Genomic DNA, 111,051 nt, shown 5'->3' on the forward strand with positions numbered 1-111,051 from the left:
CCTGCTGGCCTCGGCCGCCCTGCTGGTGCTGGTGGGCACGGGCTGGCTGCCCGGCATGGCGGCCGTGGTGGTGGCCGCGCTGGCAGGCGTCGGAACGGGTCTTGCGAGCCCGTCGCGCGACATGCTCATCAAGCGCGCCAGCCCGCCCGGCGCCACGGGCCGCGTCTATGGCACGGTGTATTCGGGGCTGGATCTGGGCTTTTGCCTGGCCGCGCCGGTGTTTGGCGCCCTGCTGGACCGGGGCATGACCTCGGGCATCTTCTACGGCTCGGCCATCACGCTGGCGCTGAGCGTGGTGTCGGCTGCGCTGGTGGGTGTGGGCGTGGCGGCACGGTTGCGGCGCTCTGCCGTGGTGGCGGCCTGATCGGGCGGCAGCGGCTGGGCACTGGGGTGGCCAAAGGCCGCATGTCGCCTATTTGGGCTCAAACATGATGAGCTTGCAGTCGGATTTGCCCACGTTCTCCACGGAATGGGCTTCGATAGGTGCCTGCACCACGGCAAAACCAGCGGGTGGGAACCCGTCTCGCGTTGCGCCGTTGGGAAGGTCGTAGCGCAGGGCACAGTCGGTGAGAACGTAGACCGCCGAGTCGGGGTGGGAGTGCATGGCATCCTTTTGCCCTGGAGCCCAGGTGACCGATATCACCCGGTACTTGGCGTTTTCTGCAATTACCTTGTAGATCTCGGGCGAGGCCGTGATCGACGGGGGCGCCGTTTGTGCAACGGCAGCGGTAGACAAAAGGCAAAGCCCTGAGGCCAACGCGCAAAGACCCCGTTGTCGGTTGGGAGTGGAGAAAACCATGTGAACCTCCATCGTGTAAACCAAACACGCTAACGCGAGCGCGATGCTACGCCGATGTTCCCTGGATGAAAAGACGGACCATTGCGGGCGCTGGTCTGATGGCATGGCCACGGCAGCCTGACCAAATATCCGTATAAAAAACGGCCCTGGCGTAGGTCCAAAATGCGCAGTGCGCTATTGAAACAGTAGCGCTTTGCGTCAGATCGCGAGCCAGCGCCGGCTGGCAAAGCTCAGTGCATCCACCAGCGCGACCAGCGCCAGCATGGCGACCAGCACGCTGCTGGTTTCACCCATCTGGAACAGCCCCATGTGGTACGCCAGCATCTGCCCCAGCCCGCCGGCCCCCACCACGCCCAGCACGGCGGCGGCGCGGATGTTGTTTTCCCAGCGGTACAGCGTGTAGCTCAACAGTTGCGGCAGCACCTGAGGCAGGGTGGCATACAAAAACACGCGGCTGCTGGCCACCCCGCGCACGCGCAGGGCAAAGCCGGGGCCCGGCGGGGCGTTCTCGATGGCTTCGGCAAACAGGCGGCCCAGTACGCCCGCGGTGTGCAGCGCCAGCGCCAGCGTGCCGGCAAACGGCCCCAGGCCGGCCGCGATCAGCAGCAGCGTGGCCCACACCAGTTCGGGAATGCTGCGCAGGGCGTTGAGCAGCAGCCGCGTCGGGCCGCGCCAGCGCGCCGGGTCTCCATCAAACGCCTTGCTGGCGGGCAGGGCCAGCGCCAGGCCCAGCAGCACCGCCAGCAAGGTGCCCAGCGCTGACATGGCCAGCGTCTCCAGCGTGGCCCACAGCAGTTTTTGCAGAAACACCGGGCTGGTTTCGGGCTGCAGCAGCTCGGCCAGAAACCGGCCCATCTTGGCCAGCGCCGGGGCGGAAAGAAACTGCGCCCATTGCAGATCGAGCGACCAGAAGCTCAGCACCACCAGCGCCAGCGCCGCTGCGGCCACGCACCAGCAGGCCAGGCAGCGCTGGGGGGAGGTCCGGGGCGCTGAAGGCGGCGCTTGCGTGTTCATGCCAGCCTTTGCCGCAGCCAGGCGCTGATGCGGTCCGCCAGCCAGACCAGCGCCATGAACACCAGCAGCATGGTGGCCACCTCGGCGCCTTCGAACATCTTCATCGAGGCGTCCATCTGCTGGCCCAGCCCGCCCGCGCCGACAAAGCCCAGCACGGCCGACGAGCGGATGGCGCATTCCCAGCGGTACACCGTGTAGCTGGTGAGCTCGGCGGCGTTCTGCGGCAACAGCGCGTACAAAAAGGCCTGCAGCCGGCCCGAGCCATTGCGCAGCAGGCTGGCGGCCGCATGGGGCTCGGCGCTGTCCAGGATTTCGGCATACACCTTGCCCAGCATGCCCGCAAAGGTGAGCGCAATGGCCAGCACGCCGGCCGTGGGGCCCAGGCCCACCACGCGCACAAAAACCAGCGCCCAGATCAGCTCGGGCACGCTGCGCAGCACCACCAGCAGCCAGCGCACCAAGAGCCGCACCAGCGCCGGCAGTGGCGCCATGGGGCCGGTGAGGGACGAGACCGACAGCACCCGCACCGACAGCAACGCCAGCGGCACGGCCAGCACCAGGGCCAGCGTGAGGCCTGCGGTGGCAATGGCCACGGTGCGCCAGGTCTCGCGCGCCACCAGGGCCAGAAACTCGGCGTCCCACCTGGGCGGCACGAAATCGGCCAGAAAGCGCAGCGAGGGTTTCAGCGCATCCGGCGCCAGCAGCAGCCAGGGCTTGAACTCGGTAAGCACCAGCATGGGCCACAGCAGCACCAGCGCCACCACGGCCCAGGCCAGGCGGCCGCGCCAGGCCGGGTCGTGCCGCGCGGGCGGCCGGTTTTTGCCGGGGGGGGCATGCAGCAAAGACAACATGGGCGGTTGCGCTAACGGCACTGCATGGGCACGGGTGCCGCAGCCACGGGCGCATCTGGGGCGGGCGGCGCCGTTTGGGTCAGCTCGTCCAGGTGCTGCGCATACAGCTGGTGCAGGTGCTGTGGCGTCACCTGCGTCGCAGGCAGGTCAAAGGCCAGCGCACCGTCGCGCAGCCCGACGATGCGCGGGAAATGCGCAAGGGCCATGTCCACATGGTGCAGCGTGGCAATCAGCGTGGCCCCGCGCTCGCGGGCTGCCTGCGTGAGCGAGGCCAGGGCCTGCTGCGCGCGCGCCGGGTCGAGCGCGGACAGGGGCTCGTCCACCAGCAGCGCGCTGGCCTGCGAGGCCAGCGCCCGCGCCAGGCCCACCCGCTGGCGCTCGCCGCCCGAGAGGCGGTCTACCCGGTCGAACAGCTTGTCGGCCACGTCAAAACGGCTCAGCGCCTGCTCGGCCAGCCCGATGCCGGTGGGATAGACCAGGCTGCGCACGCTGGCCCACAGGCTTTCGTGCGGCAGGCGCCCCGCCAGCACCGCCGTGACGACGCGCTGCCGGGGCGGCAGCGGCGGCACCTGGGGGGCGAGAAACAGATGGCCGCGCAGGCGCTGCAATGCGCGGCGCGGCAATACCCAGGGATCGATGCCGTCGAGCTGCAAGCTGCCCTGATCGGGCCGCTGGGCGCAGGCCAGCAGTTGCAGCAGCGTGGTCTTGCCCGCGCCCGACGGCCCGATCACGGCCACCTGCTCGCCCTGCGCTACCGTCAAGTCGAGACCCCGCAGCGCTGCGGGTGCACCGGCGCGTGCGGCCGGGTGGCGCACGGTGACGCGGTCCAGCCGCACTTTCATAACCAAATCATGCTGCAGCGCTTATTGCACAAGCGCAATAAGCTATCAAAATCAGAGCGCTCGCATTCACTTGATCAGGCCCGCATTGCGCGCTGCGGTTTCAATGCCCTTGTAGTTGCTGGCCTGGGTGGGAATGAAGCGCGTGGCGCGCTGGAGGTCCAGCACTTCCTTGCCTTCGGGGGTGTTGCGGTTCAGGTCCAGAAACGCCTTGGTGAGCTTTTCGCGCTGGGCCACCGGCATGTCGCTATGCACGGTCCAGTTGTAGTCGAAGTAGGCCGGGGTGGTGAAGATGACCTTGACTTTGCTGGTGTCCACCTTCTTGTCGGCCACAAATTTTTCCCACACCGAGATGTTGAGCGCGCCCGCGTCCACCTTGCCCGAGGCTACGGCGGCAATGGTGGCGTCGTGTGCGCCCGAGTAGGCCACGCGCCGGAAGTCCTTGTCGGGGTCGATCTGGGCCTGCAGCAGATAGCTGCGCGGCATCAGGTGGCCCGAGGTGCTGGACTGCGAGCCAAAGCTCACGGTCTTGCCCTTGAGGTCGGCCAGCGACTGGATGGCCGGATCGCCGCTGATGAAGACCGAGCGGAATTTCTCGTCCTCTTCGCGCTGCACCAGGGGCACCACCTTGCCGCCCGAGCGGATGCTGGCCTGCACAAAGGTGAAACCGCCATACCAGGCCATGTCCACCTGCTTGTTGGCCAGCGCCTCCACGGCGGCGGCGTAGTCCGACACGGGCGTGAACTCCACCTTCGTGCCCAGTTTTTGCTCCAGATATTTCACCAGCGGCGCCGCCTTGCGCGCCAGTTCGGTGGGCGATTCGTCGGGAATCGCGGTGATCTTGAAGACTGCCTGGGCCTGCGCCCGGCTGCCAAGGGCGAGAACGGCGCTGGCCAGCACCGCTTTGATGAAGATGCGGGTCGAAGGGGAAGAACAGGTCATGAGGGTTTCCAAAATTTGGGGCCAATGGCGGCTGTGGCGGATGGATGACATTTCCACCCGGGCGGGTGATTGTCGCGGCCCGGCGAGCGCTGTGCCGCAATGGCTGCGGAATCTTCGAAAGAGGCGATCGCCCGGGGTTTCAGCTTTGCTCGCTGGCGATGGCCCGATAGGTCACGGCGCCCAGCAGTGCCCCCACGATCGGCGCCACCCAGAACAGCCACAGCTGCGCTACCGCCCAGCCGCCGACAAAAACGGCCACGCCGGTGCTGCGTGCCGGGTTGACCGAGGTGTTGGTCACCGGAATGCTGATGAGGTGAATGAGCGTGAGTGCAAGACCGATGGCGATGGGGGCGAATCCGGCCGGGGCCCGCCTGTCGGTGGCGCCCAGGATGACCAGCAGGAAGAACATGGTCATGACGACTTCTGTCACCAGTGCGGCGACCAACGAATATCCGCCCGGAGAGTGTTCGCCATAGCCGTTGGAGGCGAATCCCTTTGCCACATCAAACCCCGGTGCCCCGCTGGCTATCACGTACAGGACCGCACCCGCAGCGATGCCGCCAAGGACCTGCGCCACGATGTAGGGCAGAAGTTGGTTCGCCGGAAAACGGCCGCCCGCCCAGAGCCCAATGGACACCGCGGGGTTGAGATGGCAGCCCGATATGTGGCCAATGGCGAAGGCCATGGTGAGCACGGTGAGGCCGAAGGCCAGCGACACGCCATGCAGACCGATGCCGACGCCCGGGAACGCTGCGGCCAGAACCGCACTGCCGCAACCCCCCAGAACAAGCCAGAACGTACCCAAAAACTCTGCGCCATATTGCTTCATGATGGACTCCTTCGTTGATGAATGGATCACTTCCTTGGCGGGTCGAACGGACGAGATCGTTCGAGGCGCGGTGGTGATTTTCAGGTCAAAAAGGGCCCATGTCCAATAGACAAAAGCGTTATTAGCTATCTAAATGATAGCGTTCAAAGCGCAAAGATCTTCCCCGGATTCAGGATGTTCTTCGGGTCCAGCGCCCGCTTGATGGCGCGCATCATGTCCACCGCGCCCACGCCCGTTTCGTCGAGCAAAAAGCCCATCTTGTGCAGGCCCACGCCGTGCTCGCCGGTGCAGGTGCCGCCCATGCTGAGCGCGCGCGCCACCAGCTTGTGGTTCAGGTCTTCGGCGGTAATGCGCTCTTGCGGGATGCTGGGGTCGAGCAGGTAGCCGAAGTGGAAGTTGCCGTCGCCCACATGGCCGACGAGAAAGTAGGGGATGCCGCTGGCTTCGGCTTCGTCCACCGATTCGAGCAGGCAGTCGGCCAGGCGGCTGATGGGCACGCAGGTGTCGGTGCTGATGGCCTTGCAGCCCGGGCGGCTTTGCACGGCGGCAAACAGCGCGTTGTGCCGCGCGGTCCACAGGCGCGTGCGTTCTTCGGGCGTGCTGGCCCATTCAAAAGCGTTGCCGCCCCATTCCGCGGCGATCTCCTGCACGGTTTCGGCCTGTTCTTTCACGCTGGCGGGCGAGCCGTGGAACTCCATCAGCAGCATGGGTTCTTCGCGCAGGCTGAGTTTGCTGTGCGCGTTGACCATGCGCACGCTGTGGCGGTCGATCAGCTCCACGCGCGCAATCGGCACACCGAGCTGGATGGTCTGGATGGTGGTGCGCACGGCGGCTTCGATGCTCGGAAACGAGCAGATCGCGGCACTCACCGCCTCGGGCAACGGGTACAGGCGCACCGTCACTTCGGTGATCACGCCCAGCGTGCCTTCGCTGCCCACCATCAGGCGCGTGAGGTCGTAGCCGGCCGCGCTTTTGCGGGCGCGCGTGCCGGTGCGAATCACTTCTCCGCTGGCGGTGACCACCTCGAGCGCCAGCACGTTCTCGCGCATGGTGCCGTAGCGCACGGCGTTGGTGCCGCTGGCGCGCGTGGCGCTCATGCCGCCAATGCTGGCGTCGGCGCCGGGGTCAATGGGGAAGAACAGGCCCGTGTCCTTGATGGCTTCGTTAAGCGCCTTGCGCGTGATGCCGGGCTGCACCGTCACGGTGAGGTCGTCGGCGTTGATGCTGAGCACGCGGTTCATGCGGCCCACGTCGATGCTGATGCCGCCCTGCACGGCCAGCAGGTGGCCTTCGAGCGACGAGCCGGCGCCGTAGGGAATCACCGGCACTTCGTACTGGCTGGCGAGCTTGACCGCATCGGCCACGTCCTGCGTGCTTTCGGCAAACACGACGGCCGAGGGCGGCGGGGCCTGCAGCGACCCTTCATCGCGCCCATGCTGTTCGCGCACGGCCTGGGCCAGCGAGCATTGCGCGCCGAACCGGCTTTGCAGCGCCGCGATCAGTGCTTGCGGCACATCGCGCAGATGGATTTCGGGCAGCAGGTGCGAGGCGGCGGTGGGTGCGTTCATGGGCGGTCTCCGGGTAGCGCAAAAGAATACCACCGGGCACCCGCCAATGCGCCGCGATGGGGCGGGTAAGCCTCACCACGGCGCTGCGCTATCAACTGGAGTGGCGGCTATCGCGCCGCCGGCGTATCAACGGTCAGGACTTGGCGCCCTTGTCGAACTCCGTGCGCGACAGGCTGCCGTCACGGTCGGTGTCAAGCTGCTCGAAACGGTTGCCAATGGCTGGCAGTGTGGCGGCTTCATCGGCGCTGAGTTTGCCGTCGGCATTGGCATCGGCGCGGTCAAAGGCTGCGGCGGCCGACGTGCCGGTTGCAGCGGGCGCTGTGGGGTTGGGAGAAGACGTAGCGGGTCCGTAGGAGGGTCCCCCTTGTGCCTTGGGCGCTGCGGCCGGTGCGGTCTGGGCCTGCAGGGCAGCGGCGCCGCCCAGCGAGAGTGCTGTGAACAGCATTACGCTGCGGGCGTCGAAGGCAAAGGTGCGGCGTTGAATGGCTTTCATGGGATGAAGAGCTCCGTCAAAGTTGAACAGGGTTTCATTGCACCGCAGCACGCCGGGCGTGGCCAGCAGTTTTGCCTGCTGTTGCCCCAGCCAACATTTGCCAGCCTGGTGTAAGAGCCTGTTTACGATCCCTGCACAATCGTAAACAGGCTCTCATGGACAATGTGCGCCGCAGTACAAGGAGCACACATGGGCAACCGACTCACACAGATCGCCACGCGCACGGGCGACGATGGCACCACCGGCCTGGGCGACAACACGCGCGTGTCCAAGGACAGCCCGCGCCCGCATGCCATGGGCGATGTGGACGAACTCAATTCGCACCTGGGGCTGCTGCTGTGCGAGCCGATGCCGCAGGATGTGCGCGAGCTGCTGATCGATGTGCAGCACCAGCTTTTCAATCTCGGGGGCGAGCTGTCGATTCCGGGCTTCGAGCTGCTCAAGGACGAGGCCCTGCTGCAACTGGACGAGGCGCTGGCGCACTACAACGCGGCGCTGCCACGCCTGCAGGAATTCATCTTGCCCGCTGGCACGCGCGCCGCCGCCCAGGCCCATGTGTGCCGCACCGTGGCACGCCGCGCCGAGCGCGCCGTGGTGGCGCTGGGCAAGCAGGAGGCCATGCGCGAAACCCCGCGCCACTACCTCAACCGGCTGTCTGACCTGCTGTTCGTGCTGTCGCGCGTGCTCAATCGCATGGATGGCGGCGACGACGTGTACTGGAAGAGCGAGCGCCTCGCGCGCGCTGCCACTGAATAGGGTTAACGCGGCAGCGCGCCTGTCAGTCCGCCGCTCAGCGCGGCGCCAGGATGGCCATGGTGATGCGGGATACGCAGGTCAGCTCACCCGCGTCGTTGACCATATCGATCTGCCACACCTGCGTGGTGCGGCCAATGTGCACGGCACGCGCCGTGCCGGTGACCCAGCCGCTGCTGGCTGCGCGGATATGGTTGGCATTGATGTCCAGCCCCACGCCGCGGTGGCCTTCGGGGCAGGCATAAAAGGCGCCGATGGAGCCCAGCGTTTCGGCCAGCACCACGCTCACGCCGCCGTGCAGGATGCCGAAGGGTTGGCGCGTGCGCTCGTCCACCGGAACACGGCCACGCAGAAAATCGTCGCCCAGTTCGGTGATCTCGATGCCCAGGTGCGTGGCGGCGGTGTTGGCGTTGGTCTCGTTGAGCAGAGACAGCGAAATGGGTTTCTTCCAGATGGACATGGAGCTCCTTGATGCGGGGGTGGCGCGGGTGTGATTGCGTAGTGCGAGCGTAAACAAGTTCCAGGGATCTGGCGCCGCCTACCGCCGCCAGGGTCAGGCCGCGTGCATGCTACCGGTTTGGACGAAGCGTTCATGCCACGACAGTGCCTCGCTGAGGATGTGCGGCGTGTGCTGCGGTCCCTGGGCGCGTGCGCGGTCGAAGTAGTCCTGCAGCTGCGGGCGGAAATCGGGGTGCGCGCAGCGGTCGATGATGACCTGCGCGCGCTGGCGCGGCGACAGGCCGCGCAGGTCGGCCAGGCCTTGTTCGGTGACGATGATCTGGGTGTCGTGCTCGGTGTGGTCCACATGCGAGACCATGGGCACGATGCAGCTGATGGAGCCGTTCTTGGCCACCGAGGGCGTCACAAAGAACGACAGGTAGCCGTTGCGCGCAAAGTCGCCCGAGCCGCCGATGCCGTTCATCATGCCCGTGCCCATCAGGTGGGTGGAGTTGATGTTGCCGTAGATGTCGGCCTCGATCATCGAGTTCATGGCGATGATGCCCAGGCGGCGCACCAGCTCGGGGTGGTTGCTGATTTCCTGCGGGCGCAGGATGATGCGCTCGCGGTAGAAGTCGATGTTTTTCTCGAAGTCCTCATAGGCGCCTTTGGACAGCGAGATCGCGGTGGCCGAGGCCTTGCTCATCTTGCCCGCGCGCAGCAGGTCCAGCATGCCGTCCTGCAGCACCTCGGTGAAGCCCAGCAGGTTCTCAAACGGCCCGTGCAGCAGGCCGGCCAGCACGGCGTTGGCCACGTTGCCCACGCCCGACTGGATGGGCAGCATTTCTTTGGGCAGGCGGCCCGCCTTCATTTCGTGCGCGAGGAAGTCGATGATGTAGCTGGCGATTTTGTTGGAGTTGTCGTCGGGTGTGGCAAACACGTTGTCGCGGTCGCCCTTGTGGGTTTCCACCACGGCAATCACTTTGGCCGGGTCCACGCGCAGGTAGGGCTGGCCAATGCGGTCGTCCGCATGGGTCATGTTGATGGGCACGCGGCGCGGCGGAATGGCCGTGCCGTAGTAGATGTCGTGCATGCCTTCCATCTTGGCCGAGGGCTTGGTGTTGACTTCGAGGATCACCTGGTCGGCGATTTCCAGCCAGGTCTTGTTGTTGCCCACGGCGGCGGCGGGAATCAGCAGGCCGTCGGCCGTCACGCCGAGCACCTCGATCACCGCAATGTGCAGGGGGCCCAAAAAGCCAAACCACGCATGCTGCGCGACATGCGACAGATGCATGTCGATGAAGTCGATCTCACCGGCGTTGATGGCCTTGCGCGCGATGGGGTCGGTGTTGAAGGGCAGGCGCTGGCCCAGCGCATGGGCCTCGGCCAGGGCTCCGTCGCATTCGGGGGCGGTCGAGGCGCCTGTCCAGACATTGATCTTGTAGGGTTTGCCGGCGGCGTGCTCGGCCTTGGCGCGGGCCGCGATGGCCTGGGGCAGGGCCTTGGGGTAGCCCGCGCCGGTGAAGCCGCTCATGCCGACGTTGGCACCCGTGGGAATCAGCGCCGCCGCCTCTTCGGCCGACATGACACGTTGAAGAAAGGCAGGGTGGCGTACCCGATCGGCCAGGGACATGGGGGAAAACTCCGCAACGGTGAATGGGCGCCGGCGCGCACTGCGCGCCAGGCAAACCGTTGATTTTAGCCGGGCCGCCCCAGGCACTAAGGGTTTACCCGTGGCGCCGGCCGGGTGCCGTCAGCCCTTGCGGTTGAGCAGCGCGTACAGCAGGATGGCGCCAAACGTGGCGGTGCCGATGCCGCCCAGCGCAAACTGGCCAAACTTCAGCGTGAAGTCGCCCGTGCCCAGGATGAGCGTGATGGCGGCCACGATGAGGTTCTTGTTCTGCGAAAAATCGACCTTGTTGTCCACCCAGATCTTGGCGCCGGCCACGGCGATCAGGCCGAACACCACGATGGACACCCCGCCCATCACCGGCAGCGGAATGGCCTGGATCACGGCACCGAATTTGGGCGAGAAGCCCAGCACGATGGCGATCAGCGCCGCCACCAGGAACACGGCGGTGGAATAGATCTTGGTGGCCGCCATCACGCCGATGTTCTCGGCATACGTGGTCACCCCGGTGCCGCCGGCGCTGCCGCTGACCATGGTGGCAATGCCGTCACCAATGAAGGCGCGGCCCATGTACTGGTCCAGGTTCTTGCCGGTCATGGCTGTGACGGCCTTGATGTGGCCCAGGTTCTCGGCCACCAGAATGATGACCACCGGAGCAATCAGCAGCATGGCCGGCGCGCTGAACACCGGCGCCGAAAAGCCCGGCATGCCCACCCAGGGCGCCGCCAGCACGGCCGACAGGTCGAGCGGCTTGCCCATGCCCAGGCCGTTGGTCAGCACGGCATATATAACGCTGGCCACGACCAGGCCCACCAGAATTAAGAGGCGCTGCACCATGCCGCGCGTGAGCACGGCCACCAGGCCCACGCTGACAAACGTCACCACCTGCATCCAGCTGTCAAAGTTGCTGGCCGCCATGTTCTTGATGGGGATGCCCGCCAGGTTCAGGCCGATTACCGCCACCACCGAGCCCGTGACCACGGGCGGCATGAAGCGCTCGATCCAGCCCGTGCCCACCACCTGCACGATGAAGCCCACCAGCGTATACAACGCGCCGCAGGCGATGATGCCGCCCAGCGCCAGTCCGATGTTGGCGTTGGGCCCCTTGCCGGCATAGGACGTGGCCGCAATCACCACGCCGATGAAGGCAAAGCTCGACCCCAGGTAGCTGGGCACCTTGCCGCCGGTGACCAGAAAGAAGATCAGCGTGCCGATGCCGCTCATCAAAATGGCCAGATTGGGGTCGAACCCCATCAGGATGGGCGCCAGCACCGTGGCGCCAAACATCGCAATCACGTGCTGCACGCCCATCACGGCCGTTTGCGGCCAAGGCAGGCGTTCGTCGGGCGCGATCACGCCGCCCTGCTGCAGCGCGTCGGCGCTTTTCTCCCTCCAGGTCATGAAGCCCATGGATATTTCTCCGTTGTGAATTGATGACGCGCATGGTAGGGGATTTGCGCGCCGTCCCGGCGCTGCTGGGGCGGCGCTTGGGCTGTCACGCCAGCGACTGGGCACGCGGTAAAACCCCGTGGCGCCAAGCGACCAGGGCGTTCTACGCTTGCCGCCATGACTGTTCCCTACGTTCCCCAGATTCGCCTGTATCAGAACTGGCTGCGCGAGCAGCGCGGCTTGCAGTTTGCCGACTACGACGCTCTGTGGCGCTGGTCCGTGACCGACCTCGACGCCTTCTGGCAAAGCATCTGGGACTATTTCGACCTGCAGTCGCCCACGCCGCACAGCGCCGTGCTGGCCAAAAACACCATGCCCGATGCGCAGTGGTTTCCTGGCGCGCAGGTCAACTACGCGCGGCAGGTGCTGCGCCATGCCGATGCGGCCGACGCCGCTGGCCTGCCGGCCATCGTCAGCAGCAACGAAAGGCGCCAGCACCGCGAGCTGCGCTGGCCCGAACTGCGCCGCCAGGTGGCGTCGCTGGCGCTGCACCTCCAGGCCCAGGGCGTGCAGCCCGGCGACCGCGTGGCCGCCTACCTGCCCAACGTGCCCGAGGCCGTGGTCGCCTTTCTGGCCACGGTGAGCATTGGCGGCGTGTGGAGCATCTGCGCCCCCGACATGGGCACGCATGCCGTGCTCGACCGCTTCCGCCAGATCGAGCCCAAGGTGCTGATCGCCGTGGACGGCGTGACCTACGGCGGCCGCGACCACGACCGCCTGGCCGTGCTGGCCGAGCTGCGCGCGGCCCTGCCGAGCGTGCAGCACACGCTGCTGCTGGGTAATCTGGATGCTACTGTTTCAGTAGCTGGTTGCGCTTGCTGGACAAGCGCTACAGCCCAAAATGATGCAGAAACCGCGGCTTTCGAACCGCTGTGGCTGCCGTTCGACCACCCGCTCTGGGTGGTCTATTCGAGTGGCACCACGGGGCTGCCCAAGCCCATCGTGCACGGCCACGGCGGCATGGTGCTGGTGCAGATGCAACTGGGCGCGCTGCACAACGACATTGGCTGCAGCTACGCGCCCAACAGCCTGGGCGAGCGCTACCACTGGTACAGCTCCACCGGCTGGGTGATGTGGAACGCCCAGGTCGGCGGGCTGCTGGCGGGCACCACCTGCGTGATCTTCGACGGCAACCCCGGCGGGAGCAAGGAACACCCCGACTGGGGCCGGCTCTGGCGCTTTGCCGTTGAGACCGGCGTGACCTACTTCGGCGCCGGCGCGGCCTTTTATGCCAACTGCATGAAGGCCGGGCTGGTGCTGAAAGATCTCGGCGACCTCTCGCGCATCCGCGCGCTGGGCACCACCGGCTCGCCTCTCTCGCCCGAAGTCCAGGCCTGGGGCACGGCGCAGTATGAAGCGCTGGGCACGCACGACATCTGGTGGAACAACATATCCGGCGGAACCGATTTTTGCGGCGCCTTCCTCGGCGGCCACCGCGAGCTGCCGCAGGTGCCCGGCGAAATGCAATGCCGCATGCTCGGCGCCGCCGTGCAATCGTGGAACGCCGAGGGCCTGCCGGTGACCGACGCGGTGGGCGAGCTGGTCTGCACGCAGCCGATACCGTCGATGCCGCTCTACCTGTGGGGCGACAAGGACGGCAGTCGCTACCTGTCGAGCTACTTCGACATGTACCCGCCCGGCCATGGCCGCCAGCCCGGCGGCGGCGATGGCCCCGCCAGCATGGGCGCCGTATGGCGCCATGGCGACTGGCTCAAGATCGGCGCCCACGGTGGCTGCATCATCTATGGCCGCAGCGACGCCACCATCAACCGCCACGGCCTGCGCATGGGCACGAGCGAGATCTACAGCGCGGTCGAATCCCTGCCCGAAGTGCTCGACAGCCTGGTGGTCGACCTGGAATACCTGGGCCGCGAGAGCTACATGCCGCTGTTCGTGGTGCTGCGCCCCGGCTACGCGCTGGACGACGCCCTGCGCGCGCGCATCAACGGCGCCGTGCGCACCGCATTGAGCCCACGCTTTGTGCCCGACGACATCTTTGCCGTGGCCGAGGTGCCGCGCACGCTGAGCGGCAAGAAGCAGGAGCTGCCCGTCAAGAAGCTGCTGCTGGGCCAGCCCATCGAGAAGGTGGTCAACAAGGATGCGATGGCCAATCCGGGGTGCCTGGGCTGGTACGTGGACTTTGCCGCGCGCCGTGCGGTGCCGGCCGCTGCCGCCGGCTGAACGCAGCGCCTGCTGCGGGGTGGCGCGCTGGTGTTGCGTGAGCAGGCCGTCAGCTGGCCGGCGGCTGCGCTGTGGGCGACGGCGCTACATCGGGCGCCGTGGAAAAACGCAGGGCGTGCTCGGTGAAACGTTCCACGAGCCGGCTGGTGTTGCCCTGCAGCCGCGCCAGCGCAATGCCCACATGAAACCCCGGCGGCTTGTCGGTCAGTGCCAGGCATTTCACGCCGCGCGGCATCACCAGCCGCGCCACGCCGGCGACCAGCCCCACGCCCAGGCCCGAGGCCACCAGGCTCATGATGGTCTGCACCTGCATGGCCTCCTGGGCCACATGCGGCGTGAAACCTGAGAGCTGGCAGCGCATCAGCGCCAGGGCCGAGAGGCTGGGCACCTTGTCCCGCGGGTACATGATGAAGGGCTCGTGGGCCGCCTCGGACAGCGCGATGGCATCCTGCGCCGCGAGCGGGCTGCGCTCCGAGACGGCGAGGACGAAGTCGTCGCGGTCCATGGGCAGCAGCTCGAACGGTGCCGGGTGCAGCACGGGGTAGCGTACAAAACCCACATCAAAGCGGCGCGAGACCAGACCATCGAGGATCTCGGACGAGGTGGCTTCGGTCAGTTCGAGCTCAATCTTGGGAAAACGCTCGCGCAGCGAGGGAATCAGCTCGGGCAGCAGCGCATAGGTCGCCGAGCCGATGATGCCCATGCGCAGCAGCCCGCCCTGGCCCTGGCGCGCATCCATCACGGCTTGGCGGCATTGCTCGGCGTGGAACAGCGTGAGCCGTGCGTCCGCCAGCATGGCCTCACCCACCGGGGTGAGGACGACGCCCGTGGAGCGGCGCTCGAACAGCGCCTCGCCCATTTCTTCTTCGAGCTTGCGGATGGACACCGACAACGGCGGTTGCGCCATGTGCAGCAGCTCGGCCGCGCGGTGGAAGTTGCCCGTTTCTGCGAGCGTGACGAATTGGCGCAACTGGCGCAGGTTCATGCGATATCCAAACGGTATTGGCTTTTCAATTCTTAATATTAGACGGCACTAGTCCTGCTGGCTAGAGTGCGAGCCAAGGCCCCATGGAGGGCCCGGCAAACCTGCCACCCATTCCAGGAGACAAATTCCGATGCACAAGCGCAGAACCATTCTGGGCGCCCTCGGCGGCGCCACCCTGATTTCGCTGGGCGCCGCCACACTCGCGCCCGTCGCCCAGGCGCAGGCCTTCCCATCGAAGACCATCAAGTTCGTCGTCCCCTTCGGGCCCGGCAGCGGCACCGACACCTCTGCACGCTATTTCGCGCGCAAGCTCCAGGACATCACGGGCCAGTCCGTGGTGGTCGAGAACAAGCCGGGCGCCAACGGGTTCATCGCCGTCAAGCAGGTGCTGACGGCGCCCGCCGACGGCTACACCGTGTTCATCGGCAGCAACTCCACGCTCGCCGTGAATGCCGCGCTGTTCAAGGAGCTGCCCTACGACCCGGTCAAGGATTTCGCACCGTTGACGATGATGATGCGCTCGCCCGCCATGCTCACCGTTACCCCGCAGGCGCCGTACCAGGACCTCAAGGGCTTGCTGGCCTACGCCAGGGCCAACCCCGGCAAGGTCAACTTCGGCGCGGGCTCGGCGGGTTACCAGCTCATGGGTGAGCTGCTCAACGACGCGGCCAAGGTGCAGACCGTGCATGTGCCGTTCAAGGGCGCAGGCGAGACCATGACGGCCGTGGCTTCCGGCACGGTGGACTATGCCTTTGCCGAGGTGACGGCCGTGCAGGAGCTGGCCAAGGGTGGCCGCGTGAAGGTGCTCGCGGTGGCGGCCGACAAGCGCGTGGCCTCGTCGCCCGACGTGCCCACCGCCAGCGAGGCCGGCCTGCCCGGGTTCGAGGCTTACACCTGGGTCGGCGCGATGGTGAGCGCCAAGACGCCTGCGGCCGAAACGGCCAAGCTGGCGGAGCTGTTCACGGCGATCTCTAGAACGGACGAAACCCGCGCCTTCTACGAGCGCATTGGCGCCACGCCCATGACCGGCGGCCCCGCGCAGATGCACGAGTTCCAGAAGAACGAGATCGCGCTGTGGAAGCGCATCGTGCACCAGGCCAAGGTGCCGCAGCAATGAGCGAAAGGGCCGCCATGCCGCCAGGAGCGCTCCAGCATGTGAAGGTGCTGGATCTCTCCCGCGTGCTCGCAGGGCCGTGGGCCGGCCAGACCCTGGGCGACCTGGGCGCCGAGGTGATCAAGGTCGAGCGCCCGGGCTCGGGCGACGACACACGCGCCTGGGGGCCGCCCTATGTGACCGACCCACAGGGCCAGTCCACGGGCGAGTCGGCCTATTACATGTGCGCCAACCGCAACAAGCAGTCGGTGACGGTGGATTTCACGCGGCCCGAGGGCCAGCAGATCGTGCGCCAGCTTGCGGCGCAGTGCGACGTGCTCATCGAGAACTTCAAGACCGGCGGCCTCGCGCAGTACGGGTTGGATTTCGCAGCCTTGAGCGCGCTCAACCCGCGCCTGGTGTATTGCTCGGTCACCGGCTTCGGCCAGGACGGGCCCTATGCGCAGCGCGCAGGCTATGACTTTCTGATCCAGGGCATGGGCGGGCTCATGAGCATCACCGGCCGCGCCGACGGCGAGCCCGGCGGCGGCCCCATGAAGGTGGGGGTGGCGCTCACCAACATCCTCACCGGCCTGTATGCCAGCACGGCCATCCTGGCCGCCCTGCAGGCGCGCGCGCACACGGGCCGGGGCCAGCACATCGATCTGGCGCTGCTCGACGTGGGCGTGGCCTGCCTGGCCAACCAGGGCATGAACTTTCTGTATGGCGACAAGGTGCCGCAGCGCATGGGCAACGCACACCCCAACACCGTGCCCTACCAGGACTTTCCGACCGCCGACGGCCACATGATCCTGGCCATTGGCAACGACGGCCAGTTCGCGCGCTTTTGCCATGCCATCGGCGAGCCGGACTGGGCGCAGGACGAGCGCTTCACGCGCAACGCGGCGCGCCTGGCCCACCGCACCGAGCTGGTGGAGCGCATCCGCGCCGTCACCGCCACGCGCAGCACACGCGACTGGATCGCGCTGCTCGAGCAGCACGCCGTGCCCTGTGGCCCCATCAACACCGTGCGCGACGTGTTCGAAGACCCGCAGGTCAAGGCCCGTGGCCTGCAGATAGCCATGCAGCACCCGCAAGCGGGCAAGGTGCCCCTGGTCGCCAGCCCGATTCGCCTGTCGGACACACCGGTCACCTACCGCTACACCCCCCCGCAGCTGGGCCAGCACACCGACGAGGTGCTGACCCGCCACCTGGGCCTCACGGCCGAGGCGCTGCAAACCTATAGAAACAACGGAGTATTGGGATGAGTACCCTGGATTCACTCACGCTCACGCGCATCCCTGCGCAGGACGAAGCCCTCCGCGCCGAAGTGCGTGCCTTTCTGGCCGAGGCCACCCGCGACATTCCCGCGCACATCCGCGCGCGTTCCTGGAGCGGCTACAGCACCGAGTTCAGCCGCCGGCTGGCCGCCAAGGGCTGGCTTGGCGTCACCCTGCCCCAGGAATATGGCGGCGGCGGGCGCAGCGCCTTCACGCGCTATGTGCTGGTCGAGGAATTCCTCAACTTTGGCGCGCCCGTGGGCTCGCACTGGATCGCCGACCGCCAGAGCGCGCCGCTGATCCTGAAATTCGGCACCGAGGCCCAAAAGCAGTTCTACATACCGCGCGTGTGCCGTGGCGAGGCGTTTTTTTGCATCGGCATGAGCGAGCCCAACTCGGGCTCGGACCTGGCCAGCGTGAAGACGCGCGCCACGCCCAATGACCAGGGCTTTGTGCTCAACGGCCAGAAGATCTGGACCACCAACGCCCACCACTGCCAGTACATGATTGCGCTGGTGCGCACCTCGGGCACCCCCGAAGACCGCCACAAGGGCCTGTCGCAGGTCATCGTGGACCTGTCGCTGCCCGGCGTCACCGTGCGCCCGATTGAAGACCTCTCGGGCGACAGCCATTTCTGCGAGGTGTTCTTCGACAACGTGCAGCTCGGCGCGGACGCCTTAATCGGTGCCGAAGGCCAGGGCTGGGAGCAGGTCACCGCCGAACTCGCCTTCGAGCGCAGCGGGCCCGAACGCCTGTACTCCAGCATCGTGCTGTTCGACCAGTGGCTTCAGTACGTGCGCACGCCCGAGGGCCGCACCGATTCGGCCCGGCAACTGGCGGGCAAGGTGCTCACCCAGCTCGCGCCGCTGCGCGCCATGTCGGTGTCGGTGCAGGAAAAGCTCACCCAGGGCGCCAGCCCCATTGTCGAGGCCGCACTGGTCAAGGAGCTGGGCACCACGCTGGAACAGATGATCCCCGCCGCGATTGCCGAAGACCTGTTTTCGCGCGATGCCGAAGACGTGCCGGTCGAGCTGCTGCAGACGCTCAAGTATGTGACCGAGGCCTCGCCCTCGTTCTCGCTGCGCGGCGGCACGCGCGACATCCTGCGCGGCATGATCGCCCGCGGCCTCGGCTTGCGATGAAACAACACCCCCTGAGCCGCTGCGCGTCTTCCCCCTCTCTCGCTGCGCGGGAGGGGGACGGCGCCCTCGCTGCGGGGCGGCCCTGGCTCGGCGCCCCTGGCTGGGGCGGCGCCCACATCAAGGGCTGCAGCGGCACATACAACGTATTGGACAACTGACATGAGCATGAACAACGACCTGTTTGCCGATGCCGCCCGCGATGTGCTGGCAGACCAGTGCACCCCCCACGTGGTGCGCGCCATTGAAGCGGGTGGCCGCACCGCCGAGGCCACGACGGCCTTGTGGGAACAACTCGAAGCCACCGGCCTGGCCGATGCCCTGCTGAGCGAAGACGACGGCGGCGCCGGCCTGGGGCTGGGCCAGGTGTTCGGCGTGCTGGAGCAATGTGGCGCCCATGCGCTGCCTTTGCCGCTGGGCGAAACCATGGTGGCGCGTGCGCTGCTGGCGCGGGCCGGCGTGGCGCGTCCGGCAGGCAGCATCACGCTGGCACGCGGCGAGCGCCTGGCCGATGGCGGGCTGCGCTGCGCGCTGGTGCGCAGTGGCCAGGTGGCTGGCGCGGTGCTGGTGCAGACGGGCACGGAATGGCGCTTGCTGGGCACTGGGGACGCACAGGGCGCCGCCCAGGCCCTGGCGCTGGATGCCGCACTGACCTGGACAGCCGCGCAGGTGCAGGCTGCCCCCGCAGTCGAAGTCAATGGCGCGCTCGACGCCCGCACCCTGCAGGCCGCCGTGGTGGCCGCACAAATGGCGGGCGCGCTCAGCAGCGTTTTTCAGCGCAGCCTGCAGTACGCCAATGAGCGCCAGCAGTTTGGCCGCCCCATCGGCAAGTTCCAGGCCATCCAGCACCAGCTGGCGGTGATGAGCGAGCACGTGTTTGCCGCGCGCATGGCCGCGCAGCTGGGCTGCAGCGGTGCGGGCGTGTTGCCCGACCGCCTGCGCGTGGCCACGGCCAAGGCGCGTTGCAGCGAGGCGGCGCTGGTGGTGGCCGAGCTGGCGCACGCCATCCACGGCGCGATCGGCTTCACCGAGGAATACGACCTGCAGCTGTTCACACGCCGCCTGCACGCCTGGCGCCAGACCGCAGGCAGCGAAGCCTACTGGTACGGCGTGGCAGGCGAGGCCCTGCTGGACCACCCGGGCATGAGCCTGGACATCGTGCGCCGCATCACCGATGTGGACGCGGTGCTTTGAAAACCATAGCGGCTAGCGCTTGATATGAGTGGGTTTCACGTTGAAATCCATCTGAAATCCTTGTAAATCAAGCGCTGGCAGCTCATTTTTTAATAACGGAGACATCCCATGGCCTTTCTGACCATCGAACGCGACGGTGGCATTCTCACCGCCACCATGAACCAGCCCGAAACGCGCAATGCGCTCACCGGCAACACGGCGGTGCAGGAATTTGTGCAGCTGTGCGATGACGTGCGCAAGGACGCCAGCGTGAAGGTGCTGATCATCACGGGCGCCGGGCCCATCTTCAGCTCGGGCGGCAACGTCAAGGACATGAAGCGCTTCTTTGATGACGCGCTCACGCCCGACCTGATCCGCGAGGAATACCGCCAGGGCATCCAGCAGATTCCCAATGCGCTGGTCCAGCTTGACGTGCCCGTGATCTGCGCCATCAACGGCCCGGCCATCGGCGCGGGGCTGGATCTGACCTGCATGTGCGATATCCGCATCGCCAGCGAGACGGCCACCTTTGCCGAGAGTTTTGTGCGCGTGGGCATCGTGCCCGGTGACGGCGGCGCCTGGCTGCTGCCGCGCGCCGTGGGCATGGCCAAGGCGTCCGAGATGGCGTTCACCGGCGAGGCCATCAGCGCACAGGAAGCGCTGGCCTGCGGCCTGGTGTCGCGCGTGGTGGCTGCCGACCAGTTGCTGCCCACCGCCCGGGCCTTGGCCGCCAAGATCGCCGCCAACCCCGGCGCCGTGATGCGCATGACCAAGCGCCTGCTGCGCGAAGGGCAAAGCGCCTCGCTGGCCTCGCTGCTGGAGATTTCGGCGGGCTACCAGGCCATCGCCCACAAGACGGCCGACCACCGTGAAGCGGTGACCGCCTTCATTGAAAAGCGCACGCCGAAGTTCCAATAAACAGAGATCGCATCGGCCCGGCCCAGCCCACCCACGCGTTCCCGGAGTTCCCACCATGAAGCCGCTGCAAGGCCTGCGCATACTGGACCTGTCCAGCGTGATTTTTGGCCCCCTGGCCAGCCAGATACTGGCCGACTATGGGGCCGAGGTGATCAAGATCGAGCCGCCCGAGGGCGACTCGACACGCCATACCGGCCCCTCGAAAGAGGCGGGCATGGCGGCCATGTTCCTCGGCTCCAACCGCAGCAAAAAAAGCGTGGCGCTGGACCTCAAGCAGGCCGACGCCCAAGAGGCGCTGATTGCCCTGATCGCCACGGCGGATGTGCTGATGCACAGCATGCGGCCGCAAAAGCTGGCGGCCCTGGGCCTTGCGCCCGAGGCGCTGCGCCAGCGTTTCCCGCGCCTGGTGTACGCCAGCCTGGTGGGCTTTTTGCCGGGCCCCTATGCGGGCAAACCGGCCTATGACGACGTGATCCAGGGCATGTCGGGGCTGGCCGACCTGATGGAACGGCAGGGCGGCGAAATGCGCTACCTGCCCACCATTGCCGCCGACAAGACCTGCGCCCATGTGGCCGCGCATGCCATCCTGGCGGCGCTGTGGCAGCGCGAGCGCACGGGCGAAGGCGCGTTTGTGGAAATCCCCATGTTCGAGTCCATGGTGGGCTTCAACCTGGTCGAGCACTACTACGGCCAGCACTTCGAGCCGCCGCTGTCGGCACCCGGCTATCCGCGGGTGCTCGCCCCCTGGCGCCGACCCTATCGCACGGCCGACGGGGCGGTGGCGATGATGCCGTACACCAACCAACACTGGCAGCGCTTCTTCACCGAAGTGGGCGCCCCGGAACTGGCGCGCGATGCGCGTTTTGTCGATATTGCCAGCCGCACGCGGCACATCGCCGAGCTGCTGGAACTCGCGTCGGGCTTTACCGAGCGCCACACCACGGCCCACTGGATCGCGGTGTGCGAGCGGCTGGAGATCCCCGCAGCGCCCGTGGCCCGGTTGCAGGACCTGCCGCAGGACCCGCACCTGGTGGCCACCGAATTCTTTGAAACCATTGCCGACCCGGCCCTCGGGGAGCTGCGCTTTCCGGGCGTGCCGGTGCGTTTTGACGGGCAGCGCGCAGCCATCACCATGCCGCCCCGGCTGGGCGAACACACCCAGGAGCTGCTGGCCCAGGCCGGGCTCAGCGATGCGCAGATCGAGGCCTTGCTGGGCACCCGCGCAGCCATTGCCCCCGCTTCTTGACAAGGACCGTTTCCATGACGAGCCAGAACACCCCTGTGTCCCCCCAACGCCATACCGCCGCTGCGGGCGTTGACCGCACTCTGCCGCGCCTTGGACAAGGTTTTGTGTGGCAGGACCTGAGCGTGGGGCAACGCTTTCGCACCTTCCGGCGCACGGTTACCGAGACGGATCTGGTCAGCTTCATCGGCGTGACCGGCATGCTGGAGGCGATCTTCATCGAAGACGGCTACGAAGGCGGCGCCATGGCCGGGCGGCCCGTGCCGGGGGCGCTGACCTATGCGCTCATCGAGGGCTTCATCCTGCAGACCATGATCCAGGGCACGGGCCTGGCGATGCTGGAGCTGCACCAGAAGATTCTGGCGCCCGTGCGCGTGGGCGACACCATCGAAGCGATGGTGGAGGTGACAGAGATTCGCCCCACTTCCAAGAGCGGCCGCGCCGTCGTGACCTCGCGCATCGACGTCTTCAATCACCAGGGGGTGATGGTGATGACTTACACCGCCACCCGGCTGCTCGCCGGGCGCGCGTGAACCCATTTCCCTTGCTACGACAACTTATTACGACAACCCAGGAGACAAGCACCATGAAGAAGAGCGATTCCCACCCCTCGTTGCGGCCGCAGAAGATGCGACGTTTGTGCCTGGCCCTGCTCAGCAGCGCGGCTGGTGTGGCCGCCTTAGCGCCCATGGGCTTTGCACAGGCGCAACAAAGCTACCCCAACAAGCCGATCACCCTGGTGGTGCCCTTTCCACCGGGTGGGCCCACCGACCAGGTGGCGCGGGTGCTGGCGCAGAAGCTGACCGAGCAGATGGGCCAGTCCGTGGTGGTTGACAACAAGCCCGGGGCCAACGGCAACATCGGCGGCACGCAGGTCGCCAAGGCAGCGGGCGACGGCTACACGGTGCTCTACAACACCTCGTCCATCACCTTGAGCCCCGCGCTCTACAAGAACCTGAGCTACGACGTTCAGAAAGACCTTGCGCCTGTGGCCCTGACCGCCGTGGTGCCGCTGGCCTTGGTGGTGCACCCGAGCATTCCCGCCAACACCGTGCGCGAGTTTGTGGAGTACGCCAGAGCCAACCCGGACAAGCTCTCTTACGGCTCGGCGGGTAATGGCAATGTGACCCACCTGGCAGCTTTCCAGTTCACCAAGAACCTTGGCATCGAGGCCACGCACGTGTCGTATCGGGGCAGCGCCCCGGCAGACGTCGACCTGGTGGCAGGCCAGATCCAGTTCATGACGGACACCATCAACTCGGTCATGCCTTTCGTGAACGACAAGCGCCTGAAGCTGCTGGCGGTCACCACCGCCAAGCGCATGTCCCTTTTCCCCAACGTGCCCACGCTGGCAGAAACCGTGATGCCCGGCTTTGAAGCAGGTGCCTGGCAGGGCGTCATGGTGCCGGCCAAAACCCCCCCGGAGGTGGTGCAGCGCCTGAACGCCGAGATCAACAAGGCATTGCAGAGCGACGAGGTGCGCGCCAAGCTGGCCATCCAAGGCGCCGAGCCCCTGGGTTCTACGCCTGAGGAATATCGCACCTACATCGGCAAGGAACTCCAGCGCTGGGCGGGGGTGGTGAAGTCGACGGGCATCAAGCTCGATTGAGTGGCAAGGGGCAGGGCCAGATACTGCGCCGGCCCTGCATGCAAGGGGCCGTCGCTACGGCCTGCCGGCCGAGAGCCGCCGCCGTGCGCATGAAGCAGGCTCACAACAACCCCATGGGCCGCCAGCGCGCGGCGACCGCAGCCTGAGCATGTAGGACGGCGGCGCGCAACGCCAGGCCGGCAGTCGGTGCGCCGCATAATGGTTTCCCCCGCGCCATGTGCCGCACCCTGGAGACCTGCCCATGCCGACCCCACCCCCAGCGCCCAAGCGCTTTTCGATGATCCGCGAGTTCCACCTGGCGGACTGGTTCACGCTGGGTAACGCGGTCTGCGGCGTGGGTGCCTTGTTCTCGGTGATGTCGTACCTGGAGACCAGCGATGTGCTCCATATTTACTTCGCCTGCGCCCTCGTACTGGCTGCGCTGATCTTTGACGTGTTCGATGGGCGCATCGCCCGCTGGCGCCAGAAAAGCTCGGCCATGGGCCGTGAGCTCGACTCGCTGGCCGACGTGATCTCGTTCGGCGTGGCGCCCGCCATCATTGCCTATGGCTGCGGCATGCAGGGGCTTTATGACCGTATCGTGCTGGCGTACTTTGTGGCCTGCGGCGTCTCGCGCCTGGCGCGCTACAACGTCACGGCCGAAACGCTCTCCGGCGACGACGGCAAGGTGAAATATTTCGAGGGCACGCCTATCCCCACCTCCATCGTGCTCGTGGGGCTGCTGGCCCTGGCCGGCTATTTGGGCGCCGTGCGCGAGCACCTGTGGTTTGGCAAGGTGCTGATTGGCGGCTTCACACTGCACCCGCTGGTGCTGCTGTTTGCGCTGTCGGGCTCGCTGATGATCAGCCGCATCCGTATTCCCAAGCTCTAGGTTCACATTCACAAAGCCCCCCGGAGCATCGGGCGGGCGGCGGTAGTAGCGGTTTTGCTCTTAAAAAGAGAGTGGTTAACGCTTATTTATCAAGCGCTAGCGGTAATTCCGAACCCGATAACTGCTAAGCAAAATAGCGCTGCTCCAATGCGGACGGGCGGGTGGGACCGCCGAGCATGCGAGAAATATCCGCCGCTGGCAGGGCCTTGGCGAACAACCAGCCCTGGTAGCTTTCGCACCCATTGCTGCGCAGGAACGCCAGTTGCGCGGCTTCTTCCACGCCTTCCGCCACCACCGGCAGGCCCAGGGTGTGGGCCATCGCGATCACGGCGCGCACCAGCACGGCATCATGGTCGTTGTGCGTGACCTGGCGGATGAACTCGCGGTCGATCTTCAGGCGCGACACCGGCAGCTGGCGCAGATAAGACAGCGATGAGTAGCCGGTGCCAAAATCGTCCAGCGCAATGCTGAAGCCCAAAGCGCAAAGCCGGTCAAACACCTGGTGCGCCGTCTTGGGGTCGGCCATGGCCTCGGTCTCGGTGATCTCCAGTTCGATCAACTCGGCGCGTGTGCCGTGCAGGTCGAGTAATTGCTGCAGCCTTGTTGGCAGCTGTGCCTGGCGAAATTGCTGTGCTGACAGGTTGACCGAAACGCGCATGGGTGTACCGTTGTCATCCCACTCGGCAGCCTGGCGGCAAGCGGTCTCCAGCACCCAGTCGCCCAGTGGGTGGATCAGGCCGGTGGATACGGCGACGGGAATGAAGCGATCGGGCGCCACGGTCCCCAGTTCGGCATCGTGCCAACGCAGCAGCGCCTCCATGCCCACGATGCTTCCCGTGCTCACATCCACCTGGGGCTGGTAGTGCAGTTCGAGTGCCTGTGTTTCGACGGCGCGCTTGAGCCGTTCGTGCAATTGGCTGCGCTGGCTCAGGGCTTCACTCATTTCGGGCCGGTACACGGCATGCATGCCCCGTCCGTGGGCCTTGGCCGCATACATGGCCATGTCGGCAAAGCGCATCAGCGTGCCCGAGTCCTGTGCATCCTCGGGGAAAGCGGTAATACCGATGCTGGCGCCCAGGCTGACTTCTCCCATCTTGAGCTGGCAGCGCGCCGACAGGCTGCGCTGCAGCTTCTGTGCGACCTGGAGCACATGGTCCATCGATGGCACATCGGGCAGCAGCACCGTGAACTCGTCACCGCCCAGCCGGGCAATCACATCGCCCGCGCGCAAGCCACTGCGCAGCCTGCGCGCCACCTCGATCAGCACCTGGTCGCCTGCAGCATGGCCGTGGGAATCGTTGATGTCCTTGAACTCGTCGAGGTCGAGCAGCAAGAGCGCCATCATCCGGCCACTGCGCCGTGCCCGCTGGATGGCCTGCTCGAAATGCTGCAGGAACATCCACCGGTTCACCAGCCCCGTGAGCCCATCGTGCGTGGCTTGGTAGTGCATGTCTTCCTGCATGCGTTTTACCTCGGTCATGTCGCGCATGTACACCACCGCTGCCGAGCGGTCGTCCATGGTGCAGTGCCCCAGGGCGATGTCGATGGGCACCGACTGGCCGTCCTTGCGCAGCAGTTGCAGCTGACTGACCATGCCCATGGGCCGCGAAACGGGGTGCAGAAAAAAACTCTTCACCAGATGGTTGTGCTTGCTGCGCATGTGCGGGGGCAGGAACACGCTGACCGATTGGCCTGACAGTTCGTCGGGGCTGTAGCCGGTCAGCAGCTCGGTGGCCGGGTTGGCCTTGAGGATGGTGCCGGTGTCATCCACGATCAGGATGCCGTCCGGCGCGGCTTCCAGTGCGGCCAGGGCGAGGGCTTCTTCGTTGGAAGTTTGCTCCATCTCACACCCCTTGCCGGAACACCGACGCGGCCTCGTCAAGGCGCTGGGCCTGCTCGCCCAGCACCTGGCTCAGTTGGGCGTTGTGCTCCACCTGTGCCGCATTGAGTTGGGCCATTTGCTCCAGTTGCACGAGCGACTGGTTGATCTGGGCCACGCCATGCGCCTGCTCCTTACTGGCCAGGCGAATGTTTTCCATCATGGCGGCCACACGCTCAACGACCTGCACGGCTTTGGTCAGCGTGTCGCCGGCCGAGGTCACGGTGCGGTTGCCCGCATCGATCTGCGCGGTCGATGCGTCGATGAGTTGCCTGATTTCTTTGGCGGCGTTCGCACTTTTGATGGACAGCGATCGCACTTCCGACGCCACGACCGCAAAACCCTTGCCATGCTCGCCCGCGCGGGCCGCCTCGACCGCAGCGTTGAGTGCGAGGATGTTGGTCTGAAACGCAATGGAGTCAATCAGGCTGGTGATGTCGGCCACCTTCTGGCTCGATGCCGAGACGCCGCGCATGTTCTCCTGGGCCTGCGCCACGAGGGCGGCACTTTGCGAAGCCACCCGAACCGCCTGCGCCGCCATCTGCGCTGCCTGTGCGGCGGTCTCGCTGTTGCTGCTGATGGTGGTGGCCAGCTGTTCGTTGGCGGCGGCTGTTTCTTCGACGCTGGCAGCGGCCTCGCGGGTGCGCTGGGCCAGTTTTTCATTGCCCTGCTGCAAATCGTCCGCACCGCTGCGCACACGCACCACCTTGCCCTGGATATCGCCCACCAGCGCGACCAGGTTGAGCGATGCCTGCTCTATGCCGCGCATCAAGGTGCCGATCTCGTCGCAGCGGTTCAGGAACAAGGGCTCGGCGCGCTGGCCGCTGGCCACCGCCTGCGCTTGCGCCATGAGCTGTTGCAGCGGCCCGTGTACCGCCGTGCGCAGCCACCAGCCGCTGAACAGCACGGCCAGCGTCCACCCCGCCAGCGCAGGCCATTGCGATGCCGCCTGCGCCCCCATCGACACCATGCCTGCAGCACCCGTTAACCACAAGGCCACAAGCCCCAGGCGCATGCGTGTGGCCAGGGAAACGAAGCGCCAGCGGGTGTACCAGCCCAGCAGGCTCTTGCGCACCACCTGGCCACGCCGCAGGCCGACCTTGCGGCTTCCCGTGCGTATGTCTCGGTAGACCTCTTCGTGCGCGGCCACGCTGTCGCGGTCGGGCCGGGTGCGCACCGACAGGTAGCCGGTCACTTCACCCCGCTGGCGGATGGGCGCGGCGTTGGCCCGCACCCAGTAGTGGTCGCCATCCTTGCGGCGGTTCTTGACCAATGCCGTCCAGGTGCGACCGCTCTGGATGGTGCTCCACATGTCATCAAACGCTGCGGGCGGCATGTCGGGGTGCCGCACCAGGTTGTGGGCCTTGCCATACAGTTCGTCGCGCTCAAAGCCGCTGCAGGCGATGAAAGCGTCGTTGGCATAGGTGATGCGCCCCTTCAGATCGGTGGCAGACAGCAAGGTCTCGTGCTCGCCTACCGGGTACTCACGCTGCGTAACGGGGCCATTGTTTTTCATGGGAGAGAAGCTCGGTGAACATTCTTGGCATCAAGCGAAACCATCGGGCCTTGGCATGGCGCCGCGGCAGCGGCAGCGGCAGTTGAAAAACCATTGTGTGAAGTTGTTACTTCAGGTGATAGAGGGTATCCGACCGGTTTGCCCTGTATCTGAACCTGATGTGATTCATGTCACCGGAAATTGCCTGTTCTGTGCAGAATAAGCGGCACTACCTGGCACGCAGCAAAGCGCCCGCCTGGCCGGCGTGCGCAGTGGCTCATTGCGGCAGTGGTGGATTCGGCGCTTTGATGGTCTGAGCCAGTTGGGGCACATTGAGGTCGCAGTAATAGCGGCCATGGCGGCTCACGTTGCCCTCTTTTTCGAGGCGCGCAAATGCCCGGGTGATCGACTCGCGTGTGGTGCCCAGCAGGTCGGCCAGGATGGTCTGTTTCGGAAGGCGCACACGCAGGCTGCTTTGAAGGTCGCTCAGGTGCAGCAGAGCGCCCGCCAGTTGCCGCGCCACGCTGTCGCCGCTGCTCAGTTGGTACCAGTTGCAATGGCTCTCGATCGCAAGTGCCATCGCCTCGGACAGATGGCCCAGAAAAACCGGGTCTTCGAGCAGCCCGCTGCGCCTTAGTGCTGCGGCAGGCAGCTCACAATACCGGCCGTCCAGAATGCCGATTTGTGTGACCGGATTCGGCCGGCCCAGCAGTCCAAAGCTGCCTATTACCGTGCCGCGCCCGAAAACGCCGATCGATTGGTGGTCGCCGTAGCGTGACTCGCGGCGCAGCAGGGTGGCACCTGATTTGATGATGCGTATGGCTGTGGAGGTTGATCCTTGCACCTCCAGCACATCGCCCGCGCGAAAGCTGTGTTCCTTGAGTTGAAGTTCGGCCACTCGATCGCCCTGGATGCGGGTCACCGGGCACGGCTGCTGCGCACAGCAGTGCCGACAGTATTGGGGCACGAGCGCAGCGGTCTCTGTTACGTCCGTGGAACGGGCGGTCATGGCCGGCGCAGACCGGTGGGGCGAGGCGTCAGGAAGTGGGTGGTGGGTGTGTACATGGTTCCTGCAATGCGCAAGTAGTCGGGCATGGGATGGGGCGCTTGATGCGTGCGCCTGTAAAAAAATGCGCGCATTGGCGCCGGTCCAGTCGCGAAATCTCAGGTTTTATGGGCGCACATCGTGTTTTGACGGATCGTACCAATGGTGACATCTTGTCACATCTAGGGTAGTGTGCGCCGATGGTTATGCAATTGCTATTAAAAAATAGCTTGAAGCGCTATTTATCGAAGGGCGGATTCAAGTCCAAGTGCAACAAATATTCATTAATGCACTGGGCAGTTTCAAATCCAATATTCGTGCCCATCACGCGACTGCAGGCCGCCGGTTCACCAGCACGATGCCCGCGGCCACCAGCACCAGCGCGGCCACCAGCCCGGTGGTGACGGGCTCGCCCAGCCACCAGGCACCAAACAGCAGCGCAAACACGGGCGTGAGGAACACAAACACCGAGATCTTCGTGGCCGGGTAATGCGCCAGCATCCACATCCAGGCCAGGTAGCTCACAAACGCGCCCACCAGCGCCTGCACCAGCAGTGAGCCCCAGGCGAAGGTGCTGAACTGCCAGACCCAGGGCTCTCCCAGGCCCAGCGACAGCGCCGGCAGCACCACGGCGCTCACGCCCACCTGGTAGAGCAGCTGCTTGGCGGGGGCCACGCGGGCCAGGGGCGTGGTGCGGATGACCACGGTGGTCAGCGCCCACATCAGGCCCGCCGCCAGCCCCAACAGGTCGCCCAGCCAGGCCTGGGGCAGGGCGGCGTTGGCGGGGCCCAGCAGCCCGTCGCCCAGGGCCAGCCCCACGCCGACAAACGCGGCGGCCAGGCCCAGCCACTGCCAGCCCTGCAGGCGCTCGCCGGGAATGAAGCGTGGCAGCAGCAGGGCCACCCAGAAGGGCGAGGCGTACAAAAACACCGTGAGCCGCGAGGCGGTGGTGTACTGCAGGCCCAGGTAGATGCAGGCAAACTCGCCCGCGAACAGCGCCCCCGCCAGCAGCCCGGCGCGCGCGGCCCCGGCGGGCTCGGCGGCCATTGACAGGCGAACGCCGCGCCACAGGCACCAGGCCGTCACCGCGACGGTGGCCAGCGCGAAGCGCACAAAGGCCTGGAACACCGGCGCCACCTCGGCCACCGTGGCCTTGACCAGCACCTGCTGGAAGCCCCAGAACATGCAGCACGCCAGCAAAAGGGCGATGGCCAGGGTGTCGAGGTGGGGCTTGCGGCTGTGGGGCATGGGCCGATTATGGGCAACGTACTACAGTGGCAGCCGTCACGCCCGTTCAATCCATCTACCGACGCACCGCCTCCCCATGCCCCAGGTTTCCCCAGACCCCGATCTCCCGCTGCAGGGCTGGCGCCTGCGCCTGTACACCATCATTTTCGAGGCCGACACCCGCGCCGGGCGGCTGTTCGACATGACGCTGATCGCCGCCATCCTGCTGAGCATTGCCGTGGTGGTGGCCGACAGCGTGCCGGCGCTGCACGAGCGCTGGCGCCAGCAGTTCACCTGGGCCGAGTGGTGCTTTACGGCGCTGTTCACGCTCGAATACCTGGCCCGCCTGGCCTGCACCCGGCGGCCCTTGCGCTATGCCACCAGTTTTTTTGGCGTGGTGGACCTGCTGGCCATGCTGCCCACTTATCTGGCTCTGCTGTTCCCGGGCGCGCACGCGCTGATCGATGTGCGCGTGCTGCGCCTGCTGCGCGTCTTCAGGGTGTTCAAGCTCACCTCGTACCTGGCCGAGTACCGAGGCCTGGGCCGGGCCCTGCAGGCCAGCGCCCGCAAGATCATCGTGTTCATCACCGGCGTGCTGATGATCGTGCTGGTCATGGGCACGCTGATGTATGTGGTCGAGGGGCCGGCCAACGGCTTTTCCACCATTCCCACCTCGGTGTACTGGGCCATCACCACCATGACCACGGTGGGCTTTGGCGACATCACGCCCAAAACCGACCTGGGGCGCTTCATCGCCTCGGTGATGATGCTGCTGGGCTGGGGCACGCTGGCTGTGCCCACGGGTATCGTGACGGCCGAGATGACCTCGCAGCGCCTGTCTGCAACCCCTGCGCCCACCACCCGCACCTGCCACGAATGCCTGACCGAAGGCCACCTGCCCGAGGCGCTGTACTGCCTGCACTGCGGCGCCCGCCTGCCGCACTGGCACCATGAACCCCGCCATTGATCCGTTCAGGCACGGGGCGTTACGCTTTCGCGGGGTGCTGCACAGTACACTTTGCCCTTTTGGCCCCACCCGCGGTGCGCCTGCCCGGCGCCGCGTGGCGTGCCCTTCATCCCTGCAATCCATCCATGGCCTTTGACACGGCGGCGCAAGCCCGCACCAGCTTTGATCTCAAAAGCGCCTCGCTGCCGGTGGTGGCGGTGGTGCTCAAAACCACCGACGCAGCGCAGTTTGCCGCCGACCTGGCCGAGCGCGTGGCCGACGACCCGGGCTTTTTCGACAACGACCCCGTGCTGATCGACCTGGCCCCCGTGCGCGAGGCGCCCGAGCCCATCGACTTTGCCGCCATCACGGGCGCGCTGCGCCGCCACAGCACCCTGCCGGTGGCCGTGCGCGGCGGCAGTGCAGCCCAGATGGCGGCGGCGCGCACCCTGGGCCTGGCCGCAGCACCCGATGCCCCGCCCGCCCGCGCCGAAGCGCCCACCCGCGAAGTGCGCGAGGTCGTCCGCGAGGTGGTGCACGAGGTCGAAGTGGTGCGTGAGGTGCCCATGCCCGGCCCCGGCACGGTGGTGGTCGACAAACCCCTGCGCTCGGGCCAGCAGGTCTATGCGCGCGGTGCCGACCTGGTGGTGATGGCCGTGGTGAGCTTTGGCGCCGAAGTGATTGCCGACGGCAACATCCACGTCTATGCACCGCTGCGCGGCCGTGCCATTGCCGGCGCACGCGGCAACACCGAGGCGCGCATTTTTTCGACCTGTCTGGAGCCGCAACTGGTTTCCATCGCGGGCATCTACCGCACCACCGAGACCGAATTGCCCGCCGCCGTGCGCGGCAAGCCGGCGCAGGTGCGGCTCGACGGCGAGAAGCTCATCATCGAGCCGCTCGCCTGAGCCTAATTTTTCATTCGTATCAACTCCCACAGAGAATCAGCACACATGGCCAAAATCGTCGTCGTGACCTCCGGCAAGGGTGGCGTGGGCAAGACCACCACCAGCGCCAGCTTTGCCTCCGGCCTCGCCCTGCGCGGCCACAAGACCGCCGTGATCGACTTTGACGTCGGCCTGCGCAACCTCGACCTCATCATGGGCTGCGAGCGCCGCGTGGTGTATGACCTGATCAACGTGATCCAGGGCGAGGCCAACCTGAACCAGGCCCTCATCAAGGACAAGCAGTGCGACAACCTGTTCGTGCTGGCCGCCAGCCAGACGCGCGACAAGGATGCGCTCACGCAGGACGGCGTCGAGAAGATCCTGACCGACCTCGCCGGCATGGGCTTTGAATACATCATCTGCGACTCGCCCGCCGGCATCGAAAGCGGCGCGCTCATGGCCATGCACTTTGCCGACGAGGCGCTGCTGGTGACCAACCCCGAGGTGTCTTCGGTGCGCGACTCCGACCGCATCCTGGGCATGCTGGGCAGCAAGACCAAGCGCGCCATCGAAGGCGGCGAGCCGATCAAGGAGCACCTGCTCATCACGCGCTACAACCCCAGCCGCGTGCAGGACGGCCAGATGCTGAGCCTGGAGGACATCCAGGACATCCTGCGCATCAAGCTGATCGGCGTGATTCCTGAATCCGAGGTGGTGCTGCAGTCGTCCAACCAGGGCACGCCCGCCATCCACGCCCAGGGCACCGATGTGTCCGAAGCCTACAAGGACGTGATCGACCGCTTCCTGGGCGTCACCGACAAGCCGCTGCGTTTCATCGACGCCGAAAAACCCGGCTTCTTCAAACGCCTGTTCGGGAGCAAATAAGCCATGGCGTCATTCCTGTCCTTCCTGCTGGGCGAAAAGAAGAAGACCGCCAGCGTCGCCAAGGAGCGCCTGCAGATCATCCTGGCGCACGAACGCAGCGGCCGCAACGCCGCCGAGCCCGACTACCTGCCCGCGCTGCAACGCGAGCTGGTGGCCGTGATCTCGAAGTACGTCAAGATCAATCCCGACGACCTCAAGGTGCACCTGGAGCGCCAGGACAACCTCGAAGTGCTCGAAGTCAAGATCGAGCTGCCCGAGGCGGCACGCTGATTTTTTGAGTGAAACAGGGCGCTAGCGCACTGTGGATAAGCGCTGGCAGCTATCAAAAATGAAGTGACCGTGCGTCTTAGCGCGCGTGCTTTGCAAACTTGCCCGAGAAGGCCTGGGCGATGCTCAGGCCGCGCTGCCCCGGCACCAGGGTGGCTGTCTGGCCTGCGGCAATGCTGCCCGGCTGCTCCACCGCCAGATACCAGCCGCAGCAACCGGCGATCGCCATGGCGCGCCCCGCTTGCGCAAAACCCATCACGGCATTGAATTTGTAGCAGGGCTCGCGCGGTGCCGTCACGCGCAGCACGCATTCGGGAAAGTGCAGGCGGTCGCCCACGTACACATCTTGTTCCAGCAGGCCCTCGACCGTGAGGTTTTCACCCAGGAAGCCGGGCGGCAGGGGCTCGTCGAACAAACTCACCCCGCGCTCGCGCCGCTGGGTTTGCCAGAAGGCGTAGTGCACCGCCGGGTAGGCATACACCGCCTTGTCGAGGCTGCCGTGCACGCTCAGGTCGGCCTGCTCGTCGCCGGCCAGGCCCAGTCGGCCCACGGCAACGGGGCCGGGCGTGGATGATTTGCCGATGGCGGTGAGGATCTTGCGCTCGCCGATGCGCAGGTGCTGGGCCGTTCCTACATTCACGCTGTGCACTTGCAATGTCGGGGCCATGGGCTGACAGGGCTGCATGGGCTAGAGCGGGTGCTCGGTGTAGAAGCGCCCGCCGTGGTACAGCAGGGGCGACATGCCATCCTGGTGCTGGCAGCGCTCGACTTCGCCGACAAAGATCACATGGTCGCCTTCGTCGTAGCGGCTGCGGTTGAAGCACTCGAACGTGGCCGCAGCGCCCGCCAGCAAGGGCGCGCCGCTGATGCCGGGGTGGTGCTCCACGCCCGCAAAGCGGTCGATCCCGCGGGCGGCGAAGCGCTCGGCCAGGGCCTTCTGGTCGGCGGCCAGCACGTTGATGGCGTAGTGGGAGCCGTTGGCAAAGGCCGGCATCGAGGCGGCCGCGCGCGACAGGCTCCACAGCACCAGCGGCGGCTCCAGCGAGACCGAATTGAACGAGTTGGCAGTGAGCCCGATGAGCTCGCCCGCGGCATTGCGGGCCGTCACGATGGTCACCCCGGTGGCGAACATGCCCAGTGCATCGCGAAACTCGCGCGCTGAAAAACTCGGCGGGCGGGCCAGTGCAGGGGGGGGCAGGGAACTGTTCACAAAAGCGGGGCGCAAAGCCGTGGGGGAAGGGGGGAGGGCTATTATGGTGTGGCGCCCGAAACCGCGCAGGCGTGGGGCGTATCCAGCGGGCATGGGCCCCTTCCACGGAACACTGCATGGCACGCTTACCTACCTACATCACCCTGGGCTCAGGCCCCACCGTGCTCATGCTGCACGATGCCGACGGCGGCCACCTCACGTTTGCGCCCCAGGTCGAGCGGCTGGCCAGCGCCGGCTACCGCGCGGTGGCGTGGAACATGCCGGGTTATGGCCACAGCGCACCCATCGAACCCTACACCTTCAAGGGCCTGGCGCAAAGCTGCCTGACGCTGGTGGATGCGCTGCAGTGCGGGCCGGTCACGCTGGTGGGCCATGGGCTGGGTGCCATGCTGGCGGCCGAGGTGGCGTTGCGCCAGCCCGCGCTGGTGCGGCGGCTGGTGCTGTGTGCGGGCGGGCCGGGACTCGATGCCCAGGCCACGCAGGACTGGGTCAGCCCCCGCCTGCAGGCGCTGCGGGCGGTGGACGGCGGCCAGTCCATGGACCTGCTGGCCCAGGCCCTCGTGCCCCGCTTCATCGGCAGCGGCGCCTTGCCCGAAGGCGTGCGGCTGGCGGGCCATGCCTTGTCGCAGGTCTATCCGGCGACCTACCGGCGGGCATTGGAACTGCTGGTAGTGTTCGACCGCGATGCCACGGCGTTCAGCCGCCTTGCGATGCCCACCTTGCTGCTGGGCGGCGCCATGGACCCCTGCACGCCACCGGCCGCGCTGCAGGCCCTGGCCGAGGTGCTGCCCGATGCCCGCCACCACAGCCTGGCCCATGTCGGCCACTGGCCGCAACTGGAAGACCCGGACGGATTTGACGCTGCGTTGCTGGCCTTTCTGGCCGAGCAGCGGCAGCTGCACTGAGCGGGGCGGCGCCAGGCCGGAAACACGCGCTCAGGCGGCAATGATGGTGCGCCCGCTCGGCAACGATTCAGCGCCCAGAAAGCCGAAGTGCATTGCGGGCTGCGCGCCGCTGATCAGCTCGGCCAGGGCCTTGCCCGAGCCCGCGCCATGGGTCCAGCCCAGCGTGCCATGGCCGGCATTCACCCACAGCTTGCCCACGCCCGTGCGGCCGATGAACGGGATGTTGGTGGGGGTGGCCGGGCGCAGGCCGGTCCAGTATTGCGGGTCGCCGCCCTGTTCGGGCGTGCGGGTGTCGCACACGCCGGGCAGGATTTCCTCGATGCGGCGCGACAGCATGTGGCAGCGCGCGCGGGCCAGGGGGCTGTCCAGCGAAAGGTCGAACCCGCCCAGCTCGATGGTGCCGGCCACGCGCAGCACATCGCCCAGGCGGCTCATGGCGATTTTCTTGCCGTCGTCGATGGTCGAGACCATGGGGGCGCCCTCGGGCCTGAGCAGCGGGAAGGTGGCGCTGTAGCCCTTGCCGGGATAGATCGGCAGATCCACGCCCACGGTGCGCAGCAGCGGCGCGCTGTAGGAGCCACAGGCCACCACGATGGCGTCGCCTTTCAATATGAAGTCTTTTTTGCCTCCGGCGCCTGATTGGCGTGCGATAACAGCTACTGAATCAATAGCATTGCCAATCTTGTTCAGGCGCAGCACATCGTGGCCATACAGAAACTGCGCGCCGCGCTCGGCGCAGCGGCGGGCCAGCTGCTGCGTGAACACGCGGGCATCGCCGCTTTCGTCGGTGCTGGTGTAGGTGCCGCCGGTGATGTGGTCGCCATAGGCTTTGAAGGCCGGCTCGATCTGCAGCAGCTCGTCGCGGCTGACCAGGCGGCGCTGCACGCCGTGCTTGCGCATCAGCTCGACCGCGTGGCCCGCGTCGTCCAGTGATTTCTGGTCGGTGTAGAAATGCGCAATGCCGCGTTCAAGGCGGTGGTATTCGATGCCGGTGGTGCGCACCACGTCTTTCAGGGCCGCATGGCTGTAGGCACCCAGCGCCACGATCTGCTGCACGTTGCGCTCGAACGCCGTGTCGTTGCATTGCGCCAGGAACTTCAGGCCCCAGCGCCATTGGTCCCAGTCAAGCTGGGGCCGAAACAGCAGCGGCGCTTCCTTGTCGAACATCCATTTGAGCGCCTTCCACGGCGCTGCGCGGTTGGCCCAGGGCTCGCAGTAGCTCACGGAGATCTGCGCCGCATTGGCGAAACTGGTTTCCAGCGCGGCATCGGGCTGGCGATCGACCACCACCACGTCATGTCCGCGCTCCAGCAGATGCCAGGCGGTGCTGATGCCGATGATGCCGGCGCCCAGAACAATGGTTTTCATAGAGAGAGCGTGTTGTGAATTTTTGCGTGCCCGCGAAAGCCGGCGAAGGCCCGGCCACCTTGGTGCAGGCTGCTCTCGCGCAGTGTGCGCGACATTGCTTTCCTCTAAAAGCAAAATTAAACTTGGTCTAAAAACATCAGTGCACCTAATGCAGCGCGCTGCGGAGTTTCCACCCCCCATTTTTGCCTGAGTTGAAGACCATGAGCACCTACGATCCTGCCGCCCTGGAATGCCTTGCCGCCATTGTGGAAGAGGGCGGTTTCGAGCGCGCAGCCCAGCGCCTGAACGTGACGCAGTCGGCGGTGTCGCAGCGCCTGCGGGCGCTGGAGGCGCAGGTGGGCTCGGTGCTCATCGTGCGCAGCCGGCCATTGCGGCCCACGTCGGCGGGTCAATTGCTGCTCAAGCACACCAAGCAGATGCGCCTGCTGCGGGCCGACCTGGAGCGGGACCTGCAGGAACTGGCCCCCAGCGCGCCGGGCGGCACGCGCGACGACGAGCGCATTTCGATTGCCATCAACGCCGACAGCATTGCCACCTGGGCGATGGGGGCGCTGCACGATCTGGTGCGCCAGCGCCTGCCGCTGGAAATCATCGTGGACGACCAGGACTTCACCCAGGAATGGCTGCGCTCGGGCCAGGTGCTGGGCTGTGTCACCACGCTCAAACAGGCGCTGCGCGGCTGCAAGATGGTGCCGCTGGGGGCCATGCCCTATGTGGCGGTGGCCTCGGCTGCGTTTGCGCAGCAGCATTTGCCGCAGGGGCTGACGCCGCACAATTTTCGCGACGTGTCCTTTCTGTCGTTCAACCGCAAGGACGACATGGCGGCCGAGTTCGTGGCGCGCGCGTTCGGCCTCAAGCGGGTGGCGCTGAACCACCTTTTCGTGCCCAGTGCGGAGGGGCAGATGCGGGCCGTGGCCGCCGGCTGGGCGGTGGGCGTGGTGCCCGAGCTGCTGGCACGGGGCGCGCTGGCAGACGGCTCCATGGTGGACGTGGCGCCGGGCCGGGCCTTGCCGATCCAGCTGTATTGGCATTGCTGGAACCTGGAATCGGAGCTGCTCGACGCCATGACGGCGGCACTGAAGGGCGCCGCCGCCGAGGCATTGGTTCCCTGAACCGCACCGCCTGCGCGAGGCGCTGTTTGCCGCCTGGCGTAGAACGAAAGGTGAACGGCGTGGCTGCAGTGCAACTGGAAAAGTTGTTTTGGAACCGGTGCGTATAAGATATCGCCATGCAAATGCCGAAACCCAAGGTTTCCTTCAAGGAACAAATGCACCTGGCGCGTGAAGACGCCATTTTGCAATCCACCTGCCGCCTGCTGGGCGAAAAGTCCTTCGATGCGATGACGATGGACGATGTCGCCAACGCCGTGGGCATCGCCAAGGCCAGTCTGTACAAGCACTTTGCCAGCAAGGAAGACCTGTGCTGTGCCGCCATGATCCAGATCCTGGGACGTGTGCGCGCCTATCTGGGCACCCTGCCTGCGGACATGCCGCCGCAGGGCAAGCTGCGCGATCTGGTGCGCTGGTCGCTTGAGCGGCTGATCACCAACGAAATGCCGCTGTTGCCCAGCCGCAATTCCACCCTGCGGGCGGTGCTGCTGGCCAACAAGGAGTACCTGGACGGGTTGGTGACGGTGAGCGACCAGATTGGGCAGTGGATTACCGAAGCGCAGGCGCAAGGCGACATCAATCCCGCGCTGCCGCCGCTGGTGGTGCTGTACACCCTGTTTGCCCGCGCGTGTGATCCCGTGGTGGGCTTCCTCAAGGAGGGTGGCCAGTATTCGGATGCGGAAATCGTGGACCTGGTGGTGCGCACCTGTTTTGACGGACTGGCCGCTCGCTAGCGGCGCAGTCCCACCCTTGTTTCTTAAAAAATGAGCCCGGCATGCCGGGCTCTTTTGCGGGTGACTGGCCGTGTCGCGATCTACTGGGGCAGGATCACCTTGTCCACCCCATGAATCACGCCATTGCTGGTGAACACATCGGTGGCGACGATGTTGCTCGTGCGCTGCTTCTGGTCGGTGATGACCAGGCTGGAGTTCACGGTGAAGCTTTGGCCCTGCACGGTGGTGATGGCAGCGTTGACGGGAACCTCGGCCTTGAGCACGCGCGCCGGAACCACGTGGTAGGTGAGCACCTTGGTCAGCAAGGCGGTGTCCGCCAGCAGGGCCGCCTTGGTCACGCCCAGTTCGGTCAGCATCGCGGCAAACGCCGCATTGGTGGGCGCAAACACCGTGAACGGGCCCGTGCCCTGCAAGGTGCTCACCAGGCCTGCAGCGACCACGGCCTCGACGAAGATGCTGAAGTCCGGCAGTGCCGACGCCGTGGCCACGATGTCCTTGTCGGCCGGCAGCAGTACGTGGTCCACCAGGTGCACCACGCCGTTGCTGGCCTGGATGTCGGTGGCGGTGATGGTGCTGATGCGGTTGCGGCTGTCGGTGATCTTCAGGCCGTTGGCCGACTCGATCTTGAAGAAACCACCCGATACCGGCGTGATGGCCTTGCCCAGCGGCACATCGGCGCGTGCCACCTTGCTTCCGAGCACATGGTAGGTCAGCACTGCTGTCAACAATGGCTTGTTGGCCAGCAAGGCCTCCTTGGTGACGCCCAGTTCGGTCAGCAGTGCTGCGAAGGCCGCGTTGGTGGGGGCAAACACCGTGAGCGTGCCCGTGCTCAGGGTGGGGGCCAGATCGGCGGCCACCACGGCTTCGACGAGGATGCTCAGGTCGGGGTTGCTTTGCGCCAGCTCGACGATGTTGCGCTGGGGCGCATCATCGCCGCCCCCGCAGGCCTGCAGCAGGGTGGTGCTGGCACCCAGGGCTGCGGCCAGCAAGACGGTACGGCGGTTGAAGGCAGCGTTCATGGTGGCTTCTCCTTGCGCGTGAAGGGTCTGTGAAGTGAACGTGTGCGCCGGTGGCTTACTTGGGCATCAGCACCGTGTCGATGGCGTGGATCACGCCATTGCTGGCCGCCACGTCGGTCGCGATGACCTTGGACTGGTCCACGGTCACTCCCATGCTGGTGGATACCGTCAGTTCCTGGCCCTGCACGGTTTTCACCTTGCCGGCCTTCACGTCTTTGGCCATGACCTTGCCTGGAACCACGTGGTAGGTCAGCACCTTGGTCAGCGCGGCTTTGTCGGCCAGCAGCCCGTCGAGCGTGGCCTTGGGAATCTTGGCGAAGGCCTCATCGGTGGGGGCAAACACCGTGAACGGGCCCGGGCCCTTGAGGGTGTCCACCAGGCCGGCGGCCTGCACCGCAGCCACCAGGGTCTTGAAGTTGCCCGCCTTGACGGCGGTATCCACGATGTCTTGCGCCATGGCGCCGAAGGTGGCGCCTGCTGTCAGGGCGAGTGCAATCAGGGTCTTTTTCATGGTCGTTCCTCTCGGTTTCGGTGGAAATGACACGCCAGGATGGGCGTGGCGTGAATGTATAACCAATTAGTACGGAAGTAAACCATATGGTTATTCAATAACCTGTTGGTATTTTCGGGGCGAAAAAAAGCCCCACCAGGGCAGGGCTTGAGTGGCTGCTACGCCGACTCAGCGCACGATCAGCAGCGGCACCTTGCTGTGGGCCAGCACCTGGGTGGTGACGGATCCCATGACCAGTGTGGCGATGGCACCGTGGCCATGCGAGCCCATCACCAGCAGGTCAAACTTGCCCGTGTCGGCCACCTTGGCAATGGTTTCACCCACCGGGCCCACCTTGACGTTGCGCTTGGGCTGCACACCGTGGCGTGCCAGGAATTTGCACACCGGCGCGAGAATCTTCTCGGCTTCCTCGGCGTGGTAGGTGTCCACCATTTCCTTGCCCAGTGCGGCGCGTGCGCGTGCCGGCAGGGGCATTTGCACGGTAAGCACGGTGTATTCGTGGTTGCCACCGAGCAACTCTTCATGGGTGGCAAGGTAGGCCAGCATTTTCTTGGTGTAGGCGCTGCCATCGACAGCAAGCAGGATGTTCATGGTGTGTTCTCCGGAATGAGTGGATCAGGCTAATCTGCGCGCGTTGTTGTTGTCTTGACCTGTGACAGGTTTTCTCGTGCGCTCGGAAAGATTGTCAGCCCTGTGCCCATCATACGGAAATGCAGCATTGCGCCTGGAACAATGCCTGTTCGCCCTTGCGTGCATAACCGAGCGGATTGGCCACCACGCGGCATTGCCAGGGTGCGCCCTGCCCGTCGGTACCCGACGCCATGTAGTCGCTGGGTGCATGCAGGTGGCCGTGCAGCCACAGCCGGGTCAGCGGCAGCAGATCGTCCAGCGCGTTGCAGAAACCGGCGGTGCCGGGCACCAGCCCATAGCGCGGATCGGCACTGCGCAAACTGGGTGCGAAATGGGTGACGGCCACCGTGGACCCGCTGTGGGGGCAGGCCAGCGCTTCACGCAGCCATTGCTGGCACAGCAACGCCTGTGCCCGCACCTGGTCTGCCAGAAAAGGCTCGCCCAGGCGCGTTCCGCCGGTCTTGCGCAGGTAGAAGTTGGCGGCGCGAAAGGCCTTGTCGCGCAGCTTGAGGCGCCGCGTGAGGTCGGTGCTGCCTTCGTGATCGGCCAGGGCGTCGAAGTCGCTCCAGAGCGTGGTGCCGACAAAGCGTACGCCGTCCAGCACCAGGGATTCGCGTTCCAGCCAGGCGATGCCCAACTGGTCGCAGACCGTGCGCAGCCGGTGGTGGGCCGCGTCGAAATCCTGTGCATCGTATTCGTGGTTTCCGGGCACGAACAGCACGGGCACGGGCCAGCCGGCAAATTGCGGCAACGGAGAAAAGCGCTCCAGCCCAAAGGCCTGGTCGGTGAGCTGGCCGCCTGCCTGGTAAGAGCCGATGTCGCCGGCCAGCACCAGCACATTCGCTGCCGGGGCAGGCTCGGGCGTGAAATGGGGATGCGCCTCAAGGTGCAGGTCGGACAGCAGCTGAATCTTCATGACGGGGAAAGTCTGTGGCGGGGCTTTTCGCCTAGTTCGGGAAAGTGTGCCGTGCGGCCCGTGCCAGGCCCAGCAACAACCAGTCAATGGCCGCCTGCTGCGGGCCACGCCGGCGCCACAGCGCATCCACATGCACCGCTGGCACATCCAGGGGCAGGGTGTGGAGCACCAGGGCGTCGGCGATGCCGGTGACGGGCACAAAGTGGCGCGGCAGCACGGTGAGCAGGTCGGAGTTGGCAACCACCCGCCCCGCAGTGAAAAACTGGTTGACGGTGAGCACCACGCGCCGCTCGCGCCCCAGGGACGCCAGGGCTTCGTCGATGAAACCAAACGGGCGACCCGAAAAGCTCACCAGCATATGGCGGGCGAGGCAAAACTGGTCCAGCGTCAGCGGTTCCCCCGCCAGAGGATGGCCCTGGCGCATCACGCAAACATATTCGCCGTCGTAGATGCGGCGGCTGTCAAAGGCGATCACGCTCCCCGACTGCGCCCGTGCCGTCAGATCGGCCAGCACGGCAGGAAAGTAGCCCACGGCCATGTCGGCGGATTCTTCTTCGAGAAGACGGCGGGGGTCGCGAGTGGTGAGTGGCAGTACCCGCACCGAAATGCCGGGCGCCTCGCGCTCCATGATTTCGACCAGCCCGGGCACCAGCGTAGCGGCAGTGGCATCGGCCATGGCCAGCACAAAAGTGGATGTGGCCGTGGCCGGCTCGAACACGCCGGGCGCCAGTGACTCCTGCAATTGCGCCAGCGCTTCGCGCACCGGGGGCCACAGCGCCAGCGCACGGTGGGTGGGCTCGACCCCGTGGCCGCTGCGCACCACCAGGTCGTCGCCAAGCACATCGCGCAGGCGCCGCAGCGCGTTGCTGACGGCCGGTTGCGTGAGCGACAGCTTGTGCGCGGCCCGTGTCAGGCTGCGCTCTGCCATCACCTCGTCAAAGACGCGCAACAGATTCAGGTCGAGCGAGCGGAAGTTCACGGGGGTCATGGGGTTGGAGTATCACTGATATGAATGAATCTGATTCACAATATAAAGTTGAAAGGTTTTAGGGTAAACCCTAATATCACTCCATCGCCCGGCAATCTCGCCAAAAGCGTTTGGAAAGGGACTTCAAATGACCAGTTTTGCACATGTGGATTACCCCACACAGCACCCCGGCGTGATCCGGGCCGAGAACGCCTTTGCGGCGCTGAAGAATATTGCCGCCGGTTTTGATGGTGCGCGGGGCGCAGCCTCGCTGATGCTGGCCGCAGCGGTTGCAGCACTGCTCGTGGTGGCCAACCAGGTGATCGACACTTGGGGTGACGGCCATCTGCTGGCCGCCTGGATGGTGTTGTGGGTCGTGGCGTTTGCCGCCATCGCCCTGCTCGCCACGCCAGCGCGCCGCGCGTCCATGGCGCTGCGCACGGCTTACAAGGCCTGGATGGAAAGCCGCCGCCAGGCCGCTGAAGACCAGCGCACCTGGAATGCCGCCCTGCAGGATGCCCGCATGATGGCTGACCTGAGCCGTGCCATGAGCGCTGCGGCCACGCAAGATATCCGCAAGGACTACTGAGCGCCGCATCGTCGCCATGCGCCGCCGGCGTTACCCGGTGGCGCAACACTGAAAGCCGTGGCACTGACCACGGCTTTTTTCATGGTCGCTCGCCACAGCCAATACTGGGCCCATGAAAAAGCCGCCTCGCCCAAGGATGGGCAGGCGGCTCGCACGCATTTTCGAATTGCCCGGTAGTGCCGCCCGAAGCATGTGCGCTCCGGTGCAGCGAAACCCCGAGGGCGCAGGCGTCAGACAGATGCGAGGCGCTTTTCGATGGCGGCCCGGGTTTCCAGCAGTTCCTTGGGCAGGTGATAGGCCAGCTGTTCGAAGTGCGCATCGTGCAGCTTGAGTTCTTCCACCCATGCCGCCTTGTCGATGTGGGTCACGGTCTGGAACTGCTGGGCGTTGAAGGGGAGGCCCGTCCAGTTGATCTCGGCATAGTGCGGCGCGATGCCGAACATCGTGTCCTGGCCCTTGGCCTGGCCTTCGATGCGGTCGATCATCCATTTGAGCACACGCATGTTCTCGCCGTAGCCGGGCCAGACGAACTTGCCGTCTTCGCCCTTGCGGAACCAGTTCACGCAGAAGATCTTGGGCAGCTGGTGGCCCGTGGCTTCGAGCTTGTGTTCCATGTCCAGCCAGTGCTGGAAGTAGTCGCTCATGTTGTAGCCGCAGAACGGCAGCATGGCGAACGGGTCGCGGCGCACCACGCCCTGCGCGCCAAAGGCGGCGGCGGTGGTCTCACTGCCCATGGTGGCGGCCATGTACACGCCTTCCATCCAGGTGCGGGCCTCGGTCACCAGCGGCACGGTGGTCGAACGGCGGCCACCGAAGATGAAGGCATCGATGGCCACGCCATTGGCGTCGTCCCACTGGGGGTCGAGCGCCGGGTTGTTGGTGGCGGCCACGGTGAAGCGCGAATTGGGGTGTGCGGCCTTGGCGCCGGTCTGCTTGGCGATCTCGGGCGTCCAGTCCTTGCCCTGCCAGTCGATCAGGTGGGCGGGGATGCCACCGCCGTCTTTCTCCATGCCTTCCCACCACACGTCGCCGTCGTCCGTCAGGGCCACATTGGTGAAGATCACGTCCTTGTCCAGGCTGCGCATGCAGTTGGGGTTGGTGTGCATGTTGGTGCCGGGGGCCACGCCAAAGTAGCCCGCTTCGGGGTTGATGGCGTACATCTTGCCGTCGGTGTGGGGCTTGATCCAGGCAATGTCGTCACCGATGGTGGTGACTTTCCAGCCCGCAAAACCGGCTTCGGGCGGCACCAGCATCGAAAAATTGGTCTTGCCGCAGGCGCTGGGGAAGGCCGCGGCGACGTGGTATTTCTTGCCCTCAGGGTTGGTCACGCCCAGGATGAGCATGTGTTCGGCCAGCCAGCCCTGGTCGCGGCCCATGGTGGAGGCGATGCGCAGCGCCAGGCACTTCTTGCCCAGCAGGGCGTTGCCGCCGTATCCCGAGCCGTACGACCAGATTTCGCGCGTTTCGGGGTAGTGCACGATGTACTTGACCTTGGGGTTGCAAGGCCAGCTGGTAGTGTCTTTTTCGCCAGCGGCCAGCGGCGCGCCCACGGTGTGCATGCAGGGCACAAACTCGCCGTCCACGCCCAGCACGTCGTACACGGCCTTGCCCATGCGCGTCATGAGGCGCTGGTTCACTGCCACGTAGGCGCTGTCGGTCAGTTCCACGCCAATGTGGGCGATGTGGCTGCCCAGCGGGCCCATGGAAAACGGCACCACATACATGGTGCGGCCCTTCATACAGCCGTCGAACAGGGGCTGCAGCGTGGCGCGCATTTCGGACGGAGCCATCCAGTTGTTGGTCGGGCCGGCGTCTTCCTTCTGGGCAGAGCAGATGTAGGTGCGGTCTTCCACGCGGGCTACGTCCGACGGGTCGGAGCAGGCCAGGAAGCTGCCCGGGCGCTTGGCGGGGTTCAGCTTCTTGAAGGTGCCAGCCTGAACCAGTTGCTCGCACAGGCGGTCGTATTCCTCCTTCGAGCCATCGCACCAGACGATGCTGTCGGGCTTGCACAGGGCGACCATGTCGGCCACCCAGGCCAGCAGGCGGGCGTTTTTGACGTAAGCGGGGGCATTGAGATTCAGGCCCTGCATCGTGGGTGCGTTCATCGGGGAGCTTCCTAAGTTGAAAATCAGTTTTTTCAAAGGGAGCAGACCGGCAAGCGTGCGGCAAAACCGGGAGCAGATGCAGATCAGTTGCTGAGCGCTGCCTTTGAAAAAACGGCTTTCGTGCTCAGTCGGCGGGCGGGCACGCGGTGCAGCCCCACACGGTGGAGGCGATGCCACGGATTCCGCAGGTCGGCTGGAATGTCAATTTTATGAATCTGCTGCCCGTTTGTCTGTCAGCCACGGGGTAAAATCATGCAAAAAAAGCATGAGGTTATGCGGACATTCGGCCCGCTTTGGCTGCAATTTCAGGCCTGCGTCGCCCGCCAGCGCTCATACCCGGCCTTGCGCAGCGTGCAGGCCGGGCAGGTGCCGCAGCCATAGCCCCAGGCGTGCCGCGTGTCGCGCACACCGTGGTAGCAGGTGTGGGATTGCTCCAGCACGATGTCCACCAGGGCCTGGCCGCCCAGGGTGTGAGCCAGCTGCCAGGTGTCGGCCTTGTCCAGCCACATCAGCGGCGTCTCGAAGGTGAAGCGCTGCCCCATGCCCAGCGACATGGCCACCTGCAGGGCCTTCAGGGTGTCATCGCGGCAATCGGGATAGCCCGAAAAATCGGTCTCGCACATGCCGCCCACCAGCGTGTGCAGCCCGCGCCGGTAGCCCACGGCCGCCGCCAGCTGGAAGAACAGCAGGTTGCGTCCCGGCACAAAGGTGTTGGGCAGGCCAGCGGCATCCATCACGATGGCCGTGTCGCGCGTCAGCGCCGTGTCGCTGATCTGGCCGAGCACGGCCAGATCGATCATGTGGTCCTCGCCCAGGCGTTCGCGCCACTGCGGAAAGCCCGCGCGCAGGGCTGAAAGCACCTCCTGACGCGCCTGCAGCTCCACCTGGTGCCGCTGGCCATAGTCGAAGCCGATGGTTTCGACATGGGCGAAATGCTCCAGCGCCCAGGCCAGGCAGGTGGTGGAGTCTTGTCCACCAGAGAAAAGTACGAGGGCGTGTCCGGATCGCATGGGCGGCTTCTTTCGGAGAGGGTGGGCGTAAAAAAACCCCGCAGTGCGGGGTTTTCATGGGCGGGGCGGCGTGCGCCTCAGGCCATGTTCACGGCAATGAAGGCCAGCAGGAAGATCATGATGGCACCCACCACAGGCAGCACCACGGGGATCAGCGGGACAACGTTTTCCACAGCGTCGGCGGTGTGCGCTTCGGGTGCGTGCGAGGTGTTGTGGTCAGACATGGCAATGGCTCCAAGGGCGTAATTTGTGTGCAATTCTAGCTGCAGCACCAAAGGTGGCGCGTGCCCGCGGCGTTGCTACATCAGCGCCGCTTCCATGCCGGCGCCACGCAACGCCTCCAGCACCTGGGCCACATGGGACTGGCCGCGGGTCTGCAGCACCAGTTCGATCTCCACGTTTTGCGCCGCCAGCATGGTGAAGGCGCGCTGGTGGTGCACCTCTTCGATGTTGGCGCCCGCATCGGCCACGGTGGCGGTGATGCGCGCCAGCACACCCGGTATATCGCGCGCACTGACCTTGATGCGCGCCAGCCTCCCCGAGCGCACCATGCCGCGCTCAATGATGGCGGCCAGCAGCAGCGGGTCGATGTTGCCGCCGCACAGCACCAGCCCCACTTTCTTGCCGGCAAAGCGCTCGGGGTAGCGCAGCAGCGCGGCAAGGCCTGCAGCGCCCGCGCCTTCGACCAGGGTTTTTTCGATCTCCAGCAGCATCAGCACGGCCTGCTCGATGTCGCCCTCGTCCACCAGCACCAGGTCGTCCACCAGGCGCTTGACGACTTCCTGCGTCAGGGTGCCGGGCGTGCCCACGGCAATGCCCTCGGCGATGGTTGATGTGCCCTGCGGGTGGTGCGTGCCCTTGATGGCGTTCACCATGGCCGGAAAGCGCGCGGTCTGCACGCCAATGACCTCGATGTCCGGGCGCAGCGCCTTGGCCGCCGTGGCCACGCCGGCAATCAGCCCGCCGCCGCCCACGGCGATGACCAGGGTGTCCAGGTCGGGCACGGCCTGCAGAATCTCTAGAGCGAGCGTGCCTTGGCCGGCGGCCACGGCCTCGTCATCGTAGGGGTGGACGAACACCAGCCCTTCGGTGTCGGCGAGATGGTAGGCATGGGCGCGCGCTTCCTCCAGCGTGTCGCCGTGCAGCACCACCTCGGCGCCAAAGCCGCGCGTGCGCTCCACCTTCACGCCGGGCGTGAAGCGCGGCATGACAATGACCGCGCGCAGGCCCAGGCGCTGCGCGTGGTAGGCCACGCCCTGTGCATGGTTGCCGGCGCTCATGGCCACCACGCCCCGGGCGCGCTCGGCCGGCGTGAGCAGCGTGAGCTTGTTGCAGGCACCGCGCTCCTTGAACGAGGCGGTGAACTGCAGGTTCTCGAACTTCAGGAAAACCTGGGCGCCAACGATGTCCGACAGCGTGCGCGATTCGACGCACGGCGTGTCGAGCACCTGGCCCTGCAGCCGGGTGGCTGCGTCGCGAATGTCTTGAATGGAAAGCATGGCCGACATTGTGGGGGCAGCAGCGCGCCGTGTTGTGAAACTACGTTATTGATAGCTGCTTGCGCTTATGAATAAAACGTTTGAGCCCGATTTGACTCAAAGTTCTCCAGGCGGACAGGTTCCGACATCGCATCCGGCGCCCCGGCGCATCGTCGGCGATCAACCGGGAAAGGCGCGTGCCAGCACCGCTGCCACGTCGATCGCCCGCGTGTCGATGGTCCCCACCACCCGGCCCGCTGATGCGCTGCCCAGCCGCGTGGCAATAAAGCCATCGGCCACCGCCGCCGGCGCATGGCGGCGCAGCAGGCACGCCTGGGCCACCAGCACCAGGCGCTGCACCAGCACGCGGCCCAGGGCTTCCAGCGCCTCGGGGGGCTTGGTGGCCAGCAGGCCGCGCAATACCTGCAGCTCGGCCAGCAACAGCGGCTCGCCGGCAGCGGTGTCCGCCAGTTCCGCCAGCAAGGCCATGGCGGCCTCGGGCTCGCGGCCAATGGCGCGCAGCACATCCAGGCACATCACGTTGCCCGAGCCCTCCCAGATGGAGTTGACCGGTGCCTCGCGAAACAGCCTGGCCATCGCGCTGCTGTCCACATAGCCGTTGCCGCCAAACACTTCCATGGCCTCGCCGGTCAGCTCCACTGCGCGCTTGCAGACCCAGAACTTGGCGGCGGGCGTCATCACGCGCTTCCACGCGCGCTGTGCGGGGTCGCTCGCTCCCTCGCTTTCATGCTCGTAGGCCTGCGCCAGCCGCATGGCCAGCACCAGCGCGGCCTCGCTTTCCAGGGCCAGATCGGCCAGCACCGCGCGCATCAGTGGCTGCTCGGCCAGACGTTTGCCAAACGCCTGGCGCTGTCGTGCATAGGCCAGGGCCTGCACCGTGGCCTGGCGCAGGATGGCGGCGCTGCCCAGTACGCAGTTGAGCCGGGTGGTGGTGGCCATCTCGATGATGGTGGGAATGCCGCGCCCTTCCTCGCCCATCAGGATGCCCCATGCGTCCGCAAACTCGACCTCGCTGCTCGCATTGCTGCGGTTGCCCACCTTGTCTTTGAGGCGCTGCACGTTCACCGCGTTCTTGCTGCCATCGGGCCGCCAGCGCGGCACAAAAAAGCAGGCGTGGCCGCCCTCGGCCGTGCGCGCCACCACCAGGTGCGCGTCGCACATCGGCGCCGAGAAAAACCACTTGTGGCCGCGCAGCAGATATTCGCCCCCGCGCCCGCCCGCGCCTGTACCTGAGCGCAACGGCGTGGCCAGCGTGGAATTGGCGCGCACGTCCGAGCCGCCCTGCTTTTCGGTCATGCCCATGCCCAGCCAGATCGAGCGCTTTTGCGCCAGCGGCACATCGCGCGCGTCGTAGTCGTTGCTGAACAGCTGTGCCTGCAGCTGCGCCCACAGCGCGGGCTCCTTTTGCAGCACCGGAATGCTGGCCGTGGTCATGGTGGCCGGGCACAGCGTGCCCTGCTCGACCTGGCCATGCAGGTAAAAGCCCGCGGCCCACGCCGTCCACCGGCCCGCGCGCTGGTTTAGAAACGGCTGCGCGACCAGGCCCTGCGCGCGGTACAACGCCATCAGCGCGTGCCAGCTGGGGTGAAACTCCACCGTGTCGGTGCGGCGGCCCCGCGCATCAAAGCTGTGCAATGTGGGGGTGTGGCGATTGGCTTGTTCGGCCAGGCGCCAGGTGTCCTGCGCGCCCAGCTGCTGGCCGTAGGCCGCCAGCTGCGGCTGCGCCCAGAGCGCGCCCGCGCGCTCCAGCGCTTCACCCAGCGCTGCGTCGGTGGTGAGCAGGTTGAAATCGGCCAGCTCGTCGAACTGGTTGAAAACCTCGTGCGTGGTCCAGGCGGTCATGGTGTTGGCCTCTTCGTGCGTGATCGGGCTTCGGGCAGCTGCCATGATGTCCGGGAAAAATTGGTTGCACAAGCTGCGCGGGGTTGCGCAGGCCCATTCGGCCGAGCGGCCCCGGTTTGATGGCAAAAATGGCCGCTAGCGCTTGTGCAGAAAGCGCTGATAGCTCACGTTTTGATAGTGACTCTGACGGGCCCCGCCACGGCCCTCAGCGCAGCACCCTGCAGTTGCCGAACTCGCAGCGGATCGCCAGCGCATCGCCGTTGGCGCAGGCCACGCTGTAGGTCTCGAACCCCGGCCCCTTGGCTGCCAGCGAGGCCATGGGCTGTTCGCTGCACGACTGGCTGCGCGCCAGGCGTTCGGCGCTGAAGGCATCGGTGCCGATCGGGCGGGGCGCTGCCGGCGTTGCGGTGGGCGCAGGGCGCCATGGCACCGGCCGGGGCATGGCCGCCACCGGGCCGTGGCCCGGGCCGCCATGCAGGCAGCCTCGGTGCGCTGGCGCCGCTCCAGTGCCTGCAGCCCCTGCGTGGCACCCAGTACGCCACCCACGGCGGCCCAGTCGCGCACCGTGTCGTGCCCGTAGCCCAGGCCCCACACCAGCGCAGCCGTCACCAGCGCACCCTGCACCAGGCCGTCCAGCGTCTCGGCCACCACACCCACCTGGGCCGCGTTCTGGCGGCAAGTGGCCAGATCGGCGCTGTAGCGAGCGCTGGCACTGTCGTCGGGCGCCAGTTGCGCCGCCAGGTTCGGGCTTTGCGTGGCGCAGCCTGCGAGCACGGCCAGGGCGATCAGCCCGGCACACAGCCGCGGCGGTAGCACTGGCAGGGCGTGCCTGCCGCCACGTTGTCGTGGGCCGCGGTCCATCACGCCGGCGCTGGCGGCCGTGGTGCGGGGCGGTGCGTGGTGGTCATGTCGGGTTTGAACGCGAGGACGGCGCGGTGGGCAGGCATATCGCGAGGTCGTCTTCAGGAGGACGAATGTAGCAGCGCCAACCGCCCTCAGCCGGTTGGTGATATGTGGTGGGGAAAAGTGCTCCCAATGCATAGACGATAAGCATTAAAAGCTCATGTTTCAGTAGCGGCATGCGCAAGCCGTGTTGTTGGTTGCGGAACGCCGGCCAGCCGAAACTCTTTGTCGCACAACCAGCTGCTGTGGTTCGCCCACGGTGGACAAGGTACTTGCCGCGAAGCAATGCAGCGATCACACGGTCCATGTAAACGTCGGAAAATTTTACAAATTTGCAGTTTGTGAAAAATTCATTCAATGAAATCAACAACATACGCGATTGGCACAGAAACTGCAGTGATCCGGATACGCATTCATCCCACGAGATATCAATATGAAACGCTTTCTTGCTGCCACGTTCGCGACCTTCTCCTGTCTGACGGCCTTCGCAGGTGCGATCACGCTGACCGGCACGGTGCGTGACTTCAATTCGGATGGTGTGAACTTCGAGGGTTCCCTCACTTCGGGCTCCGGTTACGTCGGTTCCACCCTGAGCGGCGCATCACCCACCCTGACAGCCCTGGGCAGCAGCGTCATCAGCAACAGCGGCGCGGGTGCATTCAGCAATTGGTACACCAACACTGCCAACAGCACATCTCATTCCATCACGCTGAACGAGACGTTTGCTGGTAGCGGCGTTTATCAGTACACGAACAACAACTTTTTCCCCATCGATGGCGCCCTGCTTGGCAACCAAGGCAGGGCACACAACTACCACTTCACCTACGCCATTGCATCGACCTTCAGCTACATCCAGGGTGCTGGTCAGACTTTTTCGTTCACTGGCGACGACGATGTGTGGGTGTATTTCGACAAGCAACTCGGAATCGATCTTGGCGGAGTGCATGGCGCTCAAAGTCAAACCGTGAACTTAGATACGCTGATGGCCGGCAAGGCCACCGGCGACTACAGCTTCGATTTCTTTTTCGCGGAGCGGCACACCACCCAGTCCAATTTGCTGATCACGACATCGCTGGTTTTGAGAGACCCACCCAACGCAGTGCCCGAGCCAGGCTCCATCGCCTTGATCGGCCTTTCACTGGTTGGCCTGGCTGTCGCCCGCCGCCGCAAATCGGCCTGATTTGCTGAACATCAGCGGAGGCGCCTCCGGGCGCCGTTTTTGTTGGTGCGGATGGCGATGGATGCGCCACTCGGAACGATTGCTGTACGCAGCGGCCCGCCGCCCGGCCCGCTGCTGTGTTCAGACCCGCATGCTCACTGCCCGCACACCCGCAGCACCTCGGCGCCATACGCCTCCAGCTTCTTCGCCCCCATGCCGCTGATGCCCTGCAGGTCCTCCAGCGTGCCGGGGTTGCGTTCGGCAATCGCCGCCAGGGTGGCGTCGTGAAAGATCACATACGCCGGCAGGTTGTGCTCGCGCGCCACCTCGGCGCGCCAGGCCTTGAGGTTGATGAAGCGCACCTGCGCATCGGGGCCCAGGTTGGCGGCGGCGGCCGGGGGGCGCTGCCGGTTCCCTTGCGTGATCGCGTGCGTTTGGCCGGGCCGAGGACACCGATTCGCGCAGCTGCACCGGCACCTCGCCCTTGAGCACGGCGCGCGAGCCTTCGGTGAGGCACAGGGTGTCAAAGCTGTGGCCGCTGTCCAGCATCACCTTCTGCAGGCCCAGGGCGCCGGTGGCGATCAGCTGGCGCAGCACGCCGCGCAGCTGGGGCTCGGTCAGGTCGGCGCCAATGCCGAAGGTGGAGATCTTTTCGTGCCCGAACTGCGCGACCTTCTCCGTCTTCTTGCCGCGCAACACATCCATGATGTGCCCGGTGCCAAAGCTGATGCCGCTGGCCTGGTTCACGCGGTAGATGGTGGACAGCAGCTTGCGCGCAGCGTCGGTCGCATCCCACACGGCGGGCGGGTTCAGGCAGTTGTCGCAGTTGCCACATGTGACCCCCACGCTCGGCACTTCGTGTGCTCGCTGCCCCCCGAGGGGGCCTTGCCCGCCTTGGGGCGGCCCGGCGGCGGGCAGTTTGGCGCCGTACGTTTCGCCAAAGTAGGCCAGCAGCCGCACGCGGCGGCAGTCGGTGGCCTCGGCCAGGGCCAGCAGCGCATCAAGCTTGCCGCGCAGCGCCTGCTTGAACTCCTCGCCCGCCGGGCTCTCGTCGATCATGCGGCGCTGGTTGACCACATCGTTCAGGCCATAGGCCATCCAGGCGTCGGCGTTCAGCCCATCGCGGCCCGCGCGGCCGGTTTCCTGGTAGTAGCCCTCGATGTTCTTGGGCATGTCCACATGCGCCACAAAGCGCACATCGGGCTTGTCGATGCCCATGCCAAACGCGATGGTGGCCACCATCACGATGCCTTCCTCGCGCAGGAAGCGGTCCTGGTTCCTCTGGCGCACCTTGGTGTCCAGCCCCGCGTGGTAGGGCAGGGCGGTGATGCCCGCATCGCACAAGGTGTTGGCCAGTTCTTCCACCCGCTTGCGTGACTGGCAATACACCACGCCAGCTTCGCCTGCGTGCTCGCGTTCGATGAAGCGCAGCAGCTGGGTGGTGGCGTCCTTCTTTTCCACAATCGTGTAGCGGATGTTGGGCCGGTCAAAGCTGCTGATGAACAACCGCGCGTCTTCGAGCTGCAGCCGCTCGATGATGTCGGCCCGCGTGAGGTCGTCGGCCGTGGCCGTGAGCGCAATGCGCGGCACGCCCGCATAGCGCTCGTGCAGCACCGTGAGCGCGCGGTACTCGGGGCGAAAGTCGTGGCCCCACTGGCTCACGCAGTGCGCCTCGTCAATGGCAAACAGCGAGAGGTGCCCGCCCTGGTACAGGCTGTCGAGCAGGCCCAGGAAACGTGGTGTGTTCAGCCGCTCGGGCGCGGCATACAGCAGCGTGATGTCGCCGGTTTGCAGGCGCAGCTCCACGTCCTGCGCCTCGTCAAAACTCAGCGTGGAGTTGAGGAACGCCGCGTCCACCCCCGCCTCGTGCAGCGCGCCCACCTGGTCGTGCATCAGCGCAATCAGCGGCGAGACGACGATGGTCACCCCGCGCCCCTGCTGCTGGCGCACGATGGCGGGCACCTGGTAGCACAGCGATTTGCCGCCGCCCGTGGGCATGAGCACCAGCGCATCGCCGCCGGCGATCACATGCTCGACGATGTCCTGCTGGGGCCCCGAAACTGTTCGTAGCCAAAGACGTCGTGCAGGACGGTGTGGGCAGGGGTCGGTGCGGTGGCGAGGCGAGAAGACAAGCGGATACTCTGAAATTGATAGCTGATGGCGCTTATCTATAAAGCGCTAGAGGCCAATTTGACCCATATTTTCGCGGCGGGCTTGCCAGCGGGCGAAGGGGCTTATTGTGCGCCGGGTGTCGCACTGCGCAGGAGCGGCGGCATGGGGCGCCACGCCAGAGTCCGCCCCTGCTGGCGCGCCAGCTGCCGCCGGGGCTGATCGGGACAAAAAAAGACCGGCTCCGCAGAGCCGGTCTTTCGCAGGAAGTGGCTGGCTTCAGTAACGGCCGCCGCCGTAGCCACCCGTGCCGTAGCCAACGTCCGAGCGCTTGCCCGCGGTGTAGCCGGTAGCGCTGTAGCCACCCGAGTCGCTGCGCTCTTCGCGCGGGCGGGCCAGGTTCACGACGATCGAGCGGCCATCGACAGACATGCCGTGCAGCGCGCTGATGGCGGCTTGCGCAACTTCGACGTTCGCCATTTCCACAAAGCCGAAGCCTTTGGAGCGCCCGGTTTCGCGGTCCATCATGACCTTGGCCGACGAGACGCCGCCAAACTCGGCAAAGTTGCTTTCCAGGGTGGAGTCGGTCACGGAGTAGGGCAGGTTGCCCACGTAGATTTTGGTACTCATGGAAGAGCCTTTCTGAAGAGTGGTGTGCAACGAATGGCGCACCGTTGGGGTTGGGGCGTGCGGATCGGGAGCCCGCAGCACGGAGGAAGGGTTGACTGGAATGGACCTGGGGTGAGCAGACCATCCATCAGCAGGTGGGCGGGTGCGCCATGCTCGTTTGCAGCCAGCCCTGGGTGACTGCAAAGAGCCGGGCGGCCTCGCGCGAGGCGAACGCTTTGTCAAAACGGAATACGCGGCAGTAGCTGCCGTTGCCCTGGGAGCGTTGGACCGAGAAGGAGGCGCGAAAGCGGCCGCAGTCGGTCGGGTGTGTCGCGGGCGAAACGACGTACTTGCCCATGGAAATGGCGGTCTTGGAAATCGGGGTCAATCAGGATCGCAGGCTTGGAAATCGACCTGCGTGAGCATCGAGGGACGCGGTGGGCTGCAGCTCTACAGACCCACTGGGCGACAACGGTCGCAAATGGCGGCCTGCATTTGGGGGCGGCTTGCCGCCTCTGAGCAGGCGTTGCGGTGACGGCCTTGTCAGGGGACGTGACTGCAACAGAAGTCAGTATATCGCAATGCGTATGTGGAATTTAATTAATATTCTTTGTGGTTTTAAAAGAACGTCGCGCCGGGGTACACCGTGCGTCCTTTAGCCGCCATGCCTCGCGGTTCTGGCGCGCTCCGCTTGCCGCAGAGATCCGCAAACGGCGCCGGAGGGCCCGGCTTCCTACAATAGCGGGCTATGCAAGCCCTTCACTACACCCGCGCCGCGCAACTGCCCGACATCCTCGCCCAACGCATCGTCATCCTCGACGGCGCCATGGGCACCATGATCCAGCGCTTCAAGCTGGGCGAGGCGCAGTACCGGGGCGAGGGCTACACGGGGCCAGATGGCGCGGGCGATCGCTTCAAGGACTTTCCGCGCGATGTGAAGGGCAACAACGAGCTGCTCAGCATCACGCGGCCCGACGTGATCCGCGACATCCACGAGCGCTACCTGGCCGCAGGCGCTGACCTGATCGAGACCAACACCTTCGGCGCCACCACCGTGGCGCAGGAGGACTACAAGATGGCCCACCTGGCGCGCGAGATGAACCTGCGCTCGGCCCAGCTGGCGCGCGCTGCCTGCGACAAATACAGCACGCCCGAAAAGCCGCGCTTTGTGGCCGGCGCCCTCGGCCCCACGCCCAAGACGGCCAGCATCAGCCCCGATGTGAACGACCCCGGCGCGCGCAATATCGACTTTGAAACCCTGCGTGCGGCCTACTACGAGCAGGTCGAGGCGCTGGTCGAAGGTGGCGCCGATGTGCTGCTGGTCGAGACGATTTTCGACACGCTCAACGCCAAGGCCGCGCTGTTTGCCATCGACGAGTTTTTCGAGAACAGCGGCGAGCGACTGCCACTCATCATCAGCGGCACGGTCACCGATGCGTCGGGCCGCATCCTGAGTGGCCAGACCGTGACCGCCTTCTGGAACAGCGTGCGCCATGCGCGCCCGCTGGCCATTGGCCTCAATTGCGCCCTGGGCGCCACGCTGATGCGACCTTACATCCAGGAGCTCAACCGCGTGGCCGAGGACACCTTCATCAGCTGTTATCCCAACGCCGGCCTGCCCAACCCCATGAGCGACACCGGGTTTGACGAAACCCCCGAAATCACCAGCCGCCTGGTGCACGAGTTCGCGGCCGAAGGGCTGGTGAACATCCTGGGCGGCTGCTGCGGCACGACGCCGGACCACATTGGCGCGATTGCCAAGGCGGTGGCGCCGGTGAAAACGCGCCAGCTGTTCTACCGCGAGCCCGCCGCATTGGCCTGAGAGGCTGAGAGTCTTTTGCCTATGCCCGCCTTGCACGCCAAATCACCCCTGCTCGTCGTTGCAAATGCGCGCCATAGCCCGAGCTATGGCTGTGCTTTGCGCCTCGATCAGCGGCGTTTTGACGCGCCTTTCGGGCACGGGCAAAAAACTCTCAGCCTCTGAGCCGACCCGAAGCGAGCGTGCAGCCCGCCGCCCACCACCGGCCGCGCTGGGGCGGCAAAACACCGCACATGATCAAGCACCTGCAGCTCAAGAACCTCAAGGCCTGGCGCGACAGTGGCAGCGTGCGGCTGGCGCCGGTCACCATGCTGCTGGGCAGCAACTCGTCGGGCAAATCCACCTTGCTGCAAAGCCTGCTGCTGCTCAAGCAGACCGCGGCCGCGCCCGATCGCACGGTGCACCTGAACCTGGGCGGCGACGAGGCCAACGACCTGGTCAGCCTGGGCGACTTTGACGCCGTGCTGGCGCATGGCACTGCGGCGCCGCGCCAGTTCGAGATCGTGCTGGAGTTCGAGCGCCCCGAGGGCGAGCGCGTGCGCCAGGGCCGCTTCGCCTGCAGCTACGGCCAGACGGCCGGCGGCGCCGTGGTGGTGCAGGCACTGTCGCTGTCTACGGTGGCACGGCAGTTTCGGGCCGTGCGCCGCGAGCGCGGGGCCTATGCGGTGTGGGTGGATGGCGAGCCCCGGCCGCGCGGCAAGGGGCCGCAACTGGCGCCCGAACGTTCGATTGCGTTCTCGGCCGAAGCCATTGCCCTGCTGGGCCCCGATGGCGCCCATCTGCAGGACCTGAGCCTGGCCCTGCGCCGCGAACTGGAAGGCATCGTCTACCTGGGGCCGCTGCGCCAGCGACCCGCGCGCGACCAGGTGTGGAACAAGGGCGGGTCGGGCTCCGTGGGGGCCGAGGGCCAGCAGGCCATCAACGCCCTGCTGTCCGATGCCTTGCAGCCGGGCGTGGGGCAGGGCGCGGTGCTGCGCAGCGTGTCGGCGGGGTTGCAGCGCATGGGCCTGGCCGACCGCATCGAGGTGCGCCAGCTGGGGCGCTCCAGCCGCTACGAACTGCTGGTGCACAAGGACGGTGTTGCCGCCAACCTGCGCGATGTGGGGGTGGGCGTGGCGCAGGTGCTGCCGGTGCTCACGGTGGCCTATAGCGTGCCGCCCGGCAGCACGGTGCTGCTCGAAGAGCCCGAAATCCACCTGCACCCGCTGGCCCAGGCGGTGCTGGCCGAGCTGTTTGCCGAGGTCAGCCAGCAGCGCCAGGTGCAGTTTCTGGTGGAGACGCATTCCGAGCACCTGTTTCGCCGCATGCAGACCCTGCTGGCGCGCCGTCAGACCACCACCGCGCAATGCCAGATGCTGTTTGTGGAGCGGCAGGGCGCCAATGCGGTGCTGGTGCCGCTCGAGGTGGACGAATTCGGCGCCGTGCGCAACTGGCCGCCACGGTTTTTCGGCGATGCCATGGGCGAGGCGCGCGAGCAGGCACGCGCCCGGGCGCAGCGCATGAGGGAAGCCGCCGGTGCTTGAGCCTTCCGGCCCTGCGTCCGCCGCTGTGCCGGCCTCGCGGCTGGTGGACACCAACGTGCTGATCGTCGCCAGCGCGGCCGATGCCGGCTCGCCGTTTCGCCAGGAGGGCACACCGGTGGACGACGCCGCGCTGCGCCAGCGCGTGTTCGACTGGCTGGAGGCGTTTGAGGGCGACCCCGCGCGCCACGCCGTGCTCGACGCCGGCTGGCTGGTGTGCGGCGAATACGGGCACAAGCTCTCGGAGCAGGACTACGGCTGGCTGGTGATGATGCACAAGATCGACCGCAACGAAGTGGTGTGGGTGGATGTGCAGCCCGATGCCGATGGCAACGCCGTGCTGCCCACCGCGCTGGCCAGCGCCGTGACCGATCTGGCCGACCGCAAGATGGTGGCGGCCGCCCTGGCCGCACTCGAACTGGGCAGCGCCTGCAAGCTCACCAATGCCAGCGACACCGACTGGCTCGATTGTCAGAAGGCGCTGCGGGCGGTGGGCCTGGAGGTGGAGAATTTGTTGAACGACTGGCTGGTGGCGCGTTGGCACACCAAGCATGGAAAAAAGGCGCGATATGACTGATTTCTTCCGATTCCCGCACACCCCGCACATCGCCTGGCTGGCCACCGGCGCGCCGCGTGACGACAAGGTGCTGTCGCCCGATGAGGCGCACGAACTGCTGGCCGGCGACGTGGTGCTGGAGGAAAAGCTCGACGGCGCCAACCTGGGCTTTTCGGTGTCGCCCGATGGCGTGTTGCGCGCGCAAAACCGCGGGCAGTATCTGCCGCAACCCTTTCACGGCCAGTTTGCCCGGCTGGGCCCCTGGCTGGCCGCGCACGAAGACAAGCTGTTTGATGCGCTGGGCACCGACCTGGTGGCGTTTGGCGAATGGTGCGCCGCCCGCCACTCGCTCGACTACGCCGCGCTGCCCGACTGGTGGCTGCTGTTCGATGTGTATGACCGCAGCACGGGCCGGTTCTGGAGCACCACGCGGCGCAACGCGTGGGCGGCGCGCATGGGCTTCGCGACCGTGCCGTGCCTGTATGCCGGGCCGGTGAACCTGGACGAGCTGCGCGAACGGGTGCATGCAACGCACAGCCAGTTTCGCCAGGGCAACCTCGAAGGCATCGTGATCCGCCGCGAAAACGCCGACTGGCTGGAGCAGCGCGCCAAGCTGGTGCGCGCCGATTTCACCCAGACCATCGAAGAGCACTGGCGCAGCCGCGCGCTGGAGTGGAACCGGGTCGAGTGACGCCGCCGCGCCCGCGCCCGTGATGCGCTTGCGGTGGCCACGGGTCGCCAAAACCCGCAGAATCTGCGGGCGTGCCGCATCCTCGGCGCGCATCCAGCCACAACCCAAAGCCCCGCCATGTCCATCCGCATGGAACCGCCCCGCAGCCTCCAGCCGCCCGTTGCACAGGCCCTGGCGCAAGCGGCTTTGCAGCGGCAGAACATGCTGCTGGGAGCCGAGCGCGAAGGGGCCGTGCCCGCGCCAGCCCAGGAGCCCTTGCCGGCACCGCCCGCTGCGGGTGCGCACCCGGTGGTGCCTGTTCCCGTGGCGCAGCCAGCACCGCCGGTGCTCACGGACCGGGTGAGCCTGTCGGCGCAGGCCCGGCAAGGCCTGGGCGATGCGCTGCTGCCCACAGCCGATGCCGGGGGCCGCGCAGGCACCGGCGCGCAATCCGCATCACCACTGAATCCCCCGGCTTTGGGTGCGCCCGCCAGCGCCATGCCGCTGTTGCCTGCGTGGCCCAGCACCGGGCTGGCCGGGCCGCTGCGCAGCATGGTGGACGCCCTGGTGCAGCAGCTCACGGCCCCGGTGCTGCCCCAGCAGGTGCTGCGGGCGCAGCCCTGGCCCGCCGATCTGGCCCGGGCGCTGGATGGCGGCGATGAGGCCCAGTTGCCACCACTACAGAACTGGCTGGTGCGTCAGGGATCGGTGCAGACGACCGAGGGCGCGCGCGGGTTTTCGCTCACCTTGCGAGTGCCGGCAGCGTGGTTGCAGGCCCAGTCAATGTCTCTGGCCGCGGCGCCGGGTTCGGCCGCCCCCTTGCAGGCAGCGTTCGCGGGCCGCCGCAGGCCCTGCAATCGGGCGTGGTGGCGCTGGTGCTGCAGGGCACCGAGCCCGCTGCCGCGCGCACCAGCGCGCTGCTGGTCATGGATTTTCAGCCGCAGCAGGCGGCCCAGGTGTATGGGCGGGAGATGTCGATGCGCCTGGACCCCTGGGTGCAGATGGCCGCCCTGCAGGCGACCGGACAGGTGCCGCGCGACGAGGACCAGGCCCGCAGCGGTGGGCAGGGCCTGTGCCATACCCCCGGCTGCCCCTATGCCGGGCGGGCTGAGTGCGAGCAGCCCTTTTGCCTGGCGCTGCACAGCGTGGCCGCGGTAGCACCCGCGCCGGCCGTGGGGGGCAGGCGCCGGATTCTCCCAGCGCAGACCCGGGCGAAAACGGCGTGAGCGCTGGACCCGGTGTTAACAACCGGTAAGTGGCATTGCGCACTGGCGCCCTGCGGGCTGCTGCGGCGCAGGAGGCTCTACAACTACACCACGCCCTTGGCGCGCAGCGCAGCCATGCGCTCTTTGTCCACACCCAGGCGTTCGCGCAATACCTGCTCGGTGTGCTGGCCCAGGGCAGGTGGTGCATGGCGCAGCGTGGGCGGTGTGTCTGACAGGCGCATGGGGCTGGCCGTGGTCACCACGCGGTTGACGTGTTCGCCCGCAGGCGGCTGGGCGCCGGGGTAGCGCTCTTGCTCCACGCGCAGGCCCCGGTATTGCACCTGGGGGTCGTCAAAGGCCTGGCCGATATGGTTGATGGGGCCGCAGGGCACGGCCTTGTCTTCCAGCAGACGTACCCATTCGGCCATGGGCCGCGTGCGGGTGAGCGCGCTCATCATGGGGATGAGGGTGTCGCGGTGCCTGACACGGCCGGCGTTGGTGGTAAAGCGCGCGTCCTGTGCCCAGTCCACGCCGGCGGCGGCGCAAAAGCGGGCGAACTGCCCGTCGTTGCCAATGGCCAGCAGCACGTTGCCATCCTGCGTGGGGAAGTCCTGGTAGGGCACGACGCTGGGGTGGGTGTTGCCCTGGCGCTTGGGCACGTTGCCGGAGTTGAGATAACCCGTGCCCTGGTTGGCCAGGATGGCCATGGCCACGTCCAGCAGGGCCATGTCGATGTGCTGGCCGCGGCCCGTGTGGTGGCGCGCTTCCAGGGCGCTGAGGATGGCGCTGGTTGCGTACATGCCGGTGAAAAGGTCGATCACGGCCACACCCACGCGCAAGGGGCCACCGCCGGGCTCTGAGTCGGCGTGCCCGGTGATGCTCATCAGCCCGCTCATGGCCTGTACCAGCATGTCGTAGCCAGCGCGCGATGCATAAGGCCCGGTGTGGCCAAAGCCTGTGACCGAGCAGTAGATCAGACGTGGGTTGAGGTGGCGCAGGCTCTCGTAGTCCAGGCCGTAGCGCGCAAGGCCCCCGGTCTTGAAATTTTCCACCAGCACGTCGCTTTGGCAGGCCAGTTCGCGGATGAGTTCCTGGCCCTCGGGTGTGGCCATGTCCACCGTGACGGAGCGCTTGTTGCGGTTGCAGGCGGCAAAGTAGCAGGCGTTGTCGGTGGGTGTGCCGGCCGCATCGGCAAAAAAGGGCGGGCCCCAGTGGCGCGTGTCGTCACCCTCGCCGGGCTTCTCGATCTTGATCACATCGGCCCCCATGTCGGCCAGGTTCTGGGTGCACCAGGGACCGGCGAGCACGCGCGAGAGGTCGAGCACGCGCAGGTGGCCCAGAGCCCCCGTGCGTTGCGGTGCCGCCGCGTGCGGGGCAGGGGGGCAGGGGCGGTGGCGTGGTCGCTGGCGGTCATGGCGTTCTTTCGGTGGTACCTGTCGAGTGGCCCGCACTTTGCAGGCAAGGTTGCCATCCTATGGCGGCTGCGCGCAGGGTGACTTCGCTTTTATTGAAGGCAGCGTTTGTGCCTGACAGCACAGGCGCGCAAGGAGGGGCCAAGCTTTCCTACAATGCGCGCATGGCCATGCATTTTGATCTTGTGGATTTGCGTTTGATGGTGCGCATTGCTGAAGCAAACAGCATGACGCGCGGAGCGGAGTTGTCTTTCATTTCCTTGCCTGCCGCGAGCACGCGCATCAAAAACCTGGAAGAGAGCATTGGCACAAAGCTGCTGTACCGCACCAGCCAGGGCGTGACGCTGACCCCGCCGGGCCAGGCCTTCGTCACCCATGCGCGCATGGTGCTGGGCCAGATTGAGCACCTGCGCGGCGATATGCAGGAATACGTGCGTGGCATCAAGGGCCATGTGCGCGTGTTTGCCAACACCACGTCGCTGGGCGAGTTCCTGCCGCCGGTGCTGCGCCTTTACCTGCGTCGCAACCCGGACGTCAACATCGACCTGCGCGAGCGCCTGTCGCACGACATCGTGCGCGCCGTGACCGAGGGGCAGACCGACATCGGCATCGTCGCCGGCCTGGTACGCACCGAAAACCTCGAGACCCTGCCCTACCACCGTGACCGCCTGGTGCTGGTGGTGCCGCGCGGCCATGCGCTCGACGGCCAGATGCAGATTGACTTTGCCGACACGCTGGAGCTCGACTATGTCGGCCTGCACGAGTCGAGCGCCATCCATGCATTTTTGCGCCAGGCCAGCGACCAGCTGCACCGCCCGATCAAGCTGCGGATTCAGGTCGGCAATTTCGAGACCGCCTGCCGCATGATCGAGTCGGGCGTGGGCGTTGGGGTGCTGCCCGAGTCGGCTGCCAGCCGCCACGCCCAGACCATGGACATCGCCATCGTGCCGCTGTCGGATGCCTGGTCGGTGCGCGAAATGCAGATCTGCGTGCGCAGCCTGGAGGCCCTGCCCAGCTTTGCGCAGGAACTGGTGGAGTTGCTGGTGGCAGACGCGCAGGGGCGGTTGCAGCTGGCGTGATGCTCCTCAAATAATAGCTGCCAGCGCTTGATGGGTAAGCGCTGGAGCCACTTTTTACTTCATTCTCATTCGATGGATTTCCAGGTCACCGGTGCCAGCCAGTACTTGAAGGTGCCGCTGGCCGTGGCCACCACCTGGCCCTGCTCGTCGATCAGCTGGCCCGCACAGCTGCACAGGCTGCGCGTGGCGTGCACCACCCAGCCCTCGGCCAGTAGCGCGCCGCGTGCCGGGCGATGGAAGCGGCTGCTCATCTCCACGGTCACGGCAGTCTGCGAGGGCGCATCCGGTAGCTCGCCAGCGGCGCGCGACATCACCGAATCGAGCAGCGCCATGATGACGCCGCCGTGCGCGGCCGGCAGCTGGTTGAGCAGTTCCTCGCGCAGGTGTGGCAGGCGCACATGCACCTTGCCCGGTGGCGCTGGCACCTGCGTGGCGCCGATGAGCCGCATGAAGGCGCTGCGGTCCACCGGCCGTGCCGCTTCGCCCACGGACGTGCCTTCGTCCTGACGGGCTGCGGTGCCATCAGCCTTCGGAGCGGCCGGGCGGCTCATGCGTTGCGTGCTTCGCGCACCATGTTGCGCGCGATGATGATCTGCTGGATCTGTGTCGTGCCCTCGTACAGGCGGAACAGGCGCACGTCGCGGTAGAAGCGCTCGATGCCGTACTCGGCCATGTAGCCGGCGCCGCCCAGGATCTGCACCGCGCGGTCGGCCACGCGGCCGCACATCTCGGTGGCGAACATCTTGGCGCACGAGGCCTCGGTGGAGACGTTGTGCCCGTCGTCGCGGCGGCGCGCGGCGTCGAGGGTCATGCACTCGGCCGCGTACAGCTCGGCCTGGCTGTCGGCCAGCATGGCTTGCACCAACTGGAAGTCGCTGATCGGCTGGCCGAACTGCTTGCGCTCCAGCGCGTATTGCAACGCGTCGCGCAGAATGCGCTTGGCCACGCCCACGGCCACCGCGGCAATGTGGATGCGGCCTTTTTCCAGCACTTTCATCGCGGTCTTGAACCCGCGGCCTTCCTGCAGGCCGATGAGGTTGGCGGCCGGCACCTTGACGTTATCGAAGATCACGTCGCAGGTATGGGCGCCGCGCTGCCCCATCTTCTTGTCGTACTTGCCAAAGCTGATGCCGGGGGTCTTGGCGTCCACGATGAAAGACGACACGCCGCCAGCGCCCTTGTCCTGCGGGTTGGTGCGCGCCATCAGCGTGAACATGCCAGCGTGCGGAGCGTTCGTGATGTAGCGCTTGGTGCCGTTGACGATGTAGTGGTCGCCATCGCGGATGGCCGTGGTGCGCAGCGAGGCCGCGTCCGATCCGGCTTCGGGCTCGGTGAGCGCGAACGATGCAATCACCTCGCCCGTAGCCAGCTTGGGCAGCCACTCGGCCTGTTGCTCGGGCGTGCCGTCCATCAGGATGCCCTGCGAGCCAATGCCCACCGTGGTGCCGATGATGGAGCGGAAGGCCGGTGCGGTCTGGCACAGCTCCAGCAGCACACGACACTCTTCCTCCATGGTCAGCTCCAGACCACCGAACTTCTCGGGAATGGTCATGCCGAACAGGCCGAGGTTGCGCATTTCCTGCACGATCGCTTCGGGAATCTCGTCGGTCTCGGACACTTCGTTTTCGGCGGGCACCAGGCGCTCGCGCACGAATCGGCGCACGCTGTCGAGCAGGGCTTCAAGGGTTTCTGGGTCGCGGATCATGGCGGAGGTTCTTTCTTTTTTCGATAGTCAGGGTCAGAGGGTTTCGGCCGTGCCGAGCACGGCGGTGGACTGGCTCGACAGCGTGCCGCCGTTGCCATGGACCACGGCTGTGCGGTGTTTGCTGAGCTGGCGTGCGCCCGTTTCGCCGCGCAGCTGGCGCACGGCCTCGATCAACGCAAAGATGCCGTACATGCCCGGATGCACGCAGGACAGGCCGCCACCATTGGTGTTGACGGCCAGGCGCCCACCGGGCGCGATGCCACCGGCAGCGACGAAGGCGCCGCCCTCGCCCTTGGCGCAAAAGCCCAGGTCTTCCAGGAACAGGATGGTGTTGATGGTGAAGGCGTCATACACCTGCGCCATGTCCATGTCGGCGGCCTTCAGCCCGGCCATCGCAAAGGCCTGTGCGCCCGACTGCGCAGCGGCCGTCGTCGTCAGGTCGGGCATGCACGAGATCTGGCGGTTCCATATTGCCGTGGCATTGCCCAGCACGTAGACCGGCGGCCTGGGCAGGTCGCGCGCACGCTCGGCGCGGGTGAGCACGATGGCGCCGCCGCCGTCGGTTACCAGGCAGCAGTCGCGCACACCCAGCGGGCTCGCAATCGGCCGGGCCGAAAGCACGTCCTCAATCGTGAGCGGGTCCCGCATGAAGGCCTCGGGGTTCTTCTGGGCCCAGGCACGTGCAGCCACCGCCACCTCGGCCAGCTGCTCGCGCGTGGTGCCGAATTCATGCATGTGGCGCGCGGCGGCCAGCGCGTAGGCGGCGACGGGCAACACCGGCTCGTAGGGGTGCTCGTAGGGCTGTGGGTCCAGGAAACGCCGGGCAGCCACGCCTTCCTTGCGCCCGAAGGTGGCGGAGCGCTGCGCGCTGCCATAACACACCAGCACGGCCTTGCACTGGCCAGCCTCCAGCGCGCGCATCGCCGGCAGCAGGTGGGCGATGAAGCTGCTGCCGCCGATCATGGTGCCGTCCACATAGGTCGGGTTGATGCCCAGGTGCTCGATGACTGGCATGGTCCACATGCTGGCGTTGACGCTGCAGGTGGCCAGGCCGTCAATGTCCTGCATGGTCAGGCCCGCGTCGGCCACGGCCGCGTGCGCAGCGCGCACCAGCAGCGTCATGTCGTCCATGCCGGGCGCCTCGCCGCAGCCATAGGTGGCAGCGCCGGCGATGGCCACGCGGCCGCGCAGCGGGCGATTCACGGCAGCGGCATCCAGATGGGATTGGGGAACGCGGCTCATTCGGCACCCCCTTGCACGGCGGGCTGGAACAGCACCAGGCCGCGTCCGTCCTTGTGCGCCACATGGGCCTGCACGCGCTGGCCGATGTGTACCGCCTCGGGCGCCACGCCCTCCACGCGGCTCATCATGCGTACGCCTTCGTCCAGGTCGATCAAGGCCACGTTGTAGTTGCCGCCGGCGTCCGCCTTGCGTGCGATGGTGGTGGCGGAATACACGGTGCCCAGGCCGCTCGCGCGCACCCAGCGCAGCGGGCTGGCGCCGCAGTGCGGGCACAGCTCGCGTGGCGTGAATACGTGGTTCTGGCACTGCGGGCAATGCTGCAGACAAAAGCGGCCGGCATCTAGCTCGGCCTGGTAGTGGGTTTGTGCGCTCAGGTGCATGGTATTTTTGGATGACTTCGCGGTGAGAGACGCAGCATGCACTCGTCACGGCCTCGCTTCAATTCGACAATCTGAAAGGGCGCCTTCGCCGCAGTCTCAGCCCGGCGTGATCCCCGCCGTTTTGATGACCTTGGCCCATTTGTCCAGCTCGCTGCGCAGGCGCTGGCGCATCTGCTCCTGCGTGCCGGGGTCGGCTTCGGCGCCGGCGTCCAGCAGGCGCTGGCGCACGGCGGGGTCTTTCATCGCGGTGTTGAAGTCGGCGTTGATCTTGTCCAGCACGGCCTGCGGCGTCTTGGCGGGCGCAAACAGCGCGGCCCAGGAATACGCCTCGTAGCCGGGCAGGCCGGATTCCACGCCGGTGGGCACGTTGGGCAGCATGGCCGAGCGCTGGCGGCTGGCCACGCCCAGCACCTTGATGCGGCCGGATTTGATGTGCGGCAGCGCGGTGGGCGCGTCGCTGAACATCAGCTGCACCTGGCCGCCCAGCAGGTCGTTCATGGCCGGGGCGCTGCCTTTGTAGGGGATGTGCTGCAGCTTGGTGCCGGCCTCCATGTTGAACAGCTCGCCCGCCAGGTGCGTGCCGCCGCCGTTGCCCGAAGAGCCATAGGCCAGCGGCGTGCCCTTCTTGGCCAGGGCAATCAGTTCCTGGAGGGTGTTGGCTGGCACCGACGGATGCGCCACGATGAACACAGGGAACATGGCGGCGAAGCTGATGGGCGCGAAGTCCTTTTCGATGTCGTAGGGCAGCTTGCCCATCAGCGCGGGGTTGACTGAATGGTGGATGGCGCCCACGAACAGTCCGTAGCCATCGGGTGCTTCTTTGGCGGCGGCCGTGGCGCCCACCACCCCGCCCGCGCCGGCACGGTTGTCGATGACGGTGGGGGTTTTCCAGATCTCGGAAAGTTTCTGGCTGAAAACGCGGGCCGTGGTGTCCACCGGGCCGCCGGGCGGAAACGGCACGATGAAACGCACGGGCCGGCTGGGCCACGATTCGGAAGCGAATGCCGCTAGCGGATGAACGGCGGCGAGCAGGCTGCCGGCAATGAAGCTGCGGCGCGAGGTCGAGGAATGCATGGTTTGTCTCCTGTGGTTCAGGTGGTCAGGGTCAGGGCCTGATCTTTCAACGTGCGCTTGAGCACCTTGCCGTTGGTATTGGTGGGCAGTTCGTGCAGGGCAACGATGTGCGAAGGGCGTTTGTAGGGCGCGAGCAGATTGCGCAGGTGGGCCTGCATGGCGTCGGCGTCCAGCGTGGCACCGGGGCGCATCTCGACGAAGGCCACGATCTCCTCGTTGCCATCGTCCACGGTGCGGCCTACCACGGCCGAGCGCTGGACGCTCGGATGCGCGTTGAGCGCCGTCTCCACCTCGGCCGGATAGACGTTGAAGCCCGAGCGGATGATCATTTCCTTCAGGCGCTCCACGACGAACAGCGCGCCGTCGGCATGCATCTCTCCGAGATCGCCGCTGGCGTACCAGCCGCCTTCGCGCATCACCGCGTTGGTCGCCGCCGGGTCACTGAAATAGCCTGGCATCAGGCCCCGCCCGCGGATCCACAGCTCGCCGCGCTCGCCCAGCGGCAGCGGCTCACCCGTGGCCGGGTCGGTGACTTGCACCTCGGCCTCGGCCACGGCGTAGCCGGCGCTGGTGTCGGGTCGCTGCTCGCCCAGGCGCGTGAGGTGCACCGAGCCCGCGTATTCCGACAAACCGTAGCCGTGGTGCAGCGTCTGGCCGAAGGCCGCCTCCACGCGTTGCTTCAATGCCAGGTCCAGTGGGCCGGCACCGGTGTAGAGATAACGCAGCGCCGGCGCGTCGGGCCGCTGGATGCCGCGCTCCTGCAGATGGGCCAGCAGGCGCGAGAACAGCGCGGGCGGCCCCTGCAGCTGCGACACGCCGTGGCGGGCCAGCGCATCGAGCAGGTCGTCAGAATCGAACTGCGGGCGCATCACCAGCTGGGCGCCGGCCAGCAGCGAGCTGATCAGCACCGTGCCCAGCCCGAAGATGTGGGTCATGGGCACGAAGGCATAGCTGCGGTCCTGCGGGCCCAGCGCGCGGGAAGCGCCGGACACGCGCGCAAAGTGGATCAGCGCGTCGTGCGTGAGCATCACGCCCTTGGGTTCGCCGGTGGTGCCGGAGGTGAAGATCAGCGCCGCCACCGCGTCGCGCAGCGGGCCGGACTCGGGCTGCGCATCTGCACGCACGGGGCTGTGCTGCATGCCGGGCAGGGCCGAGTCCACCGCCGCAAAGCGCTGTGCGTGCGTAGCCGCGCTGCGGGATGCCGCGGCCGTGAAGAACACCACGCGCGCATCGGCCTTGGCGGCGAAGCTGTCGATCTCGGCGGGCGCCATGCGCGCGTTCACGCCGCAGGACCAGGCGCCCACCCGGCTGCAGGCCAGGATCAGCGCGGCGTGCTCGGGGCAGTTCTCGGCCACGACCAGCACGCGATCGCCGGGGCGCACGTCGAGCGCACGCAGCTCGGCCTCGGCCGTGTCGGTAAGCGCGCCCAGGTCGGCAAAGCTCAGGGTGTGGCCATCTGGCAGGTGAATGAAGGGCTGCTGCGGTGCCTCGGCCAGCCAGCGGTCCAGCAGGTGGTGGATGCGTTCGGACATGAAGCCGGGCTCAATCCACCACGATGCCCTGGGTCACCGTGGCCCACATGGCGCGCTCCTTGGCGGCGCGCTCGGCCAGCTTCTGGGGGCTGCCCGTCCATTCGTCGTAGCCCAGTTCCTTGTAGCGTTTTTTCAGATCGGGCTGGGCCAGGGCCGCATTGACGGCCTTGTTGAGCTTGGCCACCAGCTCGGGCGGCAGGCCCTTGGGGCCGAAGACGCCGTACCAGCCGCCCACGTCAAAGCCCTTGAGGCCCTCGATGCCCGACTCGGCGAAGGTGGGCACGTCGGGCAGCGAGGCATTGCGCTGCGGCGAGGTGACGGCCAGGGCGCGCACCTTGCCGCTGTGGATGTAGGTGCTGGCGGTGCTGATGATGTCCAGCATCATGTTGAGCTGGCCGCCGATCACATCCGTCATTGCCGGTGCGTTGCCCTTGTAGGGGATGTGGTTCATCTCGATGCCGCTGCGATTGGCAAACAGCAGCGCACCCAGGTGGTTGGAACCGCCCACGCCGGCCGAACCGTAGGCCAGCTTGCCGGGGTTGGCCTTGGCATGGGCCACAAGCTCGCGCACGTTCTTGTAGGGTTCGTTGTTGTTGACGACCAGCACGTTGTAGTAGCTCAGGATGGGCGCCACCGGCGCCAGGTCCTTGGCCGGGTCGAACGGCATCTTGGTCATCACGTTGGGGCTGATGGTGATGGTGGGGCTGGCGGCAAACCACAGCGTCAGGCCATCGGGCTTGGCGCGCACCACTTCGCTGCCGGCAATGGTGGCATTGGCGCCGGTCTTGTTTTCCACCATGACCGGCACGCCCAGCTCCTTGGACAGCGCCTGACCAAACAGGCGAGCGCCCTGGTCCACGGGGCCGCCCGCGGCATAGCCGACGATGAGGCGCACGGGCTGCGTGTCCTGGGCAGCGGCGGGGAACATGGCCAAGGCGAGGGGCGCCAGAGCCAGGGCGGCAATGGCAAGGCGGCGGTGGGAAGAATGCATGGTTTGTCTCCGATAGATCTCGTGGACAGCGATGGTGAACTTCAACCCGCGCCGTGGGAATCTGCTTTTGCCAAAGTCAGGGTTTGTCCGCCGTTAGGCGTCAGGGTGTGTTACGCCCGTTCGAACACCGCCGCAATGCCCTGGCCGCCGCCAATGCACATCGTCTCCAGCCCGTAGCGGCCCTTGCGGCGCTGCAGTTCGTGCAGCAGCGTGGCCAGGATGCGCACGCCGGTGGCGCCGATGGGGTGGCCCAGCGAGATGCCTGAGCCGTTGACGTTGAGCTTGTGCGCGATGGCATCCTGGTCCTGCCATTCCCAGCCCTTGAGCACGGACAGCACCTGGCAGGCGAAGGCCTCGTTAAGCTCCACCAGGTCCATGTCGTCGATCTTGAGGTTCAGCCGCGCCAGCAGCTTTTTGACGGCCGGCACCGGGCCGATGCCCATGTGCGAGGGTTCGCAGCCCGCCGCCGCCCAGCCCACCAGGGTGGCCATGGGCGTCAGACCCAGTTCGGCCAGTTTGTCCTCGGCAACGATCAGGCAGGCAGCGCTGGCATCGTTTTGCTGGCTGGCGTTGCCGGCAGTGACGGTGCCGTTGGGCATCAGCACGCGCAGCTTGCCCAGGCTCTCGGCCGTCACATCGGCGCGAAAGCCTTCGTCCTTGCTGAAAACAACCGGGTCGCCCTTGCGGTGGGGTACCTGCACGGGGACGATTTCATCGTTGAAGCGCCCCGAGGCCCAGGCGGCCGCCGTGCGCTGGTGGCTGCGCACGGCGTAGGCATCGGCCTCCTCGCGCGTGATGCCGTAGTCGCGCGCCAGGTTCTCTGCCGTCTCGATCATTCCCGAGATCTTGCCGAAGCGCTCCACCGGCTGCGAGCGCTCGCGGCCGCGCTCCAGGCGGTCAAAAAAGCGCACGTTGCCCGAGCGCGCGCCCCAGCGCATGTCGGTGCTGTAGTACTCGATGTTGCTCATGCTCTCCACGCCGCCGGCAATCACCACATCGGCGGCGCCGCTTTGCACCATCATCGCGGCCGTGACGATGGCCTGCAGGCCGCCGCCGCAGCGCCTATCGAGCTGCATGCCCGGCACCGACACCGGCAAACCCGCCTGCAGCGCGGCCCAGCGGCCCACGCAAGGCACCTCGCTGTTGGCGTAGGACTGGGCCATGACCACGTCGTCGATGCGCGCGGGGTCGATGCCGCTGCGCTCGACCACGGCGCGCACCGTGGTGGCTGCCAGCTCCTCCACGGGCACGGGCCTCAGGCTGCCGCCGAAGGTGCCGACGGGGGTACGAACAGGGGTGACGATGGCGGCTCTGCGCATGGTGTTTCTCCTTTGAAATTTGAATAAAAAAGGCTTCAAGCGCTTATCCAGAAAGCGCTAATAGCTATCATTTTTGATTAAACGCTGCGCCACAGCGGCGCAGCGTTTCGTGGGCCTGGCGCTCCAGGTCCTCGCGGTGTTCGGGGGCGGCAATGTCGATCAGCCGGCGCACGCGGCGCGACAGTGTCTGGCCGCGCAGGTCGGCCACGCCATGCTCGGTGACGATCAGGCCCGCGTCGCTGCGCGGCGTACTGACCGGGCCCGACAGCTGGGCGACGATGCGGGTCTTGCCCTTGGCGGTGGCGGGTAGCGCCACGATGGGCAGGCCGCCGCGGCTGCGGGCCGCGCCGCGCAGGAAGTCCACCGCGCCGCCCACGGCGCCCACGTAGCAGCCGGCGGCCACCTCGGCGTTGATCTGGCCGGTCAGGTCCACCTCGATGGCCGCGTTGATGGCGGCGAGCTTGTGGCTGGCGGCCAGCACCTCGGGGTCGTGGGTGTAGTCGGTGCCGCGCAGTTCGAGGTTCGGATTGCGGTGCGCCCAGCGGCGCACTTTCTCGCTACCCATCAGGATGCCGCCAATGCCCACGCCGGTGTCCAGGCTCTTTCTCGCGTTGGTCAGCACGCCGGCCTCGGCCAAGGCGGCGATGCCGTCGCCCACCGCACCGCTGTGCAGGCCCAGGTCGCGGTGCTTGTGCAGCGCGGCCAGCACGGCCTCGGGCAGGTTGCCGATGCCCAGTTGCAGCGTGGCGCCGTCCTCGATCAGCGCAGCGACATGGGCCGCGATGGCCTGCTCCACCGGGCCGGGGCGGCGCGGCTTTGCTCCAGCGGCGGGTGTTCCGCGTCGATGAGCAGCGCAAAGTCGCCGGCCTGCAGGTGCACGCCGCCGTGTGTCCAGGGAATGGCGGGGTTGACCTCGCCAATCACCACGCGCGCGCGATCGATCGCGGCGGGCAGGTATTCCTGCGCCAGGCCCAGGCTGTAGCGGCCCTGCGCATCGGGCGGCGAGACCTGCAGCAGCACCACGTCGGCCGGCAGCACGCCCGCGCGGATCAGGCCCGGCAGGTGCGAGTAGTGGCTGGGCAGGATGTCGAGCACACCCGCATCGGCCAGATGGCGGTGCGGCCCGCCCGCGGCATAGCCGAAGAAGTCGAGGGTGTCGGCCTGCTCGGGCTGCAGCGTGTCCGATGCGCCAATGCCCACGAACACCCGCAGCCGCCCGCCCTGCGCCAGCGCATGGCGATGCTCCACCAGCGCCCGCGTGAGCGTGAGCGGCTCGGCCGTGGCCTGGCCCCACCACAGGGTGTCGCCGGGGCGGATCAGGTCTTGCAGTCGGTCGGCCAAGAGGCTCATGTCCATGTTTCCGAATGCTGCTTACTCGGCTGCAGCGCATGAAACGGGCGCAGCCCAGGCGAGGGCCGCCGTGTAAGGGCCGCCCCGCCGCACGGGCGGCGTCCCTCTTCCCGCAGCGCGCAGCGATGCGAGAGAAGGGGCTGAGGGGCGCGGCTCCACGCCTGCCTGCGCAGGCTTGGACGTCCCCGAAGGGCTACCGACTCTGGCGGTTGCATGGAGGCGCGCAGCGCCTCAGGGGGATGCCTCACAGTTTTTCCCAGTCAAAGCGCAGCGGCTGCTTCGCCTTGAAACGCTGCACCGCGTCCTGGTGGTAGGCCGAGCCGCGGCACATGGCCTGGGCGTAGGACTCCAGCTCGGCGATGGTGCGCGCATCGCTCTCGAAAGACTGGTTCATGATGGTCTTGGCCATGCCGATGGCGGCCGTGGACGCCTGGCCAAAGCGCAGCGCCAGGGCCAGCGCGGCCTCGGTCAGGGCGGCCCCGTCCTCGACGATGTCGTAGACCATGCCGAGCTGCCTGGCCTCTTGGGCATCGATCGTGCGCGCGGTGAAGACCAGCTCCTTGGCCTTTTGCTGGCCCACGATGCGCGGCAGCAGGTGCAGGGCGCCCAGGTCGGGCACCAGGCCGATGCGGCCGAACACCGCGCAGAACTTGGCGCGGCGCGTGGCCAGCACAAAGTCGGCCGCCAGCGCCAGGCTCAGGCCGGCGCCAAAGGCCGGGCCGTCCACGGCGGCGATCACGGGCTTTTCCAGGTTCACCAGCTCGGGGAACCACTGGTGCAGCTCGCGCATGCCGGTGCGGAACGTCAGGCCTGTGCGGCTGGTGTCGAGCATGGCCGAGATGTCGCCGCCCGAGCAGAAGGCACCGCCCGCGCCGGTGAGGATGACGGCATGCACCTGCGCGTCGTCACGCATCTGCGCAATCGCGGCGGCCAGGGCCGGGCGCATGTCCATGCTGAGCGCGTTGCGCGCCTCGGGGCGGTTCAGGGTGATGGTGCCGATGCCATCCTGCACGGAGGTCAACACGGGGGCTGCGCTCATGGTTTTCTCCAGATTCTTCTGATCAGAATGGGCTGTATCGCTTGTCTATCAAGCGCGAGCAGCTCACTTTTTGATAGCTCAAGCCAACTCGGCGTAGCCGTGGCTCAGCACCACCTTGTCGCGCTCGGCCACGCGCGCGCGCAGCTGCAGTTGCCGCGGCTGACCTGGCACGCGCCAGATCTCGGTAACCAGCGTTTCGCCGGGATACACCGGCGCGGCGAAGCGGATGTCCAGTGCCTTGAGCCGCGCGGGGTTGCCTGCGCCGCACTGGCGCAGCACCGCGTGGGCCACCAGCCCGTAGCTGGCCAGCCCGTGCAGGATGGGGCGCTCGAAGCCCGCCTTGGCTGCCACCGCCGGGTCGGCGTGCAGCGGGTTGAAGTCGCCCATCAGGCGGTACAGCAGCGCGGCCTCGGGGCGGGTGGACTGGGTGTCGGTGAAATCGGGCGCGCGGTCTTCGGGCGTGGGCTGCAGCGCGGGCAGCGGTGCATCGCTGGGCTGGCCGCCGCGCAGCTGGCTGTAGCCGCCGTCGCCGCGCAAGAAGGTCACCTGCTGCAGCGTGGCCAGCAATTCGCCGGTAGCACTCTCCAGCTGCCGCTCCATGACCAGGATGGCGCCCTTGCCCTCGCCCTTGTCGATCAGGTGCGTGACGCGGTTCTTGCCCACCACGGCGCCGCTGGCGGGCAGCGGCTGGTGCCAGCGCACGCGTTGCTCGCCGTGCATGAGCTTGACCCAGTCGATACCCGTGTCGGGTTCGCGCGCCCAGAAACCGGGGTAGCCCAGCACCACGGCCTGCGTAGGCAGGGCGCGCAGGCCGCCCTCCAGGCCTTCGTAGACGAAGGGCAGGGCGGCGGCATCCAGCGGGTCATTGCCCAGCCCCAGGCTGAGCGCGTACAGCATGGTGTCGCGCTCGGTGTAGTGCTGTTGCACGGGCGCGAAGGCCCGGTTTTTCAGGTGGTGGTAATCAATAGCCATCTCAGTCGTCCGTAACGTGTGAATCGCCAGCGCCCCATGCATCTGGCGCTACCCAAGCCAAGGCAGCCGAGCAAGGGCCGCCCCGCAGCGAGGGCTGCGTCCCCCTTCCCGCAGCGCGCAGCGATGCGAGAGAAGGGGGAAGGCGCGCAGCGCCTCAGGGGGGTTGTCTTTATTTACACCGGATCCCAGCTGAACACGTCGGCCGAGCGGTCCATCGGCACGAACGAAGCCTTGAGCGCCGGCATGCCATGCTCGGCGATGAACTCGGGCGTCCAGCCCTCGCTGCGGTGCACCGAGCGCAGGGGGCGCGGCTGGCTCATCAGGAAGATCTCGTTGTTGCGCACGGCAAAAACCTGGGCGTTCACATCCTTGGCCTGGTCGGACAGCAGGTACACGGCCAGCGGCGCGATCTTGTTGGGCGTCATCTGCTGGATCTTGGCCACGCGCGCCTGCTGCTCTGGCGTGTCGGTGGGGATGGAGCCGATCATGCGGCTCCAGGCAAACGGCGCGATGCAGTTGGAGCGCACGTTGAACTTCTGCATGTCCAGCGCAATGCTCTTGGACAGTGCCGTCAGGCCCAGCTTGGCGGCGCTGTAGTTGGCCTGGCCCAGGTTGCCGATCAGCCCCGAGGTCGAGGTCATGTGCACGAAGGCACCGCTTTCCTGTTCCTTGAAGTGGTTGGCGGCGGCCCGCGCCATGAAGTAGCTGCCGTACAGGTGCACCTTGATCACGGCGTCCCACTCGTCCAGGCTCATCTTGTGGAAGAAGCGGTCGCGCAGAATGCCCGCGTTGTTGACCACGCCGTCGATGCGGCCGAAGTGGTCCAGCGCGCACTGGATGATCCGGCCGGCGGCAGCAGACTCGGCCACGCTGTCCATGTTGGCCACGGCCTGGCCGCCGGCGGCCTTGATCTCGTCGACGACCTTCTGCGCGGGGCCGGCGTCCGTGCCCTCGCCCGTGGTGGAGGTGCCGATGTCATTGACCACCACCTTGGCGCCGGCCGCCGCCAGGGCCAGCGCCATGTCGCGCCCGATGCCGCCGCCAGCCCCCGTCACCACCACTACCTTGTCCTGCACCATCTTTTGCGTCATGTTCGTCGTCCTTCGTTAGCGATATGGAAATCAATGGCTGCGAGCATGAACGCAAAGGCCCCGGTGCGCTATTCGGCAATCGCTAGGGCAGGCTTTTGCCGCATGAAAGCAGCCGCGACAGGGCGGGGGCTTCATGGGCGCCGAAGACACGCTTCCACAAACGCGGATTGCACCGGCGCCCGCCAGACCGCACGATGGCGACCATGACAGAACCCACCATTGACAACGCCCTGCTGGCGCACCTGCAGACCTGGCAGGGCCAGAGCGAAACCCTGAACGACACCCTCACGGCCACGCCCGTGGTCGCCATGTCGGCCACGCTCGACCGGGACGACCCGGTGCCCGCCCTCGGCACCGCCGTGCCGCCGCTGTGGCACTGGATGTACTTCCTGCCGCATGCGCGCCAGAGCGAGATCGGCCCCGACGGCCACCCCAAGCGCGGGGGCTTTCTGCCGCCCGTGCCGCTGCCGCGCCGCATGTGGGCGGGCGGGCGCCTGCGCTGGGAGGCCGCCAACCCGCTGCAGGTGGGCCAGCAGGTGCAGCGCCAGTCGACCATCCAGTCCGTCAAGCACAAGGCAGGGCGCTCGGGCGAGCTGCTGTTCGTGCTGGTGGAGCACCAGTACCGCAACGCGCAGGGCCTGGCGCTGACCGAAGAGCACGACATCGTCTACCGCTCGGCCGCCCAGCCGGGCGAGCCCGCGCCCGCGCCGCAAAAGCCGCCACTGGACGGCCAGGCCTCCTGGTCACGCACCATCGTGCCCGACGACGTGCTGCTGTTCCGCTACTCGGCGCTCACCTTCAACGGCCACCGCATCCACTACGACCGCAAGTACGTGACCGAGGTCGAGGGCTACCCCGGCCTGATCGTGCACGGCCCGCTGATCGCCACGCTGCTGCTGGATCTGCTGCGCCGCGAGTTGCCAGGTGCGCAGGTAGCGAGCTTCGACTTCCGCGCCGTGCGTCCCACGTTTGACCTGCACCCGTTCAGCGTGCACGGCAAGCCATCCGCCGACGGCAAGACCATCGAGCTGTGGGCCCAGGACCACGAGGGTTGGCTGACCATGCAAGGCACGGCCGGGTTGTTTTGAACCGCTGAAGCCACCGATTCCTTCTTTTCTATCGATACCCCCATCACCATGATCCACCAGCCCGACCAGTACCAGGAAATCCGCGACGCCGTGCGCGCCCTCTGTGCCCAGTTCCCCGATGAATATTTCCGCAAAGTCGATGAGGCCCGCGGCTACCCCGAGGAGTTTGTCGATGCCCTGACCAAGGCCGGCTGGATGGCCGCGTTGATCCCGCAGGAATACGGCGGCTCGGGCCTGACCATGGCCGAGGCCTCGGTCATCATGGAAGAAATCAACCGCAGCGGCGGCAACTCCGGCGCCTGCCATGGCCAGATGTACGTGATGAACGCCATCGTGCGCAGCGGCAGCGAGGCGCAAAAGCAGAAATACCTGCCCAAGATCGCCTCGGGCGAATTGCGCATCCAGTCCATGGGCGTGACCGAGCCCACCACCGGCAGTGACACCACCAAGCTCAAGACCACGGCCGTGAAGAAGGATGGCCGCTGGGTCATCAACGGGCAAAAGGTCTGGATCTCGCGCATCCAGCACAGCGATTTGATGATTTTGCTGGCGCGCACCACGCCCGCCGATCAGGTGAAGAAGCGCTCCGACGGCCTGTCGTGCTTTCTCATTGACCTGAAGACGGCGATTGGCAACGGCCTCACGGTGCGGCCCATCCTGAATATGGTCAACCACGAGACCAACGAGCTGTTCTTTGACAACCTCGAAATCCCCGAGGACGCGCTGCTGGGCGAAGAAGGCAAAGGCTTCAAGACCTTGCTGGACGGCTTGAATGCCGAGCGCACCTTGATTGCCGCCGAGTGCATTGGCGATGGCTACTGGTTCATCGACCGCGCCACCAAGTACGCCAAGGAGCGCGTGGTGTTCAACCGCCCCATCGGCCAGAACCAGGGCGTGCAGTTCCCGATTGCCGATGCCTTCATCGAGCTGGAAGCCGCCAACCTGATGCGCTGGAAAGCCTGCGAGAAGATCGACGCCCACCAGAACGCTGGTGCCGAGGCCAACATGGCCAAGTACCTGGCCGCCAAGGCGTCGTGGGAAGCGGCCAACGTGTGCATGCAGACGCACGGCGGCTTCGGCTTTGCCTGCGAATACGACATCGAGCGCAAATTCCGCGAAACCCGCCTGTACCAGGTGGCGCCGATCTCGACCAACATGATCTACAGCTACGTGGCCGAGCACATCCTGGGCCTGCCGCGTTCTTTCTGAAATGAAGCACCCCCTGAGTCGCTGCGCGCCTTCCCCCTCTCTCGCTTCGCGGGAGGGGGACGACACCCTCGGTGCGGGGCGGCCCTTCCTCGGTGTCCCTGGGGTTGGGTTGTGCCAGTTGCATGCGCTGCGGGTGGTGCGAAGTGCCATGGAACACTAAGATGACAAAGCAAACTCTCAGGCCCCTCGACGGCATCACCGTCGTTTCGCTCGAACATGCGGTGGCAGCGCCGTTCTGCACGCGCCAGCTGGCCGACCTGGGCGCGCGCGTCATCAAGGTGGAGCGCCCCGGCAGCGGCGACTTCGCGCGCGGCTACGACCAGCGGGTGAAGGGCCAGTCCTCGCACTTCACCTGGCTCAACCGCAACAAGGAAAGCCTGGCGCTCGACGTGAAGCAGCCACAGGCCCAGGCCGCGCTGCTGCAGCTGCTCAAGACCGCCGACGTGCTGGTGCAGAACCTCGCACCCGGCGCCGCCGCGCGCATGGGCCTGTCGTACGAGGCGCTTAAAAGCCACAACCCGCGCCTGATCGTCTGCGACATCAGCGGCTATGGCGCCGACGGGCCGTATCGCGACAAGAAGGCCTATGACCTGCTGATCCAGAGCGAGGCGGGCTTCCTTTCCGTGACGGGCACGCCCGAAACACCCTCCAAATCCGGCATCTCGGTGGCCGACATTGCCGCGGGCATGTATGCCTACACCAATATCCTGTCGGCCCTGCTGCTGCGCGGCAAGACAGGCGAGGGCAGCCATATCGACGTGTCCATGCTCGAGGCCATGGGCGAGTGGATGGGTTACCCGATGTACTACGCCTACGAAGGCGCGCCACCGCCGCCACGCACCGGCGCATCGCACGCCAGCATCTACCCCTACGGGCCGTTTGCGGCTGGTGATGGGGCCACGGTGATGCTGGGCCTGCAAAACGAGCGCGAGTGGAAAATCTTTTGCGACGCCGTGCTGCAGCGCCCCGAGGTGGCGACGGACCCCCGCTTCTGTTCCAACGCCCAGCGCAATGCGAACCGCGCCGCGCTGCAGGCGCTGATCCTCGGTGTCTTCGCCGACCTCACCGCCGCCCAGGTGGTCGAACGCCTCGATGCCGCTGGCATTGCCAACGCGCGTGTCAACGACATGGCCGACCTGTGGGCGCACCCGCAATTGCAGGCGCGCCAGCGCTGGCGCACCGTGGGCACGCCGGCGGGCGAAGTGCCCGCGCTGCTGCCGCCCGGTGTGAACAGCGCGTTCGACTACCGCATGGACGCCGTGCCCGCGGTGGGCCAGCACAACGTCGCCATCCTGGCCGCGCTGGGCTGGAGTGCCGAGCAGATCGACGCACTGCAGGCGCAGCAACCCATCTAAGAGGCTGAGAGTCTTTCATCCATGCCCGCCTTGCCCGCCAAAACACAACGGCTCGTCGTTGCAAATACTCGCCATAGCCCGAGCTATGGCTGCGTTTTGCGCCTAGATCCGATGCGTTTTGACGCACCTTTCGGTCACGGCCGAAAAACTCTCAGCCTCTATATCAAAAACCATAGCTGGCAGCGCTTATCCCGTCTGCACTGGAGCCAAAAATGAAGCAAGAAACCCAAGCCACCATCCACCCCCTGGCGCAGTTTGCCGCCACGCTGCAATGGAGCGATGTGCCCGCACCCGTGCAGCGCCGCACCGAAGACCTGTGGGTGGACTGGTTCGGCTCGGTGCTGGCCGGCTGCCGTGCGCGGCCGGTGGCCAGCATCACGCGCTTTGCGCTGTCGCAGGGCCCGGCCGCGGGTCCCAGCGAAGTCATTGGCGGCAGCGCCACCACCTCACCCATGATGGCTGCGCTGGCCAACGCCGCCGCCGCGCATGTGGCCGAACAGGACGACGTGCACAACGGTTCGGTGTTCCACCCGGCGGCCGTGGTCTTCCCGCCCGCGCTGGCCGTTGCACAAGCCATCGGCGCCAGCGGCGCGCAGCTCATGGCGGCCTGCGTGGCCGGCTACGAGGTCGGCATCCGCGTGGGCGAGTTTCTGGGCCGCAGCCACTACAAAATCTTCCACACCACAGCCACGGCCGGCACGCTGGCCGCCGCTGCCGCCGTGGGTCGCCTGCTCGAGCTGACGCCTGCGCAGATGCAGCACGCCTTTGGCTCGGCCGGCACGCAGTCGGCGGGGTTGTGGGAGTTTTTGCGCACTGCCGCCGACAGCAAGCAGCTGCACACCGCGCACGCCGCCTCAGCGGGGCTGATGGCCGCGTACCTGGCCAAGGACGGCTTCACCGGCGCGCAGGACATTTTCACCGGCCCCCAGGGCCTGGCCGCCGGCATGAGCAGTGATGCCAACCCCGCCAAACTCACTGACGGCATCGGCACGCGCTGGGCTACAGCCGAGACCAGCTTCAAATGGCACGCCTCCTGCCGCCATACCCACCCCGCTGCGGATGCGCTGCTGCAAGTGATGCAGCAGCACGGCCTGCAGCCCGCCGACATTGCGCAGGTGACCTGCCTTGTGCACCAGGGCGCCATCGACGTGCTGGGCCCGGTGGTCTCGCCCGCCACGGTGCACCAGTCCAAGTTCTCCATGGGCACGGTGCTGGCATTGGCCGCACGCTTTGGCCATGCGGGTTTGACCGAATTTGACGCGCAGTTCCTGGCCCCAGACACCGTGGCCCTGCGCGAGAAAGTGCGCATGGTGCTGGACGCCGAGGTCGACGCCGCTTACCCGCAGCGCTGGATCGGCAAGGTTACCGTGCAGACGACCGACGGCCGCACCCTGCACGGCCGGGTGGACGAGCCCAAGGGCGACCCCGGCAACACGCTGTCGCGCGAGGAAATCACCGCCAAGGCATTGCGCCTGGCAGCCTATGGCGGCGCGGTGCCTGCCGCGCAGGCCGAGGCCGCCGTGCAGCGACTGTGGCGGGTGCAGGAGTGGCCCCGCACGGAACGCCTGCTGGGCTGATCACCGGGCACGGCAATCGCCGCGGCCCATGACCCGACAGGGGCGCAGACAAAGCCCCGTTGACAACAACCCCAAGGAGACAACACATGACCGCACGCTTTACGCCCATTTCCCGCCGCACCATCACAGGCTCCATCGCTGCCGCCTGCGCCGCGCTGGCCCTGGGTGGCAACGCCCTGGCCAACACCTGGCCCGAAAAGACCGTCACCCTGGTCGTCCCCTACAGCGCAGGCGGCCCCACCGACGTGGTGGCTCGCCTGCTGGCTGTGCCCATGGGCCAGTCGCTGGGCCAGACGGTGGTGGTGGAAAACACGGTGGGCGCGGGCGGCACGCTGGCGCCCGCGCGCATCGCACGCTCCAAGCCCGACGGCTACACCATCATGATCCATCACATGGGCATGGCCACGGCCCCGGCGCTCTACAAGAAGCTGCCCTATGACCCGCTCAAGGACTTCGAGTACATCGGCCAGGTGCTGGACGTGCCCATGACGTTGCTGTCGCGCAAGGACTTCCCTGCCAACAACTTCCAGGAGCTGCAGGACTACGTCAAGAAGAACCAGGACAAGGTCTCGCTCGCCAACGCGGGCATTGGCGCCGTGTCGCAGCTGTGCGGCATGCTGTTCATGCACCAGCTGGGCGTGAAGCTGACCACCGTGCCCTACAAGGGCGCCGGCCCGGCCATGAATGACCTGATGGGCGGGCAGGTGGACCTGCTGTGCGACCAGACCACGCAGACCGCGCCCGTGATCCAGGACGGCAAGCGCGTCAAGGTTTTCGGCGTGACCACACCGCAGCGCCTGTCGTCCATGCCCAATATCCCCACGCTCGATGAGCAGGGCCTCAAGGGCTTTGACGTGAAGGTGTGGCACGGCATGTACGCCCCCAAGGGCACGCCCAGGGACGTGATGGCCAAGCTCAACACGGCGCTGAACGTGGCCATCAAGGACGAGAACGTGAAAAAGCGCATTGCTGAACTGAGCTCCGATCTCGTCACGCCCGACAAGGCCACGCCCGAAGGCCTGCGCAAGCACCTGGCGGCCGAGGTGGCGCGCTGGGACAAGGTCATCAAGGCCGCTGGCGTGAGCGCCGAGTAAGCCGCGCCCCGCGTCCGGCCTGCACGCAGCAGGCCGGGGCCTTATCCCAAAGCAATCCACGGCCACCCATGATCGACCGGCTAGACCACCTTGTTCTGACCACCGCTAAGGAGGCAGACTGCGTGCACTTTTACTGCACCGTGCTTGGCATGACGCTGCAGACCTTTGGCGAAGGCCGCAAGGCCTTCGTGTTCAATGGCCAGAAGATCAACCTGCATATCCACGGGCGCGAGTTCGAGCCCAAGGCCCTGCATCCCACGCCGGGCGCGCTGGACCTGTGCTTCATCGCGTCCGTGCCGCTGGCGCAGGTGCAGCAGCACCTGGCAGAGCATGGCGTTGCCATCGAATGCGGCCCGGTGCAACGCACCGGCGCGCGCGGACCCATCCTCTCGGTCTACGTGCGCGACCCGGACCATAACCTGATCGAGATCTCCGAATACGCCTGAAAGCTTCTTTGCAATGACCAACCCTGTGCGCAACGCCTGTTCCTTCCTGTTCGTTCCCGCCACCCAGCCTGAGCGGCTACCCAAAGCCCTGGCCAGCGGATCCGACATGGTGATCTCCGATTGGGAAGACGCAGTGGCGCCCGCCGACAAGGAGCGCGCCCGCAACGCCCTGGCCGAAGTCGTGGCCGCGCTGGAAGGCGCGGCGCGTGCGCGCCTGCTGGTGCGCATCAACAGCGAGGGCTCGCCCTGGTTTGCCGCTGACCTGCAGGCCCTGGCACAGCTCACGGCGCAGGGCCTGGCTGGCGCCGTGGTGCCCAAGGCCGAGCACGCGCAAACGCTGCAGGCCGTGGCCCGGGCCGCCGGGCCGCAGGCGGCCGTGGTGGCGCTGGTGGAAAGCGTGGCCGGTCTGGCAGCAGCCGATGCCCTGGCCACCGCGCCGCAGGTGGCGCGCCTGGCCTTCGGGCACCTGGACTTCCAGGTCGATGCCGGCATGGCCTGCGGTGATACCGAGGAAGAACTGCTGCCCGTGCGCGTGGCCTTGGTGTTCGCCTCGCGCCGCGCAGGGCTGGCCGCACCCATTGACGGCGTGACGGTGGACACGCGCAATCCCGAGCGCATGGCCCGTGACGCCGAGCGCGCGCGGCGCATGGGCTTTGGCGGCAAGCTGTGCATCCACCCGGCGCAGGTTCCGGTGCTGCACGCCGCCTTCGACCCCGACGAAGCCGCGGTGGCCCATGCGCTGCGGGTGCAACAGGCGCTGCAGCAGGCCGGTGGCGGCGTCTGCGTGCTCGATGGCCGCATGGTGGATGCGCCGGTGCTGGCGCAGGCGCAGCACACCCTGCAGCGCCACGCCCGGGCGCAGCAGCGCCTTGCGGCCCTCTAGCTGACCAGAAAACGGGTGTGAAGACGGCGTGTTCGCCGCCGTTGAAACAACGCTGAATGCCCTCGGGCACGGCACACCGTCGCAGGAAGCGGGCGAGAGATGCTTATGGCGCTGGGCGCTGCCGCCATACGGCCTGCGCTCCGGCCTGGCTCAGCCCGTCCATCACTGCCTGCGTGTGCGCGCCCTGCGCGCAGGCGTCCCCGGGCGCATAGGCCGCGCCATCGAAGCGCGGTGCCGGCGCGGCCTGCAGCACGCCCTGGTGCTCGGTGTACACGCCACGCGCACGCATGTGCGGGTGCTCTGCCGCCTCCATGGGGGTGAGCACGGCGCCAAAGCAGGCATCAGTGGGCTCCAGCAGCGCCTGCCAGTGTGCGCGCGGCTGGGCCAAAAACAGTGTCGCCAGTCGCGACCGGCGCGCGGGCCAGGCGGCCTTGTCCCATTGCGGGCTCACGAAATCGGCATCCCCAGTCAAGCCCAGGGTATCGAGCAGCAAAGCGTAGAACTGCGGCTCCAGGGCGCCGATGGTGATGTGGTGGCCATCGGCGCAGACATAGGTGTCGTAGAACGGCGCGCTGTCGTGGATGCCCTGCCCGCGCACATCGGCCACCAGGCCGCTTTGGCGGGCGCTGAGCATCAGGTTCAGCATGTGGGCCGAGCCGTCCACGATGGCTGCATCCACCACCGTGCCGCGGCCCATGGCGCGCGCCTGCACGATGCCCGACAGCAATCCTGTCATCAGATAGAGGGCACCGCCGCCGATGTCGCCCAGCACGGCAAAGGGCGACACGGGCCGTGCGTCGGCCGGGCTGCAGCCCCACAGCGCGCCACTGACGGCGGCATAGTTGGTGTCGTGCCCGGCGCGCGGCGCCAGCGGCCCGCTCTGGCCCCAGCCGGTCATGCGCCCGTACACCAGGCGCGGGTTGAGCGCCAGGCATTCGTCGGGGCCCAGGCCCAGGCGCTCCATCACGCCGGGGCGCATGCCCTCAATCAGCGCATCGGCCTCGGCCACCAGGGCCAGCACCAGCTGGCGGCCTTCCTCGGTCTTGAGGTCGGCGAACACCGAGCGCTTGCCGCGGTTGAGCAGGGGGCCGGTGGTCTCGCGACCTTTGGTTTCGCGCACCACGCTGATCACGTCCGCCCCCAGGTCGGCCAGGTGCATGGCGCAAAACGGACCCGGCCCCAGGCCACCAATCTCCAGCACGCGTACGCTGTCCAGAACTTTCACGCTGTCTCCTTGGGTTGTGTTGTGTGTTGCTGGCGAGGGCGCGTCACGACAGGCCTGAGGCCCCGAGCACGCTCTCCACCGACCGTACCAGCGTGCGCAGGCGCGGGCCGACTTCGGTCTCCAGCTTGCCGCACAGAGGGCTGTAGACGGGCAGCGTCACCGCGAACACCCACAGCTCACCGTCTTGCGGCTTGGACATGGCCACCGCGATCGACTCCAGCTCGCGGTGCAGGTCACCGTGGCTGCGGCAAAAACCGTTCTCGGCCAGGTCGTGGCGTGCGTCGTCGAGCCGATGGCCCAGCCAATCGGCGCGTTGCGGGTCCGCGGCGCGCAGGTCGCGCAAGTAGGCCTCGCGTTCCTCCTCGGGCATGCCCAGGAGGTAGGCGCGGCCCGACGCGGTGCGCGACAGCGAGGTGCGCACGCCCACCTCGGGCCGGAAGATGGGGTTGCCCAGGCTGTTGGCCTGCTCCACCAGGCACAGTTCGCGCCGGAAGCCCACAGCCAGCTGCACCTGGCCCTCGGTCAGGTCGGCCAGCGTTTGCATCTGCGGCCGGGCCAGCTGGCGCAGCGCCAGGCGCGTGAGCACCGGCGAGGACAGGCTGAGCAGGCCCAGGCCGGGCACGTATTTGGACAGCCGCTCCGAGTAGCGCAACAGGCCCAGCTCGCACAGCGTCTCGGTCAACCGAAACAGCGTGGGCTTGGGCAGGCCGGTCAGGTCCATCAGTTCCTTGGCGCTGAGTTCCTGGGTCTTGTTGGAAAAACAGCGCAATATGGAAACGCCACGCACCAGCGCGCTGACCAATTTGCCGTCCGGATCTGCGTTCACGTTCACATAGACCTCGAAAAACCGGTGATTTTCGCCTGATTCATTGCCAGCACGCGCCCTCAAGCCTGGGGCCACTGGAAGGGCATGGGCCTTTTCTCCAGGAAGCAGCGCACCGCCTCGCGGTGCTCGGTCGTGCCCATGGCCAGGGCCTGGGCGTTGGCCTCCTGCTCCAGCAGCGAGGGAAGGTCGGTCGCGGCCAGGGCGAGTGAACGCTTGATCAGGCTCAGCGCCACCGGCGACGCGCCCACGAAGCTGCGCGCAATCGCCTGGGCGCGCGCCTGCAGCGCATCGGGCTCGACCAGCTCGGTGGCAATGCCCAGTTGCAGTGCCTCCTGCGCCGAGACCTCACGGCCCGACAGCATGAGCTCGCGCGCACGCTGCACGCCAACGATGCGCGGCAGGGTGTAGAACGCCGCGCAGTCCGGCACCACGCCCACGCGGATGAACGACATGGCAAAGCGCGCGCGGGTGCTGGCGATGATGAAATCCGCCGCCAGCGCCAGGCTGAAGCCGGCGCCATAGGCCGCACCATCGACGGCGGCGACCACCGGCTTGTCCAGCAACATCAAATCTTTGAGCCAGTCGTGCAGGCTGGTCAGGCGCCGACGCCAGCCGCCGTTGTCCAGGCCGCTGGCCGCGATGTTGCCCAGGTCCCCGCCAGAACAGAAATGCGTGCCAGCACCGGTCAGCACCAGGGCGCGGATGGCGGGGTCGGCCTGCACCTGGCGCACCACCTCGGCCATCTCCACGCGCATGGCGGGGTCGAAGGCGTTGCGCTTGGCGGGGTTGCTCAAGGTCAGCGCGGCCACGCCGTCCTGTACCGCGAAAGCAATGCGCTCGTAGCCGGCGCTCATGCCGCCTCCCTTGGCACGTAGGACGCGCGCATGTCCCGCCCGCCGCGCAGCGAGGAGCCGCCGTCCACGGGGATGACGGCGCCCGTCACATAGCCGGCCTGCGGCGACGACAGGAACAGCGCCATGTGGGCGATGTCTTCGAGCGTGCCCATGCGCTGCAGCGGCACGCTGGCGACCGCGTTGGCCAGCGCCTCGGGCGTGGGTGCCAGCCGGCGCATGCCCTCGGTGTCGCCGATGGGGCCAGGGGCGATGGCGTTCACGCGCACCCCCACCTCGCCCCACTCCATGGCCAGCACGCGCGTCATCATGTCGATGCCGGCCTTGGCTGCGCAGGCATGCACCTGGTACATGGTGGGGTTCACGCCCTGCGGCGCCGAGATGTTGATGACGCTGGCGCCCGGTTTCTTGAGCAAGGGGTAGGCCAGGCGCAGCACATGGAAGCTGCCGTTCAGGTCGATGTCGATCACCGTCTTGAAGCCGTTGGGCGACAAATCGGCCGCGGGCGCGATGAAGTTGCCCGCCGCGCCGGAGATCAGCACGTCGATTTCGCCAAACTGCGCATGCGCCTGGCGCAGCGCCGCGTCCACCGCGGCGGGGTCGCGTACGTCGGCGCTAATGCCCAGCGCCTGGGCACCCAGCGCGCGCAGGCCTTCGGCGGCCTGCTGCACCTTGTCGGGCGAACGGCTCATCACGGCGACATGGGCACCGGCGCGCGCAAATGCCTGGGCAATGCCCAGGTTGATGCCGCTGCTGCCCCAGCAACAAAGACATGGCGGCCGGCAAAGGAAGGGGTTTCAGACATGGGTAGGTTCTTTCTGCGCCGCCTCTTGCAGCGGGCGCCACGGCATTTTTCTGGTTGCGGATGGGGTAAAGCTTTGATGAAGGTGACCAGGGCCTCAGAGGCTGAGAGTTTTTTGCCCGTGCCCGAAAGGCGCGTCAAAACGCCGCTGATCGAGGCGCAAAGCACAGCCATAGCTCGGGCTATGGCGCGCATTTGCAACGACGAGCAGGGGTGATTTGGCGTGCAAGGCGGGCATAGGCAAAAGACTCTCAGCCTCTCAGCCCACCTGTCGCGCCTGCCCGTCCCAGAAACGTGCGCGCAAGGCTTTCTTGTCGATCTTGCCCAGCGGGGTCACGGGCAGCTGCGGCTCCAGCCGCAGCAGCTTGGGCGTGTGCAGCGCACCTTTGTGCGCATGCACAAAGTCCATCAGCGCCTGGGGCGTGGCGCTGGCGCCGGGCTTGAGCACCACCAGGGCGACCACGGCCTCGCCCCATTTGGCATCAGGCATGCCGATCACGGCCGATTGCGCAACGGCAGGGTGCAGCGCCAGGCAGGCCTCGACCTCGCTGGAGTACACGTTGAAGCCTCCGGTGATGACCATGTCCTTGGCGCGGTCCACCAGGTAGAGGTAGCCGCCCTCGTCGCGGCGCGCCATGTCGCCGGTATGCAGCCAGCCTCCGGCAAAGGCTTCCTGCGTGGCGTCGGGGCGGTTCAGGTAACCCTCCATCACCAGCGGGCTGCGCACGCACAGTTCTCCCACTTCACCTGTGGCCACCTCTTGCCCCTGCGGGTCCAGCAGCCGCACCTGGTTGCCCGGCAGCGGCCGGCCGCACGACTGCAACCGCTCGGGGCGGGCCAGGTCGTGCGCGTCCTTGCGCAGGTAGCTGATGGTCATGGGTGCTTCGGCCTGGCCATACAGCTGGCCAAAGAGGGGGCCAAAGCGCTGGATGGCCTCGGCCAGCCGCGCCGGTGCCATGGGCGATGCGCCGTACAGCACATAGCGCAGGCTGGAGCGGTCCCAGTGGTCCAGCCCAGGATGATCGAGCAGCCCGTAGATCTGCGTGGGCACCAGAAAGGTGGCGGTGATGCGGTGTTGCTGCACCGCCTGCAAAAAGCGCTCGGGCTGGTAGCCGTCCAGCAATACCAGCGTGCCGCCGCGCAGCAGCGTGGGCAGCACCATGGCGCCACCGGCGTGCGAGATCGGCGTGGCAATGAGAAAGCGCAGTTCCTCGGGCCATTCCCAACCGGCCAGCTGTTGCAGCGTCATCGTGAGCGTGGTGCGGTGGCGGTGTACGACGCCCTTGGGGCGCCCGGTGGTGCCGCCGGTGTAGGTGATGCGGTAGATGTCTTCGGGCCGGGAGGCGATGGGCAGCGCGGCGCCACTGTGCGCCGCGCTGGCGGCGCTCAGGTCATCGTCCAGACCAGAAGGCCCCAGACTGAGCACATGGCGCAGCGGCGTTCCCTCCTGCTGCCCCCTCTCCTGCAACGCCTGGCCGCGTTCGGCATAGCGTGGATCGACCACCAGGGCGGCAATGCCGGCGTCCTGCAGCACAAACGCCTGGTCGTCCAATGCGCCCAACGGGTGCAGCGCCGTCTGGCGCAGGCCCAGCCAGGCGCAGGCGATCAGCACCACCAGCGCCTCGGGCCGGTTACCGGTGAGGATGGCCAAGCCGTCCTGGTGCCGCAGGCCGAGCGCCTGCAGTGCGCGCGCCATGCGGTGCACGCGCTGCTGCAGCCCGGCGTAGGTCCAGTGGCTGCCATCCGGCAGTACCAGGGCCACGCGATCCGGGAACTGTTCAAAGGCTGCGCGGTAGGTCTCGGCCACAGTGGCGCCGGTGTGCAGTGCGGTCAAGGGGGTTTCCTTTTTGTCCAGAAAGTGTGAGACCTGGTCACGATCTTTTCAGAGGGGGCTGTTGTTGGCGTGAGCGGGCATGGCGGGGTTCGTCGCGCCCTCACGGGCGGCCGGATACCGCGTTGCCCCGCCGGGGGCGCCCAGGCCTGCGGCACCCCTCACTCAGCGGATCATGGGTTCCTCACCTCAGTCGAGCTGCAGTTTCTGGCTGCGGATCAGCTCGCCCCAGTCCCGGCGGTCACGCTCCACCATTTGCGCGAACGGCTCGCTCGCCATGCCGCCGGGCCGGCCGCCCAGTTCGCGGTAACGCTGGACCACGGCCGGGTCCTTGAGCACGGCGATCAGGTTGTCGGTGAGCTTCTTCACGACGTCCGGCGGCGTCTTGGCGGGCACGAAAAAGCCCATCCAGCCCACTTTGTCGAAATCCTTCATGCCCAGCTCGGTCATGGTGGGCACATCGGGTAGATCGGGCTCGCGTTGGGCGCCGGTCACCGCCAGCGCGCGCAGCTTGCCGTCCTTGATGTGGCCCAGCGAGCCCGTGAGGTTGTCGAACATGAACTGCGTTTCGCCGCCCACGATGGCCATGGTGGCCGGCGCGGAGCCCTTGTAAGGCACATGGACCACATCAACCCCCGCGCTCTGGCGCAGCAGCTCGCCCATCAGGTGCGTGGTCTGGCCCACGCCCGCCGACGAAAACGCCAGCTTGCCCGGCTCGCGCTTGGCTGCGGCGACGAGGTCCTTCAGGCTCTTGATGGGCGACTTCGCCGGCACGACCAGCACATTGGCGAACGAGATCATGTCGGTCAACGCGATGAAGTCCTCGGCCTTGTAGGTGAGCTTCTGGTAGGCGGTGTAGTTGATGGCGTTGGAGCCGGTGTTGCCCACCAGCACGGTGTAGCCGTCGGGCTGGGCACGCGCCACCAGGCCGGTGCCGAGCATGCCGCCCGCACCGGGCTTGTTGTCCACCACGATGGACTGGCCCAGCCGCTCGCCGAGCTTTTGCGCCATGAAGCGCGCGGGCGTGTCGGTGGTGCCACCGGCCGCGCCGGGCACGACGAAGGTGATGGGGCGCGTGGGCCAGGCGGTGTCTGCCCGCGCGGGCTGCGACGTGGCCAGGGCTGCCAGACCCAGCAGGGCGCTGGCGCCCGCCAGGCGCAGCGCGTGGCGGCGATGAGGAAATTGCATGTTTTTCTCCTTGGGTTGTGGCTGCATTGCAGCCGTCTATTTGCTATTTTTTAGATAGCTTGTTGCGCTTGATGGGTGGGCGTTAACGCCTCTTTTGCCATCAAGCCTCGCATCAGACGCCTTTCCAGGTCGGCGCGCGTTTCTCGGCAAAAGCTGCGGCGCCTTCGCGTGCGTCCAGCGAGGCGAACACCGGCGTGGTGATGACGGCCTGGCGGTCAAACATCTCGGCCTGCGTCCAGTCGGCCGACTCTTGTGCCACGCGCTTGCTGGCGATCAGCGCCAGCGGGCCGTTGGCTGCCACGGCCTGGGCCAGCTCCAGCGCTGCATCCAGCGCCTGGCCGGGTTCGACCAGGCGGTTGACCAGGCCGTGGGCATGGGCGCGCTCGGCGCCGAACATGTCGCCCGTGAGGATGCATTCCATGGCGACGTGGTAGGGCAGCCGCTTGGGCAGGCGCAGCAGGCCGCCGCCGGAGGCCGCCAGGCCGCGCTTGACCTCGGGCAGTCCGAACTTCGCCGTGCGCGCGGCCACGATCAGGTCGCAGGCCAGCACCACCTCGAAGCCGCCGGCCAGCGCATAGCCCTCGACGGCGGCGATCAGCGGCTTGCGCGGCGGTTTTTGCGTGAGGCCGCAAAACCCCCGCCCGGGGATGGTGGGGCGCTTGCCCTGCAGGAAGCCCTTGAGGTCCATGCCCGCACAGAACGTGCCGCCCGCGCCGGTGACGATGCCCACCTGCAGCGCCGGGTTGCTGTCCAGCGCATCGAGTGCGGCGGCCATGGCCTCGGCCATCTCCAGCGTGGCGGCGTTGCGCGCCTCGGGGTTGCTCAGCGTCATGATCTGCACGTTGCCGCGTACTTCGACCAGTACCGTAGATGTCATCCAAAAATCCTTTCAGTTCTTGATCGCGCTGCAGGGCCCACACTGCATGAAACCGGCGCGACCTGAGGCCAGGGCAGCCGAGCAAGGGCCGCCCCGCAGCGAGGGCTGCGTCCCCTGCCCGCGTAGCGCAGCGAAGCGAGAGCGGGGGGAAGCGGCGCAGCCGCTCAGGGGGGTGTTATCTAGGCGCCATGCGGATGGCCCCATCCAGGCGGATGGTTTCGCCGTTGAGCATGGGGTTCTCCAGGATGTGCAGCGCGGTCATCGCGTATTCGCTGGGGTGGCCCAGGCGTGCGGGGTGGGGCACCGAGGCGCCCAGCGACTGGCGCACGGCCTCGGGCAGCTTGGCCAGGATGGGCGTGTCGAACAGGCCCGGGGCGATGGTGCAGACGCGGATGAACTTGGACGCCAGGTCGCGCGCGGCGACGATGGTCATGCCGATCACTCCCGCCTTGGACGATGCGTAAGGGATCTGCCCGATCTGCCCCTCGTAGCCTGCCACCGAGGCGGTGAGCACGCAGGCACCGCGCTCGCCGTCAATCGGCTCGTTCTTGGCCATGGCGACGGCCGCCAGGCGCAATGTGTTGAAGCTGCCGATCTGGTTGACACGGATGATGTTGGTGTATTTCTCCAGCGAGCCGGCGCTGCCGTCTTTCTCGATCAGGCGCACCGGCCCGCCGATGCCGGCGCAATGCACCAGCGCGCGGAAGTTGCCAAACGCTTCGGCCGCGGCGATGGCCTGGGCCATCTGTTCGGCGTCGGATACGTCGGCCTTCACATAGCGCAGACGGCCGGCGTATTTCTGCTCCATGGCAGCGCCGCGCTCGTCATTCAGGTCCACGGCCACCACGTTCAGGCCGCGCTCCAGCAGTGCAACGGCCGAGGCCTCGCCCAGGCCCGAGACTGCGCCGGTGACGAGGGCGGTCATTCCTTGTGTCAGTTTCATGTTTTTTCCCTTTATTGGGCTCTAGCGCTTATCCATCAAGCGCCAGCAGCTATTGATTTGATAGTTACAGACGTTCAATAATCGTGGCGTTGGCCATGCCCCCGGCCTCGCACATGGACTGCAGGCCGTAGCGCTGGCCGCTGTCTTCCAGGGCGTGCAGCATGGTGGTCATCAGGCGGATGCCAGAGGCGCCCAGCGGGTGGCCCAGGGCGATGGCGCCGCCGCGCGGGTTCAGGCGCTCGCCGTCGGCCTTCAGTTCTTTTTGCCAGGCCATGGGCACCGAGGCAAAAGCCTCGTTGATCTCGTAGTGCTGGATGTCGTCCAGCTGCATCTTCGCCTTGGCCAGCGCGCGCTGCGTGGCCGGAATGGGGGCGGTGAGCATGTACAGCGGGTCGTCGCCCACCACGTCAAAGGCCACGAAGCGCGCGCGTGGGCGCAGGCCCAGCTGCTGGGCGCGCGCTTCGCTCATGATGAGCATGGCGCTGGCGCCGTCGGTCATCTGCGAGGCGTTGCCAGCCGTGGTGGCCCACCGAATCTGCGGGAAGCGCGCCGACAACTCCTCGCTCTCGAACACGGCCTTCAGGCCGGCGAGCTTTTCCACCGTGGTGCCGGCGCGGATGGTTTCGTCCTGCAGCACGCGGCCCGCGGGCGTGTCGATGCCGACGATCTCGCGTGCAAAGCCGCCGCCGGACTGCGCGGCATGGGCGCGCTGGTGCGATCGTGCGGCGTAGGCGTCCAGCTCGGTGCGGGAGAGGCCCCACTTGGCGGCGACCAGGTCGGCCGACACACCCTGGCCCACCAGGCCGGGTGCGTAGCGTGCGTCAAGGCGTGCGCCGTTGGGGTTCTTGCCCATGCGCGAGCTGCCCATGGGCACGCGGCTCATCGATTCCACCCCGCAGGCGATCACGATGTCCTGCGAGCCGGCCATGATGGCCTGGGCCGCGAAGTGCACGGCCTGCTGGCTGGAGCCGCACTTGCGGTCGATGGTGGTGGAGGGCACATGCGCGGGCAGGCCGGCGGCCAGCCACGCCAGGCGCCCGGGCGTGCCCGCCTGCTCGCCGGCCTGGCTGACGCAGCCGCAGATCACGTCATCCACCGTGCCGGGGTCGAGCCGGTTGCGGGCCACCAACTGTTCCAGCACCTGCGACAGCAGGTCCACGGGATGGACTTCGGCCAGCGCGCCATCGGGCTTGGCCCGGGCCATGGGGCTGCGGATGGCATCGACGATGACAGGAATATTCATGTTTGCTCCATATGTTTATGAGACGAATGATCCATTAAAAATCATTTTCTACCGGTTAGTTTGTCTTGAAGGGCGTGTTAACCCTATGCTTCTTCGGTGGAGTGCCTGAAAAAATCACTGAAATTCCATTTTTGTGAGACGTGCAATTCGTTCTTGGTGGGGTTTGTCCACTTGCGGCGTCTGCGAGGAGAAACGAGTGACAGGTATGCAGGACTTCTTTGGCCGCGCGGCAGCGGCTCCCGATCGGGTGGTGTTGGTCATGGCCGAGACCGGCACGCAGCACACTGCCGGCGTAATGGCGCGCACCGCCTTGCAGATGGCGCAGTGGCTTCATGCCCAGGGGCTGCAGGTGGGCGAGCGCTTCGCGGTGGTGCTGGAAAACCGCGTCGAGATCCTGGCGCTGGCCCTGGCGGCTCGGCAGGCGGGCCTGTATGCCGCCGTGCTCAGCACCCACCTCACGCCGGCCGAAGTGGCCTACATCGTGCAGGATTGCGGCGCGCGGCTGGTGGTGGCCTCGCACAAGACCCTGCCCCAGCTGGCGCAGTCGCAGGCGGCCCACCCCCTGCCATGCTGGACCGTGGACGAGGCCACACCGCAGGCCCTGTCGTTGCATGCCGCACTGCAGGCCCTGCAGGGCCCGCCGGCGGACTTTTCGGACCGCCCGCTGGGGCGCGACCTGCTGTACTCCTCGGGCACCACGGGCCGGCCCAAGGGTGTGCTCAAGCCCCTGCAGCCCAGCCACCTGCGCGGCCAGACCGACCCCGAGGCGCTGGGCACGGCCCGCTTCATGGGCATGGGCGAGGACACCATCTATTTGTCGCCCGCGCCGCTGTACCACGCCGCGCCGCTGCGCTACACGATGCGCGTGCTGGAGCTCGGCGGGCAGGCTGTGATCATGGAGCGCTTTGACGCCGAAACCGCCCTGGCCCTCATCGAGCGCCACCGCGTCACCCACAGCCAGTGGGTGCCCACCATGTTCGGCCGCCTGCTCAAGCTGCCCGAGGATGTGCGGCGGCGCTACGACCTGTCCAGCCACCGCATGGCCATCCATGCCGCGGCGCCCTGCCCGGTGGATGTCAAGCACGCCATGCTCGACTGGTGGGGCGACATCCTGATGGAGTACTACGCCGGCTCCGAGGGCTGTGGCACGACGATGATCAGCTCTGCCGAATGGCTGCAGCGCCCCGGCTCGGTGGGCCGGCCCACCACGGGCCAGCTGCACATCGTGGACGACGCCGGGCAGGAGCTGCCCGCGGGTGAGATCGGCCAGGTGTATTTCTCGGGCGGGGGGCTGTTCAGCTACCTCAACGACGAGGAAAAGACCCGCCAGGCCATCAACGAGCGCGGCTGGATCACCTATGGCGATATCGGCCATGTGGACGCCGAGGGCTATCTCTTCCTGAGCGACCGCCGGGCAGACCTGATCCTCTCGGGCGGCGTCAACCTTTACCCGCAGGAGATCGAGAACGCCCTGATGCGACACCCCGACGTCCAGGAAGTGGCCGTGGTGGGCGTGCCCGACCCCGACTTTGGCGAGCAGCCCCTGGCGGCCGTGGTGCTGCGCCGTGGGGCCGAGGAATCGCTGGCGACGGCGCGCGCCATCGCTGCCCGGGCCGCCGAGGTGCTGGCGCGCATGAAGCTGCCTCAGCGCGTGGTGTTTGTGGACGCCCTGCCGCGCCTGGAGACCGGCAAGCTGCTGCGCCGCAAGCTCAAGGAGCGCTTTCGCGACGAGCCGCAGGCGGGATTTGCCCTGCGGGACTCCTGAAAACATAGCTGCCAACGCCCAATCCATAAGCGCTATCGCCGAATTTCATCCACATTTACTCCGAAAACATTCCCATGCAAGACCTGATCCAACGCACCGTCTACCGTGAAGACCACGAACAGTTCCGTGATGCCGTGCGCCATTTCTTTGACAAGGAAATCGTGCCGCACCTGGCCGAGTGGGACCGCAACGGCATCGTGCCCAAGGAAGTGTGGCGCAAGGCGGGCCGCGAAGGGCTGCTGAACACCATGCTGCCCGAGCCGTACGGCAGCGGTGGCGACTTTGGCCACGCGGCGGTGCTGATCGAGGAAGTGGGCCGCACCAACGCCTCGGCGCTGGGCTTCCCGCTGCACTCGGACATCGTTGCCCCCTACATCAACACCTATGGCAGCACGGCGCAAAAGGACCGCTGGCTCCCCAAAATGGCCGCTGGCGAGCTGATTGGTGCCATTGCCATGACCGAGCCGGGCGCAGGAAGTGACTTGAAGTCGGTGCGCACCACGGCCAAACTGGTCAAGAGCAGCGAAGGCGACCACTACGTCATCAACGGCGCCAAGACCTTCATCACCAACGGCATCAACTCCGAAATCGTGATCGTGGTCTGCAAGACCGCACCCGATCTGGGCGCCAAGGGCGTCTCGCTGATCGTGGTGGAAGAAGGCACACCGGGCTTCAGCAAAGGCCGCAAGCTCGAAAAGATCGGCCTGATGGGCCAGGACACCTCCGAGCTGTTCTTTGACAACGTCAAAGTGCCTGTGGACAACCTGCTGGGCGAGGAGAACATGGGCTTCAGGTACCTGATGCAAGAGCTGGCGCAAGAGCGCCTGGTGGTGGCGGTGCGCGCGGCCAGTTGCATTGAGTCGTTCCTGCAAAAAACCATCGACTACACCCGCGAGCGCAAGGCCTTCGGTCAGACCGTCTTTGATTTCCAGAACACCCGGTTCAAGCTGGCCGAGGCCAAGGCGCAGGCCACCATGCTGCGCACGTTTGTGGACGAATGCATGAAGCTGCACATGCAGCGCGCGCTGTCGCCCGAGCGCGCGGCCATGGTCAAGCTCAATGCCACGGCGCTGCAAAACCGCCTGCTCGACGAGTTCCTGCAACTGCATGGCGGCTATGGCTACATGACCGAATACCAGGTGGGCCGCGCCTGGACCGATGCCCGCATCGGCCGCATCTATGGCGGCAGCGATGAGATCATGAAGGAAATCATTGCTCGCACGCTGTAGCCCGATCCATTCATTCCCGACATAACATTCAAGGAGACATCACCATGGCATTCACCCGGCGCAAGACCCTGACCCAATGGCTACCCCTGATCGCACTGGCCGCCGCTTGCGGCGTCAGCAGCGCACAGGCACAGGACCACTACCCCAGCAAACCCATCCGCGTCGTCGTGCCCTATCCGGCTGGCGGCGGCACCGACACCATTGCCCGCCTGATTGGTGTGCAGCTGTCCCAGCGGCTGGGTCAGCCCGTGGTGGTGGAAAACAAGCCTGGCGCCAGCGGCATCCTGGGCAACGACACCGTGGCCAAGGCGCCCGGCGACGGCTACACCGTGCTCATGGGCATCACCACCGTGGTGCAGATCCCGGCGCTGTACAAGAAGGTGCCCTACAAGCTCAGCGACCTGACCCCGGTGTCGCAGGTGGCCAAGTCCGCGGACCTGCTGATGGTGCCGCGCAGCTCGGGCGTGACCACGCTGGAGCAGTTCGTTCAGAAGGCCAAGGCCACGCCAGGCACGTTCAACTACGGCAGCTACGGCAATGCCACCTCGTCGCACATGAATGGCGAGCGCTTCAAGCAAAAGGCCGGCATCGACCTCACCCACATCCCTTACCAGGGCTCGGGGCCCGAGATGGCGGCCATGCTGGGAGGGCAGCTGACGCTGGCCTTCGTCGATGCCACGGCCGCCTACCCGCACATCAAGTCGGACAAGGTCAACATCCTGGCCATCACCGGCGCCCAGCGCCACCCCGCGCTGCCACAGGTGCCCACCATGACCGAGGCCGGCTACCCTGGCCTGGAGGCCAATGGCTGGTTCGGCATGTTCCTGCCCGCCTCCACGCCCAAGGCCATCGTGGACAAGCTGGGTACCGAGGTGGCGTCCATCGTCAAGTCCCCCGAACTGAACAAGCGTTTGACGGAGATGGGATTGATTCCCGTGGGTTCGCTGCCCGACGAATTCAAGGCCCAGATCGACAAGGACGCCGCCCACTGGAAGGCCGTGGTCGAGGCGGCCAAGATTTCCATGGACTGAGCCCAACCACCCCAACCAGGACAAGCCGATGCCCCACGAAGCCAACCCTATTGGATGGAACCGGCGCCAGCTGCTGGCTTTGGCGGCCAGTGCCGCCGCCATCGGCCCGCTGGGCGCGCAGGCGCAGTCCCGGACCAGCTTTGCCACCCGCCCGCTGCGGGTGGTGGTGCCCTTTGCCGCAGGTGGTGCCACCGACGTCATCGCCCGCGTGCTCGGTGAGCGCATGGCGCAACGCTTCGGCCAGTCGGTCGTGGTCGACAACAAGCCCGGCGCGGCCGGACTGATCGCTGGCGATGCGGTGGTCAAGTCCCAGCCCGACGGGATGACGACGCTTCTGGGCACCACCTCGTCGATGCTGACCAACAAGTACCTGTACCAGAAGACGTCCTACGACCCGCTGACCGACCTGACCCCACTGGTGCGTGTATGCCTGGCACCGATTGCACTGGTGGTCACGGCCGACACACCCGCGCAGAACCTGCAGGAGTTCATGGCCTGGATCCAGGCCCAAAAGGGCAAGCTGTCCTATGGGTCCTACGGCATCGGCTCGCATGGCCAGCTGGCCTGCACCACGCTCAGCGATCTGGCCACTGCCGAGATGGCGCATGTCGCCTACAAGGGCGAGGCGCCCATGGTGCAAGACATGCTGGGCGGACAGATCAGGATTGGCATGGGCAGCATGGTCAATCTCAAGCCGCATATCGATGCCGGCAAGCTGCGCGCACTGGCGGTGACCGGCCCGCGCCGCGTGCCGCTGCTGCCCGACGTGCCCACCTTCGCCGAAGCGGGCTACCGGCAGGACGCGCTGTCCCTCGTTGGCTGGCTGGCCATTGCCGGCCCCAAGGGCATGCCGGCCGACGTGGCCCGGCAATGGGCTGCAGTCGCCAACCATGCGGTGGCCAGCCGCGAGGGCATGGCACGCATCATCGCAGCGGGCTTCGTGCCGGTGGATGACGATACCCCCGAGAAATTCGCCCGGCTGTGGGCGCAGGAAGCCCCGATCTGGGGCCGCCTGCTGCAAGCGGCAGGCGTGCAGCCCAGTTGATCCTTTCCTGGCCGCCCGCCGGTGCCTATGAGCCGGCGGCTGGCTGGCGCGCGATCAGCTTGAAGCTGCCGGTGGCGAGGGCCACCAGGGTGCCGTCCTCGGCGCGCACCTCGCCACGGGCAAAGCTGATGGATCGGCCGCGCCGCTCGCAACGCGCGGTGGCAATCAGGTCACCGCTGCCCGCCGCGACGTAATGCAGCGTCAGGTCGATGGTGGCCACGCCATGGGCGGCGGGGTCGTGCGCGCGCGCAGCCGCCGCCAGGGTGCAATCGAGCAGCGTGGCAATCGCACCGCCATGCACCTCACCGCGGCTGTTGGCCTGGGTTGCCTGGAAGCCCATGCGCACCTGGGCCATGTCGTGGCCAATGCGCTCGCCGCGCAGCGCCATGGCGCGTGCCATGGCCATGGGCAGGCCAAAGAACATGTCGGGGGCTTCGCCGGCGAAGGGGCTGGCGGGGATGTTGTCGTGGGTGGTGGACTGGTGTTGCATGGCGTGGATTGTCAGTGGTTCATGGCGGGCCCGCACGGCGCGGGCCACCGTGTAACGGGGGTGTCAATCCACTTTTGCGCCCGTGGACTTGACCACCGCGGCCCAGCGCGTGATCTCGCGCTCGATATGCGTTTGCAGCGCCTCGGGCGTGGAGCCCACGGGCTCGTAGCCGCCAGCGGCCAGCTGCGACTGCAACTGGGGCTGGCGCAGCGCGGTGGCGATCTCGCGGCTCAGGCGCTGGGTGACTTCGGGCGGCGTGCCCGCCGGAGCGATCAGCGCATACCAGCCGGTCACGTCAAAGCCGGCGATTCCCTGCTCCTGCACCGTCGCCACCTCGGGCGCCAGCGCCGACCGCTGGGGGCTGGTCACGGCCAGTGCATGCATGCGCCCGCTGCGGATGTGCGGCATGGAGGTGGAGATGCTGTCGAACGTGAGGTCGATGTCGCCGGCCAGCATGGCGTTGACCACGCCGGCGCTGCCCTTGTAGGGCACGTGCGTCATCTTGACCCCCGCGATGCTGCTGAAGTATTCCGCCGCGAGATGGCCGGTGTTGCCGTTGCCGGCCGAGCCAAAGGTGAGTTTGCCTGGTGCGGCCTTGGCGGCCTGGATCAACTCCTGGATGTTCCTGGCGGGCAGCTTGCCACTCGCCGCCACGACCATGGGCAAGTTGGCCACCAGCGACACGGGCGCGAAGTCCTTGCGCGTGTCGTAAGGCAGCTTGGGGTACAGGCTGTCGTTGATGGCATGGGCGGCCAGCACCATGAGCACCGTATAGCCGTCGGGCTTGGCGCGCGCCAGGTACTGCGTGGCCAGCGTGCCGCCGGCGCCGGGCTTGTATTCGAGCACCACGGGCTGCCCCAGCTGCTTCTGCAGCTGCACGGCCAGCGGCCGGCCCAGCAGGTCGGCGCTGCCGCCGGGCGGGTAGGGGATCACGAGCTGGATCGGCTTGGCGGGCCAGGGGTCTGCCGCCTGAGCGGCGGGCGTCAGCAAGGCGGTGGCGCCCAGCGCCAGGCTGGCAAGCACGGCGCGGCGCAACCGCGAGGAGGGAGGCAAGGGCATGGCGGTCTCCTGGTCGTTGTGAATAAAAAAGTCAATCAGCCGCGGGGGCTTCCTGCACATACTGCTCGCGCAACTGCCGCTTGAGTACCTTGCCGATCTCGCTGCGCGGCAGGCGTTCGACCCTGTGCACAGCCGCCACGCGCTGCGTTTTGCCCACGCGGGTGTTGAGCCAGTCGCGCAGTTCCTCGGCGGCGGGCTGCGTGCCCGGCCGCGCCACCACATAGGCCACCGGGGTTTCGCCCCATTGCTCGCTGGGCACGCCGATCACCGCGCATTCGGCCACCTGGGGGTGCTGGCACAGCACGCTCTCGATATCGCTCGGATAGACGTTGAAGCCGCCCGTGATGATCATGTCCTTCTTGCGATCGCCCAGCACGATGAAGCCGTCCGCATCCAGCCGGCCCACGTCGCCGCTGCGGATGTAGCGCCGGCCCTCGGCGTCGAACCACTCGGCCTCGCGCGTCTTGTCGGGCAGGCGGTAGTAGCCGCTCATCATGCCGGCCGAGCGGCCGACGATTTCTCCTTGTTCGCCGGGCGGCAGCTCGCGCCCCTGCTCGTCGATGAAACGGATGTCGGCGCCCTCGCCGGGGCGACCCACGGTGTGCAGCTTGTGGGGGTGGTCGTGGCAGTGCAGCTCGCAGCGCACGCCGCCTTCGGTCATGCCGTAGTACTCGATCAGGCGCCCCGGCCACCGCTGCAGTACTTCGGCCTTGAGGGTGGCACTGAACGGCGCACTGGTGCAGAACTTGTGCTGCAGCCGGCTTAAGTTGACGCGGTCAAAGTCGGGGCAGGCCATGAGGCGCTGGTACTGCACGGGCACCAGCATGGTGTGGGTGGCGCCGTGCTGCTGGGCCAGCGCCAGATAGCGCGCGGCATCAAACTTGCGCATCAGCACCAGCGTGCCGCCCAGCGCCAGCGTGGGCAGTGCCGCCACCAGTGTGGTGTTGGAATACAGCGGCGTGGCGCACAGCGAGACGGCATCGGGTCCGTAGCCGTTGGTAACTGCGCGCCGCACATGGGCCCAGCGCATGGCCCAGGACTGCACGATGCCCTTGGGCACGCCGGTGGTGCCTGAGGAATAGATCACATTGAACGGCCAATCGGGCTGCGGCGCAATGGGCGCAGGCGCCGCATCGCCCGAGGCCAGCCATTGCGACCAGGGCTCGCCCGCATCGGGCGCGTCGTCCAGCGCCACACAGCGCAGCGCGGCGCCCGCATGCAGCGGCCATTGCGCGGCCACCTCGCGGTCACGCAGCACCAGGCGCGCGCCGCAGTTGTCCAGCATGGCGCTCAGGTGCTCGGCCGTGGCCGATGGCGCCAGCGGTGCCACCGCCACGCCGGCGCGCAGCGCGCCGAGGTATGCCAGCACATATTCGACCGAAGTGCCGGCGCAGATCGCCACCACATCGCCAGGGCCGAGACCGCCCTGCTGCAGGCTGCGGGCCACCCGGTCCATGCCCGCGCGCAGCGCTGCGTAGTCGAGGCTCTGCCCGTCAAAGACCAGGGCGGTGTGGTGGGGGCGGTGCGCGGCCTGCTGCGCAATCAGATCGGGCAGCGAGCCGAAGGGCTGGGCCAGCAGGTGTTCGATGGCGTGGTGCATGGAATTGGGGGAGCAGGGTGGAAGGCGGGACCGGCGCGGGCCCGTCGTAATCGGGTTATTCGAGGGACAGACCTGCCGCCTTGACGATCTGGGCCCAGCTCTTGCGCTCCTGGGCGATGAAGGCGTCGTACTCGGCCGGCGTCTCGCCGCCGGGCACGCCGCCCAGCTCTGCAAAACGCTGGCGCACCTCGGGCGTCTGCATGACCTTGCGTGCGGATTGCTGCAGGCGATCGACCAGCGCGTCGGGCGTGCCGGCCGGCGCCAGCAGGCCGAACCAGGCCGTGACCTGCATGGGCACGCCGGCTTCGGTCATGGTGGGTACATCAGGCAGTTGCGCGGAGCGCGCGCCGCTGGTGATGGCCAGGGCACGGAACTTGCCGGCCTTGATGTGCGGCATCGAGCTGGGCAGGTTGTCGATCATGAAATCCACCTGCTGCCCCAGCAGCGCCGTCACGGCCGGAGCCGCGCCGGGAAAGGGCACCAGGGTCACGTCAATGCCCGCCTTCTGGCGGAACATTTCCGAGGACATGTGGGGCGACTGCCCGACGCCCGAGGTGGAGACGTTCAGGCGGCGCGTCTTCGCCAGGCTGACCAGCTCCTTCACGTTGCGCACGGGCGAGTCGGCATGCACCACCAGGATGTTGGGCACGGAGATCACGTTGGTGATGCCGCGCAGGTCGCTCTCCTTGTAGCTGAGCTGCTTGTAGAGGCTGAAGTTGATGGCCACCGGGCCGATGTTGCCCATCAACAGCGTGTACCCGTCGGGCTTGGCGCGCGCCACCTGCGCGGTGCCGATGCTGCCGCCGCCCCCGCCCTTGTTCTCCACGACGATGGGGGTGCCCAGGTCCTTGCCCATCTTCTCGGCCAGCACGCGCGCCGCGATGTCGGTGGTGCCGCCTGCGGCGGCCGGCACGACGATGGTGATGGGCCGCTCGGGCCAGGCGGCCCAGGTGACCAAAGGCAGGGTGGTCAGGGCGACCAGCATGCAGCGTCGAAAAATCATGGGTGTTTCCTCGTGGACGCTCCGACCTCGGCGAGGCTCTCAGCGCATGGGAGCCAACGATAGCCGGGCCTCCTTGATCCGTGCCTAGGGTTTTGGAGCGGATCGCTTTGCCAATGGCAAAGCCCGGCTTTCTGGACGTGAAAGCAGGTGCACTGCGATTGGCTGGCGGAAAAAAAGGCTGCCCATTGGGCAGCCTTGTATGGCGAATGCTGCGGTTTTCAGGGATACAGCCCGCGCATTTCGCGCGCATGCAGGATGCGCTGGCAGGCCACGATGAAGGTGGCGGTGCGCAGGCTCACCTTGTGCTCCTGGGCCACCTGCCAGATGCCGGCAAAAGCCTCTTGCATGATGCGCACCAGGCGGGCGTTGATCTCGTCCTCGCTCCAGAAGAAGCTGGAGAAATCCTGCACCCATTCAAAGTAGCTCACCGTCACGCCGCCGGCGTTGGCGATCACGTCGGGCAGCACCAGCACGCCCTTGTCGTGCAGGATGTCGTCTGCCTCGGTTGTCGTGGGGCCGTTGGCGCCCTCGATCACCATCTTGGCCTTGATCTGGCCCGCGTTGTCCTTGGTGATCTGGCCTTCCAGCGCAGCCGGGATCAGGATCTCGCAGTCCACCGCCCAGAAGTCCTCATTGGCCAGGGCGTCGGCGCCGGCAAAGCCGCCCACGCCGCCGCGTGCCTTGACATGGGCCAGCAGGGCGGGCACATCGAGGCCGTTGCGGTTGAAGATGGTGCCGGTGTGGTCCTGCACGGCCACCACCTTGGCGCCGGCTTCGGCAAACAGCTTGCCCGCGGTGCCGCCCACGTTGCCGAAGCCCTGCACAGCGAGGCGTGCGCCTTCGATCGGCAGGCCGGTCAGCCGGGCGGCTTCCACGCCCACGGTGTACACGCCGCGGCCGGTGGCTTCGACGCGGCCGAGCGAGCCGCCCAGGTCCACCGGCTTGCCCGTGACCACGCCGGTGGCGGTGGCACCGGTGTTCATGGAGTACGTGTCCATCATCCAGGCCATGATCTGGCCGTTGGTGTTCACGTCGGGCGCAGGAATGTCCTTGGACGGGCCGATCAGCAGGCCGATCTCGCTGGTGTAGCGGCGCGTGAGGCGCTCCAGTTCACCCATCGAGAGCGTCTTCGGATCGACGCGGATGCCGCCCTTGGCACCGCCGTAGGGCACGTTCACCGCAGCGTTCTTGATCGACATCCAGGCCGACAGCGCCATCACTTCCGACAGCGTCACGTCCTGGTGAAAGCGCACGCCGCCCTTGCCGGGGCCGCGGCTCAGGTTGTGCTGCACGCGGTAGCCCTCGAAGTGGGCGATGGTGCCGTCGTCCATCTCGATCGGCACGTCCACGATCAGGATGCGCTTGGGGCGCTTGAGGGTCTCCACCCAGCGCGCCAGGTTGCCCAGGTACGGCGTGACGCGGTCCACCTGCTGCAGGTAATTGCCCCAGGGACCGAGGTGGTTGGGGTCGAGGTACGACGGCAGGGTGTGGGCGGTGGCGGTGCTGCGGGGCGTTCCGGTGGAAAGCGTCATGGCGGTGGTTCCTTGTGGGATGAGTTCAGGGAGCCAAGCTTATGCCTGCCCCGCCCGCCTGTCCAAGGTCGAGGTGTTACGGGGTTATGCGCCGTTTGCATGGTGCGCCGGCGGGGGTGGCGGCATCTTTTTGCTATCTAAAAAATAGCTGCCAGCGCTTGCTAGATATGCGCGGCAGCACGAAAACGTCTGAAACCTGTTCACTCCACCGTGAAATGCTCCAGCGCCGGGTCGCCCGGCGGGTACTTCAGGTCCAGGTTCTGCAGCACCTCGCGCAGCACGGTGGCAATCATCAGGTTGCGGTGGGTCTTGGAGTTGGCCGGCACGATGGTCCAGGGCGCCCAGGGGGTGTGCGTGGCCGACAGCAGCGTTTCGTAGGCCTTCTGGTAATCGGCCCACTGCTTGCGCACGGCGATGTCGCCCATGTCGAATTTCCAGTGCTTGGCGGGGTCGTCCAGGCGCTCCTGCAGGCGCTCGCGCTGCTCCTCGTAACCGATGTGCAGCATGAACTTCACGATGACCGTGCCGGTTTCGCTGAGCATGCGCTCGAAGTCGTTGATGTGGGCCAGGCGCTGGCGGTGCTGCTCGGGCGTGATCCAGCCATTGACCACCGGCACCAGCACGTCTTCATAGTGGCTGCGGTTGAACACCGTCAGCTCGCCGGCGCCCGGCACCTGCTGGTGGATGCGCCACAGGTAGTCGTGCGCGCGTTCGGGTTCGGTGGGCGCCTTCCAGCCCACGGCGTGCACCCCCAGGGCGCTCATGCTGCCAAACACACCGCGCACGGTGCCGTCCTTGCCCGAGGCATCGGTGCCCTGCAGCAGCACCAGCAGCTTGTAGCGCCGGTCGGCGTACAGCAGGTTCTGCAGCGCATCGAGCTCAATCGCCAGGGCCTGCACGTCCTCTTTGCCCTGCGCCTTTTCACCGTCCATGAACGGCGTGGCGTCGGGGTCGAAATCCTTCAGCGAGACCGGCTTGGCACCGGAGCCATTGGCCGGCCGGGGCTGCCACGCGGCCCAGCGCTTGGCCAGGGACTTGTCGTTGCTTTGAAAAGGGGATTTGCTCATGGTTGTTTTTGTGGGGGTTGGGCTGCCAGCTTGGCGCAATGTGGCCGGTGGGTCAATGCACGCTTTCCGCTAAAGCGCTACGGCAATTGCTATATTAAATATAGCTTTGTGCGCTTGTTGTATAAGCGCTGCAGCCTGTTTTTATCCCTGTTCATGCCGCCGCGCCCGATGCACCCTGCTGCGCAATCAGCTGCACGAAGCGCCTTGCGCCCAGGCCCAGCGGGCGCTCTTTGGACCACACCACGTCCACCCACAGTGCCACGCCGTTGCTGAGGTTCTCGAACGGCATCTCGACCAGTGAGCCGGCGGCGATGCGCGGCTGCACCAGCGCGCGCGGCTGCCAGCCCCAGCCCAGGCCCGCCTCGATCAGGCCCAGCGCGGCCAGGTGGTTGTCGGTGCGCCAGTGGTGGCGGGCAAACACAAAGCGCGGGTCGGTCTGTGCCAGGTCGCGGCTGGCCACCACGATCTGGCGCGTGGTGGTGAGGTGTTCCTCGCGCAGTTGTGCGCGTTCGGGTGCCTCGCCCCGGGCGGCTGCGGCGGCGCGCGCGGCGGCCAGCACCGGGTGCTGGCGGGCCATCACGGCCACCAGGGTTTCGCTGCCCACCTCCTGAAAACCCTCGCGCCCGTCGATGCTGGGGCGCTCGAACACCAGCGCCAGCTGCGCACGCCCGCTGTGCAGGAGCGCCAGGGCATCCTCCTGCGGCGCGGCCAGCACCTCCACCTGCAGCAGCGGGTAGTCGTGCGCCAGCGTGGCCAGCGGGGCGCTCCAGCGCGCGGCCAGCAGTTCGGGGGCAATGGCCAGCGTCAGGCGCTCCTCCAGCCCTTGGGTGAGGGCCAGCGCCTGGGCGTTGAGCTGCTGCAGCTGCCCGGCCAGCAGCCGGGCCTGGGGTTCGAGCGCGCGCGCCGCGGCGGTGGGCCGGGCTCGCGCCCGCTGCGGTCAAACAGGGGCACGTTCAGCTCGGCCTCCAGGTGGGCGATCGTCATGCTCACGGCCGATGGCACCCGCGACAGCGCCCGCGCTGCCGCCGAAAACGAGCCCCGGTCAAGCACCGCCAGAAACACCTGCACGCTGTCGGAAGAAAAAGCCATGGCCTCAATTATCAGAAAAACTGAAACAAGCTGACTTTATGTATCAGCAATACGCACATAAAGTCACCACCATGCCCGCCATCCAAACTTCACCCGCTGCCGCCCACGCCCCTGCCCGCGGGCTGCAGGGCCCGTGGCGCCGCGTGCTTTTCGTCACGCTGTACGAGCTGATCGCCATCGTGGTGGCCACCTATGGACTGGCGGTGCTCACGGGTCAAAGCGCGGCCCATTCCAGCGTGGCCTCTGTGGTGGCCTCGGCCATTGCCGTGCTGTGGAATGTGCTGTTCAACTGGGCTTTTGAGCGCTGGGAATCGCGCCAGCGCGTGCGCGGGCGCAGCGTGGCGCGCCGTGTGGCCCATGCGATCGGCTTCGAGGGCGGGCTGGTGTTCACGCTGGTGCCGCTGTTTGCCTGGTGGTTCAACGTGAGCCTGTGGGAGGCCTTCGTGATGGACCTGGCGCTCATCGTTTTCTTTCTTTGCTACACCTTTGTCTTCAACTTGGCGTTTGACCGTGTGTTTGGCCTGCCGGCATCGGCACAGCCGGCAGCAGGCTGAGCGCCGGGGCGTTCGCCCTTAAAATCACGCCTCGCCCAAGGAGCGTTGCAGCGGCTTCCCGCCACAGGAGAGGCCGTCAGGCTTGGGCACGGTATGCACCGCATGCCCCATCGCAACGACGCTCACCTGTTTTTCCGCTGTTTCTGCACAGGTGAGTGAGTCCTATGTCTGCTATTTCGCTGCCCCCCATGAAGCTGTCCGGCCTGGAGCCGGTGTCCATTGGCGAGGGTTCGCTGTTCGTTAACATCGGCGAGCGCACCAACGTCACGGGCTCCAAGGCGTTTGCCCGCATGATCCTGAACGGCCAGTATGAAGAAGCCCTGGCCGTGGCGCGCCAGCAGGTGGAAAACGGCGCGCAGGTCATCGACATCAACATGGACGAGGCCATGCTCGACAGCAAGGCCGCCATGGTGCGCTTTCTGCAGCTCATCGCTTCCGAGCCCGACATCGCCCGCGTACCCATCATGGTGGACAGCTCCAAGTGGGATGTCATCGAGGCGGGACTGCGCTGCATCCAGGGCAAGGGCATCGTCAACTCGATCAGCATGAAAGAGGGCGTGGAGGAGTTCAAGCGCCAGGCCAGGCTGGTCAAGCGCTATGGCGCCGCCGCCGTGGTGATGGCGTTTGACGAAAAAGGCCAGGCCGATACCTACGAGCGCAAGATCGAAATCTGCGAGCGCGCCTACCGCATCCTGGTCGATGAGGTGGGCTTTCCGCCCGAAGACATCATTTTTGACCCCAACATCTTTGCCGTGGCCACGGGCATCGAAGAGCACAACAACTACGCGGTCGATTTCATCAACGCCACGCGCTGGATCAAGCAGCACCTGCCGGGCGCCAAGGTGTCGGGTGGCGTGAGCAACGTGTCGTTCAGCTTCCGCGGCAACGACCCGGTGCGCGAAGCCATCCACACCGTGTTTCTGTACCATGCCATTCAGGCCGGCATGGACATGGGCATCGTCAACGCCGGCATGGTCGGCGTGTACGACGACCTTGAGCCCGTGTTGCGCGAGCGCGTCGAAGACGTGGTGCTCAACCGCCGCCCCGACGCCGGCGAGCGCCTGGTCGAGATCGCCGAAACCGCCAAGAGCGGTGCCAAGGACGAAAGCAAACGGCTTGAATGGCGCGGCACGCCCGAGCACCCCAAGACCGTGGGCGAGCGCCTGTCGCACGCGCTGGTGCATGGCATCACCGACTTCATCACCGAAGACACCGAAGAGGCCTACCGCGCCATTGTGGCCAAGGGCGGGCGCCCGCTGCATGTGATCGAAGGCCCGCTGATGGATGGCATGAACGTGGTGGGCGACCTGTTCGGCGCGGGCAAGATGTTCTTGCCCCAGGTGGTGAAAAGTGCCCGCGTGATGAAGCTGGCCGTGGCCCACCTGATTCCGTACATCGAAGAAGAAAAGCGCCAGGATGAACTGGCAGGGCGCGATGTGCGCACCAAGGGCAAGATCATCATCGCCACCGTGAAGGGCGACGTGCACGACATCGGCAAGAACATCGTCACCGTGGTCTTGCAGTGCAACAACTTCGAGGTGGTGAACATGGGCGTGATGGTGCCCTGCCACGAGATTCTGGCGCGCGCCAAGGCTGAGGGGGCCGACATCGTGGGTCTGTCGGGCCTCATCACCCCCAGCCTTGAAGAAATGCAGTATGTGGCCGGTGAGATGCAAAAGGACGAGCACTTTCGCATCAAGAAAATTCCGCTGCTGATCGGCGGCGCCACCTGCAGCCGGGTGCACACCGCCGTCAAGATTGCGCCGCACTACGAAGGCCCCGTGGTGTATGTGCCCGACGCCTCACGCAGCGTGAGCGTGGCGCAAAGCCTGCTGGGCGACGGCGTGGACAGCTACGTGGCCGAGATCAACGCCGACTACGACAAGGTGCGCACCCAGCACGCCAACAAAAAGGCCACGCCTTTGTGGCCCCTGGCCAAGATCCGCGCCAACAAGACACCTGTGGACTGGTCGGCCTACCGCCCCGCCGTGCCACGCGCCCTGGGCCGCCGGGTGTTCAAGAATTTTGACCTGGCCGAGCTGGCACGCTACATCGACTGGGGCCCGTTCTTCCAGACCTGGGACCTGGCCGGCCCGTACCCCGCCATCCTGACGGACGAGGTGGTGGGCGTGGAAGCCACGCGCGTGTTTGCTGACGGTCAGGCCATGCTCAAGAAGATCATCGAAGGCCGCTGGCTGACCGCCAGTGGTGTGATGGCCCTGCTGCCCGCGAACAGTGTGAACGATGACGACATCGAGTTCTACACCGACGACACCCGCACCGAGGTCGCCATGACCTGGTACGGCCTGCGTCAGCAGACCGAAAAGCATGTCATCGACGGCGTGACCCGCCCCAGCCGGTGCCTGGCAGATTTTGTGGCACCCAGAAGCAGCGGCATCGCCGACTACGCCGGCATGTTTGCCGTGACGGCAGGCTTGGGCATCGAGAAAAAAGAAAAAGCTTTCATCGACGCGCTGGACGACTACTCGGCCATCATGTTCAAGAGCCTCGCCGACCGCCTGGCCGAAGCCTTTGCCGAATGCCTGCACCACCGCGTGCGCACCGACCTGTGGGGCTATGCCAGCGACGAGGCGCTGAGCCACGACGACATGGTTGCCGAGAAATACCGCGGCATCCGCCCCGCGCCCGGCTATCCCGCCTGCCCCGACCACAGCGCCAAGACCGACCTGTTCCGGCAACTGCAGTGCGAGGAAATCGGCATGTCGCTCACCGAGAGCCTGGCCATGACGCCCGCCGCCAGCGTGAGCGGCTTCTATATCGGCCACCCCGACGCCCTGTACTTCAACGTCGGCAAGATTGGCGAAGACCAGCTGCACGACATGGCCGATCGCCGGGGCATGGACGAGGCCGTGCTGGCACGGCTCCTGGCGCCCAATCTGTGATGCTATGAAATAAAGAGCTGCTGGCGCTTGTTGCGAAAGCGCCAGAGGCCTTTTTTCTTTGAAAACCGAGGGTTCCGCACGCGAGACCTTCTGTTGTCAGCAGGGCTGTGGGGGGAGTGGTAAATGGCGTCGGATATTTTTACAATACGACGCAAAAAACCACGTAAGTCCTTGATTTCATTGGGTGGCACGGTGTGTGCTTTTGTAAGTTGAAACCGCCTTTTTCAGCGGTAACTTACAGGGGTCCAGGCCATGAAATTCAAAACCGTTGCAGCCATCGTCGCCGGCATGTTCATCTCGGCAGCCGTTCATGCAGTGCCGATTGTCAACACCAACCTGCGCCCGGTGGTTCTTGGTGGCACGCCGGCGGGCGAGCAATCGCTGCAAACCGTTTTGAACAGTGTGTTTGGCACCGGGGCCGTGAGCGCCGCCAACGACCAGAGCGCGGCAGGCCTGTGGGGCTCGGCCACGGGCTCGGCGACCACCATTCCCACGCTGATCATCGAACAGACCGGTGGTGCAGCCAGCCAGAAATTCGGCATGTGGTTTGGTACCGATACGGCCAATCTCTACACCGTGGACCTGTTCTTTGGCGGTGCGGTTGGTTCGCCCAATACTCTGCAGCAAAGTGCCGTCGGCATCGGCATAGCGGCCGGCCAGATGATCATTTCCGGCGGCCCTACCTTCCAGAGCCAGTGCGGCTCCCAAGTCAATTGCGGCGTGTTTTCCAACGCACTGATCAACCCCGACAGCTTCGGGTTCTATTTCACAAACGGAGCCGGAAAAATCGCCTATTCCATCGACAGCATGAATGTGGGCGGGGCCACCGATTTTCTGGCGTACCAGGGCGGCACCTCGACCAACTGGATTTTTGCCTTTGAAGACGGCTCCGACAATGACTTCCAGGACATGGTGGTGAAGGTCGAGTCCATCCAGGTACCCGAGCCCGGCTCCCTGGCCTTGCTGGGCCTGGCCCTGGCGGGCGTGGCCGCCACTTCACGCCGCAAGTCACGCCGCGAGCAAAACCAGGCGTAAGGGTCTGGATCGTTCCAGCACCGTGATCGCACCAAGGGGGCTTCGGCCCCCTTTTTTCTTTTCAGTGTGAGGTGCGAGAAGGCTGGTCGGCGCTGGGGGATGCCGGCGCAGAAACCGCAGCGCTGTGCGCCATCTCCAGCTGCATCATCACCATGCTGACCAAGGTACTCACCGACGGCCGCCCTGTCTCAATGACGTAGTGCGCGGTTTCACGGTACAGGGGGTCGCGCACGGCGTACAGCTCGCGCAGCTTTTCCATGGGGTTGCCGCCCTGCAGCAGGGGGCGCGTCTTGTCGTGCTTGACGCGCTTGTAGATTTCCTCGGGCGATGCGCGCAAATACAGCACGTTGCCAAACTGGCGCAGCACTTCGCGGTTCTCGGCCCGCAGCACGGCGCCACCGCCGGTGGACAGCACCATGCCGCCGGGCTGCTGGGTCACTTCGGCCAGCACCTGCGCTTCCAGGTCGCGAAAGCGCGCTTCGCCTTGTGTCTCGAAGAAGCTGCGGATGGTGGTGCCGATCATCTTTTCCAGCCGGTGGTCCAGGTCGATGAAGGGCACGCCGGCCCGGTGGGCCAGCTGCCGGCCGACGGTGGATTTGCCCGAGCCGGGCATGCCGACCAGTGCGCAGCGAATCTGCATAAGTGATGTCCTGTTTTCTTGTCTGCCCAACTGCAGGCTGAGTGTAAGGCGGTGGTTTGGCGTGCCTGGTGCAGGGCCAAGAAAGCAGGGGCCGCTGTGGGAGCCGGACTACCCCGGTTGTCCCGTCTGGCTGATGGGCAAACGGGCGGTATGGCGGTAGCCTTGCGCGCATGACTGCCCCCCATGATGACAAGCCCGCGCAAGCGGTGGTGCGCCGCTTCCGTATGCTGCTGCCCGTGCGGCGGGCGGTGTGGCTGTGGGTTGATGCCGACGGCGCCCGCATGAGCGCGGCAATGTCGTTCTACGGCATCCTGAGCCTGGCGCCGCTGTTGGTGCTGCTGGTGGCTTTGCTGGGGTGGTGGCTGGACCGGGACAGCCTGCAGCAGGGCCTGATTGCACAGATCGGCACCATCGTGGGCGAGCAGGGGGCGGCGGTCATCCGCCAGACCCTCAGCAGCGCCCAGGAGCCCGCGCAGGGCCTGCTGGCCTCGTTGCTCGGTTTTGTTGTGCTGTTTTTCGGTGCGACCGGGGTGTTTGGCGAGCTGCAGTCGGCACTGCAGCGGCTGTGGACCCATGGGCACGATGAGGTGCCGCCCCTGCCGTGGTGGCACGGTGCATCGCTGCGACTGCGCGGGGTGGCCTATGTGCTGGCGTTCGGCTTTTTGCTGCTGGTGTCGCTGGTGGTCTCGACAC

The 111,051-nt window shown here is 66.6% G+C and carries 103 protein-coding genes, 4 pseudogenes and 1 riboswitch (2 of these 108 running past the window's edge); of the genes and pseudogenes, 43 read left to right on the forward strand and 64 right to left on the reverse strand.

Annotation, left to right across the window (positions count from 1 at the left end; genetic code table 11):
* Positions 1–364, forward strand: partial view of an MFS transporter gene (locus CBP34_RS00255; RefSeq protein ID WP_094096945.1) — the 3' portion only. The gene continues 899 nt to the left of window position 1, outside the view; only the last 364 of its 1,263 coding nucleotides appear in the window; its start codon lies beyond the left edge, outside the window; it ends in the stop codon at positions 362–364.
* 48 nt (positions 365–412) lie between these two features.
* Here the strand turns inward: CBP34_RS00255 and CBP34_RS00260 are convergent, their stop codons facing one another.
* The 8 genes from CBP34_RS00260 to CBP34_RS00295 all read right to left on the reverse strand — a co-directional run bounded on the left by CBP34_RS00260 (position 413) and on the right by CBP34_RS00295 (position 7,335).
* Positions 413–736 (reverse strand): cupin domain-containing protein, encoded by a 324-nt coding sequence (locus CBP34_RS00260; RefSeq protein WP_094096946.1) that lies wholly within the window; start codon positions 734–736, stop codon positions 413–415.
* A 261-nt stretch (positions 737–997) separates the two neighbouring features.
* Positions 998–1,813 carry a phosphonate ABC transporter, permease protein PhnE gene (gene phnE, locus CBP34_RS00265; RefSeq protein ID WP_094096947.1) on the reverse strand — a complete coding sequence of 272 codons (816 nt, stop codon included), beginning with the start codon at positions 1,811–1,813 and terminating at the stop codon, positions 998–1,000.
* Positions 1,810–2,664: a PhnE/PtxC family ABC transporter permease gene (locus CBP34_RS00270; RefSeq protein ID WP_094096948.1), complete on the reverse strand. Its 855-nt coding sequence runs from the start codon at positions 2,662–2,664 to the stop codon at positions 1,810–1,812. Before CBP34_RS00270 ends, phnE begins: the two co-directional genes overlap by 4 nt.
* Positions 2,665–2,675: 11 nt before the next feature.
* A complete protein-coding gene (locus tag CBP34_RS00275) occupies positions 2,676–3,506 on the reverse strand; it encodes a phosphonate ABC transporter ATP-binding protein (RefSeq protein WP_094096949.1) in 831 nt (276 codons plus the stop codon).
* Between the two features lie 66 nt (positions 3,507–3,572).
* On the reverse strand, positions 3,573–4,445 hold the full coding sequence (locus CBP34_RS00280) for a putative selenate ABC transporter substrate-binding protein (protein WP_094096950.1): 873 nt from the start codon (positions 4,443–4,445) through the stop codon (positions 3,573–3,575).
* 139 nt (positions 4,446–4,584) lie between these two features.
* Positions 4,585–5,274, reverse strand: coding sequence for an aquaporin Z (gene aqpZ, locus CBP34_RS00285; RefSeq protein WP_094096951.1), 690 nt, complete (start codon positions 5,272–5,274; stop codon positions 4,585–4,587).
* 143 nt (positions 5,275–5,417) lie between these two features.
* Positions 5,418–6,842, reverse strand: coding sequence for an FAD-binding oxidoreductase (locus CBP34_RS00290; RefSeq protein WP_094096952.1), 1,425 nt, complete (start codon positions 6,840–6,842; stop codon positions 5,418–5,420).
* A 133-nt stretch (positions 6,843–6,975) separates the two neighbouring features.
* On the reverse strand, positions 6,976–7,335 hold the full coding sequence (locus tag CBP34_RS00295; protein ID WP_094096953.1) for an EF-hand domain-containing protein: 360 nt from the start codon (positions 7,333–7,335) through the stop codon (positions 6,976–6,978).
* A 189-nt stretch (positions 7,336–7,524) separates the two neighbouring features.
* Between CBP34_RS00295 and CBP34_RS00300 the strand changes: the two genes are divergently transcribed.
* On the forward strand, positions 7,525–8,091 hold the full coding sequence (locus CBP34_RS00300; RefSeq protein WP_094096954.1) for a cob(I)yrinic acid a,c-diamide adenosyltransferase: 567 nt from the start codon (positions 7,525–7,527) through the stop codon (positions 8,089–8,091).
* Between the two features lie 34 nt (positions 8,092–8,125).
* Here CBP34_RS00300 and CBP34_RS00305 read toward each other — a convergent pair whose 3' ends face one another.
* The 3 genes from CBP34_RS00305 to CBP34_RS00315 all read right to left on the reverse strand — a co-directional run bounded on the left by CBP34_RS00305 (position 8,126) and on the right by CBP34_RS00315 (position 11,566).
* Positions 8,126–8,548: a hotdog fold thioesterase gene (locus CBP34_RS00305; protein ID WP_094096955.1), complete on the reverse strand. Its 423-nt coding sequence runs from the start codon at positions 8,546–8,548 to the stop codon at positions 8,126–8,128.
* Positions 8,549–8,641: 93 nt separating this feature from the next.
* Positions 8,642–10,159 (reverse strand): acetyl-CoA hydrolase/transferase family protein, encoded by a 1,518-nt coding sequence (locus tag CBP34_RS00310; RefSeq protein WP_094096956.1) that lies wholly within the window; start codon positions 10,157–10,159, stop codon positions 8,642–8,644.
* 120 nt (positions 10,160–10,279) lie between these two features.
* Complete coding sequence (locus tag CBP34_RS00315) at positions 10,280–11,566, reverse strand: solute carrier family 23 protein (protein ID WP_094096957.1); 1,287 nt, start codon at positions 11,564–11,566, stop codon at positions 10,280–10,282.
* Between the two features lie 156 nt (positions 11,567–11,722).
* Here CBP34_RS00315 and CBP34_RS00320 point away from each other — a divergent pair, with 156 nt between their 5' ends.
* Positions 11,723–13,786 carry an acetoacetate--CoA ligase gene (locus tag CBP34_RS00320; RefSeq protein ID WP_094096958.1) on the forward strand — a complete coding sequence of 688 codons (2,064 nt, stop codon included), beginning with the start codon at positions 11,723–11,725 and terminating at the stop codon, positions 13,784–13,786.
* Positions 13,787–13,835: 49 nt separating this feature from the next.
* Here CBP34_RS00320 and CBP34_RS00325 read toward each other — a convergent pair whose 3' ends face one another.
* Positions 13,836–14,771, reverse strand: a complete 936-nt coding sequence (locus tag CBP34_RS00325; protein WP_094096959.1) for a LysR family transcriptional regulator — start codon at positions 14,769–14,771, stop codon at positions 13,836–13,838.
* A gap of 130 nt (positions 14,772–14,901) precedes the next feature.
* Here CBP34_RS00325 and CBP34_RS00330 point away from each other — a divergent pair, with 130 nt between their 5' ends.
* The 9 genes from CBP34_RS00330 (at position 14,902) to pssA (ending at position 24,097) form a co-directional block, all read left to right on the forward strand.
* On the forward strand, positions 14,902–15,888 hold the full coding sequence (locus CBP34_RS00330; RefSeq protein WP_208616355.1) for a Bug family tripartite tricarboxylate transporter substrate binding protein: 987 nt from the start codon (positions 14,902–14,904) through the stop codon (positions 15,886–15,888).
* On the forward strand, positions 15,885–17,132 hold the full coding sequence (locus CBP34_RS00335; RefSeq protein ID WP_094096961.1) for a CaiB/BaiF CoA transferase family protein: 1,248 nt from the start codon (positions 15,885–15,887) through the stop codon (positions 17,130–17,132). The genes CBP34_RS00330 and CBP34_RS00335 overlap by 4 nt, the downstream gene beginning before the upstream one ends.
* The gene (locus CBP34_RS00340; protein WP_094096962.1) at positions 17,129–18,286 is read left to right on the forward strand and encodes an acyl-CoA dehydrogenase family protein; all 1,158 of its coding nucleotides are present in this window, start codon (positions 17,129–17,131) and stop codon (positions 18,284–18,286) included. Before CBP34_RS00335 ends, CBP34_RS00340 begins: the two co-directional genes overlap by 4 nt.
* Positions 18,287–18,451: 165 nt before the next feature.
* Positions 18,452–19,477, forward strand: coding sequence for an acyl-CoA dehydrogenase family protein (locus CBP34_RS00345; protein WP_094098985.1), 1,026 nt, complete (start codon positions 18,452–18,454; stop codon positions 19,475–19,477).
* 108 nt (positions 19,478–19,585) lie between these two features.
* Positions 19,586–20,374: a crotonase/enoyl-CoA hydratase family protein gene (locus CBP34_RS00350; protein ID WP_094096963.1), complete on the forward strand. Its 789-nt coding sequence runs from the start codon at positions 19,586–19,588 to the stop codon at positions 20,372–20,374.
* 55 nt (positions 20,375–20,429) lie between these two features.
* Positions 20,430–21,620: a CaiB/BaiF CoA transferase family protein gene (locus CBP34_RS00355; protein ID WP_094096964.1), complete on the forward strand. Its 1,191-nt coding sequence runs from the start codon at positions 20,430–20,432 to the stop codon at positions 21,618–21,620.
* A gap of 14 nt (positions 21,621–21,634) precedes the next feature.
* Positions 21,635–22,150 (forward strand): MaoC family dehydratase, encoded by a 516-nt coding sequence (locus CBP34_RS00360; protein ID WP_236748474.1) that lies wholly within the window; start codon positions 21,635–21,637, stop codon positions 22,148–22,150.
* Positions 22,151–22,245: 95 nt separating this feature from the next.
* Positions 22,246–23,226 carry a Bug family tripartite tricarboxylate transporter substrate binding protein gene (locus CBP34_RS00365; RefSeq protein ID WP_418134729.1) on the forward strand — a complete coding sequence of 327 codons (981 nt, stop codon included), beginning with the start codon at positions 22,246–22,248 and terminating at the stop codon, positions 23,224–23,226.
* A gap of 241 nt (positions 23,227–23,467) precedes the next feature.
* Positions 23,468–24,097, forward strand: coding sequence for a CDP-diacylglycerol--serine O-phosphatidyltransferase (gene pssA / locus CBP34_RS00370; protein WP_086926174.1), 630 nt, complete (start codon positions 23,468–23,470; stop codon positions 24,095–24,097).
* 124 nt (positions 24,098–24,221) lie between these two features.
* On the opposite strand, the gene CBP34_RS00375 is transcribed toward pssA, so the two are convergent.
* The 4 genes from CBP34_RS00375 to CBP34_RS00390 form a co-directional block, all read right to left on the reverse strand.
* Positions 24,222–25,940: a putative bifunctional diguanylate cyclase/phosphodiesterase gene (locus tag CBP34_RS00375; protein WP_094096965.1), complete on the reverse strand. Its 1,719-nt coding sequence runs from the start codon at positions 25,938–25,940 to the stop codon at positions 24,222–24,224.
* A 1-nt stretch (position 25,941) separates the two neighbouring features.
* Positions 25,942–27,492: a methyl-accepting chemotaxis protein gene (locus tag CBP34_RS00380; RefSeq protein WP_094096966.1), complete on the reverse strand. Its 1,551-nt coding sequence runs from the start codon at positions 27,490–27,492 to the stop codon at positions 25,942–25,944.
* Between the two features lie 256 nt (positions 27,493–27,748).
* The gene (locus CBP34_RS00385) at positions 27,749–28,480 is read right to left on the reverse strand and encodes a Crp/Fnr family transcriptional regulator (protein ID WP_094096967.1); all 732 of its coding nucleotides are present in this window, start codon (positions 28,478–28,480) and stop codon (positions 27,749–27,751) included.
* Positions 28,481–28,840: 360 nt separating this feature from the next.
* Positions 28,841–29,764, reverse strand: a complete 924-nt coding sequence (locus CBP34_RS00390) for a DMT family transporter (RefSeq protein WP_094096968.1) — start codon at positions 29,762–29,764, stop codon at positions 28,841–28,843.
* 76 nt (positions 29,765–29,840) lie between these two features.
* Here CBP34_RS00390 and CBP34_RS00395 point away from each other — a divergent pair, with 76 nt between their 5' ends.
* The 4 genes from CBP34_RS00395 to minE all read left to right on the forward strand — a co-directional run bounded on the left by CBP34_RS00395 (position 29,841) and on the right by minE (position 32,731).
* The gene (locus CBP34_RS00395) at positions 29,841–30,710 is read left to right on the forward strand and encodes an ion transporter (RefSeq protein WP_094096969.1); all 870 of its coding nucleotides are present in this window, start codon (positions 29,841–29,843) and stop codon (positions 30,708–30,710) included.
* Between the two features lie 125 nt (positions 30,711–30,835).
* Positions 30,836–31,597, forward strand: a complete 762-nt coding sequence (gene minC, locus CBP34_RS00400) for a septum site-determining protein MinC (protein WP_094096970.1) — start codon at positions 30,836–30,838, stop codon at positions 31,595–31,597.
* 45 nt (positions 31,598–31,642) lie between these two features.
* On the forward strand, positions 31,643–32,461 hold the full coding sequence (minD, locus tag CBP34_RS00405; protein WP_086910915.1) for a septum site-determining protein MinD: 819 nt from the start codon (positions 31,643–31,645) through the stop codon (positions 32,459–32,461).
* 3 nt (positions 32,462–32,464) lie between these two features.
* Entirely contained in the window at positions 32,465–32,731 is a 267-nt protein-coding gene (minE, locus tag CBP34_RS00410; RefSeq protein WP_086926180.1) for a cell division topological specificity factor MinE, read from the forward strand.
* A 76-nt stretch (positions 32,732–32,807) separates the two neighbouring features.
* On the opposite strand, the gene CBP34_RS00415 is transcribed toward minE, so the two are convergent.
* Both CBP34_RS00415 and CBP34_RS00420 read right to left on the reverse strand, forming a co-directional pair.
* Complete coding sequence (locus CBP34_RS00415) at positions 32,808–33,395, reverse strand: MOSC domain-containing protein (protein ID WP_094098987.1); 588 nt, start codon at positions 33,393–33,395, stop codon at positions 32,808–32,810.
* Positions 33,396–33,416: 21 nt separating this feature from the next.
* Positions 33,417–33,938: a flavin reductase family protein gene (locus CBP34_RS00420; RefSeq protein WP_236748475.1), complete on the reverse strand. Its 522-nt coding sequence runs from the start codon at positions 33,936–33,938 to the stop codon at positions 33,417–33,419.
* A gap of 116 nt (positions 33,939–34,054) precedes the next feature.
* On the opposite strand from CBP34_RS00420, the gene CBP34_RS00425 reads away from it, so the two are divergent.
* Entirely contained in the window at positions 34,055–34,843 is a 789-nt protein-coding gene (locus tag CBP34_RS00425) for an alpha/beta fold hydrolase (protein ID WP_094096971.1), read from the forward strand.
* Between the two features lie 30 nt (positions 34,844–34,873).
* On the opposite strand, the gene CBP34_RS00430 is transcribed toward CBP34_RS00425, so the two are convergent.
* Positions 34,874–36,211: a D-amino acid dehydrogenase gene (locus CBP34_RS00430; protein WP_094096972.1), complete on the reverse strand. Its 1,338-nt coding sequence runs from the start codon at positions 36,209–36,211 to the stop codon at positions 34,874–34,876.
* Between the two features lie 200 nt (positions 36,212–36,411).
* Between CBP34_RS00430 and CBP34_RS00435 the strand changes: the two genes are divergently transcribed.
* Together CBP34_RS00435 and CBP34_RS00440 are read left to right on the forward strand one after the other, a co-directional pair.
* Positions 36,412–37,323: a LysR family transcriptional regulator ArgP gene (locus CBP34_RS00435; RefSeq protein ID WP_086926184.1), complete on the forward strand. Its 912-nt coding sequence runs from the start codon at positions 36,412–36,414 to the stop codon at positions 37,321–37,323.
* A gap of 116 nt (positions 37,324–37,439) precedes the next feature.
* Entirely contained in the window at positions 37,440–38,054 is a 615-nt protein-coding gene (locus CBP34_RS00440; RefSeq protein WP_086910921.1) for a TetR/AcrR family transcriptional regulator, read from the forward strand.
* 80 nt (positions 38,055–38,134) lie between these two features.
* On the opposite strand, the gene CBP34_RS00445 is transcribed toward CBP34_RS00440, so the two are convergent.
* From CBP34_RS00445 to CBP34_RS00465, 5 genes are all read right to left on the reverse strand, one after another.
* Positions 38,135–39,073: a fasciclin domain-containing protein gene (locus tag CBP34_RS00445; protein ID WP_094096973.1), complete on the reverse strand. Its 939-nt coding sequence runs from the start codon at positions 39,071–39,073 to the stop codon at positions 38,135–38,137.
* Positions 39,074–39,128: 55 nt separating this feature from the next.
* Positions 39,129–39,584, reverse strand: a complete 456-nt coding sequence (locus CBP34_RS00450; RefSeq protein ID WP_094096974.1) for a fasciclin domain-containing protein — start codon at positions 39,582–39,584, stop codon at positions 39,129–39,131.
* Between the two features lie 168 nt (positions 39,585–39,752).
* Positions 39,753–40,175 (reverse strand): universal stress protein, encoded by a 423-nt coding sequence (locus tag CBP34_RS00455; RefSeq protein WP_086910924.1) that lies wholly within the window; start codon positions 40,173–40,175, stop codon positions 39,753–39,755.
* A 109-nt stretch (positions 40,176–40,284) separates the two neighbouring features.
* Entirely contained in the window at positions 40,285–41,130 is an 846-nt protein-coding gene (locus CBP34_RS00460) for a metallophosphoesterase (protein ID WP_094096975.1), read from the reverse strand.
* Positions 41,131–41,161: 31 nt separating this feature from the next.
* Positions 41,162–42,118 (reverse strand): LysR family transcriptional regulator, encoded by a 957-nt coding sequence (locus tag CBP34_RS00465; RefSeq protein WP_094096976.1) that lies wholly within the window; start codon positions 42,116–42,118, stop codon positions 41,162–41,164.
* A 127-nt stretch (positions 42,119–42,245) separates the two neighbouring features.
* On the opposite strand from CBP34_RS00465, the gene CBP34_RS00470 reads away from it, so the two are divergent.
* Positions 42,246–42,686, forward strand: coding sequence for a hypothetical protein (locus CBP34_RS00470; RefSeq protein ID WP_086910927.1), 441 nt, complete (start codon positions 42,246–42,248; stop codon positions 42,684–42,686).
* Positions 42,687–42,916: 230 nt separating this feature from the next.
* Here the strand turns inward: CBP34_RS00470 and CBP34_RS00475 are convergent, their stop codons facing one another.
* The 6 genes from CBP34_RS00475 to CBP34_RS19850 all read right to left on the reverse strand — a co-directional run bounded on the left by CBP34_RS00475 (position 42,917) and on the right by CBP34_RS19850 (position 49,572).
* Positions 42,917–44,791, reverse strand: a complete 1,875-nt coding sequence (locus CBP34_RS00475) for a phosphoenolpyruvate carboxykinase (GTP) (protein WP_094096977.1) — start codon at positions 44,789–44,791, stop codon at positions 42,917–42,919.
* Between the two features lie 305 nt (positions 44,792–45,096).
* Positions 45,097–45,801 (reverse strand): 7-cyano-7-deazaguanine synthase QueC, encoded by a 705-nt coding sequence (gene queC, locus CBP34_RS00480; protein ID WP_094096978.1) that lies wholly within the window; start codon positions 45,799–45,801, stop codon positions 45,097–45,099.
* Between the two features lie 77 nt (positions 45,802–45,878).
* Entirely contained in the window at positions 45,879–46,025 is a 147-nt protein-coding gene (locus CBP34_RS19595) for a hypothetical protein (RefSeq protein WP_167372715.1), read from the reverse strand.
* A 75-nt stretch (positions 46,026–46,100) separates the two neighbouring features.
* Positions 46,101–47,300 (reverse strand): threonine ammonia-lyase, encoded by a 1,200-nt coding sequence (locus tag CBP34_RS00485; RefSeq protein WP_094098988.1) that lies wholly within the window; start codon positions 47,298–47,300, stop codon positions 46,101–46,103.
* Between the two features lie 159 nt (positions 47,301–47,459).
* Positions 47,460–49,142, reverse strand: coding sequence for an acyl-CoA dehydrogenase family protein (locus tag CBP34_RS00490; protein ID WP_094098989.1), 1,683 nt, complete (start codon positions 49,140–49,142; stop codon positions 47,460–47,462).
* A 205-nt stretch (positions 49,143–49,347) separates the two neighbouring features.
* On the reverse strand, positions 49,348–49,572 hold the full coding sequence (locus CBP34_RS19850) for a hypothetical protein (protein WP_236748476.1): 225 nt from the start codon (positions 49,570–49,572) through the stop codon (positions 49,348–49,350).
* Here CBP34_RS19850 and CBP34_RS19855 point away from each other — a divergent pair.
* Entirely contained in the window at positions 49,566–49,955 is a 390-nt protein-coding gene (locus tag CBP34_RS19855; protein WP_236748477.1) for a hypothetical protein, read from the forward strand. The two genes, CBP34_RS19850 and CBP34_RS19855, sit on opposite strands and share 7 nt — an antisense overlap.
* Before the next feature lie 91 nt (positions 49,956–50,046).
* On the opposite strand, the gene CBP34_RS19295 is transcribed toward CBP34_RS19855, so the two are convergent.
* Positions 50,047–50,418: a hypothetical protein gene (locus tag CBP34_RS19295; protein WP_157896410.1), complete on the reverse strand. Its 372-nt coding sequence runs from the start codon at positions 50,416–50,418 to the stop codon at positions 50,047–50,049.
* A gap of 60 nt (positions 50,419–50,478) precedes the next feature.
* On the opposite strand from CBP34_RS19295, the gene CBP34_RS00500 reads away from it, so the two are divergent.
* On the forward strand, positions 50,479–51,225 hold the full coding sequence (locus CBP34_RS00500) for a fibro-slime domain-containing protein (protein ID WP_086926191.1): 747 nt from the start codon (positions 50,479–50,481) through the stop codon (positions 51,223–51,225).
* 134 nt (positions 51,226–51,359) lie between these two features.
* Here the strand turns inward: CBP34_RS00500 and CBP34_RS00505 are convergent.
* From CBP34_RS00505 to CBP34_RS00515, 3 genes and pseudogenes are all read right to left on the reverse strand, one after another.
* Positions 51,360–53,336: pseudogene (locus CBP34_RS00505) on the reverse strand (RecQ family ATP-dependent DNA helicase).
* Positions 53,337–53,592: 256 nt separating this feature from the next.
* Positions 53,593–53,943, reverse strand: coding sequence for an RNA recognition motif domain-containing protein (locus CBP34_RS00510; protein WP_086910931.1), 351 nt, complete (start codon positions 53,941–53,943; stop codon positions 53,593–53,595).
* Between the two features lie 127 nt (positions 53,944–54,070).
* Entirely contained in the window at positions 54,071–54,280 is a 210-nt protein-coding gene (locus CBP34_RS00515; protein WP_086913850.1) for a hypothetical protein, read from the reverse strand.
* 390 nt (positions 54,281–54,670) lie between these two features.
* Here CBP34_RS00515 and CBP34_RS00520 point away from each other — a divergent pair, with 390 nt between their 5' ends.
* From CBP34_RS00520 to CBP34_RS19715, 5 genes are all read left to right on the forward strand, one after another.
* Positions 54,671–55,744 carry a homocysteine S-methyltransferase family protein gene (locus CBP34_RS00520; RefSeq protein WP_094096979.1) on the forward strand — a complete coding sequence of 358 codons (1,074 nt, stop codon included), beginning with the start codon at positions 54,671–54,673 and terminating at the stop codon, positions 55,742–55,744.
* Positions 55,745–55,974: 230 nt separating this feature from the next.
* Positions 55,975–57,264: an AAA family ATPase gene (locus CBP34_RS00525; RefSeq protein ID WP_094098990.1), complete on the forward strand. Its 1,290-nt coding sequence runs from the start codon at positions 55,975–55,977 to the stop codon at positions 57,262–57,264.
* On the forward strand, positions 57,257–57,838 hold the full coding sequence (locus CBP34_RS00530) for a hypothetical protein (protein WP_208616356.1): 582 nt from the start codon (positions 57,257–57,259) through the stop codon (positions 57,836–57,838). Before CBP34_RS00525 ends, CBP34_RS00530 begins: the two co-directional genes overlap by 8 nt.
* A complete protein-coding gene (locus CBP34_RS00535) occupies positions 57,831–58,508 on the forward strand; it encodes an RNA ligase family protein (protein ID WP_094096981.1) in 678 nt (225 codons plus the stop codon). Before CBP34_RS00530 ends, CBP34_RS00535 begins: the two co-directional genes overlap by 8 nt.
* Before the next feature lie 743 nt (positions 58,509–59,251).
* Positions 59,252–59,713 (forward strand): hypothetical protein, encoded by a 462-nt coding sequence (locus tag CBP34_RS19715; protein ID WP_208616357.1) that lies wholly within the window; start codon positions 59,252–59,254, stop codon positions 59,711–59,713.
* Between the two features lie 83 nt (positions 59,714–59,796).
* Here CBP34_RS19715 and CBP34_RS00545 read toward each other — a convergent pair whose 3' ends face one another.
* Complete coding sequence (locus CBP34_RS00545; RefSeq protein ID WP_236748608.1) at positions 59,797–61,032, reverse strand: CaiB/BaiF CoA transferase family protein; 1,236 nt, start codon at positions 61,030–61,032, stop codon at positions 59,797–59,799.
* 236 nt (positions 61,033–61,268) lie between these two features.
* Here CBP34_RS00545 and CBP34_RS00550 point away from each other — a divergent pair, with 236 nt between their 5' ends.
* The gene (locus CBP34_RS00550; protein ID WP_086913851.1) at positions 61,269–62,183 is read left to right on the forward strand and encodes a LysR family transcriptional regulator; all 915 of its coding nucleotides are present in this window, start codon (positions 61,269–61,271) and stop codon (positions 62,181–62,183) included.
* Positions 62,184–62,248: 65 nt separating this feature from the next.
* Here the strand turns inward: CBP34_RS00550 and CBP34_RS00555 are convergent, their stop codons facing one another.
* From CBP34_RS00555 to CBP34_RS00610, 12 genes and pseudogenes are all read right to left on the reverse strand, one after another.
* Positions 62,249–62,632 carry a PaaI family thioesterase gene (locus CBP34_RS00555; RefSeq protein ID WP_086913852.1) on the reverse strand — a complete coding sequence of 128 codons (384 nt, stop codon included), beginning with the start codon at positions 62,630–62,632 and terminating at the stop codon, positions 62,249–62,251.
* Positions 62,633–62,730: 98 nt separating this feature from the next.
* Positions 62,731–63,888: an acyl-CoA dehydrogenase family protein gene (locus CBP34_RS00560; protein ID WP_094096983.1), complete on the reverse strand. Its 1,158-nt coding sequence runs from the start codon at positions 63,886–63,888 to the stop codon at positions 62,731–62,733.
* A 33-nt stretch (positions 63,889–63,921) separates the two neighbouring features.
* Positions 63,922–65,130, reverse strand: a complete 1,209-nt coding sequence (locus tag CBP34_RS00565; protein WP_094096984.1) for a thiolase — start codon at positions 65,128–65,130, stop codon at positions 63,922–63,924.
* A complete protein-coding gene (locus tag CBP34_RS00570) occupies positions 65,127–65,510 on the reverse strand; it encodes a Zn-ribbon domain-containing OB-fold protein (RefSeq protein WP_094096985.1) in 384 nt (127 codons plus the stop codon). Before CBP34_RS00570 ends, CBP34_RS00565 begins: the two co-directional genes overlap by 4 nt.
* 96 nt (positions 65,511–65,606) lie before the next feature.
* Positions 65,607–66,584, reverse strand: a complete 978-nt coding sequence (locus tag CBP34_RS00575) for a tripartite tricarboxylate transporter substrate binding protein (protein WP_094096986.1) — start codon at positions 66,582–66,584, stop codon at positions 65,607–65,609.
* Between the two features lie 17 nt (positions 66,585–66,601).
* Positions 66,602–68,116, reverse strand: coding sequence for a class I adenylate-forming enzyme family protein (locus tag CBP34_RS00580; RefSeq protein WP_094096987.1), 1,515 nt, complete (start codon positions 68,114–68,116; stop codon positions 66,602–66,604).
* Positions 68,117–68,126: 10 nt separating this feature from the next.
* Positions 68,127–69,107 carry a Bug family tripartite tricarboxylate transporter substrate binding protein gene (locus CBP34_RS00585; RefSeq protein ID WP_094098991.1) on the reverse strand — a complete coding sequence of 327 codons (981 nt, stop codon included), beginning with the start codon at positions 69,105–69,107 and terminating at the stop codon, positions 68,127–68,129.
* A gap of 110 nt (positions 69,108–69,217) precedes the next feature.
* Positions 69,218–70,426 (reverse strand): acetyl-CoA C-acetyltransferase, encoded by a 1,209-nt coding sequence (locus tag CBP34_RS00590; protein ID WP_094096988.1) that lies wholly within the window; start codon positions 70,424–70,426, stop codon positions 69,218–69,220.
* A gap of 67 nt (positions 70,427–70,493) precedes the next feature.
* Positions 70,494–71,782, reverse strand: a pseudogene (locus CBP34_RS00595) (acetyl-CoA hydrolase/transferase family protein).
* Positions 71,783–72,020: 238 nt separating this feature from the next.
* A complete protein-coding gene (locus CBP34_RS00600; RefSeq protein ID WP_094096989.1) occupies positions 72,021–72,815 on the reverse strand; it encodes an enoyl-CoA hydratase/isomerase family protein in 795 nt (264 codons plus the stop codon).
* Positions 72,816–72,893: 78 nt separating this feature from the next.
* On the reverse strand, positions 72,894–73,787 hold the full coding sequence (locus CBP34_RS00605; protein WP_094096990.1) for a MaoC/PaaZ C-terminal domain-containing protein: 894 nt from the start codon (positions 73,785–73,787) through the stop codon (positions 72,894–72,896).
* A 173-nt stretch (positions 73,788–73,960) separates the two neighbouring features.
* The gene (locus tag CBP34_RS00610) at positions 73,961–74,878 is read right to left on the reverse strand and encodes an SDR family NAD(P)-dependent oxidoreductase (RefSeq protein WP_086910946.1); all 918 of its coding nucleotides are present in this window, start codon (positions 74,876–74,878) and stop codon (positions 73,961–73,963) included.
* A 194-nt stretch (positions 74,879–75,072) separates the two neighbouring features.
* Here CBP34_RS00610 and CBP34_RS00615 point away from each other — a divergent pair, with 194 nt between their 5' ends.
* The 7 genes from CBP34_RS00615 (at position 75,073) to CBP34_RS00645 (ending at position 82,530) form a co-directional block, all read left to right on the forward strand.
* Positions 75,073–75,966, forward strand: coding sequence for an HTD2 family dehydratase (locus tag CBP34_RS00615; protein ID WP_094096991.1), 894 nt, complete (start codon positions 75,073–75,075; stop codon positions 75,964–75,966).
* A gap of 48 nt (positions 75,967–76,014) precedes the next feature.
* Complete coding sequence (locus CBP34_RS00620) at positions 76,015–77,175, forward strand: acyl-CoA dehydrogenase family protein (RefSeq protein WP_162290896.1); 1,161 nt, start codon at positions 76,015–76,017, stop codon at positions 77,173–77,175.
* A gap of 161 nt (positions 77,176–77,336) precedes the next feature.
* Entirely contained in the window at positions 77,337–78,530 is a 1,194-nt protein-coding gene (locus CBP34_RS00625) for a CaiB/BaiF CoA transferase family protein (protein ID WP_094096993.1), read from the forward strand.
* A gap of 212 nt (positions 78,531–78,742) precedes the next feature.
* On the forward strand, positions 78,743–80,107 hold the full coding sequence (locus tag CBP34_RS00630; protein WP_094096994.1) for an MmgE/PrpD family protein: 1,365 nt from the start codon (positions 78,743–78,745) through the stop codon (positions 80,105–80,107).
* An 86-nt stretch (positions 80,108–80,193) separates the two neighbouring features.
* A complete protein-coding gene (locus tag CBP34_RS00635; protein ID WP_094096995.1) occupies positions 80,194–81,201 on the forward strand; it encodes a tripartite tricarboxylate transporter substrate binding protein BugD in 1,008 nt (335 codons plus the stop codon).
* Between the two features lie 68 nt (positions 81,202–81,269).
* The gene (locus CBP34_RS00640; protein ID WP_094096996.1) at positions 81,270–81,647 is read left to right on the forward strand and encodes a VOC family protein; all 378 of its coding nucleotides are present in this window, start codon (positions 81,270–81,272) and stop codon (positions 81,645–81,647) included.
* Between the two features lie 13 nt (positions 81,648–81,660).
* Positions 81,661–82,530 carry an HpcH/HpaI aldolase/citrate lyase family protein gene (locus CBP34_RS00645; protein WP_094096997.1) on the forward strand — a complete coding sequence of 290 codons (870 nt, stop codon included), beginning with the start codon at positions 81,661–81,663 and terminating at the stop codon, positions 82,528–82,530.
* Between the two features lie 103 nt (positions 82,531–82,633).
* Here CBP34_RS00645 and CBP34_RS00650 read toward each other — a convergent pair whose 3' ends face one another.
* From CBP34_RS00650 to CBP34_RS00695, 9 genes and pseudogenes are all read right to left on the reverse strand, one after another.
* Complete coding sequence (locus tag CBP34_RS00650; protein WP_094096998.1) at positions 82,634–83,755, reverse strand: CaiB/BaiF CoA transferase family protein; 1,122 nt, start codon at positions 83,753–83,755, stop codon at positions 82,634–82,636.
* A gap of 43 nt (positions 83,756–83,798) precedes the next feature.
* A complete protein-coding gene (locus tag CBP34_RS00655) occupies positions 83,799–84,587 on the reverse strand; it encodes an IclR family transcriptional regulator (RefSeq protein WP_418134698.1) in 789 nt (262 codons plus the stop codon).
* A 53-nt stretch (positions 84,588–84,640) separates the two neighbouring features.
* Positions 84,641–85,435 carry an enoyl-CoA hydratase/isomerase family protein gene (locus CBP34_RS00660; RefSeq protein ID WP_094096999.1) on the reverse strand — a complete coding sequence of 265 codons (795 nt, stop codon included), beginning with the start codon at positions 85,433–85,435 and terminating at the stop codon, positions 84,641–84,643.
* A pseudogene (locus CBP34_RS00665) lies at positions 85,432–86,237 on the reverse strand (SDR family oxidoreductase). The gene CBP34_RS00660 and the pseudogene CBP34_RS00665 overlap by 4 nt, the downstream one beginning before the upstream one ends.
* 256 nt (positions 86,238–86,493) lie before the next feature.
* The gene (locus CBP34_RS00670; protein ID WP_094097000.1) at positions 86,494–88,068 is read right to left on the reverse strand and encodes an AMP-binding protein; all 1,575 of its coding nucleotides are present in this window, start codon (positions 88,066–88,068) and stop codon (positions 86,494–86,496) included.
* Between the two features lie 186 nt (positions 88,069–88,254).
* Positions 88,255–89,253, reverse strand: a complete 999-nt coding sequence (locus tag CBP34_RS00675) for a Bug family tripartite tricarboxylate transporter substrate binding protein (RefSeq protein ID WP_094098993.1) — start codon at positions 89,251–89,253, stop codon at positions 88,255–88,257.
* 112 nt (positions 89,254–89,365) lie between these two features.
* Entirely contained in the window at positions 89,366–90,130 is a 765-nt protein-coding gene (locus CBP34_RS00680) for a crotonase/enoyl-CoA hydratase family protein (RefSeq protein WP_094097001.1), read from the reverse strand.
* Between the two features lie 175 nt (positions 90,131–90,305).
* Entirely contained in the window at positions 90,306–91,073 is a 768-nt protein-coding gene (locus CBP34_RS00690; protein WP_094097003.1) for an SDR family NAD(P)-dependent oxidoreductase, read from the reverse strand.
* Between the two features lie 64 nt (positions 91,074–91,137).
* Positions 91,138–92,316: a thiolase family protein gene (locus CBP34_RS00695; RefSeq protein WP_086926216.1), complete on the reverse strand. Its 1,179-nt coding sequence runs from the start codon at positions 92,314–92,316 to the stop codon at positions 91,138–91,140.
* A gap of 205 nt (positions 92,317–92,521) precedes the next feature.
* Here CBP34_RS00695 and CBP34_RS00700 point away from each other — a divergent pair, with 205 nt between their 5' ends.
* The 4 genes from CBP34_RS00700 to CBP34_RS00715 all read left to right on the forward strand — a co-directional run bounded on the left by CBP34_RS00700 (position 92,522) and on the right by CBP34_RS00715 (position 97,386).
* Positions 92,522–94,081, forward strand: a complete 1,560-nt coding sequence (locus CBP34_RS00700; RefSeq protein ID WP_094097004.1) for an AMP-binding protein — start codon at positions 92,522–92,524, stop codon at positions 94,079–94,081.
* 74 nt (positions 94,082–94,155) lie between these two features.
* Positions 94,156–95,310, forward strand: a complete 1,155-nt coding sequence (locus tag CBP34_RS00705) for an acyl-CoA dehydrogenase family protein (protein WP_094097005.1) — start codon at positions 94,156–94,158, stop codon at positions 95,308–95,310.
* 44 nt (positions 95,311–95,354) lie between these two features.
* The gene (locus CBP34_RS00710; RefSeq protein WP_094097006.1) at positions 95,355–96,341 is read left to right on the forward strand and encodes a Bug family tripartite tricarboxylate transporter substrate binding protein; all 987 of its coding nucleotides are present in this window, start codon (positions 95,355–95,357) and stop codon (positions 96,339–96,341) included.
* Positions 96,342–96,369: 28 nt separating this feature from the next.
* A complete protein-coding gene (locus tag CBP34_RS00715) occupies positions 96,370–97,386 on the forward strand; it encodes a Bug family tripartite tricarboxylate transporter substrate binding protein (RefSeq protein ID WP_094097007.1) in 1,017 nt (338 codons plus the stop codon).
* Between the two features lie 25 nt (positions 97,387–97,411).
* Here the strand turns inward: CBP34_RS00715 and CBP34_RS00720 are convergent, their stop codons facing one another.
* The 7 genes and pseudogenes from CBP34_RS00720 to CBP34_RS00750 form a co-directional block, all read right to left on the reverse strand.
* Positions 97,412–97,876, reverse strand: coding sequence for a PaaI family thioesterase (locus CBP34_RS00720; protein ID WP_086910964.1), 465 nt, complete (start codon positions 97,874–97,876; stop codon positions 97,412–97,414).
* A gap of 63 nt (positions 97,877–97,939) precedes the next feature.
* Positions 97,940–98,935, reverse strand: a complete 996-nt coding sequence (locus tag CBP34_RS00725; RefSeq protein ID WP_094098994.1) for a Bug family tripartite tricarboxylate transporter substrate binding protein — start codon at positions 98,933–98,935, stop codon at positions 97,940–97,942.
* 31 nt (positions 98,936–98,966) lie between these two features.
* Positions 98,967–100,535: a class I adenylate-forming enzyme family protein gene (locus CBP34_RS00730; RefSeq protein WP_094097008.1), complete on the reverse strand. Its 1,569-nt coding sequence runs from the start codon at positions 100,533–100,535 to the stop codon at positions 98,967–98,969.
* A gap of 55 nt (positions 100,536–100,590) precedes the next feature.
* Positions 100,591–101,538: a Bug family tripartite tricarboxylate transporter substrate binding protein gene (locus CBP34_RS00735; protein WP_094097009.1), complete on the reverse strand. Its 948-nt coding sequence runs from the start codon at positions 101,536–101,538 to the stop codon at positions 100,591–100,593.
* Positions 101,539–101,756: 218 nt separating this feature from the next.
* Positions 101,757–103,070, reverse strand: a complete 1,314-nt coding sequence (locus CBP34_RS00740; protein WP_094097010.1) for a Glu/Leu/Phe/Val family dehydrogenase — start codon at positions 103,068–103,070, stop codon at positions 101,757–101,759.
* A gap of 200 nt (positions 103,071–103,270) precedes the next feature.
* Positions 103,271–104,137: a PPK2 family polyphosphate kinase gene (locus CBP34_RS00745; protein WP_094097011.1), complete on the reverse strand. Its 867-nt coding sequence runs from the start codon at positions 104,135–104,137 to the stop codon at positions 103,271–103,273.
* Between the two features lie 151 nt (positions 104,138–104,288).
* Positions 104,289–105,226 (reverse strand): annotated as a pseudogene (locus tag CBP34_RS00750) (LysR family transcriptional regulator).
* A gap of 122 nt (positions 105,227–105,348) precedes the next feature.
* Between CBP34_RS00750 and CBP34_RS00755 the strand changes: the two are divergent.
* The 3 genes from CBP34_RS00755 to CBP34_RS00765 all read left to right on the forward strand — a co-directional run bounded on the left by CBP34_RS00755 (position 105,349) and on the right by CBP34_RS00765 (position 109,718).
* Positions 105,349–105,780 (forward strand): PACE efflux transporter, encoded by a 432-nt coding sequence (locus tag CBP34_RS00755; protein ID WP_157896515.1) that lies wholly within the window; start codon positions 105,349–105,351, stop codon positions 105,778–105,780.
* A 31-nt stretch (positions 105,781–105,811) separates the two neighbouring features.
* Positions 105,812–105,911, forward strand: a riboswitch (S-adenosyl-L-homocysteine riboswitch).
* A 33-nt stretch (positions 105,912–105,944) separates the two neighbouring features.
* The gene (metH, locus tag CBP34_RS00760; RefSeq protein ID WP_094097012.1) at positions 105,945–108,683 is read left to right on the forward strand and encodes a methionine synthase; all 2,739 of its coding nucleotides are present in this window, start codon (positions 105,945–105,947) and stop codon (positions 108,681–108,683) included.
* A 252-nt stretch (positions 108,684–108,935) separates the two neighbouring features.
* The gene (locus tag CBP34_RS00765) at positions 108,936–109,718 is read left to right on the forward strand and encodes a PEP-CTERM sorting domain-containing protein (RefSeq protein ID WP_086910972.1); all 783 of its coding nucleotides are present in this window, start codon (positions 108,936–108,938) and stop codon (positions 109,716–109,718) included.
* Positions 109,719–109,779: 61 nt separating this feature from the next.
* On the opposite strand, the gene CBP34_RS00770 is transcribed toward CBP34_RS00765, so the two are convergent.
* Positions 109,780–110,358 carry a shikimate kinase gene (locus CBP34_RS00770; RefSeq protein WP_094097013.1) on the reverse strand — a complete coding sequence of 193 codons (579 nt, stop codon included), beginning with the start codon at positions 110,356–110,358 and terminating at the stop codon, positions 109,780–109,782.
* A 170-nt stretch (positions 110,359–110,528) separates the two neighbouring features.
* On the opposite strand from CBP34_RS00770, the gene CBP34_RS00775 reads away from it, so the two are divergent.
* Positions 110,529–111,051 carry the 5' portion of a YihY/virulence factor BrkB family protein gene (locus CBP34_RS00775; protein WP_094097014.1) on the forward strand. It continues 368 nt past the right edge of the window, so only the first 523 of its 891 coding nucleotides appear in the window; its start codon is at positions 110,529–110,531; the stop codon falls past the right edge of the window.

The sequence above is a fragment of the Acidovorax carolinensis genome (assembly GCF_002157145.1).
Taxonomy (GTDB): Bacteria; Pseudomonadota; Gammaproteobacteria; order Burkholderiales; family Burkholderiaceae_C; genus Acidovorax; species Acidovorax carolinensis.

What these genes read in the sequence shown, in the direction of transcription:
- CBP34_RS00705 (WP_094097005.1), top strand. Translation starts at nt 94,156, where the DNA reads ATGCAAGACCTGATCCAACGCACCGTCTACCGTGAAGACCACGAACAG.
- CBP34_RS00585 (WP_094098991.1), bottom strand. Translation starts at nt 69,107, where the DNA reads ATGCATTCTTCCCACCGCCGCCTTGCCATTGCCGCCCTGGCTCTGGCG.
- CBP34_RS00770 (WP_094097013.1), bottom strand. Translation starts at nt 110,358, where the DNA reads ATGCAGATTCGCTGCGCACTGGTCGGCATGCCCGGCTCGGGCAAATCC.
- CBP34_RS00435 (WP_086926184.1), top strand. Translation starts at nt 36,412, where the DNA reads ATGAGCACCTACGATCCTGCCGCCCTGGAATGCCTTGCCGCCATTGTG.
- CBP34_RS00620 (WP_162290896.1), top strand. Translation starts at nt 76,015, where the DNA reads ATGATCCACCAGCCCGACCAGTACCAGGAAATCCGCGACGCCGTGCGC.
- CBP34_RS00695 (WP_086926216.1), bottom strand. Translation starts at nt 92,316, where the DNA reads ATGAATATTCCTGTCATCGTCGATGCCATCCGCAGCCCCATGGCCCGG.
- CBP34_RS00290 (WP_094096952.1), bottom strand. Translation starts at nt 6,842, where the DNA reads ATGAACGCACCCACCGCCGCCTCGCACCTGCTGCCCGAAATCCATCTG.
- CBP34_RS00765 (WP_086910972.1), top strand. Translation starts at nt 108,936, where the DNA reads ATGAAATTCAAAACCGTTGCAGCCATCGTCGCCGGCATGTTCATCTCG.
- CBP34_RS00355 (WP_094096964.1), top strand. Translation starts at nt 20,430, where the DNA reads ATGAAGCCGCTGCAAGGCCTGCGCATACTGGACCTGTCCAGCGTGATT.
- CBP34_RS00350 (WP_094096963.1), top strand. Translation starts at nt 19,586, where the DNA reads ATGGCCTTTCTGACCATCGAACGCGACGGTGGCATTCTCACCGCCACC.
- CBP34_RS00700 (WP_094097004.1), top strand. Translation starts at nt 92,522, where the DNA reads ATGCAGGACTTCTTTGGCCGCGCGGCAGCGGCTCCCGATCGGGTGGTG.
- CBP34_RS00675 (WP_094098993.1), bottom strand. Translation starts at nt 89,253, where the DNA reads ATGCAATTTCCTCATCGCCGCCACGCGCTGCGCCTGGCGGGCGCCAGC.
- CBP34_RS00465 (WP_094096976.1), bottom strand. Translation starts at nt 42,118, where the DNA reads ATGACCCCCGTGAACTTCCGCTCGCTCGACCTGAATCTGTTGCGCGTC.
- CBP34_RS00580 (WP_094096987.1), bottom strand. Translation starts at nt 68,116, where the DNA reads ATGTCCGAACGCATCCACCACCTGCTGGACCGCTGGCTGGCCGAGGCA.
- CBP34_RS00275 (WP_094096949.1), bottom strand. Translation starts at nt 3,506, where the DNA reads ATGAAAGTGCGGCTGGACCGCGTCACCGTGCGCCACCCGGCCGCACGC.
- CBP34_RS00395 (WP_094096969.1), top strand. Translation starts at nt 29,841, where the DNA reads ATGCCCCAGGTTTCCCCAGACCCCGATCTCCCGCTGCAGGGCTGGCGC.
- CBP34_RS00450 (WP_094096974.1), bottom strand. Translation starts at nt 39,584, where the DNA reads ATGAAAAAGACCCTGATTGCACTCGCCCTGACAGCAGGCGCCACCTTC.
- CBP34_RS00325 (WP_094096959.1), bottom strand. Translation starts at nt 14,771, where the DNA reads ATGAACCTGCGCCAGTTGCGCCAATTCGTCACGCTCGCAGAAACGGGC.
- queC (WP_094096978.1), bottom strand. Translation starts at nt 45,801, where the DNA reads ATGCGATCCGGACACGCCCTCGTACTTTTCTCTGGTGGACAAGACTCC.
- CBP34_RS00570 (WP_094096985.1), bottom strand. Translation starts at nt 65,510, where the DNA reads ATGCACCTGAGCGCACAAACCCACTACCAGGCCGAGCTAGATGCCGGC.
- CBP34_RS00600 (WP_094096989.1), bottom strand. Translation starts at nt 72,815, where the DNA reads ATGAGCGCAGCCCCCGTGTTGACCTCCGTGCAGGATGGCATCGGCACC.
- CBP34_RS19855 (WP_236748477.1), top strand. Translation starts at nt 49,566, where the DNA reads ATGGCACCGGCCGGGGCATGGCCGCCACCGGGCCGTGGCCCGGGCCGC.
- metH (WP_094097012.1), top strand. Translation starts at nt 105,945, where the DNA reads ATGTCTGCTATTTCGCTGCCCCCCATGAAGCTGTCCGGCCTGGAGCCG.
- CBP34_RS00510 (WP_086910931.1), bottom strand. Translation starts at nt 53,943, where the DNA reads ATGAGTACCAAAATCTACGTGGGCAACCTGCCCTACTCCGTGACCGAC.
- CBP34_RS00640 (WP_094096996.1), top strand. Translation starts at nt 81,270, where the DNA reads ATGATCGACCGGCTAGACCACCTTGTTCTGACCACCGCTAAGGAGGCA.
- minD (WP_086910915.1), top strand. Translation starts at nt 31,643, where the DNA reads ATGGCCAAAATCGTCGTCGTGACCTCCGGCAAGGGTGGCGTGGGCAAG.
- CBP34_RS00345 (WP_094098985.1), top strand. Translation starts at nt 18,452, where the DNA reads ATGAACAACGACCTGTTTGCCGATGCCGCCCGCGATGTGCTGGCAGAC.
- CBP34_RS19595 (WP_167372715.1), bottom strand. Translation starts at nt 46,025, where the DNA reads ATGTCTGACCACAACACCTCGCACGCACCCGAAGCGCACACCGCCGAC.
- CBP34_RS00485 (WP_094098988.1), bottom strand. Translation starts at nt 47,300, where the DNA reads ATGCTTTCCATTCAAGACATTCGCGACGCAGCCACCCGGCTGCAGGGC.
- CBP34_RS00535 (WP_094096981.1), top strand. Translation starts at nt 57,831, where the DNA reads ATGACTGATTTCTTCCGATTCCCGCACACCCCGCACATCGCCTGGCTG.
- aqpZ (WP_094096951.1), bottom strand. Translation starts at nt 5,274, where the DNA reads ATGAAGCAATATGGCGCAGAGTTTTTGGGTACGTTCTGGCTTGTTCTG.
- CBP34_RS00330 (WP_208616355.1), top strand. Translation starts at nt 14,902, where the DNA reads ATGCACAAGCGCAGAACCATTCTGGGCGCCCTCGGCGGCGCCACCCTG.
- CBP34_RS00360 (WP_236748474.1), top strand. Translation starts at nt 21,635, where the DNA reads ATGACGAGCCAGAACACCCCTGTGTCCCCCCAACGCCATACCGCCGCT.
- CBP34_RS00560 (WP_094096983.1), bottom strand. Translation starts at nt 63,888, where the DNA reads ATGATCCGCGACCCAGAAACCCTTGAAGCCCTGCTCGACAGCGTGCGC.
- CBP34_RS00335 (WP_094096961.1), top strand. Translation starts at nt 15,885, where the DNA reads ATGAGCGAAAGGGCCGCCATGCCGCCAGGAGCGCTCCAGCATGTGAAG.
- CBP34_RS00565 (WP_094096984.1), bottom strand. Translation starts at nt 65,130, where the DNA reads ATGAGCCGCGTTCCCCAATCCCATCTGGATGCCGCTGCCGTGAATCGC.
- CBP34_RS00295 (WP_094096953.1), bottom strand. Translation starts at nt 7,335, where the DNA reads ATGAAAGCCATTCAACGCCGCACCTTTGCCTTCGACGCCCGCAGCGTA.
- minE (WP_086926180.1), top strand. Translation starts at nt 32,465, where the DNA reads ATGGCGTCATTCCTGTCCTTCCTGCTGGGCGAAAAGAAGAAGACCGCC.
- CBP34_RS00320 (WP_094096958.1), top strand. Translation starts at nt 11,723, where the DNA reads ATGACTGTTCCCTACGTTCCCCAGATTCGCCTGTATCAGAACTGGCTG.
- CBP34_RS00430 (WP_094096972.1), bottom strand. Translation starts at nt 36,211, where the DNA reads ATGAAAACCATTGTTCTGGGCGCCGGCATCATCGGCATCAGCACCGCC.
- CBP34_RS00500 (WP_086926191.1), top strand. Translation starts at nt 50,479, where the DNA reads ATGAAACGCTTTCTTGCTGCCACGTTCGCGACCTTCTCCTGTCTGACG.
- CBP34_RS00445 (WP_094096973.1), bottom strand. Translation starts at nt 39,073, where the DNA reads ATGAACGCTGCCTTCAACCGCCGTACCGTCTTGCTGGCCGCAGCCCTG.
- CBP34_RS00615 (WP_094096991.1), top strand. Translation starts at nt 75,073, where the DNA reads ATGGCGACCATGACAGAACCCACCATTGACAACGCCCTGCTGGCGCAC.
- CBP34_RS00525 (WP_094098990.1), top strand. Translation starts at nt 55,975, where the DNA reads ATGATCAAGCACCTGCAGCTCAAGAACCTCAAGGCCTGGCGCGACAGT.
- CBP34_RS00305 (WP_094096955.1), bottom strand. Translation starts at nt 8,548, where the DNA reads ATGTCCATCTGGAAGAAACCCATTTCGCTGTCTCTGCTCAACGAGACC.
- CBP34_RS00300 (WP_094096954.1), top strand. Translation starts at nt 7,525, where the DNA reads ATGGGCAACCGACTCACACAGATCGCCACGCGCACGGGCGACGATGGC.
- CBP34_RS00515 (WP_086913850.1), bottom strand. Translation starts at nt 54,280, where the DNA reads ATGGGCAAGTACGTCGTTTCGCCCGCGACACACCCGACCGACTGCGGC.
- CBP34_RS00590 (WP_094096988.1), bottom strand. Translation starts at nt 70,426, where the DNA reads ATGCGCAGAGCCGCCATCGTCACCCCTGTTCGTACCCCCGTCGGCACC.
- CBP34_RS00730 (WP_094097008.1), bottom strand. Translation starts at nt 100,535, where the DNA reads ATGCACCACGCCATCGAACACCTGCTGGCCCAGCCCTTCGGCTCGCTG.
- CBP34_RS00660 (WP_094096999.1), bottom strand. Translation starts at nt 85,435, where the DNA reads ATGAGCGCCGGCTACGAGCGCATTGCTTTCGCGGTACAGGACGGCGTG.
- CBP34_RS00610 (WP_086910946.1), bottom strand. Translation starts at nt 74,878, where the DNA reads ATGACGCAAAAGATGGTGCAGGACAAGGTAGTGGTGGTGACGGGGGCT.
- CBP34_RS00315 (WP_094096957.1), bottom strand. Translation starts at nt 11,566, where the DNA reads ATGGGCTTCATGACCTGGAGGGAGAAAAGCGCCGACGCGCTGCAGCAG.
- CBP34_RS00425 (WP_094096971.1), top strand. Translation starts at nt 34,055, where the DNA reads ATGGCACGCTTACCTACCTACATCACCCTGGGCTCAGGCCCCACCGTG.
- phnE (WP_094096947.1), bottom strand. Translation starts at nt 1,813, where the DNA reads ATGAACACGCAAGCGCCGCCTTCAGCGCCCCGGACCTCCCCCCAGCGC.
- CBP34_RS00415 (WP_094098987.1), bottom strand. Translation starts at nt 33,395, where the DNA reads ATGGCCCCGACATTGCAAGTGCACAGCGTGAATGTAGGAACGGCCCAG.
- CBP34_RS00460 (WP_094096975.1), bottom strand. Translation starts at nt 41,130, where the DNA reads ATGAAGATTCAGCTGCTGTCCGACCTGCACCTTGAGGCGCATCCCCAT.
- CBP34_RS00375 (WP_094096965.1), bottom strand. Translation starts at nt 25,940, where the DNA reads ATGGAGCAAACTTCCAACGAAGAAGCCCTCGCCCTGGCCGCACTGGAA.
- CBP34_RS00680 (WP_094097001.1), bottom strand. Translation starts at nt 90,130, where the DNA reads ATGACATCTACGGTACTGGTCGAAGTACGCGGCAACGTGCAGATCATG.
- CBP34_RS00490 (WP_094098989.1), bottom strand. Translation starts at nt 49,142, where the DNA reads ATGACCGCCTGGACCACGCACGAGGTTTTCAACCAGTTCGACGAGCTG.
- CBP34_RS00340 (WP_094096962.1), top strand. Translation starts at nt 17,129, where the DNA reads ATGAGTACCCTGGATTCACTCACGCTCACGCGCATCCCTGCGCAGGAC.
- CBP34_RS00735 (WP_094097009.1), bottom strand. Translation starts at nt 101,538, where the DNA reads ATGATTTTTCGACGCTGCATGCTGGTCGCCCTGACCACCCTGCCTTTG.
- pssA (WP_086926174.1), top strand. Translation starts at nt 23,468, where the DNA reads ATGCCGACCCCACCCCCAGCGCCCAAGCGCTTTTCGATGATCCGCGAG.
- CBP34_RS19295 (WP_157896410.1), bottom strand. Translation starts at nt 50,418, where the DNA reads ATGTTGTTGATTTCATTGAATGAATTTTTCACAAACTGCAAATTTGTA.
- CBP34_RS00520 (WP_094096979.1), top strand. Translation starts at nt 54,671, where the DNA reads ATGCAAGCCCTTCACTACACCCGCGCCGCGCAACTGCCCGACATCCTC.
- CBP34_RS00555 (WP_086913852.1), bottom strand. Translation starts at nt 62,632, where the DNA reads ATGCGGCTCATCGGCGCCACGCAGGTGCCAGCGCCACCGGGCAAGGTG.
- CBP34_RS00270 (WP_094096948.1), bottom strand. Translation starts at nt 2,664, where the DNA reads ATGTTGTCTTTGCTGCATGCCCCCCCCGGCAAAAACCGGCCGCCCGCG.
- CBP34_RS00725 (WP_094098994.1), bottom strand. Translation starts at nt 98,935, where the DNA reads ATGCCCTTGCCTCCCTCCTCGCGGTTGCGCCGCGCCGTGCTTGCCAGC.
- CBP34_RS00575 (WP_094096986.1), bottom strand. Translation starts at nt 66,584, where the DNA reads ATGCATTCCTCGACCTCGCGCCGCAGCTTCATTGCCGGCAGCCTGCTC.
- CBP34_RS00385 (WP_094096967.1), bottom strand. Translation starts at nt 28,480, where the DNA reads ATGACCGCCCGTTCCACGGACGTAACAGAGACCGCTGCGCTCGTGCCC.
- CBP34_RS00710 (WP_094097006.1), top strand. Translation starts at nt 95,355, where the DNA reads ATGGCATTCACCCGGCGCAAGACCCTGACCCAATGGCTACCCCTGATC.
- CBP34_RS00635 (WP_094096995.1), top strand. Translation starts at nt 80,194, where the DNA reads ATGACCGCACGCTTTACGCCCATTTCCCGCCGCACCATCACAGGCTCC.
- CBP34_RS00720 (WP_086910964.1), bottom strand. Translation starts at nt 97,876, where the DNA reads ATGCAACACCAGTCCACCACCCACGACAACATCCCCGCCAGCCCCTTC.
- CBP34_RS00440 (WP_086910921.1), top strand. Translation starts at nt 37,440, where the DNA reads ATGCAAATGCCGAAACCCAAGGTTTCCTTCAAGGAACAAATGCACCTG.
- CBP34_RS00380 (WP_094096966.1), bottom strand. Translation starts at nt 27,492, where the DNA reads ATGAAAAACAATGGCCCCGTTACGCAGCGTGAGTACCCGGTAGGCGAG.
- CBP34_RS00455 (WP_086910924.1), bottom strand. Translation starts at nt 40,175, where the DNA reads ATGAACATCCTGCTTGCTGTCGATGGCAGCGCCTACACCAAGAAAATG.
- CBP34_RS00745 (WP_094097011.1), bottom strand. Translation starts at nt 104,137, where the DNA reads ATGAGCAAATCCCCTTTTCAAAGCAACGACAAGTCCCTGGCCAAGCGC.
- CBP34_RS00475 (WP_094096977.1), bottom strand. Translation starts at nt 44,791, where the DNA reads ATGAACGCACCCACGATGCAGGGCCTGAATCTCAATGCCCCCGCTTAC.
- CBP34_RS00470 (WP_086910927.1), top strand. Translation starts at nt 42,246, where the DNA reads ATGACCAGTTTTGCACATGTGGATTACCCCACACAGCACCCCGGCGTG.
- CBP34_RS00310 (WP_094096956.1), bottom strand. Translation starts at nt 10,159, where the DNA reads ATGTCCCTGGCCGATCGGGTACGCCACCCTGCCTTTCTTCAACGTGTC.
- CBP34_RS00605 (WP_094096990.1), bottom strand. Translation starts at nt 73,787, where the DNA reads ATGGCTATTGATTACCACCACCTGAAAAACCGGGCCTTCGCGCCCGTG.
- CBP34_RS00690 (WP_094097003.1), bottom strand. Translation starts at nt 91,073, where the DNA reads ATGAAACTGACACAAGGAATGACCGCCCTCGTCACCGGCGCAGTCTCG.
- CBP34_RS00550 (WP_086913851.1), top strand. Translation starts at nt 61,269, where the DNA reads ATGGCCATGCATTTTGATCTTGTGGATTTGCGTTTGATGGTGCGCATT.
- CBP34_RS00740 (WP_094097010.1), bottom strand. Translation starts at nt 103,070, where the DNA reads ATGACGCTTTCCACCGGAACGCCCCGCAGCACCGCCACCGCCCACACC.
- CBP34_RS00625 (WP_094096993.1), top strand. Translation starts at nt 77,337, where the DNA reads ATGACAAAGCAAACTCTCAGGCCCCTCGACGGCATCACCGTCGTTTCG.
- CBP34_RS00630 (WP_094096994.1), top strand. Translation starts at nt 78,743, where the DNA reads ATGAAGCAAGAAACCCAAGCCACCATCCACCCCCTGGCGCAGTTTGCC.
- CBP34_RS00645 (WP_094096997.1), top strand. Translation starts at nt 81,661, where the DNA reads ATGACCAACCCTGTGCGCAACGCCTGTTCCTTCCTGTTCGTTCCCGCC.
- minC (WP_094096970.1), top strand. Translation starts at nt 30,836, where the DNA reads ATGGCCTTTGACACGGCGGCGCAAGCCCGCACCAGCTTTGATCTCAAA.
- CBP34_RS00715 (WP_094097007.1), top strand. Translation starts at nt 96,370, where the DNA reads ATGCCCCACGAAGCCAACCCTATTGGATGGAACCGGCGCCAGCTGCTG.
- CBP34_RS00390 (WP_094096968.1), bottom strand. Translation starts at nt 29,764, where the DNA reads ATGCCCCACAGCCGCAAGCCCCACCTCGACACCCTGGCCATCGCCCTT.
- CBP34_RS00280 (WP_094096950.1), bottom strand. Translation starts at nt 4,445, where the DNA reads ATGACCTGTTCTTCCCCTTCGACCCGCATCTTCATCAAAGCGGTGCTG.
- CBP34_RS00365 (WP_418134729.1), top strand. Translation starts at nt 22,246, where the DNA reads ATGCGACGTTTGTGCCTGGCCCTGCTCAGCAGCGCGGCTGGTGTGGCC.